The sequence below is a fragment of the Mycobacteroides sp. CBMA 271 genome (assembly GCF_009729205.1).
In the GTDB taxonomy this organism is placed as follows: domain Bacteria; phylum Actinomycetota; class Actinomycetes; order Mycobacteriales; family Mycobacteriaceae; genus Mycobacterium.
This window is the reverse complement of the sequence record NZ_VTHB01000001.1, coordinates 849763-962154: the sequence shown is the minus strand read 5'-3', so window position 1 is coordinate 962154 and position 112392 is coordinate 849763. Positions and strand designations below refer to the sequence as shown.

The window sequence follows — 112392 nt, the reverse complement described above, 5'->3', positions numbered from 1 at the left end:
GTATGGGCGACAAGCAGCGCACACCCGATTGGGTGGCTGAAAAGGGCGCTTGGGTGCTGGAGAACGGGCACCGGACCCTGCTGAAGCTCACCGGCGGGCGCTGGCCCCACAAGCTCGGCACCATGCCGACGTTGGAGCTGCACACCATTGGGCGCAAGTCCGGTGAACGTCGCTCCTCCCTGCTGAGTTCACCCATCTTCACCCCGGAGCGGATCGTCGTGATCGCCTCGCTCGGTGGGGCATCGCATAACCCGGCCTGGTACCTGAATCTGGTCGCCAACCCGAATGTCGAGATCACCGTCCGCGGCGAAACGAAGCCGTACACCGCACGAACCGCCTCAAAGGACGAGAAGGCCGCGCTGTGGCCCGAGATCACCCGCGGAGTCGGCAATCCGTACGACGGCTATCAGCGCAGCACGCAGCGGGACATCCCGGTCGTCATCTGCGAACCGGTTTAGGGAGAATTTCTATGGGTACGCAACCCGATTGGGCAATCCGGGCCGGTGCGTGGGGCCTGGAGAACGGGCACCGGGTCCTGCTCGCGTTGACCGGCGGTCGCTATCCCAAGAAGGTGCTCGGCATGCAGCCAGTGGAGCTGTACACCATCGGTAGCAAGACGGGGCAGCGCCGCGGCACCCTGCTGACCGCGCCGATCTACGAACCCGACAAGGTCGTGCTGGTCGCGTCCTACGGTGGCGGCACGGAGAATCCGGCCTGGTACAAAAACCTGGTCGCGAATCCCGCCGTCGAGATCGCGGTCGACGACGTGACGCGTCCGTTCACGGCGCACACCGCCTCCGCCGAAGAGAAGGCCGCGCTGTGGCCGACGATCGTCAAGGTCAACCCTGGCTATGCGGGCTACCAGAAGAACACCGACCGGGAGATCCCGGTCATCATCTGCGTGCCCGCCTGACGCTGTTTTGGATGCGGCGTACCCACGACGGACGTTCCTCGGCGGGCGCCTCTGCGACGGTCTCCGTGATGTCCCCCAACGCAACTCGCCGTTCGGCCAGGGCCACCACATCGGCCGGATGCTGGGACCAGTGCCTCGAGTCCGGATACTCCAGATAGGCCGAGGTGCCGACCATCCGCTGCGCCTCGCGGCGAATTGCAACGGGGAGTGTGGGGTCCGCCGCCACCCGCAACGCCGCATCGATCCGACGTAACGACATGTCGTTGTAGTAGTGGCGAGCCCACAGCGGGGTGCCGTCCGCGAAGGCGATGGCGGGGGTGGCCATACAGCTTCGCAGGTACTTCGGCGTTTTAGGCAGGCGCTCAATGGAATCGGCGGCCACCGCCGTCGGTGAGATGCCCTCCAGGCGCGCTCGCGCGAGGCAGTAGGCCTGCGCGGCTTCGTGGTTTCCCGTGGTGGCGACGATCTCCCACAGCTCGTCAACGGCGGTCTGATCGGCGGCGATCAATCCCTGGATGAACTGTCGAATTGGCGCCGACCACTTGCGGGTGTCGGCAAGCACCACCTGAGCGATGCTGTCCCCCAAGGGATCCGAGAATTCGATCAGCGCCCCCAGGAAAGTCACGATTGCCGGAGCGGCGGGCGTGTAGGTGTCGGGCTTGACGAACAGGCGCTTCTTCCAGGTCTTCCGCAGCGGATCCAAGTCCGAAGCACGGAGCAGCTTTTCGGTGTGCAGCAGTTGCAGCGCCACCGCGAGCGCCGGTTCCCTGGCGAGCGGGTCGGCCAGGATGGCGCGCACGCCGTCGGCATGCTTGCTCGTGATGCGCTCCCGGAACTCGGTGGCGAACTGTCGATCCACGCTGTTCTCCGGATCGAACCCGGGGGATGGCGGGAAGTTGGCTTCCCTCAAGAGCGCATCGACGTCGTTGAGCCATCCATCGACATCGGTGATGGGCGCGGTCGCGTGTGAGGCGTCGGCGAATCTTGGTGTAGTGCTGGCCCACTGGCGATCCGGCAGATTAATGCTGTCCAGCGCTACATACGCCCGCAGCCACACCGGCAACCGTTCGTCGAGGAAGGTATTACGGATAGCCTCGGGGTACTCGTCCTGGGTGACTTCCTTGCGCGCGGGCTCGATGGCGTACGCGACGGCGCGGAGCCTTTCGCGCTGCCGAGCGGGATCTGCCATCGTGGCTGCCCGGATCTCTTCGGCCAGCGCGATACCGGCTGCTACCGGATCCTCGCCGCTGGCCGTGACCAGACGGAGGTACGACAGGACGCACCCGTCCCCAAGGGCGAGCTGACGGGCCGTCTCCACGGCGTCCGGGTCGCCCACCTCGGCCAGCATCTCCGGTCTGAAATCCGGCGCGGCGGGGTCGATGTCCGCGCGGGTGAGCAGGCCGCGTGTGCGTAGTACAGCGCGCGCCATCGCGTGTAGATCGGCGAGCTCTTCGGACTGAATCACATTGTGCAGCAGGGTTTCCTCGCCGTCGCGCAGTTCCTGTTTCATCCAGTCCGCGGTGAGCAGCCGCAGCCGGACGTGCAGCGCGTCGAGCTGATGGGGTGCTGCAGCCGTGGGGTGAGCGTCGGCGGCGACGAAGAAGGGCTCTTGATCGCTACTGCCACCGGCCACGAGGTATCCGGCCTTGGCGACCCCCGCCAACACTGCGCGGACCGCATCGAGATCGCCGCCGAAGTAGACGGTCTGCGCGCCGTCCAGCCGGCCGGCCTTGTCGAATGACGACTGCTGATGATGCCACCCGACGTAAGGACTGCCAGGCGGCCGGCCCAACTGGCGCAACTGTTCTCGGGCCTCTTCGTGCAGTTCGTCCTGCATGTAGATCTCGCGGCTGGGACGCACAAACAGCACATCTGGGTTGGCAGAGAGTGCGGCGAAAATTACGGTCCGGTCCGACATCGGCTCAGCGTAGTGAGTTGACGCGTGGCGCCCGGCAGGTTTCTCGTCGGCCGTTGTCCTTCTGGGCGGAAGATCGAGAGGAACCCGCAGAAACTCGACATTCGACGAAATCCTTGATTGTGGGCTGGATCACATTCAGGATGGTCACTAGGTCAATGTCGACACTAGGAGGCCCTCATGACGCGGACGCATTACGGATCGCTACGCGAAGGAGGCCTTAACTGGGACTCGCTGCCGCTCAAGCTGTTCGCTGGCGGTAATGCCAAATTCTGGGATCCGGCCGATATCGACTTCTCGCGCGACCGCGCCGACTGGGAATCGCTGACGGATCGGGAACGTGACTACGCCACCCGACTGTGCGCGCAGTTCATCGCGGGCGAGGAATCGGTGACCCAGGACATTCAGCCGTTCATGTCGGCGATGCGCGCCGAGGGGCGGCTCGGCGATGAAATGTATTTGACCCAGTTCGCCTTTGAGGAAGCCAAGCACACGCAGGTGTTCCGGCTATGGCTCGACGCGGTAGGGGTCAGCGACGACCTGCACGGATATCTCGATGATCTGCCGGCGTACCGCGAGATCTTCTTCGACGAGCTGCCCGATGCGCTCGGAAACCTGGCCGCCGATCCGTCGCCGGCGGCACAGGTGCGCGCGTCGGTGACCTATAACCATGTCGTGGAGGGCATGCTGGCTCTCACGGGATATTTTGCGTGGCACAAGATTTGCGTCGACCGCGGGATCCTGCCCGGTATGCAGGAACTGATCCGCCGGATTGGCGACGACGAGCGGCGCCACATGGCCTGGGGCACCTTTACCTGCCGTCGCCATGTCGCTGCCGATGATGCGAACTGGTCGGTCTTCGAAGCCCGCATGAATGAACTCATCCCGATCGCCTTGCGTCTCACCGAGGAAGGCTTTGCGCTGTACGGCGAGGACACCCCATTCGGGCTCGTGTTGGACGAGTTCATGCAGTACTCCGCCGACAAGGGCATGCGGCGTTTCGGGACCATCAACAGCGCGCGGGGTCGCCCACTCGCTGAGATCGACCTCGACTACTCACCGCTGCAGCTGGAAGACACCTTCGCCGCCGAGGACCGACAGGCACTCGCGGTCACCGCCTAGCGGGTACTCCGGACGGTGGCGGCCCACAACCGAGGGAAGGCCACGTTGTGCAGCGGGTTGGGCAGCACCAGGTGGTTGTGTGCCAATCCAACGGCGATGTGGCGCTTCGGGTCCGCCCACCCGGCGGAACCGCCCGCGCCCATGTGCCCGAAACCGCCCACGAATCCGGGTGCGGGGATGCAGTGGTAGCCCAGTTCCCAGATATCACGGGTGACGGGCAGGCTGGGCCTGATCCCGCGTCCGCGGGCGAGTTCGGCGACCTTCGCGGCCGACAGCAGCTCCCGGCCGTCGACGCTTCCTCGGTTGCTCAGTGCGGCATAGAGCTTGGCTAGCGCAGGTGCGGTGCAGATGGCGTTCCCCGCGCCCATCTGGGTGTCGTAGAGCGGTGCGCTGGCGTGCCCGTCGTCGGCGACGATGCGTTCGGCCCCGGGTACGTGGATCGCCCCGGTGGCGCCCCGGGCACCGGGAAGGGCGTCGACAATGCGTGCCCCGACTGAAAGGCCGCGGGACAACAGCGGCATCGTGACGGCCTTGGCCAACTGGGCGTAGATACCCGCGGGAACCGTCGGCGAGTCGGCGGGAGGTCGGCCCAGGTGGATGCCTTCCACTCCAAGGGTTTTCGCGATCTCGGTGCGATACAGCGCACGCATGTCCTCGCCGGTGATCGCGCGTGCCAAACCTGCCAGCAGCCATCCGTAACTCATCGCGTGATAGGCGGCCTTCCCGTAGTAGCGCCCCACGGGCGCGGCGGCAAGGCGCTGCTCCATCAATTCATGGTCGAGCAGTTCTTCTGGAGTGGACGCGATCGGGGCCAGCGCCGCCAACCCCGACTTGTGCGCCATGACCTCCCGAACAGTGATCGCCTCCTTGCCGTTGGCCGCGAACGCGGGCCAGTAGCGGGCCATCGGAGCGTCGTAGCTCAGCAGCCCGCGGTCGGCCAGGCGATGTATCACGGTGGCGGTGATCCCCTTGGACGCCGAGTAGACGATCGGCGCGGTGTCGTGGGTCCAGGGCACACCTGGTTGGCCATCACCGGCCCAGATATCGAGGACCTGTTCGCCGTCGACATAGACGCAGAGTCCGCCGCCTCCGGTGCGGCCGACGTACATCGCCGCGAATTTCCGGACGACCCGGTCGAACTCGGGTTGCGCCCAGCCGCCCACCCCGTCAGGCAGATCGGTGCCGAGTGGTTGAGGCGGGACAACAGGGGCCGTCTCTGCGCGGCGTTGCGGTTGGGGCATATGTAACTTGTAGTCCGGGTATCGGCCGTGCGCTACCACTTGGGCGAGATCGGCGAATAGTCATAAACCGGGCAGTGTGTGCGCACGCGTGCAGAAAGCCGTTTCCGGGTGTGCTAACTGGTCTGCCATGCTGGTCGCCATGTCCAGAATCGCAATCATCGGTGGCGGCAATATCGGCGAAGCACTTATCTCCGGGCTGCTGAGGGCCGGACGGCAAGCCAAGGACATCGTCGTCTCGGAGAAGGTGCCCGCTCGGGCCAAGGCGCTCGCGGACGCGTACTCCATTCGGGTCAGCGAGGTGGCCGACGCGGTCGAGGGCGCCGACTTCATCGTCGTGGCCGTCAAACCGTCCGACGTGGAGAGCGCGACCACCGAGATCGCCTCGGCACTCGCGAAACTGGACGCTGAAGGCAGCGAACGGGAAACCGAGCAGGTGTTGGTTTCTGTGGCCGCCGGGGTGTCCACCGGCTTCTTCGAATCGAAACTGGCCGCGGGCGCACCGGTGGTGCGGGTGATGCCCAACGCCCCGATGCTCGTCGGCGCCGGGGTGAGCGCCGTCGCCAAGGGGCGGTTCGCGAATGACGAGCAGCTGAGCGCCGTCGCCGAGCTGCTGGAGTCCGTGGGCACAGTCATCAAGGTCGCGGAATCGCAGATGGACACCGTCACCGCGCTGTCGGGATCGGGCCCGGCGTACTTCTTCCTGCTTGTCGAGGCGCTGGTCGACGCCGGTGTCGCCTCGGGGCTCACCCGACCCGTCGCCACCGATCTGGTCATCCAAACCATGGCCGGATCTGCCGCGATGCTCCTCGAACGAGCCGAATCCGACGAAAATCGTGCCCCCGGGCTACAGACCCGTACGGAGGTCGATACGACCGCCGCGGAGCTTCGCGCAACGATTACCTCACCGGGTGGTACGACCGCCGCTGCGCTGCGTGAATTGGAACGCGGAGGTTTGCGGGCAAGCGTCTACGCGGCCGTCGACGCCGCAAAAACACGCTCCGAGCAGCTCGGAATCACATCAGAGTAATTTAACCAAATCTTGACCAATTAGCCCACACGGGTATCAGTAACCCCACTGGTCCCGCTATTCTCCTTCTAGCACGTGCGTGTCCGTACCGCCGGTGGGGAAGATCGGCGGCACGACACGTGCCAAGGGAAATGGGTATGCGATGACTTCAATGAACGGGCCGCGGGACGGAGCCGGCGCAAAGCCGGGTCGGGACGCAGCGGCCACAGGTCAGCCAGGGAAGGCACAGTTCCTCACGGTCGCCGAGGTCGCCGCGCTGATGCGCGTCAGCAAGATGACCGTTTATCGGCTCGTGCACAACGGCGAACTGCCCGCGGTGCGGGTTGGTCGGTCGTTCCGGGTGCACGCCAAGGCCGTGAACGATCTGTTGCAGGCGTCTTACTTCGACGCCGGATAGGCCCCCGCACGCGGGTGGGGGTGCCCCCACCCGTGGGGGCGTACCCCCAGGCATCGACGGTCAGCTCTGCCGGTTTCTTGACCTGGGGCCGCAGCAGGTAGAGTCATGCAGCACCCTGGTTTAAACCTTGATGGGTTAGGGCGCTGCGTGTATGGCTGGCGCGAGCCGCTGTGCACCGCCCCACGTTAAAGACGATTTCAAAGTAGGTAGCAGGAGTTCATGGGTTCAGTCATCAAGAAGCGGCGTAAGCGTATGTCCAAGAAGAAGCACCGCAAGCTGCTTCGCCGCACCCGGGTTCAGCGCAGAAAACTCGGTAAGTAAACCTTGCGTTAGTGGGTGTCCGCTCGGGATGCCCATTGGTGCCTTGATGGTTAGGCTTCGTCCGTGAGCACCGGTGAGACCAATCTGCACTACCCCAGGGTGGTGCTGGTCACCGGAGCCAGTCGATTCCTCGGGGGCTACCTGGCCGCGCGCCTGGTCCAGAATCCGATGATCAACCGCGTCATTGCGGTGGATGCTGTCGCGCCAAGCAAGGACCTGCTGCGCAGGATGGGTCGGGCCGAGTTCGTGCGGGCCGATATCCGCAACCCGTTCATCGCGAAGGTCATTCGCAACGGCGAGGTCGACACGGTGGTACACACCGCGTCGGCCTCGTACTCGCCGCGTTCCGGTGGGCGCGCTGCGCTTAAAGAACTGAACGTGATGGGCGCGATGCAGCTGTTCGCGGCCTGCCAGAAGGCACCCGCCGTACGGCGCCTCATCGTGAAGTCCACCTCACAGGTGTACGGATCCGGTGGTCGCGATCCGGTGATGTTCACCGAGGAGATGAGCGCACGACGCCCACCTGGCGACGGGTTCGCACGTGACAGCATCGACATCGAAAGTTATGCGCGCGGCCTGGGCCGTCGTCGCCCCGATCTTGCGGTGACGATCCTGCGTCTGGCCAATCTGATCGGTCCCGGTATGGATACCGCGCTGGCCCGATACCTGGCGGGTCCGTTGGTTCCCACCATGATCGGACGTGACGCCCGCCTGCAGCTGCTACATGAGCAGGACGCCCTCGGTGCGCTCGAGCGGGCCACCATGGCAGGGAAGTCGGGAACCTTCAACATCGCTGCTGATGGCGTGATGATGATGTCGCAGGCGGTCCGCCGCTCCGGTCAGCTCGGCATCCCAGTGCCTTCGTTTGCGGTATCGGCGATCGCGTCCGTCACCAAAGGCACCCGCTACACCGAACTGAGCACCGAACAGCGTGATTGGCTGGCATACGGGCGCGCTGTGGACAACACGCGGATGAAGACCGAGCTCGGGTATCAGCCCAAATGGACGACGGTCGGAGCTTTCGGAGATTACGTGCGAGGCCGCGGGATCACTCCAGTTATTGAGCCGGAGTGGGTACGCTCATTGGGAGATCGTGCGGTGGCTCTCGCGCAGAAGATCAGTTCGTAGCTAAGGGTGGAGGTGACAGGCATGGCCGGTGAGACCAAGGCGAAAGTTATTCAACTACAGGGTAACTCGGAACGCCATGCTGCACGTGCTCGCCGGGCCGAGGCGCGCGCCGACGCCGGACGACGCCACCCGTCATCGATGGGCAGCGGTGCGCCGGGCGTGGATACCGCCGCGGTGATCCACGACCTCAATGAGATCCGCGCGGCGCAGGGCAACGCGAACGTCGGCGATGATGAGTCGCTGACCGTACTCGCGGCCAACATTGCCGCCGTCGCTGAGTTCATCCGTAGGCGGGTGGGCGGCGACTACAGCGTCGACGATTTCGGCTTTGACGAGCACCTCAACGAATCGCTGCTATTACCTTTGCTGAGGCCATTGTTCAACCGATGGTTCAGAGTGGACGTGACCGGCGTGGAGAACATCCCGGCGACCGGCGGAGCACTGGTGGTGGCTAACCATGCGGGTGTGCTGCCGCTAGATGGGTTGATGCTCTCGGTGGCCGTGCACGACCGCTGCCCCGGCAACCGGACCCTGCGCAACCTGGCGGCCGATATGGTGTTCGACGCACCTTTCCTGGGTCAGTTAGCGCGAAAAGCCGGACATACGCTGGCCTGTGGCACCGATGCGCACCGGCTACTGTCGGCCGGCGAGCTCACCGCCGTGTTCCCCGAGGGATACAAGGGCCTGGGCAAGCCGTTCAAGGACCGCTACAAGCTGCAGCGCTTCGGTCGCGGTGGGTTCGTCTCGGCGGCCATCAAGACGGGTGCTCCGATCATCCCGTGCTCGATCGTTGGATCTGAAGAGATCTATCCGATGATTGCCGATCTGAAGGTGATCGCCCGGTTGTTCGGGTTGCCATACTTCCCGGTGACGCCCCTGTTCCCGGCTGCCGGACCGGTTGGGCTGGTGCCGCTGCCGTCCAAGTGGCATATCGAGTTCGGCACGCCCATCCCGACGCACGGGTACGACGACGCCGCCGCTGACGACCCGATGGTGACGTTCGAAGTCACCGATCAGGTGCGCGAGACGATTCAGCAGACGCTGTACCGGCTGCTTGCCGGCCGGCGCAACATGTTCTTCGGCTAGTTCCCGCCTTCGAGCCAGGTACCCGTTGTGGGCACTTGGACATCCCTGGGGGCCGACTTGTCTTTTGTCCGGTGGGGCTCCGAGGAGGCGCGCCTTGGGGAGTGCGCTGATGCTGATTGCGGAGGGCGCACGAGCGGCAGCACAACATCGTCGATGATTTGTTCAAGGTCGTGCATGTCTGTCGGCTGACTGACGGCAAACCGGTACATGAGTACCGCCGGTAGCAGCTCGCCGATCTGACGCCAGTTCTTTGGTATTTCAGTGATTTCACCGCGGTCGTGAGCTGCGGTGAGGGCCCCCAGGAATTCAGAATTCCTGGTCTCGGCGATCTCGTGCAGCACTGCGTCGGCAAGTTCCTGGTCTGTTCGCATTGCCCAGAGCACACCTGCGAGGACCGGGACGCTCATTCCGTCAGCGGCGCCTAGATGCGATGCGGCCAACGACAGCAGGTCTTCTCGCAATGACGCACTCGCGTGAGCTCTTTGGGGTGTGTCCCCGGTTATGGACGCCATCACCAGGGCTACCTTCGATGGCCATCGTCGGTAGATCGTGTTTTTCGAGCTGCCAATCCGTCGGCTGACGTCGTCCATGCTGAAGCCCGCATAGCCGACCGTGGTCAATAACTCCCGCGTGGCGTCGATAGCTGCCTGGTTCCGGCTGGGGTCCATCGGCCTTGCCATATCGCAGATTTCTCCTGTTCAAGGCCACCTGAGTTGAGTCGCCAAGTGGCCCATGTCACTAGCTAGTATGGCCCACAGGCGTTACGATACTGGATGGTATCGTAACGCCTGTGTCTGGAAGAAAGGAACCGCAATGAGCCTCGGCATTTATCCCAAACCAGATCTCTCGCGAACCGGGGAGGTGGTGACACGCCCGCACGAGGATGGTGTGATTGTCCGTCGCGCGGACGAGCGGGCACTGCCCGCGCTGGGGATGCCCGGCGGAGAAAACCACGACACGGTGCGATTGCTGTTGGATGGCAACGACACTAGGGGGGCGGCGGCGGTCGTTGAGTACACGATTTCCCCCCAGGGTGACGGCCCTGGGCTGCACTGGCATCGCACATATGACGAGTACTTCTATGTTGTGAGTGGGAAGCTCTCAATGCAGGCGGCCGGCCGTAGTGCCGTGTTCCAGCCCCGTGACTTCGTGTTCGTGCCTCGCGGTGTTATTCACGACTTCTGGAATGATTCTGCGGCGATTCCCTGCATTTTCGTGTCAGGCTGGACGCCTGCAGGCAGTGAAGGTGTGTGGAAGATCGACGACTTGCCTAGTGATGTGCGCAGTGATCCGGTCCGGATGCTTGCCGCGCTGGATTCCCTGATCGACATTGTTCCTGTCGAGGGGACGCGTATTCCGATCGCTGACTGACCGGCTCTGCATGACGAGAATCGAACGGAGTGATAGTGGATTCCATTGTCCGGCAGGCTGATCTCGTCGTTAGGGCAAAGGCTCTGTATCCCGACCCGGATCTACCGGAGGTGCGTCGGCAGGCGTTCGCGGTGACGGACGGCTATGTCGTTGCCACGGCAGACAGCGAGAGTGAGCTCGCAGATCTGGTCGGGCCCGCAACGCGCAGCGTCGACCTCTCTGACTCCTATGTACTTCCAGGATTTGACGACACGCATACACACCTCATGGCGGCGATCGAGAGCGTGGGTTCGGTGGAGCCATGCGATGTACGGTCTGTCGCGGAGCTGCTGGACCTGCTCGGCGGTCAGGTCACCAAGACGCCGACGGGGCAGTGGGTTGTTACTGGAAGTCATTGGCAGGAGCTCAATTTGGCAGAGCGCCGGCTGCCGACACGTGCCGAGCTGGACTCGGTGAGCGTCCTCGTGCCCATTTTGGTCAAACGTGGTGGCCACAATGCGGTGGCTAACAGTGCTGCGCTAGCGGCCGCTGGGGTGTGCGAGGACGTCGGCGATATGCCAGGTGGCCACTTTGGGCGCGATGTAGACGGTCGGCTAGACGGACGCCTTCTTGACAACGCGGTGTTTTCAGTGACCAAGGCGATGCCCGCGGTTACGGAATCCGAACGGATTGCGGCGATGGGAGTTGCCAGCCGTAGGTATGTGGCATCTGGCATCACGACAGTTCGGGATTGCTTTGTGCCGCTGTGGGATCTGGCGTTCCTCAAGGCGGCCCGCGACGCGGGGGCGTTGCATGTCCGCATGCGCGTGCTTGTCGGTATCGCCCCGATGTCCAGCGATTCCGAGCTGGCGCAGGTGCTTGCGGAGCTCGCCCCATGGCATTCGAATAATGATGCATACCTTCAGATTTGGGGTTTGAAGTTTGTCTTTGACGGTGGGCTGGAAGCGGGGGCCACCTGCGAGCACTACGCGGGCAGGGACGACTACTTCGGCTTCCTCACCTGGGATCCAACCCGGCTTGAACGGGCGATCGAACGAGTGCTGGCGGCAGGCTGGAGAGTTGGTGTGCACGCCTATGGCGACAGGGCGGTGGGAGAACTGCTCGACATCTTCGGCCGGGTACGCGCGCGGCATCCAGCGCTTCCCGTAGGCAGCCTCGTTATCGAACACGGCGGTCTGGCGACGGCCCAGCAGCGCCGCCGGGCTGCGTCACTCGGGGTTGCCGTCACCATCCAGCACCCACTTCTGCACGACGTCGCCCACGTGCAGGAAACGTACTGGGGTCTTGAACGCGTAGAAAGGCTTTTCCCCGTGCGGAGTTGGGTCGAAGCCGGTGTGACGGTCGCGGCGGGCTCGGATTACCCGGTTGGCATGTTCGGGGCTATGCACTCGGTATGGGGCCTGACAACGCGACAGACCATTGCCGGAGTGCGTGGCGAGAGCGAGGCGGTAGATCGACAAACTGCCGTCACGTTACATACCACCAGGGCCGCCCAGCTGCTGCGCGAGGAAGGGCTCCGGGGCCGGCTACTTCCTGGCTACGCAGCCGATTTCACCGTCTGGCCCGTCGACCCCTATCTCGTGCCGGCTCAGGAACTGAAGCATCTGGTTCCTGCCCAGACTTGGATAGGCGGCGTCCAACATCTCTAATCGCACGGCGTTTCAATTCCGTGCTGTTGATCCGGAGGGTTCTGCTCGCGAATCTGCTCTAATCGGCTGATGATCTCCAACCGGGTGACCGAACTGCTGGGCATCGAGCGGCCGATCGTGCAGGCCCCGATGGGCTGGATCGCGCGGGCACAACTGGCGAGCGCGGTGTGCAATGCCGGCGGGCTCGGCATCATCGAAACCAGCTCCGGCGAGCTCGACGCCATCAAGGGCGAGATCCGCGCCATGCGTGACCTCACCGACAAACCGTTCGGCGTGAACATCGCGCAGGCCTTCGTGCGAGACCCGGCCATTGCGCAATTCGTCGTCGATCAGGGCGTGACGTTCGTGACGACGAGCGCGGGGGACCCCAACAAGTACACACGCATCCTGAAAGACAACGGGCTCACAGTCTTTCACGTGGTCCCTACGCTGGCTGCCGCGCTCAAGGCCGTCGACGCCGGAGTCGATGGGCTGGTGGTGGAGGGCGTCGAGGGCGGTGGCTTCAAAGACCCGAAGGGTGCCTCCACCATGGTGCTGCTGCCCCTGGTGCGCTCACACGTCGACGTGCCCATCATCGCCGCCGGAGGCATCTGTGACGGTGCGTCGATGGCCGCCGCGTTCGCGCTCGGCGCCGAGGGTGTGCAGATGGGCACCCGGATGATGTCGGCCGCTGAGTCGCCCATCCATGGCAATTGGAAGGCGGCGGTGGTCGCGGCCCGCGAGACCGACACCGTGCTGCTCAACCGGCTGACCAAGCCGGGCCTGCGCGCGTTACGCAGCGAGCGCACCGAGGAGATGGAACGGCGAGATCTGGTGTCACTGCTGGAAACCGGGAATCCGTTGGACCTCTACTTCGGAGGCAACATGGACACCTTCGTACCTCTCGGCGGTCAGGTCGCCGGGCGCATTGGTGCGGTCGAGTCTGTGAAAGACATCCTCGACACCACCATGGACGAGTTCACCACCGTGATCGGCAAGCTTGCTGCCCAGTACGGCTGACCACAATTTCGGTGTAGAACGGGACGCTGAGCGCTCCTTGTGACCGGCCGCCCCGACCCATCGTGGCGGTGCGCTGCCCCGAACGCCGAGGGATATCCAGTGGCAAACAGGCCGCCCGCAGAGATGACCGCAGAGATGACCGCATCGTTCACCTGCCATCATAGTCGCTGGTCTCGGGTGCGGACCATCCGGGTCTCGGAAGTAGCAAAGGCAGGCAGACCTGACATCACGGACTATCGGTAGTTCCTCGCAAACAGCTGGTGATCGCCTGTAACGAATGTTCTGCAGTGCCGATAGGCTCTATTGATGTTAGCCTCTTGTCCATTGAGGGGGGCCTCAGCTGCGATACCGCTACCCCGAATTGAGGATCATTATTGTGACTCGACCTTTGCAGGAAGGTGAGAATGGTGTCGCCGATCCGCGCGGCGGCGCGGGCAATTTTCCTGCGGCGCCGATGATCTTCGGCGGTGTTATCGCGACCTGCATTGTGGTTGCCACGCTGGTGGGTATCGAAGACGGCAGGAACTTCAGTGGCTCTCGATCGACGCTAGTTCATGAAGTTGCTTCGGTGACACCCGATGGTGGCGTCCTTAGGCGCGAGGTGCGAGTCGGCCAGTTAGCCGTCGCCGTGACTGACGTCACGGCATCCCCGGTGACAGGCGATCCCGCACTGCCCCAAGCCGTGCAGGGCGGTCACGTTCTGGTCGGTGTGCGTGTCGTCAATGACGGCGATACTCCTCAGCGGTTCGAGCCTGCCATTCAGCAACTCGTTGCGGGCGATCAAACCTTCGGCGCGGACCAGACGGCCTCGCAGCCCTTGCTCGGCGCAGACTTGGGTCCCGGCGACAGCGTGGTGGCGTCCATAGCGTTCGATATCCCCGCCGGGGCTGAGCCTTCGGCGATCATCCTGCGCGACTCGTTGACGACCCCCGGCACTCAGGTGAGTGTGGCTGAAGTGGCCAATAGCGGCGTGGCGCAGTGATCAACCCAGGATCTGGTCGGGAAAAGCGACTCCAGGGCACTGGTCAGTGCCCTGGGCAAGAGTGAGAGGCGCTGTGTGACCGAGGATCTGAACCCTGAAGCAATCTGGAGGGCACTGCCCGACGAGCTCAAATCAGCACTGAGCCAGCGGGCTGTCGAACCCCTGAATGATGAGCTGCTGATCAAATGCCATCGCGCAGCCGAGGAGAACGACCTGCCGATCTTTTGGCGGCCCGACCCGGCCGCCGATTTTGGCCGGCACCGGCTGCACCCGGCGCTCGTCGAGTACATCACCCGCTAGGGGTTGCAGCCTCCAGCGCTCACCCAGCGGCCGTTGTAGTGCACGCACGCACTGACATTCGGCCCCGGAGGTGGTGGTGGAGGATCCTCCGGCATCGGGGCGTAGTACGCCGGGGGAGGCACGTACGGTTGCACCGCGTCGGCGATGTTGGCGCAGCCGCTGACCTGCACACGTCGTCCGGCTCCCACGCATACGTCGGCGTTGGCCGTGCCGGACGGCGCGATGACGATCAGCGCCGCCGGCCCGGCCAGCAACGCAATCGCCGTACCCACTAGGCGCTTCATGGCTGTACCTGCGGTGCGGCGGCGGGCAGCTGGCATCGGTCCCGCAGATCGACGAGCGGCTGCCGAATGCCGCGCAGCTCTGCTGCCGTGTCCGGGTTGGCCTCCATGTAGCCCTTCACTGCGGCTTGCACCTCTGGGTGCGGACGCCCCTGCAGGCCGGTGAAGAATTCGTTGACGTCCGGATGGGTGAACAGGTAGCTCGACGTGGACGCCGCGACGCCCGCCGAAACGCCGGCCAGGTCGGCCGCCGTGCAGTTGTCCGGGCGGTCCGGTTCGGCGTTCGCGACCGCAGCGGTGATGAGCGCCGCGGCGCCGAGAGCGGTGAACAGGCTTGTGGCAATCAGTTTCATATGGACTCCTCAGATCAGGGGACACGTTGAACGGCAGGCGGTTTCCAAGTGCCGTCAATGATCGACGGCGGCGTTTCCTTGGGCCAATACAGGCGAAGCATGAGGTTGAACTTCCCGGCCGGTGCGGGCAGCCAGTTCGCTTCCCTCTCGGGTCCCGGGTTCTCGCGCTGCAGATACAGATCCACCGAACCATCGGCGTTCGGAGTGAGCGTGTTGCGCTGGCTCAGCGTGTAGCGGTTGAGCGGGTTGTCCACGAAGAAGTAGCCCTCGTCGTACATCGTCAGCGACCAGAATCCCTCGGCGGGAGGCAGCTGATCCTTGGCGAAGTGCAGCGTGTACTTGTTCGCGCCGTCGTAGGGCTCACCGGTGCTGTCGACCTCTGAGGTGGGGTAGACGGCGTCTTGAGGCCGGTTGGCGCCCAGACCGATGGCGGCGATCGTCGCGCGCTGCAGGTACTCGGTGCCGTATTGGCCCGTCTTCGTGGTGAATACCCAGCCGTTGATGTTGTCGCCGGCATCCTTGAAATGGGCCATGATCTTGGCGAAGGCTTCCTTGGGCACCGACTGCAGCTCGCCGACGGTTCCGGCGCCGAGCTTGTCGAGGTCGAAGGGCTTGCCGGCCTCGATGCCGATCTTGGCCATCTTCTCCACCATGGGCTTATCGGCCTCGGCGGGTGGGTTGTCCCTCATCAGAGAGGCCAGCAGATCGAAGTACTCCTTGGTGCTCAGTTTGTTCACCTGATCGCGCACAGGGGTTTTCATATCGATGCTCGGGTCCACCTTGCCGGCCGGCGGGGTGTATGGCTTGCCGTACGAGCTCAGCGGCACCAGCGTGGTCTCGTCCTGCAACTTGTGGACAGCGGCATAGTCTTCCGGCGTGCCCGTGCAGTACGTGCGGCCGAGCAGCCACACGATGGATGTCGGCGACTTGTACTCCTTGACGCCTTGGGGCAGTGTGCCTTTCCAGCCGGGGCCGGTGATGGCATAAGTCTGCGGTCCGGTGCCCGTGGTGCGCTTGCCGGGAACTTCGAAGACATTGGACCACCCATCGAGCATCGGGAACAGGTAGTACCGGTCGTTGGCCTCGGGCAGGCTCAGCACCCACGGTTCCTTGGCGACGTCGATGAAGCCGTTGGTATAGAGGGTGTCGGCGTTCGGAGCCGTGATATCCCGGAACTGAGCGTTCGGATACTCCCGCATCCGCATGAGCTGTCCCATTGGCGCGCGCGGAGATTCAATCTTCTCGACGTTGGTCATGATGCGGCGGGTCATCTCCACCGTGACCAGCGAGTAGCCGTAGACATACGCATCCATGGCGATGCCCTTGGCGTCGGCGGGCGAAAGTTGCTCAGATTTGGGTTCTTTCGAGCATCCCGTGAGTCCAGCCGCCAACGCGGCAGTGCTCACGATGACCAGTAATCTGGTCCACTGCGTACACCAAATCTTCACGGGCCCACCCTTTCCTGTTGTGGCGATCCAGATCGCCGAACGTTGATCGTGCAGCACTTCCGACCTGCTTGTCTTGACATTGGACGACAATTATTTGACAGTTTGGGACATGTCGGTGATCAGAGGCTCGGCGCTGACCAATTACCACCAACTGGTGGCCGAGCTCGGCGGCGATGGCAGCAAACTGCTTGCCGGGGCCCGGGTTTCGCCCGCCGACGCCGGATCCTATGAGCGTTTCATCTCCTTGCCGAATGGGGCACGCGCGCTGGAGGACACCGCCGTGGCCTTGAAGGCGCCCGACTTCGGACGGCAATTGGCTCGGCGGCAGGGTATCGAGATTCTGGGGCCCGTCGGGTTGGCGGCACGCACCGCGGCGACCGTGTCCGATGCCTTCGCCATCCTCGAAAAGTTCATGGCCGCATACTGTCCCGCCATCAACGCCCGGATCACCGGTCATCCCGATCCTGCACTGTGCCGGTTTGAGTTCGAGTATCTACTCAACCCGGCGCCGCCGCAGGCACAGGCGGTCGAGCTGTCCTTGGGTGTCACACTGCGGGTGTTGCACCATTTCCTCGGCAGCAATTATCGGCCCGTATCTGTTCACCTGCCGCACCAAGCCCTCACCGCGGCATCGGGATACCAGCGGTACTTCGGCTGCCAGTCGTACTTCTGTGAGCCCGTCGGCGGGTTCACCCTGCGCGCTGCCGACATGCAGAGATCGCTGCCCAAAGACCTTCTCGTGCACCAGACCGCCATCGACTACTTGACGGGCACCCTCGCCAACCGCAAACCGGATTCCAGTCAGATGGCCCGGATCCTCATCCGGCAGCTGCTGCCCACCGGGGCGATCGGATTGGAAGACATCGCATTACATCTCGGTGTGCATCCGAAGGCGCTGCAGCGACGACTTTCCGCCGAGGACACCACCTTCGCCGAGCTCGTGGACGAGACCCGCCGTGAGGCCGCCGAGCGGCTGCTCTCCGATACCGATCTGAGTCTGGGGCATGTGAGCCGGCAGCTTGGCTACGCCGAGCAGAGTGTGTTCACCCGATCCTGCAAGCGCTGGTTCGGAACCACTCCCAGCGCCTTCCGTTTTAGCCGAAGGCGCATCTAGCCCTTGCGATGAGAGGCGATATTGGCGGCCATGGAGGCCGTGTCGGTTTCGTGCCCCTCCGCCTCGCCGATCATGGTGACGATGCTCGTCGCGACCGGCTCGCCGCTGGCGTCGGTGACTTCGGCGCGCACCTCGGCGGTCACCATGCCGTGCGACTCCAGCACGCTGTCCAAGTAGCTGTCGAAATACAGTTTGTCGCCGACCCGGACCGGGCGATGGAACTTGAGCTTCTGGTCGCGGTGCAGCACCCGCGCCACGTTGATGGGCAGATCCATCTCGGTGAAGATCTTGTGTTGCACGCGCCGGCCCGCGACCGCCAGAAAGGTGACGGGGGCAACGACGCCGGAGTTCACCTCGCACTCGTCCTTGATGGCCGAGGCGAATTCACGCATCTTCTCGCGGCCGACCTCGAAGTAATCGGGGTAGCGGTAGTGAGTTCCGATGATGTCTTGGCGGATAGCCATGGATTAACTCATTTCGCAGCAAGGTCAGTGAAGAATCGAGGCAGTTCGAGCGGCGCTGAGCCTATCAGCAGCGGTAATGCGTGACGGTCACTTCTCTCGACGGGCCAGCGCGGCCGCCAATGCTCCGCCCGCGGCGCCGAGCAGTACCGCTGACGGAACACCGACGCGGGCCGCCTTGCGGGCGGTGCGGAAGTCGCGGACCTCCCACCCGCGGCGCCGTGCCACATCCCGTAGCTCCGCGTCGGGATTGATGGCCACTGCGGTACCGACGAGCGAGAGCATCGGCACATCGTTGACGCTGTCGCTGTACGCGGTGCAGCGTTTGAGGTTCAGGCCGTTACGGATGGCCAGGTTGCGTACCGCGCGCGCCTTGCCTGGCCCGTGCAAGATGTCGCCGACGAGCCGTCCGGTGAACACCCCATCCACTGATTCGGCGACCGTGCCCAGCGCGCCGGTGAGCCCTAGCCGCCGCGCGATGGTGTCCGCAAGCTCCTTGGGCGTCGCGGTCACCAGCCACACCTGTTGTCCCGCATCGAGGTGCATCTGCGTCAGCGCGCGGGTTCCCGGCCAGATCTTCTCGGCGATCGTCTCGTCGTAGATCTCCTCGCTGAGCGAGACCAATTCGTCGACGCTGCGGCCTTCGATGAACGACAGCGCCTTCTGGCGACCGGCTGCGACATCGTCGGAGTTCTCGCGACCCGTCAACCGGAACTTCGCCTGCGCCCAGACGAACTGAAGCATGTCCGAGTACTGGAAGTAATCGCGCTGCGCCAGGCCGCGGCCGAAATGGACCAGCGAAGACCCGTGTACCAACGTGTTATCGACGTCGAAGAACGCCGCCGCCGTGAGATCTGCCGGCGGGGGACCGGGTGCCTCCTCGACTTCCGCTGCCGCGTCGGCCTCGGCGAAGGACGCGGCCCGTGCTACATCCTCGGCCAGCTCCTGCGCCGCAGCGTCGACGAGCGGCTGCTCGTCCGGGGAGCCTTCGGCAGGGGGTTCGCCGTTGATCTGGGGGCTGGTCATGCCTGGCTTACCCGCCCTTCCTGTGCGCCGTTTCCGAATGCGGTTCAACCCTACTGAGCGGCGCGGGCTGCGCGGGGACCTGGTGGCAGAATTGGCATATGACGTCGCTAACGCTGCTGACCCGGATGGGCTGCTCGGCGTGCGAACAGGCGCACCGCGAGCTGCGGGCCCTCGCCGACGAGTTCGATGTCCCGCTCACGGTGACCGATGTGGACGAGGCGGCGGTCACCGATTCTTCGCTGCGGGCAGAGTTCGGCGACCGTCTGCCCGTGGTGCTGCTGGACGGTCACGAGCACAGCTATTGGGAAGTCGATGAACCGCGGCTTCGGGCCGACCTGAAACGGGACAAATAACAGGCTGTTTGGATTTTGCCCACTGGCTATTTACGGGCTACCGTTCTAGAAGTTCGACCCTCACCAAAGCAAGGGAGCTGGCCGGTGATGAGCCGCGTGCGCGAAGAACAGACGGCACTGATGAGCCGCTTGCGCGAAGAGCCTCACGCTGGGGATGTAGCCTGTCCGCGCTGTTTTCGGAGTGACCTGCGGTGAGTGTGCTGCTGTTCGGAGCCTCGCACCGTAGCGCCCCCGTGCCGGTGCTGGAGAAATTGGCGATCGGCGAGTCCGACCAGCCCAAGATCATCGAACAGATTCTGCAATCCCCCCTCGTTTCCGAGGTCATGGTGCTCTCGACGTGCAACCGCATCGAGGTATATGCCGTGGTCGAGGCCTTTCACGGCGGTCTGACAGTCATCGGTGAGGCCATCGCCCAGCACGCCGCGTTGAATATGAACGAGCTCACCAAGTACGCCTACGTCCGGTACAGCGAGGCCGCCGTCGAGCACCTCTTCGCGGTGGCAAGCGGCCTGGACTCCATGGTCATCGGCGAGCAGCAGGTGCTGGGCCAGGTGCGCAACGCCTACGCCACCGCCGAAGCGCATCAGGCGGTGGGCCGGGTGCTGCACGAGCTGTCGCAGAGTGCGCTGCGTGTGGGCAAGCGGGTGCATTCGGAGACCGGCATTGATGCGGCGGGCGCCTCGGTGGTGTCGGTGGCGCTGGATCTGGCCGCTCGCAAGCTCGACGGCCTGCCCGGACGCACCGCCGCCGTTGTCGGCGCCGGCGCGATGGGATCCTTGGCCACCGCACAACTGATCCGTGCCGGTATCGACAACTTGTGGATCGTCAACCGCAGCGCCGAGCGTGCGCAGCGGCTCGCCGCGACCGCTCGCGAGGCCGGTATCAACGCGCACGCCATCACGCTGGACAACATGGACGAGGCGCTGGCACAGGCCGATGTGGTGGTGTCGTGCACCGGCGCGGTGCGCCCGGTGATCTCGCTGGCCGACGTGCACCGAGCGCTGGGCGGCGGACGTCAACTGGTGTTCTGCGACCTGGGCATGCCGCGCGACGTCGATCCGACGGTGGCCGGGCTGCCCGGTGTGGTCGTGGTGGACATGGAGCGCATCCAGCGTGAGCCCACCGCGCGTGCGGCCGCCAACGATGCGGGTGCGGCCCGCCAGATCGTCAACGACGAGGTCGCTCGGTATCTGACCGGTGAGCGGATGGCCGAGGTCACCCCGACGGTGACGGCGTTGCGTCAGCGGGCCGCCGAGGTGGTGGAGGCCGAGCTGCTGCGCCTGGACGGGCGCCTGCCGAGCTTGGCCGGTACCGAACGCGACGAGGTCGCCAAGACGGTTCGCCGTGTCGTCGACAAGCTTTTGCACGCCCCCACGGTGCGGGTGAAGCAGCTGGCTTCGGCACCCGGCGGGGACAGTTACGCCGAGGCGCTGCGGGAGCTCTTCGAGCTCGACCCGCACGCCGTGGAGGCAGTGGCCACTGCGGGTGAATTACCGCTGGCTGCACCGGAATTGGCCAAAAACACACGCGAACAGAGCCGTGGTTGATCGTCATTACCCATCTGGCTCGTTGATTCCGACTGTCTTCGCCCGAGAGGCTCATCCATGATCCGAATTGGTACCCGCGGCAGTCTGTTAGCGACGACTCAGGCCGGGGTAATCCGGGATGCGCTGCGCGCGAATGGGCACGAAGCCGAGCTGGTGATCGTGACGACGGCGGGGGACCAGTCTGCGGCACCCGTCGAGCAAATCGGTGTGGGGGTGTTCACGGCCGCTCTTCGGGAGGCTATGGCCGATGACGTCGTCGATGTTGCCGTGCATTCCTACAAGGATTTGCCGACGGCCGCCGATCCGCGGTTCGTCATCCCCGCCATTCCGCCTCGTGAGGACTATCGGGACGCCCTCGTGGCCCGTGACGGATTGGTGTTGGGGGAGTTGCCCGCGGGATCCGTCATCGGTACCTCGTCGCCGCGACGGGCCGCGCAGCTTAGAGCACTGGGTCTCGGTTTGGAAATTCGCCCCCTAAGAGGCAACCTGGATACCAGGTTGAGCAGGGTCTCTAACGGTGATCTTGATGCTGTGGTAGTCGCTCGAGCGGGTTTGGCCCGTATCGGACGTCTGGACCGCATCACCGAGTCACTGGAGCCGGTGCAGATGTTGCCCGCACCGGCTCAAGGAGCGCTGGCGGTGGAGTGCCGCAGTGAGGCCACCGATCTGGTGGCTGTGCTGGCGGAACTCGATCACACCGACTCGCGCGCCGCGGTGACTGCCGAAAGGGCGCTGCTTGCCGAGCTGGAGGCGGGGTGTACCGCACCGGTCGGCGCGATCGCTGAGGTGGTCGAGTCGATTGATGAGGATGGCCGCGTCTTCGACGAACTGTCGCTGCGCGGGTGTGCGGCGGCGCTGGACGGATCTGACGTGATTCGGGCCTCCGGGATTGGCACCCCTGAGCGGGCCGCAGAGCTAGGGCTCGCGGTTGCGAGGGAGCTGCTTGATCTCGGTGCGCGAGCACTGATGGGCCGTTGATAGGCACGGCATAGCGCGACGTAACGTCGTTGATTGGGAGGCAGTAGTGACCCGAGGGCGCAAGAAGCCAGGGCGCATCCTGTTCGTTGGTTCCGGACCCGGAGATCCTGGTCTGTTGACGGTTCGAGCGCGCGCGGTGCTGACCGGTGCCACGGTGGTGTTCACCGATCCCGACGTGCCGCAGGCGGTGCTCGATCTCGTCGGCTCCGCGTTGGACATCGCAGACCTGCCTTCCGCCGGGTCTCCGCCCGTCAAACCCGCGGTGGGTAGCGATGACGCTTCCACTTCGGGTGACACTGAGGCCGCCGCCGAGCCGGTACTCACCATCGACATTCGTCCCGCACTGGGCGATCCCGCCGATGTCGCCAAGACTTTGGTTGCCGAGGCCAAGAACGGCGTGGATGTCGTGCGGCTGGTCGCCGGTGACCCGCTGTCGATCGATTCGGTGCTCGCTGAGGTCACCGCGGTAACCCGCACCCAGGTGGCCTTCGAGATCCTGCCCGGGCTGTCGTCGAGCACCGCGGTGCCCGCCTACGCCGGTCTGCCGCCGGGATCAGCGCACACCGTCGCCGACGTACGTGGTGACGTGGACTGGGCGGCGCTGGCTGCCGCTCCCGGCCCCCTGATCCTGCACGCAACCCCCACGCATGTGCCCGACGCCGCCAAGGCCCTTCTTGAGCACGGGCTCTCCGATCAGACTCTGGTCGCGGTGACGGCGCAGGGCACCACCTGCGCGCAGCGCACGGTGGAGACCACGCTGGCCACGCTGATCGACGGTGTTCCGGTGGACGCCAACGACCCACATGGACCGATGACCGGTGCTTTGGTGCTGACGATCGGCCGCGTGGTGAGTGGCCGCAGCAAGCTCAATTGGTGGGAGAGCCGCGCACTGTACGGCTGGACCGTGTTGGTGCCACGCACCAAGGACCAGGCCGGCGAGATGAGCGACAAGCTCATCGGGTACGGAGCCCTGCCTGTGGAGGTGCCCACCATCGCCGTGGAGCCCCCGCGCAGCCCCGCCCAAATGGAAAGGGCCGTCAAGGGTTTGGTCGACGGTCGCTACCAGTGGGTGGTCTTCACCTCCACCAACGCGGTGCGTGCGGTGTGGGAGAAGTTCGGCGAGTTCGGTCTGGATGCTCGCGCGTTCTCCGGTGTGAAGATCGCGTGCGTGGGCCAGGCGACCGCCGACAAGGTGCGCGCCTTCGGTATTAACCCCGAGCTCGTCCCCGAGGGCGAGCAGTCCTCGCTGGGTCTGCTCGACGAGTTTCCGCCCCATGACGACGTTTTCGATCCGGTGAACCGGGTGCTGCTGCCCCGGGCCGATATCGCCACCGAAACCCTCGCCGAGGGCCTGCGTGAGCGCGGCTGGGAAATCGATGACGTGACGGCTTACCGCACCGTGCGGGCGGCCCCGCCAGCGGCACAGACGCGCGAGATGATCAAGACCGGTGGCTTCGATGCCGTGTGCTTCACCTCGAGCTCGACCGTCCGCAACCTGGTGGGTATCGCCGGGAAGCCGCACGCCCGCACCATCGTGGCGTGCATCGGACCCAAAACCGCCGAGACCGCAATCGAATTCGGCCTGCGGGTGGATGTGCAGCCGGAGACCGCTGCCGTCGGTCCGCTGGTCGAGGCGCTTGCTGAGCACGCAGCCCGGTTGCGTACCGAGGGTGCGCTGCCGCCCCCGCGTAAGAAGAGCCGCAGAAGGTAAGCGGAGACATAACGGAGGCCGTTGCCGTGTCTTTTCCGAACCAGCGTCCGCGTCGGCTGAGGGCCACCCCGGCGATCCGCCGGTTGGTGGCCGAAACAACGTTGGCACCACGGCAATTGGTGTTGCCTATGTTCGTGGCCGACGGCGTGACGGAATCGCGCCCGATCGCGTCCATGCCGGGCGTGGTGCAGCACAGCCTGGAATCACTACGGATCGCTGCTCATGACGCCGTGAAGGCCGGCGTCGGCGGGCTCATGCTGTTCGGTGTTCCGCAGGGGAAGGACAAGGACGCCACCGGCAGTGCCGGACTGGCGCCCGATGGCATCCTCAACCGGGCGCTGTCGATTTTGGCGGGTGATCTCGGTGACTCGACGGTGCTGATGGCGGACACCTGCCTGGACGAGTTCACCGATCACGGACACTGCGGCATCGTCGACGCAACGGGCCGGGTCATCAACGATGCGACGCTCAAGCAGTACGTGGATATGGCAGTGGTGCAGGCCAATTCGGGCGCGCACGTGGTCGCTCCCAGCGGCATGATGGACGGTCAGGTTGCCGCCATTCGTCACGGTTTGGACGCCGCCGGGCACACCGACGTCATCATCTTGGCCTATGCCGCCAAGTACGCCTCGGCGTTCTATGGGCCGTTCCGGGAGGCCGTGGGTTCCTCGCTGCGGGGAGACCGGCGGACCTATCAACAGGACGTGGCCAACGGGCGCGAAGCGCTGCGCGAGGCCGAGCTCGATGTCGACGAGGGCGCCGACATTCTCATGGTGAAGCCGGCGATGGCCTACCTCGATGTGCTGCGGCAGGTGGCCGATGTGTCGCCGGTACCCGTCGCGGCGTATCAGGTGTCGGGAGAGTACTCGATGATCTGTGCTGCCGCGCAGAACAACTGGATCGACCTGCAGGCCATGGCGCTGGAAACATTGACCTCGATCCGGCGCGCGGGCGCCGATATCGTGCTGACCTATTGGGCGGCCGATGTCGCGGGCTGGCTCGCCGACTAGAGGTGTAGTACCGAGTTTGCCGTGCTGCGTGTCCCATCGCCGAGCAGGCCTTAGGATCGCGTCATGCTGGGGGTGTTGCGGACCGTGGCCGCGCGTGCGTGGGCGGTGCTGCCGCAGCTGATTGCGCTGTATTTGGTTGGTCACTTTGTCGGCGGCTTGTTCATGCGTCTCGCGGTCAAGGTGACCACCATCCATCCGCTGTTGTCCGCCTTTGTGCTGCCGTTGGCATTGTTAGCTCAACTTGGCGCCCTCATCGGGATGCTGTTGGTGATGCGTCCCGCGATCGAGAACTGGCCGCCACAAACGCCGGATGCACCGGCTAGCAGGCGTCAACAGGTCACCAGCTCAATGACGTCCGCGGTGCTGCCCTTTATTGCGTTCTACACAGGCTGGAAGTACGTGGTCAACGATTACGACGACTTCCAGTTCGAGGCATACAACGCCACGGTTTTCCGGGACAATAGTGGCTACCTCATCCAGGTCACGATGCTGACTCTGATCGTCGTTGCGATCGTGCTGTTTCTTCGCCTGGGGCTCAAGCGATTTCGTGACCGGCTGCCTCGTTGGGTGGTTCTGATCGAGTTCTATTTCGAAGCCGCATGGATTTATCTGCTCATCGGCAACTGGTTGAACAACCTGAATGTCAAGAATTGGTTGGAGCACCGACAGGTCGTCGTCTGGGTGATGCAGGAACGTCAGGAGTTGATGTCGCATATCCCCGGGGCCGAGACGGTGTGGTCGGCGGCCGCTTGGCTGGTGGGGCAGGTGGTCGCGGTGTCCGTGGTCCCGTTGGGCTGGCTTGCGATGGCCGGTGTGGTGTACGCACTCGTCCCCTCCACGAACTGGGCGGATGCCCGTCGGGCGGTGCTTGGTGGGCGCAGGGGAGAGGCGGCGGCGGAATGGCTGGGGCAGAAGCGCAGTACACCGCTGTTCGCGTGGCCATTTGAGGCGCAGGTTAACGCGCTGCGCGATGCCGTATACGTGATCACGCACGTCGGTCCGGTGCCGCTAGCCCTGTACATCTGTAGCTACACCGGTGTGGTGTGGCTGCTTGGGAACCGGGGTGAGGTGCCAGGGAGGCCGGGCTGGCTGGTCCGGCAGATTTTCGAGCTGGTGGGACCGCACAGCATCGATTGGTGGATGGCGGTTTCTCCCGCTATTGGCGCTATCGCCGACTTGGTGCTGTGGATCCTGCGGACCTGTCTGATTGTGTGGGTTTACGCGTTGTTCGTACAGGGAATCCGCAACCGCGAATCTGTAGCCGCGACCACGAAGGCCTAGCGCGGCAACACGAATCGTACGACCGTGGGTTTCTGCTCGGTGGCATCTTTGAAACTGAATGCGATCTCCACGGCGTCCGGGTTTGTTCCCTTAGGGACGAGAAAACCCAGTTGAAAAGTCTCCGGCTCGTCACAGCGAGTGGTGGTGTCGGCTGGACCTTTGGAGATGTTGACATTTGTCCCGCCAACGCCATACCCCATTATTCGGTATCCCCAACGGATTTCGCCGGCTACCAGGGTTGCCTCGCAGTGCGTACCGATCGTAGGAGCCCCCGCGGGCTCACGGCCGAACAGGATTCTGAAGGTCTCATAGCCATCGGGAAGCGGTCCGGGGCTGAATGCGGATCGACTCTCCTTCTCTCGCAGCACTTTCTGCACCGACCAGGTCGTTCCCCTGAGTTCCGTCGAATGGCCGTACTGGACCGTGATGTCAGGATCTGGGGAGCGGGTCTTTGCGTACTCGTTGAACCGCGGCACAAAGCCAATGAAGTAGTACAGCGGAACTATGATCCCGATCACCGCGAGAGCGAGGGTGTTGCGACGCAACCAGCTCGTCATCCGGCGATTCCTCGTTTGAGGGTGATAGATGGAAGCCGTTCAACTTTCGTGAGATCGACGGCGAACACCAGTCGGGAGTCCAGCCGGGGATCTTTGTCGCCCACGACTCGGAGATAGCCCACGGATTGCGTCAGCGAGCCCGGTATCTCAAAGGTGATGCGTCCCTTCGAGGGGAATCCTGGGGTCAATTGCTCGATGCTAGGTGGGAACCCGACGTACTGAGATCCGAAAGTCTTGTCGCCGATGTGGAAGTCGCTGAACCCGAATCCATTTGCGACGACGCTCGCGACGGTCACCTCGAATACGACGAATGTCGCATCGTTGTGTGCGCGGAAGTCGTCGGGCTTGTCATCACCCCAATCGGCATGGATAAGTGGGGTAAGTCGTACGCGGTCGACAGATGCGGTGACGTTCCGGCCTACTAGCGGCTGCTCCACGCTGCCATGAATATCGATGGGCGCGTGAGCATTTTGATCGTCGACTTGGTGATTGCGCAAGAAGATGGCGATAGCCATGAGGACCGTCGCGGTGATCCAGACAATGGCGCGGCGTAGCAGTGGCCTGCGTTTCACCGGCTGTCCTCGATGGTCAGGCGGTAGATGCCGTGCTTATCGGAGGCTGCCCACTCGTACCCTTCCTGCGGCGCGGTCTTCGGGACATACTCAAAATCGTTGACCTGAACCGTCAGGGCGGTACCTACCCGCAGCTTGTCGGCGGCACCGGTGATGACGAATGCCATCCGGTTGGTTAAGTCAGGCTGGACAAGTTCGGTGGCTGCCGGGTAGTCGATCCGGATGCCACCAAGGTTGGATAGCTTGTCGGGCTTAAGCCCCGCCTGTACGAGTGCGGGCCCTGAACCGTCGACTCCCGATTTTGCCGGGACATCCGCGGCCTCTGCACTGACGTTCTCGACGTCGGCCTCGATGACGAGGTACACCTGGCCCGCGGGCGGCGGGGTGCGCCCGGGTGCGTTGGCGCCGATATTGTTACCCCATCCCAATAACTCCCGTCTGGCGGACAACACGGTCACGTGGAATTGGTTTCCCTTGAAGGTTTGGCCGGCACTGAGTTCGACGTATTTGGCTTTCGGATTCGTTGTGCGGAGCCCGCCGAAAATGGCAGAAACGGCCAGCGCGACGATCAGCAGCGCCCACCAGATGTGTTTCGGTTCAACCCAGCTGCGCCAGTCGCGCAGCTTGTGCGTCAGCCTGCCCCCGGCGCCGGTGATGATCGGCGTCCCCATAGCACGCAATCGTAGCTGGCAGTGAGGCTGAAACCGGCTACCACGAGGAATTCTGGCACTACATCTGTAGCCGCCTGCGTTGCCCTGAGCACTGCTTCGTCGCCCTCCACTACCGTGGTCGGGTGATGTATCCCGATCCGCACCATTCCGGCGGATTGGCTGGACAACCCCCGAGCGATCCGGCCAAGCCGCGACCCATCGATATCGACACCGGCTGCTGGCTGTGGCTGGCCGCGCTTCCGCTGATGATCGTGAGCTATATGGCCGCGAACGTCGGGCAATGGGAAGTGGACCCCGAGGTGCGCAAGGCCGCCCCGCTGTGGTCGGTGTACGCCTTCAACGGGTTCATCGTCGTTGTGGTGGGTTCCCTCGTCGCCACTGCGATCTTCCTGATGCGCGCGGGCTATCGGCTGGCGCGGACCTTTCTGACCGGTGGAGCGGTGGGATCGGTGGTGTTCACCGCAACACGGATGTTCGGCCTGGAGGGGGTGCCGGCGATCGTGCAGGCGCTCTCGGGGATCACTGCGGCTGTCCTGATCTGTGGTGGGTTGTTCCTGCTGCATCGAGAGGACTCCACCGCGTACCTGACGAGGCAGCGCTAGCACCCCGATACGCTGCCCGAATGACACCCGATCAACCTCGCCCGCGCATCGTCGACGTGGCGTTCTGGTTCTGGGTGGTTTCGGCGGCCTTGCTTTTCCTCAACGGGTTGGCAGGTGTCAGTCAGCGCTTCGCCGAGCTGCGTGCCCATGCCAAGCCCGAGGTGACCGATGAGCAGGTGCGAAACCTCATCGCCTTCGCTCGGGCGTGGGGGGTGCTGTGCATTCTGTTGGCGATCGGCATCGCGTTTCTTGCCGGGCGGACGCGACAGGGGGACAAGCGTTTTCGCCGAGCGTTGATCGCGCTTTCGGTGGTCTCAGTGCTCGGCGCCATCGCGATGGCCAGTTCCGGGTCGGTAGGCCCGGTGCTGCTTATCGCCGCGCTGTCCCTGATCGTGGCCAATGTGCTGATCATCAGGCCTACCGCGCAGGACTGGTTCGATGGGAATGAACATGTCTGAGGCATCGACCGCCGAGGAAAGGCTTTTCTACGAGCCGGGCAGTCGGTGGCGCTGGCTGCTGCTGGGCCCGCTGGCGGGGTTGATCATCTTTGGTCTGCAGATTTGGGGCAAGGCGGGGATCAACTTCTTCATGCCTGTCGTCGTCGCGGCGGTGGTGGCCTTCTTCATTGCTCTGCAGATCTACGCCGCGCGGGTCCACGCGAGTGTGGAGCTGACCCCCACCGAGCTTCGTCAGGGCACCGAGACCGTCTCCGTCAGCCACATTAAGTGGCTGTATCCCGACGCCGACCGGCATGTCTGGGAGGAAGCTCGTCCGCTCGGCGAACTGACGGGTGTGCCGAAGGGACGCAAACCGGTCGGTCTGCGGCTGGCCGGGGGGCGTCGTGCGCAGGCCTGGGCCAAGAAGCATGAAGAGCTACGTGCGGCGCTCACCACGTTGGTGCCCGCGCCGCCGGCCGGCATGGATCTGGGCGACGATCCGGAAATCGATATCGAAAGTGAGAAGTGGTGAAGTTTGGAACGCGGGTAGTGGTGGATCTCGCCATCGCGGCGGTGGCGATTGCGCTGGCCTGCTGGGCGGCGGTGGCCGCCCGCATACCCACCGAGGTGGCGCCCGTGGCGAAGGGCGAGCCGACGCTGTACTTCACCGCCTTGGACGGCGCCTGCGTGGCCCGAGCGCTCGCACTCACCGCTGTCGCCGGAATATTCCTGGTCATGGCGATATCTCGGGGTGTTCGTGATCACCGGACAGCCGCTTGCATTGGTACCCCCCAGGGGTATGATTACGGTCATGGAGACCACTGATCTGCAGCTGCACGGGATGACATGCGCCTCGTGCGCCTCCCGTGTGGAAAAGGGGCTGAACAAGATCACGGGTGTGACCGCGCGCGTGAACCTGGCGCTGGAAAGCGCCCGCGTCGAGCACGACGGTTCGATCTCCGACGCGGATCTGGTCAAGGCCGTCGAATCGGTGGGCTACCAAGCCAAGGTGACCGGGGGCTCACAGCACAGTGAGCGTGAGCATGCCGGGCATGATTCGCACGATCACATGAACCACGATGTGCCCGACGATCAGCTGAAGCGTCGGCTCATCGGTTCGCTGATCCTGGCCATCCCGGTGGTTGCCATCTCGATGGTGATGCCCTGGCATTTCCTGGGCTGGGAGATCGTGGTCGCGGCGCTGACGACGCCGATCCTGGTGTGGGGTGGCTATCCCTTCCACCGCGCCGCATTCGTCAACGCCCGCCATGGCGCCTCGACGATGGACACCCTGGTATCGCTGGGCACCATCTCCGCGTACCTCTGGTCGCTGTGGGTGTTGTTCGCCAGCGCGGGGCACACCCACGGCGACGTGCACGTCTACTTCGAGGTCGTCGCGGCGGTGACCGTCTTCCTGCTGGCGGGCCGGTTCGCGGAGTCCCGCGCCAAGCGTTCGGCGGGTTCGGCGTTGCGCGCGCTGCTGTCCTTGGGTGCCAAGGATGTCGCGGTGCTGCGCGGCGGGAACGAGGCACGTATCCCCGTCGACCAACTGGCCGTAGGTGACGAATTCGTCGTGCGGCCAGGGGAGCGGATCGCCACCGACGGTGTGGTGAGCGACGGGCACTCGGCGTTGGACACGTCGACGATGACGGGTGAGTCGGTCCCGGTAGAGGTTGGCGCGGGCGATCCGGTTGTCGGCGGCTACGTCAACACCCACGGACGGATCGTGGTGCGCGCCACCAAGGTTGGCGCCGATACCCAGCTGTCACGGATGGCGCAGCTGGTGTCGGACGCGCAGACCGGCAAGGCACAGGTGCAGCGGCTTGCCGATCGGGTCTCGTCGGTGTTCGTGCCCGTCGTGCTGGGGATCGCGGCCCTAACGTTTGTGGCCTGGGTTGCGTTGGGCTTCCCGCTCGCATCGGCGTTCACCGCGGCGGTGGCCGTGCTGATCATCGCGTGCCCGTGTGCGCTCGGATTGGCCACCCCCACAGCGATTCTGGTGGGCACCGGGCGCGGTGCGCAGCTCGGCGTGCTGATCAAGGGCCCCGAGGTGCTCGAGAACGTCAAGAACATCGACACCGTCGTGCTGGACAAGACGGGCACAGTGACCACCGGGGTCATGAGTGTCGTCGCGGTGCGGCGCAGCATCGGGTCCGGTGTCTCCGACGCCGAGGAGATCCTGCGCATCGCGGCCTCGGTGGAATCGGCCTCCGAGCATCCGGTCGCCAGGGCGATCGTGGCGGCGGCACAGACGTCCAAGCTGCCGTTGTCTCCCGTCACCAATTTCCGCAACGAGCCGGGTATCGGCGTCGTGGGTGTTGTTGACGGTCACGAGATTTCGATCGAGGCCATCCCCGGCCAGAACACCACCGCGGCGGTCAGCTGGGGCGGATTGCGCCGCGGCGAGATCGAGGTGGCCGACACGGTCAAGCCGTCGAGTCGGCAGGCCATCGACGAGCTGAAGGCGATGGGGATCACCCCGGTGCTGCTGACGGGTGATAACGCCGAGGTGGCCGCGCGCGTGGCCGAGGAGGTGGGCATTGCCGCCGGTGATGTGATTGCCGGAGTCAAGCCCGCCGAGAAGGCCGATGTCGTCAGACGTCTGCAGGCCGAGGGCAAGAAGGTCGCCATGGTGGGCGACGGCGTCAACGACTCCGCCGCGCTGGCCACCGCCGATATCGGGATGGCCATGGGCACCGGCACCGATGCCGCGATCGAGGCCAGCGACCTGACCTTGGTGCGTGGCGAGCTCACCACCGTGCCGACGGCACTGCGGTTGTCGCGCAAGACACTTGGCACTATCAAGGCCAACCTGTTCTGGGCGTTCGCCTACAACACCGCCGCCATTCCACTCGCTGCGCTGGGTTTGCTCAACCCGATGATCGCGGGGGCGGCGATGGCCGTCTCGTCGGTCTTCGTGGTACTGAACAGCTTGCGGCTGCGAACCTTCCGCTAGGTTCCTTACCGAATGCTGTGAAGGATCAATGGGAGGAACCGTAGGTGTTTACGCGTGTGGTCGCGCTGGGTGCGGCGTTGAGTTTGGTTCTCGTGGGATGTTCCGATGTTCGCCGGAAGGCAACGGAGGCACTGGACTCCGCTGCGTCGCAGGTTGCTGGGCAGTCGGGGACGCAGAACGACATCAGCAAGTGGAACGCTGAGACCATCGGTAAGGCGTTCACCGCGGTCAACGAGAAGGTCGGCGCCAACCCGGCCGACTATGTGAGCGTTCTCGTCTCGGGCTACTCCATTGCGGTCAAGGCTATTGACCCGAAGAAACGTGAGAACGTCGACGAGTACCGCTACAACGGCGCGCAGGTGCAGACCGCTCCGGTGGACGTCAGCAGTAACGAGCCGGGCGTAATCGAGCAGAGCGCGTTCGTGAGCGACACGGTCGATCCGGCGGTGCTTGCCGCGGTATTGGGTTCGGCGGTAAAGGATTCGGGCGTCGAGGAGGGCAAGATCGTGAGCCTGTCGTATTCCAAGACCTGGGCCAACGATGCAGAGCCCGTCATACGCGTCTTCGTCGAGAGTGCGCGCGCCAAGAAGAACTTGCGATACACCCAGGCTGGGGTCTTCCAAGACGCCACGTAACTGCCTGCCTGAGCGTCGACACGCCGTGCTGTGGTGGATTCGTGTCGCACATGGCCGCCATAAGGCGGCGTGTCGACGGTCAGAAAAGTAGGCGCCACAAGCCGATCAGGCCCACGGCCACAATCACCACGCGCAGGGCGCTGGGGGAGAGTTTGCGGCCCCAGCGCGCGCCCGCCAGCCCACCCACGAACGAGCCCGCCGCAATGATCCCCGCCGCGGTCCAGCTCACCCGGTCAAAGGCGACGATCGTGTAGGCAAGAGCGGCAACGATGTTCGTGACCATGGCAAGCACGTTCTTGGCGGCGTTCATCCGTTGCATGGACTCAGGAAGCAGCGCACCCATCACCGCGATCTGCATGATCCCTTGGGCAGCAGTGAAATACCCGCCGTAGATTCCGACCAGGAAGTTGCCGCCCGTCAGCGCGGCCATCCGGCCAGGAGGGACATGCTCGGGGTCCAGCCCCTGCGCCTCCGAGCGTCGCCGCGCCCAGGCTTGGATGCGCGGGCCGACCACCACCAGCACAAGGGCCAGGATGAGCAGCACCGGCACGATGGTGACGAATGTTTTCTCGGGAAGATGCAGCAGCAGGAACGATCCGATGAGCGCGCCGATCAGCACCGCGGGTATCTGCCACATGAGCCGATTCCACTGGCCGGATAGTTCGCGGCGATACCCCCACACGCCGGTCATGCTGCCGACCGTCAGCCCGACCGCGTTCGACATCGTCGCGACAACGGGTGGAAAGCCGAACGCGATGAGGGTGGGGAAGGTGATCAGGGTGCCCGACCCGGCGACGACGTTGATGGCGCCGGCCCCGAACGCGGCAAGCGCGACGAAAATCATCTCCTGCACCGGCACCCGTGCCAGCCTACGACCGTTAGCCAGTCGAACCAATTGCGTCGCCCAGTGAAACCCGCCACAGGTGTGAATTTCCTCTTCGCGCAGGCGACTCATCGGCCAGGCGCTCGACGTGACGGCTTTGATGGGCAAAATGGGGGGCATGCGTGTGAGTCGAACCGCCGGTGTGGCGGCGTTAGTGCTGGCCATGTCCATTTCTGGGTGTACCCGGGAGCAGCCGACCGCTCCGGTGACGGCGGATACGCCCATCCCGACGTTCGACAACGCCCAGCTGAGCATGCGCTTTGCGGCGTGCGCCGACCTCAACGGGTTTGTGAACGCCAAGTGGATTGACCAGGCCACCATCCCCGCCGACAAGTCCAGCTACGGCAGCTTCGACATGCTGTCCGACGAATCCCGCAAGATTCAGCACGAGATCGTCGACGGCGCGGTCTCCGGGCTCGGCACCGCCGACCACGAGTCTGTCAACTATCAGGTGGGCGTCCTGTACCGCGCAGCGACCGACGACGCGAAGCTCGACGCCGCCGGATACGACCCCATTCGTCCGACGCTCGCCGCGATCGATCAGATCACCTCGCCCGAGGAGCTTGCCGCGTTCCTGGCCGCCGACGCGGCCACCGGACAGCATCTGGTGTTCGATTTTTCGGCAGGCGCCGACTACGCCAATGCCACCGAGCAGATCGGCTACGCCAAGGCTGACGCGTTGGGCATGCCCGCGAAGGACTACTACACCGATCCGAAGTACGCGACGGTGTTCGACGCCTACCGCGCATACATCGCATCGACATTCGGTCTGATCGGTGCGGACCAGGAGGTCGCCAAGGCCCGGTCGGAGCAGGTGGCCTCCCTCGAGTCTGCGCTGGCCGCCGCGACGCTCAGCCCGGTGCAGCAACGCGATCCGGCCAACCAGTACAAGCTGGTGACCATCGAACAGGCCGACGCGGTGACGCCGCATTTCGAGTGGGGCGCGTATCTGAAGGCGCACGGAGCCCCGGCCACGCGGCCGTTCTCGCTGGCCGAGACCGAGTTCTTCACGACATTCGATCGGCTGCTCGCCACCACCGATCTGGACACCTGGAAGTCGTATCTGACGTTCCATGCGGTGCATCGGTCGGCGGATGCGTTGTCGAAGGTGTTCCGCGACAACACTTTCAAGTACAAGTCGGCACTCACCGGCACCACGGCGCAAAAGCAGCGCTGGGAGCAGGGCCTCGAGACCGTCAACACGTTGATCGGCCCCGCGCTGGGAGAGATATACGTCGAGCGCACGTTCAGCGATAGCGCCAAGCGATCCGCCACCGAGGTGGTGGGCAATGTCAAGGAGGCGCTACGTAAGCGCATCGAGGCCGTCGACTGGATGAGTCCACAGACCAAACTTGCCGCAAAGGGCAAGTGGGACAAGCTGATTCTCAAGGTCGGATTTCCCGACAAGAATCGGGACTACTCGAAGTTGAAGCTGACCGGCGATAACTTCTACATAGACCGCGCCGCGGCGCTGAAGTTCAACCACGACTTCGACATGGGCAAGATCGGACATCCGACGGACCGGTCGCTGTGGGGGATGACGCCGCAGACGGTCAACGCGCAGTACGACCCCACCGAGAACAGCATCACCATTCCCGCGGCGATCCTGCAGGCACCGTTCTACGACGCGAAGGCGGACGCCGCGTTCAACTACGGCGGTATCGGCGCGGTGATCGGTCACGAGTTCACGCACGCCTTCGATGACGAAGGCAGCCAATTCGACGGTGAGGGCAACCGGGTCAACTGGTGGACGCCCAATGATCGCGAGGAGTTCGAGAAGCGGGCTAACCGGCTGGTGGGCCAGTTCAACGCATATGCGCCGATTCCGGGCCGTCCCGACCTGCATGTCGACGGCAAGCTCACGTTGGGGGAGAACATCGCCGACCTCGGCGGCGTCAACACCGCCTACGATGCACTGGTCGCCGAACTGGCCAAGAAGGGCGACGGCGACAAGCCCAACGGCATCGTCGGCTTCAATGCCAAGCAGCGGTTCTTCCTCAACTACGCGAGGATCTGGCGTGACAAGCAGCGACCCGAAGACGCCGTCACGCAACTGGCCAGCGACCCGCATTCCCCGGCCGCATTACGCGTCAACGGTGTGGTGCCTAATGTCGCGCCGTTCGCCGCTGATTTCGGGTGCCTGACGGGTGATTCCATGGTGAACCCGCCCGACAAGTTCGTGAAGATCTGGTAGCGGTTCCCCGTCTGCTCGCGAAAGCGGAACCTAGGCGTAAGTCAGCAGTACGGCTTGATCGAACGGCAGGCGCCCGAACGTGCGGCCCTTCACCAGCGCCGCTGCCTCATCCCGGCTGACGACCCGTGGGTTGACCACATCGTGCGTCTTGCCCCGGCGCACGATCTTCCCGCCGCCGGCGGCCTGCAGATTCTTGAGCCAGTCTCTGTCGGGGCCGTAGGTCAGCAGGATGGCCACCCCGTCGGGAGTTTGGAACGCGGTGACGGGTGTCCGGAACTCCTTGCCGGATTTGCGGCCCTTGTGTTCGACGATGGCGAAGCTGGGTGCCCAGCCTGCCCACAAACGTTGGATCGGATTGGTGACGTACTTGTTGAAGCGTGCGACCGATTGCGGGATCCTCATACGCCTATCAAACTGTGATCCATGGCATACCTCAAGCCCCCATGGTTTGTGCGCAAGATCTTCAACCGGGTGGCCATGGTCACCAACATCGGTGAGACCCTGACGATCACCAAGCGGGTCAGCGGGGAGCCGCAGCAGATCCCGGTGGCCACCGTGGACGTCGATGGCGTCAAGTACCTGGTGTCGACCCGCGGCGAGAGTCAGTGGGTCAAGAACATCAGGGTCAACCCGCAGGTGACGCTCACGGTCAAGGGGACGACGACGGCCTACTTGGCCAGCGAGATTCCGGTAGCCGACCGCGCCCCCATCATCGCCGCCTACAAGCCCAAGGCAGGGAAGGTGGTCGACGGGTATTTCGCCCAGCTGCCCGACGACGCCGATCACCCGACGTTCGCACTGAGACTTGCCTGATCCACTACACCCTGTAGTGGACGATTTGGCGGCGGCTGAGACACTGGACGCCGTGTCTGATGCTCTTCGCGCGAGTGGCTCATCGCTGCCCGACGCGATGCCCAACTCCGCGCGACTGTTCGCCGACGCCAGCGCCGTCATCCCCGGCGGCGTGAATTCGCCGGTACGTGCCTTCGCCGCGGTCGGCGGCACCCCGCCGTTCATCAGATCGGCCTCCGGCTGCTGGCTCACCGATGTCGACGACAACCGGTATGTCGACCTGGTCTGCTCCTGGGGCCCGATGATCCTCGGGCATGCCCACCCGGCGGTGGTCGATGCAATCCGGGAGGCCGCCCCCCGCGGCACCTCTTATGGAGCGCCCACTGCGGGTGAGATCGAGCTGGCGCGCGAGATCATCGATCGCGTGGCGCCGGTCGAACGCGTGCGTCTGGTCAACTCCGGCACCGAAGCCACCATGAGTGCGGTGCGTCTGGCCCGTGGCTTCACCGGGCGACCCAAGATCATCAAGTTCTCCGGGTGCTATCACGGGCACGTGGACGCCCTCCTTGCCGACGCCGGATCGGGCGTCGCCACCCTGGCCCTGCCCGCTTCACCCGGTGTCACCGGCGCCGCGGCTGCCGACACGATTGTGTTGCCATACAACGATATCGGCGCGGTGGCACGGGCATTCGCCGAGCACGGTGACCAGATCGCCGCGGTCATCACCGAGGCCGCCGCCGGCAACATGGGCACCGTCGCACCGCTCCCGGACTTTAATGCCGGGCTGCGCCGCATCGCCGAAAGCCATGGCGCACTGCTCATCATGGATGAGGTGATGACGGGATTCCGGGTCAGTCGCTCCGGCTGGTTCGGGGTCGAACAGGTGCCGGGCGATCTGTACACGTTTGGCAAGGTGATGAGCGGCGGCCTCCCGGCCGCGGCATTCGGCGGTCGCGCCGACATCATGGAGCGTCTGGCACCGCTGGGGCCCGTCTACCAGGCGGGCACGCTATCGGGCAATCCGATCGCGGTCGCCGCCGGGCTCGCCTCGTTGCGGGCGGCGGACGCGAAAGCCTATGAAACCCTTGACCGCAACGCCGACGCGATCATCGGACTGCTCACCGCGTCGCTGGATTCCGAGGGTGTGCCGCATCAGATCAGCCGGGCAGGCAACATGTTCAGCGTCTTCTTCGGTGTCGAGCCGGTGCGCGACTTCCAGAGCGCCAAGGCGACCGAAACATGGCGCTATCCCGCGTTTTTCCATGCGCTGCTGAGTCGAGGCGTGTACCTGCCGGCGAGCGCGTTCGAGACCTGGTTCGTTTCCACCGCCCTCGACGACGAGGCGTTCGACCGTATCGCCGACGCTTTGCCTGCCGCTGCTCGCGCCGCGGCCTCTGTTGAGGAGAGGTAAGAAACCCGTGACTGACGGTCTTCGCGCAAGCGGCTCATCCCAGACCCGGACCATCGTTCACTTGATGCGCCATGGCGAGGTACACAATCCCGAGGGCGTTCTGTACGGCCGGCTGCCGAACTTCCGCTTGTCAGACAAGGGTCAGGCGCAGGCGGCGACGGTAGCGAAATCTTTGGTGGACAACAAGATTGCCGCGGTAATCGCCTCGCCGCTATTGCGCGCTCAGCAAACCGCCACGCCCATCGCGGAAGCCCACGGGCTCACCATCGTCACCGATGACGATCTCATCGAGGCTGGGAACTCCTTCGAGGGGATGAAGGTGTCGGTGGGTGACGGTGCATTGCGCGACCCGCGCAACTGGTGGAAGCTGCGCGACCCGTTCACCCCCTCCTGGGGAGAGCCGTATGGCGATATCGCGCACCGGATGACGGCCGCGATCGACCGTGCGCGTGCCGCTGCCGAGGGGGCCGAGGCGGTGTGTGTGAGCCATCAGTTGCCCGTGTGGACCGCGCGCCAGCATCTGCTCGGCAAGCGACTCTGGCACGACCCGCGCAAGCGCCAGTGCAATGTCGCGTCGCTCACCTCGCTCGTATTCGAGGGGCCCGAGTTGGTCGACGTCGTGTACTCGGAACCGGCGGGGTAGTCAGTGCGACGTGTGGTCGCGGCGATGGCCGCGCTGGTACTGCTGAGCTCTGCCGCATTGACGGGCTGCGCCACCGGTGATGACGCGGTGGCCCGCGGCGGACAGTTTCAGTTCGTCTCGCCCGGCGGCAAGACCGACCTCTTCTACGATCCGCCCGGGGCTCGCCAGACCCCCGGTCCCATCGAGGGCCCCAGTCTCCTCGACCCCACAAAGACCTTGTCGCTGGGCGATTTCGACGGCAAGGTCGTCGTCCTTAACGTCTGGGGACAGTGGTGTGGCCCCTGCCGCTCGGAGTTCTCTGCACTACAAGACGTTTATACGGCGACCCATGCGCAGGGCGTGGAGTTCCTCGGCATCAATGTCCGGGACAACGAGATCACCAAGGCGCAGGATTTCGTGACCGACCGCAAGGTGCCGTACCAGTCGATCTATGACCCGTCGATGCGCACACTCATCGCGTTCGGCAAGAAGTTCCCCACCGGTGCCATCCCCGCCACTCTGGTTCTTGACCGTCAGCACCGAGTCGCGGCGGTGTTCCTGCGTGAGCTGTTGACCCAGGACCTGCTGCCGGTGGTTCAGCGCGTTGCGCAGGAATCGACGAAAGAGCCTGCGGGGGCTGACAAGTGATTCTTGCCGACGCAGGCTCCGCCTTTCAGGACGTGGCGACCAGCGGACCGCTGCTGCTGGCCCTGGGTGCCTGCGCGCTGGCCGGTCTGGTGTCCTTCGCTTCGCCGTGCGTGATCCCGCTGGTGCCCGGCTATCTGTCCTACCTCGCCGCCGCGGTGGGTGCCAATGATCGAGATGAGGACGGCGGCCGTCGGGCGCGGCTGCGGATCGTCGGGTCGGCGTTGTTGTTCGTCGCCGGGTTTACCGCGGTGTTCCTGTTGGGCACCGTCGCCGTCATGGGTATGACAACCACGCTCATTACCAATCAGGTTCTGCTGCAACGCATCGGCGGAGTACTCACGATCGCGATGGGGTTGGTGTTCATCGGCTTGGTGCCGGCCCTGCAGCGCGATATCCGGTTCACGCCGCGCCGCCTCTCGACGGTCGCCGGAGCGCCGCTGCTGGGTGCGGTGTTCGCGCTGGGGTGGACGCCGTGTCTGGGCCCGACGCTGACCGGTGTGGTCGCGGTGGCATCGGCCACCGAGGGCGCCGACGTGGGCCGCGGGATCATGCTGGTGATCGCCTACTGCCTCGGGCTGGGTATCCCGTTCCTGCTGTTGGCCTTCGGGTCGGCGCGCGCCGTGCGCGGCATGGCCTGGCTACGCCGGCACACCCGCACCATCCAGGTCATCGGTGGTATCGCACTGCTGGTGGTCGGGATCGCGCTGGTGACCGGGGTGTGGGCCGATTTCGTTGCCTGGGTGCGCGATTCATTTGTGACTGACGCGAGGTTGCCCATCTAATGACGATCGCGAAGCGTCTCCTTGCTTACTCACGGAACACCTGGCGCGGCCTGACGTCCATGGGCACTGCGCTGGCGCTGCTGGTGCTGCTTGCTCTCGGCGCGATACCTGGCGCGATGCTGCCGCAGCGGGCGCTCAACGAAGGCAAGGTCAACGAGTACCTCGCGGAGCACTCGACCATCGGCCCCTGGCTGGACCGGGTACAGGCCTTCGACGTGTTCTCGAGCTTCTGGTTCACCGCGATCTACGTCCTGCTGTTCATCTCGCTGGTGGGATGCATCATCCCGCGGACCGTGGAGCACGCCAAGGCGCTTCGTGCGCAACCGGTTCCGGTGCCCCGAAACCTCGCGAGGCTACCCAAACACACGGCGAGCACCGTGCGTGCCGCCCAGCCCGACGTCACGGCGGCCATCGAGGGCCACCTCAAGGGCTGGCGCAAGGCGACGCGGCAGCACGGTGAGACAACCGAGATATCGGCAGAAAAGGGTTACCTGCGCGAGTTCGGAAACCTGATCTTCCACCTCTCCCTGGTGGGACTGCTCGTTTCGTTCGCGGTCGGCAAGCTCTTCGGGTACGAGGGCAACGTGATCGTCATCGCCAACAACGGGCCAGGGTTCTGTTCCTCTTCGCCCGCGGCCTTCGACTCGTTCCGAGCCGGCAACACCGTGGACGGCACCAGCCTGGACCCGCTGTGCGTCAAGGTTAAAGACTTCAAGGCGACATATCTCGCATCGGGACAAGCGCATTCATTCGAATCCAACATCGACTACCAAGCCGGCAGCGACCTGCAGTCCAATAGTTGGCGGCCCTACCGGCTGGAGATGAATCACCCGCTGCGCATCAACGGCAACCGGGTGTACCTACTCGGCTACGGATACGCACCCACCTTCACCGTGACCTTCCCGGACGGGCGCCAGCGCAGCGAGACCATCCAGTGGCGTCCCGATGACCCCACGACGCTGCTGTCCTCGGGGGCGATGCGCATCGATCCGCCGGCCGGGACGTATCCAGATCCCAACGTCCGTCGCAAGAACCAGATCGCCATCCAGGGACTGTTCGCACCCACCGAACAGTTACACGGCACGCTGCTGTCGTCGAGCTTCCCGGAGATGCGCAAGCCGGCGGTGGCCATCAACATCTACCGCGGTGATACCGGGCTGGATTCGGGCCGCGCGCAGTCGATCTTCGAGCTCGACCCGAAGATGATCGAACAGAAACGGCTCAACCAGGCGGCACGCGCCAACCTGCTGCCGGGGCAGTCGGTCAAGCTCAACGACGGCACCATCGTCAGGTTCGACGGCGCCGTCAACTTCGTGAATTTGCAGGTGTCCCGCGATCCCGCCCAGCTCTGGGTGCTGATCTTCGCGCTGACGATGATGGCGGGCCTGGTGGTTTCGCTGATCGTCAAACGCCGCCGTGTCTGGGCGCGGCTGTCTCCGGGCACGGTCGCAGGTACGGTAAATGTCGAGCTCGGAGGGTTGGCGCGGACCGACAGCTCCGGCTGGGGCGATGAGTTTGAGCGGTTGTGCGACCGCTGCTTGGAAAGTCTGCCCAGCGGTTTGCCGGTCTTTGCGGAGCGGGCCGAGCAGCAGGCCGGTGAGGAAGGAAGAGCCGAATGAATTCGACCAATATCGACGTGAACCTGGCCAGGTTCTCCGATTACGCCTTCACCTCCGCCATCGTGGTGATGGTGGGCGCGTTGGTGCTGCTGGCCATCGAGTTGGCGTACCGGCAGAGCGACAAGGCCGCCCAGCGCGAGCTCGTCAGCTCCGGTGGTGAGGTGGTGTCCGCCGATGTCAGCCAGCCCGGTCTGGTGGTGCCGCAGGGCAAACGTCCGCTCGGTGAGCGGGTTGGCGGAGCCGGGTTGGCTCTCGTCTACCTGGGCATCGGGCTGCTGCTGGCGTGCATCGTGCTGCGAGGGCTGGCCACCACCCGGGTGCCCTGGGGCAATATGTACGAGTTCATCAACCTCACCTGTGCCTGTGGCCTGGTGACGGCGGGCGTGGTGCTGCGCAAGCGGACCGATCGCGCGTTGTGGGTGTTCGTGTTGATTCCGGTGCTGATCCTGCTCACGGTGTCGGGTCGATACCTCTACACCTATGCCGCCCCGGTGATGCCGGCGCTGCAGTCGTACTGGCTACCCATTCACGTGTCCGTGGTGAGTCTCGGGTCGGGTGTTTTCCTGGTCGCCGGGGTTGCCAGCATCCTGTTCCTGGTCAAGATGTATTTCCCGGACCATGAGTGGGTTCAGCGCCTGCCCGACGCGCAAAGTCTTGACCGGCTGGCGTATCGGACCACCATCTTCGGATTCCCCATCTTCGGGTTCGGCGTGATCTTCGGAGCGATCTGGGCTGAGGAAGCGTGGGGACGGTTCTGGGCATGGGATCCCAAGGAGACGGTCTCATTCGTTGCCTGGGTCGTCTACGCCGCCTACCTGCACGCACGATCCACCGCCGGGTGGCGGGATAAGAAGGCGGCCTGGATCAACGTCGCTGGATTCGTGGCAATGGTGTTCAACCTATTTTTCGTGAACCTGGTGACGGTCGGTCTGCACTCGTACGCTGGGGTCAGCTGAGGGGACTTGTTCCTCGGTATCGGCACATCACACCTGCGATAGGGTGCGATGCTGAGCTTGCAATCCAACCAATGCATTGGGGGATCGATGTCTGACTATCCCGCGCACCGCGCGCCGGACGAGGCGCAAGGTGGCCCCACGGCTCCGCCATGGGCAGCGCAGGAGCCGGCGCGGCCCGTGATGTACGGCCAGGGTGTTCCGCAGCAGCCTCACGAGATGACGCAGCAGTTTCAGGCGGTGCCCTTCCAGGATCCGTTCGCGCCACAGCAGGACATCGCTGGCCTGGGTGGGCATGACCCCTCGGTGCCTTCGCTGAACACGCTTGGCGGCTCGTTCGCGCCGCTGGACTTCACCCCTTCTGGAGGGCAGGAGACACCCGATCCCACCGCGATCGGCGCGGCCGGATCATCCGGCGGCCCGGGCGGCTTTCGGGCGGACAACCGATTTAGCGACGCCAATGAGCAGCCGGCGCAGCCGACGCCGTTCACGGCGGATCGTTGGGGCGGCGACACCCCGGCCTCGGGCATCCCGCAGCAGACACAACAGCCTCCGGTCGGCGGCTCGCGCTACTACACCCCGGTCGGCGGCCAGCAGATGGGTATCGGCGCTCAGGTTCGGCCGGAGCTGCCGCCCTCCTCGCGCGACCTGTCCACGTCGGCTCTGCTGCGCCCGCACAAGCCGTCGCCGTCGGCGGGTTGGCGAAAGACCTTGTACCGTGCGTCGTTCGGGACGGTGAACCTCGGCGAGGGCACCAAGAAGACCGAGGAAAACGATCTTGTCGCGCAGGTCAATCAGCCACTGCAGGGCTGCTACAAGATTGCGCTGCTGAGCCTCAAGGGCGGCGTCGGTAAGACCACCGTTACCGCCACCCTCGGCTCGACCTTCGCCTCGATCCGCGGCGACCGGGTCATCGCGGTCGACGCGAACCCCGACCGCGGCACACTGAGCCAGAAGGTGCCGCTGGAGACGCCGGCGACGGTGCGTCACCTGCTGCGCGACGCCAATTCGATCCAGCGCTACAGCGATGTGCGCAGCTACACCTCGCAGGGCCCGAGCCGCCTGGAGGTGCTCGCGTCGGAAAGCGATCCGGCGGTGTCGGAGGCGTTCAGCGCCGAGGATTACTCGCGCACCCTGGAGATTCTTGAGAAGTTCTACAGCGTGGTGCTGACCGATTGCGGTACCGGCCTCATGCACTCGGCGATGTCGTCGGTGCTGGAGCAGGCCGACACCCTGGTCGTTATCAGCTCCGGGTCGGTGGACGGCGCGCGCAGCGCCTCGGCGACTCTTGACTGGCTTGACGCACATGGACATCGCGAACTGGTGCGCCGCTCCGTTGCGGTCATCAACGCGGTGCGCCCGCGTTCAGGCAAGGTCGACATGCAGAAGGTCGTCGACCACTTCTCGCGTCGGTGCCGTGCGGTGCGTCTGGTGCCGTTCGATCCGCACCTGGAAGAGGGGGCCGAGATCAGTCTGGATCGGCTGCGTCCGCCGACGCGTCGCGCGCTCATCGAGCTGGCGGCCGTAGTGGCACAGGGATTCACCGGGACTCAGCGTCAGCAGCAGCAGACGTTCCAGGGATAGTCAGCCCTGGTGGCGCATCAACGCTCGGAAGACGGATCGTCCCTGCTGATGCGCCACAGGAAGTCGGGGTCGTCGTCGGGGCCGGTGACGCGGGTCTGCGGACGGGCCGGGACCGACTGGCTGATCCGCCATCCGGCGTAGATCAGCGCCGCGAGCACGGCAGCGATGAGCACGTAATACACAAGAGCCTCCTGAACAAACTAACTTCGAATATACGCGCGGCCAAGATCCGTGCCCGGTGCAGCGATAGGGTGATGACGTGGCTGAACGGTCGCCGGGGAGCCGGCTAGTTATCGATATCGCGCTGTACACCCTGGCGCGGCTGGGGCTTGCGGTGGTCCTGACGGTGGTCATCTTCGGGGTGGCTCGGCTCATCGGCTACCAGGACTTCCCACTGGCCATCGCGATTCTGTTCGCGTTGATCATTGCGCTGCCGTTGGGCATGGCCGTGTTCGCGCCGCTGCGCCGCCGGGTGACGGCCAGCATCGCCGTCGTCGATGAGCGGCGCCGTGTCGAGCGCGCCGATCTGCAGGCGCGGCTGCGTGGCGAGAAGCCCGGTGGAGCCGCAGGGTCGGCGACGTCCAACACAGACTCCTAGCCTTCTTCGAGTACACGTCAGCCGAGCATCCGGGCCGCCACGGCCACCTGGCGCCCGGCGATTCGAGAGCGCCACTGCTCTGTCGTCACAACGCTGTCGGAGTAGAACGGCAACGAGTCCTTGACGCGCTCGATGCCCACCACCTCGGCGCGGGGGCCGTCCTCGTCGAGGATCGGGTGGCTGGTTCGCTGCCAACGGAACTTGAGGAACCCGCGGCGATGTCCCACCGTCTCGATCCAGTTGGTGACCCCGGGATTCTGGGCGCTGACGACCAGCCGGATGTTGCCGTCGGGATCCACATGTGACTGATGGGCATTCAGCGATGTCTGGTGATTGATGTAGTCCAGCGAGACGTACCACATGCTGCCCAGCTGGAATCCCTGATAGGGCGCATCGGATTTCGGGATGGTGACGATCAGAGCCTGGTCGGGCTCCAGCTCGAAGTAGCCCACCGAGGAGAATTGGGTGGACAGCCCTCCGGGCGTAATACGAGGCGGCTCAAAGATATTCGCGGGATTATTCATGTAGAACCACTGTGGAAACTGCAGCCACGTCTTCACGCGATTGATCAGATGATGCGCGGCGCCGAGGTAGCGCCCGGCGATGAACTCCTTGGTGATCGGCGGGGCGCCGGCGCCGAGGGTGTCCGCCCTGGTGATAAGCACCCTTCCGCGGTTCTCGGACCAGTCGTTGTAGGCCTCGCGCACGATCAGTTGCGCGGGCCGCGGGGCTATCGGGATGTGCTTGTCGCAGCCCGCGACCGGCGAGCGTCCGATGCTCACCCGGTAACTGCCGTCCTCATTGATCGCCAGGCTGCGATCATCGAAGGCCGTGACACTCTCCGGTATCTCGCGATCGGTGTATCCGCTGTCCAGCAGCTGAAAGTTCAGGTCGACGGTGCTGCCGCGGGTACCGCTGAGCACATAGTCGTGATTTCCGTCGATCTGCGTCGCGAAGTAGAGAAAATCCGGGTTGTCCAGGCCCATCTTTGCGAATGGCCCCGTCCCGCTGAGTAATACAGGGTGTTCGGCACTGAAGTTGAACACCAGGTGCTGCGAGGCCGCGATGCTCCCGGCGAGGTATTCGAGCCCCTCCGCAAGATCGGCTTCCGACTCGATATGAGGTGCGGAGACTACTAGCCGCTCTGCCTCGGCAATGGCATCGGTGAACGGTTGTGTCACTGAATCATTGGCTGTCACGAAGTCCGCCCCTTTCGCGCTCTATCCCGAAGTGGTCGATATAGCGTTGGTACGCGGTGTCCACTTCCGCTGTCGTCAAACCGAACTGCTCAAGGCTGTACTTGTGTTCGCCGTGCTTGTGTTGTCGGTTCTCCCGCAGCGATGCCTGCATGGCGACCATTGCCTCGCCGGACAGCCGGCGGCCCGCCGCGCGGTAGACTCGCTGTGCGACGACGATCGGATTATCAAGCAGTTCAGAGTAATTGACGTCGACGAACGAAGCAGGATGCTCGTCTCGAACGGTGATCGCGCGGTCGATGATCTGAGCGTTCTTGCCGAGCCAGTACCGAGCGAGCCGATGGTGATCCACGTGATCGCTGAAGAGCGCCTGATAGTGCGCAAGCATGCTGGATGACGACGCGGTGGTCTGTGCGGGGTCCCGGTGCGTCCACACCACCACGGCGCCCGGATAGACGCGCAGCAGCACATCCAAGTGCTCCAGGTGTGCCGGTGTCTTGAGCACCCAGCGTCCGCGCGGCTGCTGCCATTGGAGCACCTGCAGGAGCAGGCGATGCAGTTCGTAGGTGGGCAGCATGTCCTGGGCCGCCAACCATTTCGCGTAACCGGGAACGTGAAACATCACCTCAGGCATCTGGCTGTGCAACGCGAAATCGAGGAGAAGGACGTCCTCCTCGGGTGCCTCCGCTTCCACGGAATGGATGGCGAAGAACTGTGGCGCTAGGTACTTCAACGAGCGCTCATCCTTGGCGGCCTTAGCTATTCGAAGGTCTGGTGCGTCGATCGGCTGATCTGGATGGGGCAGCGGCGAGGCACCTTCCCACGAGCTCATGGAACCCGCCGCCGGATCCGCGGCGAGGAGGCGGTGCAGCAGGGTTGTCCCGGTGCGTTGCAGGCCCACGATCACGATCGGCGGTTCGACGGGGAGGTCCTTGATCTCCGGATGCAGTGTGATCAGTTTGTGTAGTCGAAGACGAGTGCTCAACATCCCGGCAAGTCGTACTTGCACCATCTTGCGGCCCAGGAAACTGAGCTGGGCATCGCCCCGCAGTGAGGCGGTCAACACGTCGAGCGCATCGTCGAGGTAGGGGTCGGGAATCCATTCGAGCCCAGTGGCGCGGCAGGCCGCACTGCGCAACCACTGCGAGTCGAGCTTGGGTGCGACACCCATGCCTGCCATGGGGCCACCGGCACGGTTGAGTGCGCGAATCGGCCAGGGTCGGGTGACCGTGAACTCAGTACCCATCTGTGACCCCGTTCAGCTTCTTGAGAAGTGAAGGTTGGTGTCTGCGATGGGTTGTGCGCGTGCCATCCACATGTCCCGGTAGTAGTTCATGCTCAACCGCCACGGTGGTTTGGAGCCCTGCCGTGGCAGATTGGCGAGCACGCGCTGTACATAGCCGGGCCGATATCCGGTGAACGGTTCCAGGACTACCGAGTCGTCGTCAAGATGCGGTGTGACAGAGGAAAACCCGTTCTCAAACAGGTAGCCAAGTAGTCTGCTCACATACTTCGACACGATGTCCGCCTTGAGCGTGTAGGTGGCCGCCTGGTATCCGACGGTGAATGCGAAGTTCGGAACTCTGTCGAGCATCATGCCCTTGTAGCAGGTGGTGCTGCTGAAGTCGATGGGCTCGTCGTCGCGGTAAAACTCGATACCGCCGAACAGCCGCATGTGAAATCCCGTGGCCGCCACCACGATATCGGCCGGGACGTGTTCGCCGGTAGTGAGCAAGAGGCCGTCCGCGGTGAACCTCTCGATGTCGCCGGTCACCATCGAGAGGTCTCCGCGGCCGATCGATTGGAACAGGTCACCGTCGAGGATCAGGCACAGCCGGTTGTCCCAGATCTTGTACCGTGGCCGGAAATGCGTCTCGCTGTCGTATCCGGCCGGTAGCTCGCGCTTCGCGCGGTCGATGATGGCCTCGCCCATGCGCTGCGGTACTCGGCGCGCCATGTAGAGCGACAACGTCATCAGGGAGATGTTCTTGGCGCGGATAATCTGCAGGGCCGTCTTGTCAGGCAGCCAGCGCAGCAACAGATTGGCAAAGCGATCGCGCTGTGGGCGGCTGACGACGTAGGTCGGCGAGCGTTGTACGACGCTCACGTGGCGGGCGGTGTCGGCCAGCCGGGGTGCCAGCGTCATTGCGGTGGCACCGCTTCCGATGAGGGCCACCGCCTTACCGGCGACGACCAGGTCCTCGGGCCACTCCTGCGGATGTACCACCGGCCCCGGGAAGTTCTCGATGCCGGGGAAGTCGGGCAGATAGCCGCCGTCGTATCGGTAGTAGCCCGTGCACACCATCAGAAACGAGCAGGTGATGCTCTGGTCGCCGGCGGGGGTGCCCACCTGCAGCGTCCACCGGGAGGTCTGTGACGACCACCGCGCCTCGCGGACCTGGTGATCGAAACGGATGAGCCGATCGAGATTCTCCTGTGCCACCACGTCCTTGAGGTACTGCAAGATGACGTCGCCTTCAACGATCGCCTCCTGGCCGGTCCATGGCGCAAAGGAGAAGCCGAGCGTGTACATGTCAGAGTCGCAACGTACACCCGGATATCGAAACAGGCTCCAGGTGCCGCCGATCTCTGAACGGCTTTCCAGCACTGTGATATTCAGCGACGGGCAGTGATGCGCAAAATGCCACGCCGCGCTGATTCCGGCAATGCCGGCGCCCACCACGAGGACATCAACGTGTTGATTCTGAGCGGAGTTCACATGCTTCTCCCGGCCGTGTGTTGAAGGGATGAGGTTGGCCGTATATTCCTGAGGCATGGGTGGAACCAGCGGCCGTTCGCTCGTGTTGACGGGTGCCACGTCGGGATTGGGGCTAGCACTGGCCCGCCTCCTCGCCGAATCTGGGGACTATCACTTGATATTGCTGTGCCGCAACGAAGAACGCCGGGATGAGCTGGTCGCGCGACTGGGTGTCGAAAGAGTCCGCTACGTCGTATGTGATCTCTCCGCGCTGGCGAGCATTCGGCGGGCCGCAGCAGAGGTCACCGAAGCCGTGAGTGCCGGTGAGCTCGCGCCGGTCGGGGCGGTGGTGCTCAATGCGGCGATTCATCCCGGGCGCCAGGCCGGTTCCACATCGGAGGGCTTGGACGCCACCATGATCACCAATCTGGTGGGCCCGCACCTGCTCTTGGCGTTGTTGTCGCCGTGCATGCGCGCAGCGACCCGGATCGTGTTCGTCGGATCGGGTGCGCACGAACGGCAGCGTTGGTGGACTGGGCTTCCTAAGCCCGCTGTGCTCGCGCTGGCGGACGCGTGCAAGCCGGGCGCCCTGGCCGGACCGCAGGCGTACGTCACCAGCAAGCGCGGCACGGTGTGGCTCAGTTACGCCTGCTCTGAACATGCCCCTGACGGCTATGCAGTGCTGGCCTATGATCCGGGGATCATGCCGGCGACGGGCATCACCAGGAACATGAACACCTTGTCTCGCTGGTTGTTTCGACGTGTGCTCACCAAATTTGATGGCGCCGAGGGGTTCAGCACGCCGGAGCGATCCGCTGCATGGTTGCATGCCCACCTCACCCGGGCGGACACCCCGGCGGGGCTGTCGTACGCCAAAGTGGATCGACACCTGTCGTGGCCCAGCGCCGTCTGCCCCGCGGATGCCGCCAGCGGCTTGTTCTGCGAAGCCAATGAGATCGCGGATATCGCCCCGGATTCGACGGCCACGTGGTGGTTCAAGCCGGCTTGATCGCACCATCGTGCTCTTTCCGCTTGCGCCAGAACATGAGCCGCTCCAGCTGTCGCCTCACCATGAAGGAGGCCAACCCTCCGACGCAACGCACCAACGTGCCGTACACCGTGGCGGGGGTGACCCCCTCGAACCCATGTTCCAACCGCGCGACGGCCTCGGCCATCATTCCCTCTGGAGGGAACAATGGGGGGAAGAACCGGCCGCGGCCCAGAACCACATGGCAACGCCGGAGAATCAGGTCCTCCATTGCCTGGCCCAGCAATTCTCCCATCAGGGTGTTCTCCCGGAACGGGAAGTATCGTGAATCCGTGACCAGCCTGAGGTGCGCGCCGTAGCCCTCCACCGACCGATACAGCGGTGAGTGCGCGGTAAGTCGGCGGAGGCCGTCGGTGAGTGCCGCACGCTCGACCATGCGCCTGGCATGTGACTCCGGGGTGTTGACGCTGCGGAGCGCATGCCAGGCGATGTGGGCACCGAGATTGTTGCGATACCGATTCTGCAGTTCGGTGAAGGCCTGTGCGTCGGTGCGGCGCGCCGCCTCAGCCACCTCTGATGTCGCCAACGCCGCCGCCATCGGAAACATCATGTCGGACAGGGGCTTGGCGATGGTCACAATGTCGACGATGTCGGGCATCCAGGTCTGTTGCAGGAGGAACGTTTCGGCACTGCGCCACACGCCGGTGAGCACCTCGTCGACACCGATGAGGAAGCCAGAGCGATGCTTGGCCGCCGCCACGATCTTCAACAGCTCTGTCGGTATCGCGACACACGACATGCCCTGAATGAGCTCGCACCACACCAGGCCGACATCCGGGTGGTCCAGGGCCGCGGTGAGTTCCTCGGCGGCATCGGCACTGAACGGGTCGATGAACACAACGTCCGGGTAGTACGGCTGGAATGCGCCGTCGATGCTGGCCGAACGTTGCGGGCCATAGCGACTCACGTTGAGGGTGGCGATGGTCTTGCCCGAGAAATTACCGCGGAACGTCACGATCCGGGGCTTGTCGGGGCGTGCCAGACGTGCCAGACAGAGCGCGTTCTCGACGCTCGTCGCCCCGCTGACCGCCGGCAGCATCTCGTCGAACCCGCTGAGCTCGGTCAACAACTGTGCGAGGAGGCCGGTGTAATCGGTGTGTCCGTCGTGGGCGGCCAATTCCCGTGCAATATCTGGCGAATTGTGCCCGCGCAGGTTGGCGCCATTGCCCAACGCGCAGTCGAGCAGCATCGTGCCATCGCGCAATGTGATCTCTCCGGCGTCGGCTCCGGTCAAATCAAAATCGAGCCCGAACGCCTCCATCAAATCGGCCGCCGACGGATTGGAGAACCGGCGGAAGTAGTCATTGCGGACGCGGCGGCTCGCGTAAATCTCGGCAAGAATCTTCTCTTGCGACTGGCTGACGTGCCGATGCCTGCGGATGTTGGCGATCACCAGCGTCAAGGCGGTCGCACTCGCCGCGAAGGTCGAGGTTTGCGCCATGGCATCGAGTGGGTTGTTCCAGACCCGGTATGCCTGCTGCGATATCGAATACGATCCGAAGGGCGACTGGAAATCGGTGAGGTTCTCGCCGAAGACAAAGATATCGGCGTCCGGCAGCTGCCGTCCCCCGTCGATCTCATCGAATGCGCGGCTCTCTGCTACAACGCGCATCATGTTGTGTTGCTGCGCAACTGATAGCACCTGCGCAGATTCCCCGCCCGGATCCAGTACCACCAGACCGGACCACGATCGCGTCGGCAGCACCGTGAGCGCTTCCGCCTCGGAGGCCGCGAACGTCACGTGTTGGGTGAGTGCACCGTGCTCGCCCTCGGCGAGTGGATCGAAGTATCGACGCAACCGCTCGTCGCGGTCCACTACCAGAATCCAGCTTTCGGGATCGCGCCCGATGTCGACCTTGCTGGTGTGACGGATCAGGCGGATCGCGCCGGACAGTGCCTCCTCCAGGGAGTTGGCGTAGTAGGTCACATACTCGGCAGCAGCCGGCAGTAGGTCGTTGATGAGGAAACCCGTTTGTGCGCTTTCGGCCGTAATGGCCAGTCCCGCAACAAGAATATTGGGACGTTTCGAAATGTTGAGGTCAATCAGTGTGTCGATGGTGTCCTGGGTGGCGGCGCGGTATCGGCCGGAATCCAGGTCCGCGCTTGGCTCTACCTGACCGGTCACTCGGCCAACGCTCCGGCGGCATCCAAGGCCGCGGCCAATTCGGACAGCGCTTGTGTGTAATCCGCGGCGATATCGGCGAGCGCGGGGATGATCTCGGGGCACGCGATCAGGCCCACGTTGAGCCTGTCGTCGTGCGAGGCAACGGTGACAAACAGCGCGCCGCCGTCGAACGGTGCGCCGAAGGGGTAAAAGTGGGTGATCCGGGCCCCGGCGAAATACAGGTCTCGGTGTCGCCCACCGATATTCGATAGCACCAGATTCTGCATCACCTTGTGACGGTCGGACATTCGCAAACGTGAGTACATGCGGAACAGCACTCCCCAATACCGGGCACTGAAGTCGAACCAGTCGTGGATCCGGCCCGGTCCCAACGCTTCGGCATGCACCTTGGCGGCGTCGGTGATGGACGCGATCTCCCGCGTCCGTTGCAACGGATCCTCGGTGAGGGTCTGCAAGCTGGTCAGCAGGCCAGTGGTGCGGTTGCGGCCGTGCTGTCCGGGTTTGTCGTGCACCGAGACGGGGACGAAGGCCCGCAGCGGCTGGTTGGGGAGCTCGCCGCGTTCCATGAGATACCGGCGCATCACGGTTGCGGTCAGGGCCAGCATCACGTCGTTGAGCTTCACGCCCAATCGCTGTTTTACTTGCAGCACATCGGCGATCGGCAGGCTGACCCAGGCCAGGTTGCGGTTGGCGGTCAACGTCGTGTTGAAGGAGGTCCGCGGCGCCGACATCGGCTCAGGAACGCCTGGGGGCAACTCGGGGACGTCGCCGCGGCGGCGTGACCGGATGTTCTCGGCCACCATCCGGACCATCTTGACGGGCTTACCCGCGAGCGTGCGCACGCCGCCCAGCATCAGAGCCAGCGGCTCGACAGCACCGGCATCGCGGACCACCGCCAGTTCAGTGGCTTCGTTGCCGCATAGCTGTCCCAATTGCGAATTGCCCCGCACCCCATCGAGACTGGCGTTGTGGCGTTTGATCATTATCGCCACGTTGCCGTCCGACAGTCCCTCTAACACCCAGATTCCCCACAACGGGTAGTGCTGATCAAGGGGAAGCGAGGCGATCTCCGAGCATGCCTGTGCAAGCTGAGCTTCGGTGCCCGGAGCGGCGATGACGACGCGTTGAACATGGCGATCCAGGTCGAACGAGGCATCGGCTACCCAGAAGGGGTGCCCCAGGTTGTACCACGGGTCGTGGGCCTTCTCAGTGTAGGTGGGGATCTGGGCCACCCGAGATGCCAGCCACTCGCGGATCGCCGGAAAACTGTAACCGCCTGGCATGGTGGACGTGTCGAGAAGAACGACGCCGTATCCCTGGTGATAGTGCGTGGGTGTTTCAAGGTAGAGGAAGCTCGCGTCGTACCCGGTCAGCTGTTCCATACTCAGTTCTTCCTATCGGTGACGGTGGAATTCGACTCGGCCACAACGTGCTCGAGATTTCTGATCGCTGATTTCACATCAGCTCTCATCGACGGGATTGCGGTGGATGCACGCTCGGTAGGCGCTATGGTCTTGGAAATGTTGGGGGATCTTGATTGTGGAGGTCGACGTGAACTCACCGGCTGAGACGTACCAGGAACGGGGCGGGCTAGTAGGAGTGATCCGCAGGGCTGTACTGGCAGTCGGGCACCATGATTTTGCCGCTCCGATTCGACGGTCTTCCGTCGTGGCGGACCGGATGCTGTACCGGATCGGCGGCGGCCGGTGGACTATCACTGCGGTTTCGCGGATTCCGTCATTGACGCTACTGGTTATCAATGGCCGCGAGGAGGACGTCGTTGTTCCGCTGCAGTACTTGACGATTGACGGTGATCTGTATGTTGTGGGCACCAATTGGTCCCGCCCGAACCATCCGCTCTGGTCTTCATGGTTGATGAAACGGCCACATTGCCGGGTGAACATCGGCGGCCAGGAGAGTTCGCGCACGGCTACGCTCCTGCAGGGTGCGGACCGTGACAGTGTGTGGGAACGGATTCTGGAAGAGGCGCCGTACCAAGCGAACTGTGAACGCAAGGCGAACCGGCAGCCACGCGTATTCAGATTGGATAACTCTGTCACTGGCGCGAACTAACCACGCGTACAGCGAATTTCGGAGACGGAGAGCTTGACGAGACCCGATTGGAGAGCCGGTATGAGGGGGAACTGAGTTCCAGAGTGCGGCGGTGGATGATGCGGGCGAGCATGAGCTGCATCAACGACTCGGCCAGTCCCTTGCCTATACACATGTGCGGACCGCGGCCAAAGGGGGAGTACGCGCCGGGTGTTCGGTTGGGTCCCACCGAGTCGCCGTACCGGTCGACGTCGAACTTCATGGGGTCTGGGTAGAAGTCGCTGAGGAAATGGGGGACGGTAGTGCCCACAAAGACGCCTTCGCCGCGCCGGATGCGATGACCGTGGAACTCGAAATCTCTTGCAGCAACGCGAATGATGAATGATGCGATGGGGCGCAGGCGCATTGCCTCCATGACCGCACCATGCAGCACCGGAGTGGAATGGAAGAGGCCATCGTGGGTGATGCCGCCGCGCGCGAACATGATGTCGACCTCGTCCTGTATCCGGCTCAAGACCTCCGGGTGCCTCAGGATTAGATATAGCGTGTATGTCGCAGTCGCCGAGGTGGTTTCGACTCCCGCGAAGTACGGCAGCACCGAGTGGAACAGTATGTTGCGTTGATTGGTTCCGTCGGGATCGTCGCGGCAGGATTCCAGGATGTCCTCCAGCAGCGTCGACTGCCCGGGGTGTCCGCCCTCGCGTGCGCGCCGCGCCAGCGTGATCGCGCTCTGCGCCACTCGCTCCATGCGTGATCGGGCGTTGACATAGTGGGGCAGTTGCAGCATGAATTTCGGAATATGTTGTACCGGAGCAATTTTCAGGATCTCGCGAGTGACGAGCGCGATATCGTCGATATCGTCGTCGGTTGGCCGGACGCCGCCGACGAAGGTGCCAACCTGGGCGATCGACAATTTCTGCATCGCCGGTAGGACCGGCACCGCGTCGCCCGGCCGCCAGTGCTTGTCTACGGCGTTGTCGATCACCTCGACCGCTTCTGAGTACCGGTCGGCGATGGCCTCGCGCGAATAGCCGCGCTGCAGTAGGGTTCGCCATTTTTTGTGCTGCGGTCCGTCAACGGCGACCAGCGAGTCCGTACCGCCGAATTGCTGCTCCACGAACTGCCACGAGGTACCTACAGTCAGGCATTCGCGACCGTCCTTGCTGCTCATGAAGGTTGCGGCTTCGGCGCCGGCCAGCACGGTATAAGTCTGATAGGGCGTCTTGACCGTGAACACGGGGCCGTGCTGCAGGTACTTCTCGAAAAGATAGAACGTGGGATCCATCATCAGCCCCACCGTGTCCCCGAGCCGCGGGACCTTGGACAGTGCCCGGGCCACTCGTAGTTTCGGTGGGCTGACGTAGGTTGTCGCCTGCCCGGCGCAGGGAATGCTTGCAGTTCGTGCCATTTCCACCCCCGATGACGCCCGGCCGGATCGATCGGCCGGATGTGTACTTCTCTGTCGGCGAGCCCAACAGTAGAACGTGTCCTAGTTTCTGTCCGGATATTTGGCGACTTTCAAGATCCACATCGATCGGGCCGGTTCATCGCTGGATGGTGGGGGCCGCTGAAGGGCAGCCGCCACTGCATTAATTGCATCGAAATACGCTGTGACAAGAGAAATTTCGTGAGAATATTGCGAATCTCGACGTTTTTGTCGATTGGCAGCCTGGGTCACCCATGGCGTCCTATGCTGCGTGAGAAATTTGACTAGAGGATCTATTTTTTCGCCCTTGGGGGAGCCGTGAATGCCGTGCCACCACCTCAGCTGCCGTTTCCGCGCGAGGGGCTGTTTGTGCCAGCGGCCCAGCAGCGTGAATTGCAGCGCGCGGGAACCGTCCATCGGGTGACCACCGCGGTCGGTGATCCCGCCTGGCTGATCACTGGCTATGCGACGGTTCGCCGGTTGTTCGATGACGAGCGGGTGGGCCGATCGCATCCGGCGCCCGATACCGCGGCCCGTTCCGGTAAGTCGGCCTTCTTCGGTGGGCCGATCGGCAATTACGAGACCGAAGGCGACGACCATGCGCGCGGGCGGCGGCTGATGCAACCGCATTTCACGCCAAAGCAGATGCGGGGTCTGGAGAGTCGCGTACATGAGCTCGCCGATGAGCTGATCACCGCGATGATCGATCAGGGATCGCCGGCCGACCTGTATACGTCGGTTGCCGTGCCGCTGCCGATGATGGTGCTGTGTGAACTGCTCGGCGTGCCCTACGACGATAGGGACCAGTTTCGTGAATGGACGGTGGCGGCGTCCAATACGCGTGACCGGAGCCGGTCGGAATGGGGGATGGGGCAGCTCTTCGTATATGGAATGCAGCTGGTCGGGCGCAAGCGCGAGCACCCGGGCGACGACGTGATCTCCCATCTCTGTGCGATCGGCGGGGTTGCCGATCACGAAATTGCCTCCCAATCAATGGCTTTGCTGCTCGGTGGCCATGAGACCACCGTGGTGCAGCTGGGCCTGGCCGTCCTGCTGCTGCTGGCGAATCCCGAACAGTGGGCTTTGCTTGTGGCGCAACCGGATTTGGTGCCCAATGCGGTGGAGGAGACGCTCCGGGCTTCGCGTACCGGGGGCGGGGAAATTCCGCGATACGCGCGCAAAGATCTAGAGGTCGACGGGGTGCACATCGCCGCCGGCGAGCTGCTACTGCTGGATGTCGGGGCAGCCAACCACGACCCGTCGATTTTCGACGGGCCTGATCGGCTGGATGTCACGCGTCACCCCATGGCCCACGTCATATTCGGGTACGGGGCTCGCTACTGCGTCGGCGCACCACTTGCCCGCCTGCAACTCACCGAGGTTCTCGGCCAGCTCGTCGAACGACTGCCTGGGTTGCATCTGCGCAAGGACATCTCGGAGCTCACCATGCGTGCGGATCTGCTCACCGGTGGTCTGTTCGAGCTCCCGGTCGGCTGGTAAACCGTCAGGTGCGTGAGGTGCACAACTCGCGTGTCAACTTTTCTTGACACGATATCGATGTCAATCTATGTTGACAGACATGAGCGATCTCCCGACTGCTGATCTGGACGACGCCATCAGCAGTACCGATCCGGCCGTGGGTCTGCGGGCCGTGCAGGCGCTGCGGCGTCTGTGTGAACGGCTGGAAGCGATCCATGTCGCCAACGCTCGCAGCCAGGGCTGGAGCTGGCAGTCCATCGCCGAGGCTCTCGAGGTGAGCCGTCAGGCAGTGCATCAGAAATACAACCGCGCAAGAAAGTGAGCAGCCATGTTCGAGAAGTTCCAGAAGTCGGCGAAGGTCGCGGTGGTGCTGTCGCAGGAGGAAGCCCGCGAGATGGACGAGTCGCGCATCGGCGCGGAGCACGTCTTGGTCGGTGTGCTGGAGAGTGCGGGTGAGTCGCTGTCCGTGGTTCTGGGTGGATACGGCTTGACGGCCGACGCCGTGCGTGACCGGCTGCGCGCTGGTACGCAGGAGCCGCCGCTGGACGATGAGGATGCGCAGGCGCTCAAGGCGATCGGCATCGACCTGTCTCAGGTGCGCGACAGTGTCTCGAAGGTCTTTGGCGCCCAGGCCTTCGACAAGGCATTCGAACAGTCGGGCCGGCGCAAGGGGCGCGTCCGCGGCTGGCGCCCCTTCGGGATGATCCCGTACAACTCGTCGGCGAAGAAATGCCTAGAGCTGGCGCTGCGGGAAGCCATTGCGCACAAAGACAATTGGATCGGGTGTGAGCACATCGTGCTGGGCATCCTGCGGGGTGGTGACCCGGTGGCGCTGGCTGTCATCACCGAGCACGTGCCCGCCGACGAACTGCGGCAAGCCGTCGTCGGGCTGCTCGATCAGGCCGCCTAACGGCTTCTAGCACCAGGCGTCATTGCGGTCAACAGTCGATCGGCCGCAGGCTTCGCCAGGATCTGCTCGCCGCGGTGATGTCGGCATATCGCCGCCGCCGCGCCGAGCCTTCTGCACAGGTCGCGGGCGGTCTGGCCTACCTTGCGGCACCCATACCCCCTCCGGGGTATGGGTGTGCAGCTCCCTTAACTTCAGGTTGATTGAAAGTTAACAACAGGTGTACTGTGGGTGACATACAAGCGGCGCCTAGCGCTTTCGTTGGGAGTGGGTTCCGGGGGCCGCGCCTGAATACGCGGATGTCACGGAGCCAATATGTATGCATTTACCAAGGCAAGAAACGTTCTTTGTTGTACGGCGCTCTTAGCGCTCCCGCTGTATGGGCTCGGGGTGCAGGGCGTCAGCGTTCTGCGCGAGCCGGCGGTAGGGGAATCGCTTGCGGGTCCCGCCGACCCGATTCCACACCCAATCCCAGGACCGGGTGTGGGTGATGGATCGCATTGGTCATTCACCAATCAGCAGCCCGGCCGGGACGGTAACTCCGGGTGGGGAACGCTTCCTCACGGCGTGGGACATGCGTGCCAGAACAGCTGGATCTACTGCGATGCGACCGGTAACCCGAATCGCACAGACCTACCTCCCGGCTATAACCAAGGGGGCGGCTGGGTGAGCGCACCAGATCAGACCGGTGCCGTCTGCCAAAACACCGGCGTGGTCTGTAAGAACTTCTCCTAGCTCAGCCACGCTAGCGCCGAGGCGGTGAGAATCGCCCAGCCGAGCATGGCCAGGCCAGTGTCGCGCAGCGTCGGGATCAGTGCCGGCCCTTGCTCTTTGGTAAGCACCGGGCGTGCTGCCTTGATCATCAGGGGCAGCATCACTAGCCCGAGCAGGCGCCACGGGTGCCCGATGCCCAGGCCGATGCTGGCGAGGACGGGCGCCACCAGCAGCGTGGGGAACAGCATCCGGGTGCGCGCGTCGCCCAGCCGGACTGCCAGCGTGATCTTGCCGGATTCGCGATCGGTGGGGATATCGCGCAGATTGTTGGCCACAAGCACCGCGCTGGAGAAGCTGCCGATCGCCACCGCGAGCGCCACCCCGGTACGGCTGACCGTAAATGTCTGCACGTACTCGGTGCCTAGCACCGCCACCAAGCCGAAGAACACAAAGACGGCAATCTCGCCAAGTCCGCTGTATCCGTAGGGTTTCGCTCCGCCGGTGTAAAACCAGGCGCCGGCTACGCAGGCGACACCAACCGCCACCAGCCACCAGGCGGTGGTGACGGCCAGCGCCAGACCTGCCGCCGCGCCCAGGGCCAGGAACCCGATGGCGACGGCCTTGACCGTCGACGGCGACGCCACCCGAGACCCGACGAGGCGCAGCGGACCCACCCGGTCGTCGTCGGTCCCGCGGATCCCATCCGAGTAGTCATTGGCGAAGTTGACGCCGATAATCATGCACACCGATACGGCCAGCGCCAGAAGCGCTTTCCACCACACCGCAGAGTCGGCCGCCGCCGCGGCACCCGTGCCCGCGATTACCGGCGCCACCGCGTTGGGCCAGGTGCGAGGACGTGAACCTTCGATCCATTGCGCGATGCTGGCCATGCGGCAAATCCTGCCATGGAGCGATCCGGGTGTCCCCGACGCTAGGGGAAGATCAGACCTGGTGTCTTGGATACCGCTGCGGCGAACCGTGCCTGGACATCGGACCAGTTCACCACGTTCCAGAATGCCTTGACGTAGTCGGCCTTCACATTCTTGTACTGCAGGTAGTAGGCGTGCTCGAAAACATCGAGGCCAAGGAGCGGAATCGTACCGAGCGGCACATTGGATTGCTGGTCGTACATCTGGAAGGTGAGCAGTTTCCTTCCGAGGGTGTCGTATCCCAGCCACGCCCAGCCCGAGCCCTGCACACCGTTGGCCGCCGCGGAGAATTGGTCGCGAAACTTGTCGAATCCGCCGAATTGTTCGTCGATGGCACTCGCCAGCTCGCCCTGTGGCTTGTCACCCCCGTTCGGTGACAGGTTCTTCCACCAGATCGAATGGTTCGCGTGCCCACCGAGATTGAAGGCGAGGTTTTTCTCGAGTAGCACGATGGCCGCGTTGTCACCCTTCTCTCGTGCCTGGGCGAGCTGCTCTACGGCTTCGTTGGCGCCCTTGACGTAGGCGGCATGGTGTTTGTCGTGGTGCAGTTGGTTGATTTCGCCGGAGATATGCGGCTCAAGGGCCGAATAATCCCAGTCGAGATTTGGTAATTGATACACGCCGGTTGTCTCCTGTGTGGGGGCTGATTGCTCGCGGGGCTGATCGGTGCACGACGCGAGTGCGAGGGCACCTGCGGATGCGGCGGCCACCATCAAGAATTGTCTTCGATGTAGTTGGAACTCAATCGAATTCACGCCTCCACGCTAATCGCAATAGCCGTTTCGTCAAGGAGTGCTGTGCGAATCTGTCGGAATCGAGATATCGCCGATCTTTACGAATCCTTTCGGGAACTATCTCGGATGTTCAGACGACTAATTCATCGAGAAGTTTGTTCTCTGACCCCACATGGCTTGGGGCTCAGGCGATAAACGACAATAGCGGCATGCTCGCGGTGATAGGTGGTAGCGGTTTCTACTCGTTCTTTGACAAGCCTGTGCGGACCGTCACGCCGACGACGCCGTACGGTCAGCCCAGTGCGCCCATCACGATCGGGCTGGTGGGGGAGCGCGAGGTGGCGTTCCTTCCGAGGCACGGCAGCCATCACGAATTCTCGCCGCACACTGTGCCGTACCGCGCGAACATGTGGGCACTGCGCGCCCTCGGCGTGCGCCGCGTCTTCGCGCCCTGCGCCGTGGGCAGTCTCACCCCGGACCTGGGGCCCGGCACTATCGTGGTGCCCGATCAGCTGGTGGATCGCACCAGCGGACGTGAGCAGACCTACTTCGACGGTGGCGGAATCCACGTGGAGTTCGCCGATCCGTACTGCCCCGAGCTGCGCGCCGTCTCCCTGCAACCTGATGCCATCGACGGCGGCACCATGGTGGTGGTGCAGGGGCCACGGTTCTCCACCCGCGCCGAGAGCCGGTGGTATGCATCGCAGGGATTCACTCTGGTCAACATGACCGGACACCCGGAGGCCGTGCTGGCCCGTGAGCTCGAAATCTGCTACGCCGCAATCGCCTTGGTGACCGATCTGGACGCCGGCATCGAGCACGGGCAGGGTGTACGGGCCGTCGACGTCTTCGCGGAGTTCGAACGGAACATCGGCGGGTTCAAGGAGCTGGTGCGCGCCGCGGTCACTGGTACCGAATCCGTCGACACCTGCGCACACTGCCGCGCGCACGACGGCGTGAAACTCCCGATCGAGCTGCCCTAACGGGTGTAACGCGTCTGTCCGTGCGGACCCTTTGTGAAGGACAGCACCTTCGAAGGCGCCACCGTGAAGACAATCGCAAATTGCTCTCCCTCGCCGAACCCACCCTCGCTTGGATCGAATGCCCAATCCTCGCCGTACTTTTCGAGATAGGCATCGGCGAGCGTCCTTAGCGCGGCGGTGTCGATGACCCGTTCGGCGGTTCCTTCGACGACGACATCGTGCCCGACGTTCCAGGTATTGGTGCCGGTGGCGACGGCCACTGTGGCGTTCGATTCGAGATTGCGGGCCTTCTGTTCGGAGGGGCCGGTGCAGAAGACGAACGACTCCTGATGCCACAGCCCGACGAGTGGAGTCACGTGTGGGCTACCGTCGGTGCGCACGGTGGTGATCCAGTACAGCTCGGCGCTGGCCAGCAGTGCCGACACCTCGCTCCACGGCGGTGCCGAGCCGTTCGGCTCGCTGAAACGCTGATCGAAATGGGCGGTAAGGGTCATACCGATACAGACCTGCCCTGGCACCAGGATTCATCGCGGGTACCGTCAACGCCATGCGTGATTCGGTCACCGTCCATATCAAGGCCCCTGCCGACAAGATCTGGGGACTGGTCAGCGACATCACCAACACCGGGAAGTTCAGTCCGGAGACGTTCGAGGCCGAGTGGCTCGACGGCGCCACCGCTCCCGAGGTAGGTGTGCGCTTTCGCGGTCATGTGAAGCGCAACCAGAAGGGGCCCGTCTACTGGACGGTGTGCCGGATCGTCGAATGCGATCGCGACCGCTCCTTCGGCTTCGCGGTGCTCTGGCCCAATGGCAAGACGGTCAACACCTGGCGTTACCGGTTCGAGCCGACGGGCGACGGTACCGACGTCACCGAATCCTTCGAGCTGGCCCCGACATTGCAGCTGCGGGTCTACTGGGCGCTGCTGGGTTGGGCACGTGGGCGAACCAACCGCAACGGCATGCGTGAGACCCTCAACCGGATCAAGGCAGTCGCCGAAGCGGAGTGATCACTGGGCGTCCAGCGCCGAGAGTCCACGCCCTTCGGTCCACACCGGGCTCTTCGTGAAGTGGTTGTCGTATATCTCAGGGGTTGCCTCCAGCTCGCTGATATCTGCTTCGCCGTGGACGATTCGGTCAAGCAGCCGGAAATAGTCGAAGCGCTGAACGCCCGGGGATAGCACCGTGAAGATGCTGGCATCGCTGTCGGTCGTAGCGCCGAACGCATGCGGCATCAAACGCGGAACCAGCAGGGTGTCGCCCTGTTCCAGAACTTCGATGTGATCTCCCGCCAGAATCTCCAGTCGTCCGGACACCAGGTAAAACAACTCGGTGGATCGGGTGTGGAAGTGTGGGGCCGCGCCATCGGCGCCCTTCGGGAGGTAGATGCTGAGCACGCTAACTGCCCCACCTGTCGCGTGGGAATCCATCACCAGTCCAGTCTTGTTTTCGGCTGCGGTGCTCACGATCTCCCGGTCACCGTCTCGAACCAGGGGCGCAGATCCCAGGACAAACTGTTCACGTGTCATGGGGCAACGCTATTAACTCAAGTGAGCTTGAGGTCAAGAGAATCGTTTGACGAGGGCGCGCCGGTCCAACTTGCCGATTCCGCGGCGGGGCAGCTCATCGAGCAGATGTAGTTCACGCGGTGCAGCGGTGCGTTCGAGTGTGGCGGCGACGTGGTCCCTGAGGTTTTCCAGGGTGGGAGTGCCCTCGGCGGAGGGGACCACCGCGACGGCGACGCGCTGCCCGAGCCGATCGTCGGGTACCCCGAACACGGCGCACTCGGCGACCAGCGGATGAGTGGAAAGTGCGGCCTCGACCACTTGCGGCACGACGGTCAGTCCGCCGGTGCCGATCGCCTCGTCTAACCGTCCCAATACGCGTAGCAGGCCATTGTCTAGCTCGCCGAAGTCATCGGTGTGGAACCATCCGGTCTCGGCAAATGCTTTGTGGGTTAGCATATTTCGGTAGCCCGCGGCCACGGTGGTGCCGCCGAGACTGATCCGACCCTCCGGCCCGATCTGCACCTGGACGCCGCTGAGGGCGACGCCGTCGTACACGCACCCGCCGCAGGTCTCACTCATGCCGTACGTGCGGACCACCGGGATCCGCGCCTGCGCCGCCCTGATAGCGACGGTGGCGGGCAGCGGGCCGCCGCCCAACAGGACCGCATCGAATGAGGCCAGAGCCTCCGATGCCTCCCGGTCATCCAGGGCCTTCACCAATTGTGTTGCGACCAAGGAGATATAGCGCCGATTTCCGGTCATCTCGGCGGTCGCCCGCACGAAATCGGGGACAGAGAAACCCGTCGAGACGTCGAGCACCACGGGTTGGGTTCCGGCCTGGATGCTGCGCAGCAGCACCTGCATTCCGGCGATGTGATGGGGCGGCAGGGCGAGCAGCCATTGGCCGTCGCCGCCCAGGCGGGTGTGTGTAGCCGATCCGCTCGCGGTCAGGGCGTCGCCGGTCAGCATGGCGCCCTTGGGTTTTCCGGTCGTCCCGGAGGTACACACCACCACCGCGACATCCTCGGCGATCGGCTCGTCGGCGCCTAGTTCAGAGGCTAGGAAATGTGCCTGATCGGGATCGTCGGCAGGCACCGGGAGTACCGCATCGCCGCGACCGTCCAGAAGCTCAGCCAGGCGTGGGAGCAGTCCCAGCATCGTTGGCCCGCTAGGGACGGGTAGGGCGCGCAGCAGACGGGTCACGCCGGATGGTCGGAGGCCTGACCGGAGCCGTTATCGTCGTGGTCCGCCGGCTCACGCGGATCATCAAGGGGCCAGCCCTTTTTCGCTAGCCGCTCGCGGACGCGCTCGATATCGTCTCCGCTCGGCAGCTCGTCGGTGAGCCGGGTGATCAACACCCCGATGTCGATGTTGTCGAAGTCGCCGCGTGCCATCAATTCACGGGCCACGGTCTTGACCTCGTCGTTGGAGAGGCGGCGGCCTAGCAGTGCCAATAAGGGGACGTAGTCCGGTGGCGGGACGCCCTCGGGGTATCCCGCTCGAAGCCAGGTGACGATCTTGTTCAGAAATGCGTTCACGGCCTCAAACTCCTGACAAGGGACGGTCGGCCGTCCTGGTTCGTGTCGACTTGCTTAGCGATGTTAGCGCCGACGACTTCCATTGTCGCCAGGCAAGAAGCTAGTCGCAATCGGCACCGAAACCGACGAGCAGTCCAAACAGTCCGCACCTACAAGGTTAACGGAATGTGAACTCCTTGCGGGAAATATCAAACTGGCCGGTCAGCGCTAGAACTTGGTCCGCCATCAGCTGGTCAAAGTCAAGGCCTTTGCCCCAGAATTAGCGCCATGGACGCAACCATGATCATCTTGGTGCTGTTGATCGCCACGGCACTGGCCTTTGACTTCACCAACGGGTTTCACGACACCGGCAACGCCATGGCGACGTCCATCGCAACGGGTGCGCTCAAGCCCAAGACCGCGGTGCTGCTAGCGGGGGTGCTGAACCTCGTCGGCGCATTCCTGTCGGTCGAGGTCGCCGTCACGGTGACTACCTCGGTGATCAAGGTGCAAGACAGCAAGACGGGGCACTTACTGCCCAACGTCACCCCGTCCATGGGTCTGACGATCATCTTCGCGGGCCTCATCGGCGGAATCCTGTGGAACCTGCTGACCTGGCTCTTCGGTATCCCGTCCAGCTCCTCGCACGCTCTGTTCGGCGGTCTGATCGGTGCGGCCCTCGCGGCCATCGGGTTGTCGGGCGTCAAGTGGGACGGCATCCTGCAGAAGGTCATCATCCCCGCGTTCGCGGCGCCGCTCATCGCGGGCCTGGTCGCCGCCGCAGGTACCTGGCTGGTGTACCGCATCACTCGCAACGTGGTGAAGAAGCGCCGCGAAGAAGGCTTCCGCTGGGGCCAGATTGCCACCGCGTCGCTGGTCGCGCTGTCGCACGGCACCAATGACGCGCAGAAGACCATGGGCGTCATCGCCCTCGCGCTCATCACCACCGGGCACCTGACGGGCAACGTCAAGGAGACCGGCCTGCCGTTCTGGATCATCGCCAGCTGCGCGCTCGCCATCGGTCTCGGCACCTACCTGGGTGGCTGGCGTGTCATTCGCACCCTGGGCAAGGGGCTTGTCGAGATCGAATCACCGCAGGGTCTGGCCGCCGAGGCATCCTCGGCCGCGATCATCCTGAGCTCCAGCGCCGCCGGCATGGCCCTGTCCACCACCCACGTCGCCACCGGTTCAATCCTGGGCAGCGGCGTCGGCAAGCCCGGCGCCGAGGTGCGCTGGGCCGTCGCGGGCCGCATGGTGCTGGCTTGGCTGGTCACCCTGCCCGCCGCCGGCCTCGTCGGCGCGCTGTCCTACTGGCTCTCCAAGGGCGTCGGCGACCTCACCACTCCGATGGTCGGCGACCTCATCATCTTCGCCCTGCTCGTCGGACTGTCCGGTTACATGTGGCGGCGCGCACAGCAGGAGAAGATCGACTCGAGCAACGTCAACGCCGATTGGGACGACTCGACGAACTCCGTGGTGCCCGCCGAGGTTCGCGGCGAGGCAAAGGTCGAGGCGCCCGCCCAGTCCAAGGACGCAGCCAGCGACACCGCGTCGGTCTGACGTCATTTCCGCGAAACCCAGCGAACCTAGCGAATAGAAGGAATCTTCGATGAATTACGCAGAGTCGATCCTCAAGGTGCTCGTCGTGGGGCTGATCCTCGGCGCCGGCCTGCCCGCGGTCTTCGCGGCGGGCATGGTCGCCTACTCATCCGGTGCAGGTGGCGCCAATGACGACGGCACAGTCGTGGCCCCCAATCCCGCCGTGAAGTTCCTCGGGCTGGCGCTGTTCACCCTGGTGGGCGCGGTGGTCCTCATCGCGCTGCTGTGGATCACCCGGACGACGATCATCCACCACACGGGTGTGGACTTCTTCCCGTTCCTCAAGAAGTAGCTAAGGCAACCAAAGACACCCGGCGGGCGCTACCGCCGGGTGTCTTTGCGTAGCGGGTGGTCCGGAGGTATCTGCACGAAGATCAGCGTGACACCGTCAGGCGCGGCGACGTGCATCTCGTGCAGGCCCCACGGCTCTTGTTGTGCAGTACGGGTTATCGAGGCCCCGCGGCTCTCGAGGTCGGTCTGCGTCGCGTACACGTCACGCACTTGGAGCCAGAGCGCACCTGGAAAGGCAGCCGGCGGGCCATCGGGGCGGCCGTGTCCGGCGATCTCGATGAGCGACTGCCCGGCGAAGAACACCATGCCCGCCCCGTAGTCGCGCGCGACGGCGAGGCCCAGGGTATCCCGGTAAAACACCAGCGCAGTGTCATAGTCCTTAGGCCGCAACAATATTCGGCTGGACAATATCTCCATGCGCCGTGTCTACCACGGCAGACCAGACTAGCCCAGGGTTTCGGGTCCAGTCCGAGCCATGCGGGTGATCAGCTCGGGTGCCACGGCGTTTACTGCCGCGGCCAGCACCGAGAAGCGTGGGGCGACGCGTGCGGGACGCACGCGCGCGGCCAACACCATCCACTCGGCCGCCTCGGCCGAGGTCAGCGCCGGTGCATCGGTGAAGGCATCGGTGGGTGCGATCATCGGGGTGCGCACCAGGGGGTAGTAGAGCGTGCTGGTGTGCACGTTGTACTTCCCGTACTCGGCGTCCACGGTGCGGCTCAGGGTCGACAGCGCGGCCTTGGATGCGTTGTACACCGCGAACTTCGGCACCACGTCGTTGAGCACACCCCAGGTGGCCACGTTGATGATGAGCCCGTCGCGCCGCTCGACCATGCCGGGGGCGAACCCGCGGATCAGCCGTAACGGCGAGAAGTAGTTGAGCTGCATGGTCCGCTCGGCATCGTGCCAGCGGTCCAGGGATTCATGGGTGGCGCGTCGAATCGACCTTCCGGCGTTGTTGATCAGGACGTCGACTCCGCCGTGACGCTCGTTGACGGTCTCCACGAGTTTGTCGATGGCGTCGAGGTCGGACAGGTCGCATGCAATGGCATGGGCTTCGCCGCCGTCGGCGGTGATGCGATTGGCGACTTCGGTCAGCAGGTCTTCGCGACGGGCGACGACGATCACCTTGGCGCCGAGCTTGCCAAAACGGTAGGCGGCTTCTTCGCCGATGCCGGATGAGGCTCCGGTGATGAGCACCCGTTTGCCCGTGAGGGACTCGCCGTAGTTGGAATCGAGCTGGGCCCGGACGAGCGCGGGACTGGGGTATGGCTGCATTGCCGCGCGCGCGAGGGCCGTGCTGATGCGCTTGCTGACCGAGTTCTTACTCACGAGTAAGAACTGTATGCCTCTTTGGGTCGATGTATACCGCCGGGTTCTGGTGATGTGCGTCTCGGCGCGCCCACTAGAACGCGCGTCCAGTTCGGGCGAATAGGCTGGTCTGCACTTGAACCTATGACGACAAGGACGTGGCTATGGGATCGCTGGCAGGTAAGACCATCATTATGTCGGGAGGCAGTCGCGGTATCGGCCTGGCCATCGCATTGCGCGCGGCGCGGGACGGCGCGAACGTGGCCATCATGGCGAAGACGGCCGAGCCGCATCCCAAGCTTCCGGGCACCATCTACACCGCCGCCGAGGAGATCGAGGCCGCCGGTGGCAAGGCCTTGCCCATCCTCGGAGATGTCCGCGATGACGACGTGGTGACTGCTGCAGTGGCGCAGACGGTCGAGAAGTTCGGCGGCATCGACATCGTGGTCAACAACGCCAGTGCCCTGAATCTCGCTCCCTCGGAGTCGATTTCGATGAAGGCATACGACCTCATGCAGGACATCAATGCGCGCGGTGCCTTCTCGCTGTCGAAGTCCGCGATCGGCGCGCTCAAAGGGTCCGACAACCCGCACATCCTTACGTTGTCGCCGCCAATCACCTTGGACCCCAAGTGGTTCGATCAAACCACCACGGCGTACACTATCTCGAAGTTCTCCATGAGCCTGGTCGCCATCGGGTTGGCCCAGGAGCTGCGTGGTTATGGCATTGCGTCGAACGCGCTGTGGCCGCGCACCACCATCGACACCGCCGCCATCCGGAACATCCTCGGCGCGGAGCTGGTTGCCCGCTGCCGGTCCGCCCAGATCATGGCTGACGCCGCGTATGAGATCGTGACCAAGCCCAGCCGCGAGGTCACCGGGAACTGCTTCATCGATGACGAGGTGCTCGCCGAGGCGGGCGTCACCGACTTCTCGCAGTATCGCGAATGTGCCGAAGAGGAGCTCGAACTCGACTTCTGGATGGGGCGCGCCGCAACATAACCCCACGGAATCGAGTAGTCCGCTACTCGCTCGTCCACGCGACGGTTCGGTGACGATTACCCCCACGCAATTCGGGTGAAGGGTATTCGCGATGTGTAAGACCGAGCCTCGACGATGGACGGATCTCTTCCAGCCGCGCATCATGCTGCCCGTCGCGGTCGCGATTTCCGCGGCGGCGACGGGACCGTTTGTGCACAGTCCCATGCTGCTGGGTGTGCTGGCGATCGTGGGGTTGGTGGCATTGACGCTGGCGTTGTGCCCCGCGATCAAGCAGGTCGAATTCGGTCTGCCCTCCGGGCTGCGGATAACCGCCGACCTCACCAAGCGGGAAGAGGAGCTGGAGCGGACGTTCGAGGTCCAAAAGCCGATCTTTGAAGAGTGCGCGAGTCTGCTGTGCGATGACCCGGAACTCGGCAAGCGCTTGATGGAAACCGCGATCGCCCAAGCCACTCTCAAGTGGCGGGGGCCGGTGCACCAGTCGATCCAGACCTTCACGTTGTGCTGGTTTGTCCACGCACTGATGGCGCATTTTCGTTTGACGATGACGGGTCAACCCGGCGCCGGACCAAACCCGCTGTCTCAGTTGACACAGGTGCAGCGGGTGGCCGCGGTGCTCAGTGCGTTCGCCGAGGTCGGAATCGATGACCTTTCGGACATGCTCGGGTTGACGCCTTCGGAGGTGCAGACCGAACTCCGGGTTGTCGACGGTGTTCTTGCGCCGATCGCCCATTCGCGAGGAGCCGGACGATGAACGATCCCGCCGTCCGTGGGCTGCTGCGGTCCGTCGCGCTCGGACGGCAGGCGGTACACGTCGACGTCCCCCGATCGGTGGCGACCGGAATCGGACAGCTGCGCGGCCGAATCCTGATGTGGTACACGGTGGCCGGTGCGATAGCGGTGGTGATGGGCGCCGGTGCGGTGGGTGCCCACGTCGCGCTCGCGCAGTCCGCGGAAGGGGGCCGTGATGCTCCCACCCCGGTGATCCATTCGGTCTCCACCACGCCACCGGTGACCCCGGTGACTGTCACCGCAACCAAAACCAGCACGTCCACCGAGACGGCGACGGAGACGAAAACTGTGACCTCCAACTCGACGGCAACCGAGACGGTGACATCGTCCACGACGCAGACCGAGACGACCACGGAGACGGTTCCGACGACCGTCACCAGCACGGTCACCAGTACGACCACGGTCACCGTCCCCACGACGGTCGTGTCGACGACGACGGCGCCGTGTAGTACTGGCAGGCAGAACACGGTCCACTAAGCGGGCTCTCAGGGCCTAGTAGTGCCAGGGGTACGGGGACCAGTCAGGCTTGCGCTTCTCAAGGAACGAATCGCGACCCTCCACGGCCTCATCGGTCATGTAGGCCAATCGCGTTGCCTCCCCGGCGAATAGCTGTTGTCCGACCAGCCCGTCATCGGCGAGATTGAAGGCGTATTTCAGCATCCGCTGCGCCTGCGGGGACTTCTCGTTGATGGCGGCGGTCCACTCCAGCGCGACCGTCTCGAGGTGTTCGTGGTCGACGACCTCGTTGACAGCTCCCATGCGGTGCATCTGTTCGGCGGTGTACGGCCGGCCCAGGAAGAAGATCTCGCGGGCGAATTTCTGGCCGACCATCTTGGCCAGGTAGGCGCTGCCGTAGCCGCCGTCGAAGCTGCCGACATCGGCGTCGGTCTGTTTGAAGCGGGCGTGCTCCCGGCTGGCCAGCGTCAGGTCACACACCACGTGCAAGCTGTGCCCACCACCGGCGGCCCAGCCATTCACCAAGGCAATCACCACCTTTGGCATGAAGCGGATGAGCCGCTGGACTTCCAGGATGTGTAGCCGGCCGGCGCGCCCCGGGTCCACGGTCTCGGCGGTCTCGCCACCGGCGTACTGGTATCCGGTGCGTCCCCGGATGCGCTGATCGCCGCCGGAGCAGAACGCCCAGCCGTCGTCCTTGGGGCTGGGGCCGTTCCCGGTGAGCAGTACCGCGCCGACATCGGAGGTCATCCGGGCGTGATCGAGGGTGCGGTACAGCTCGTCGACGGTGTGTGGCCGAAATGCGTTGCGCACCTCGGGCCGGTCGAACGCGATCCGCACGGTGCCCTGGCTCACGTGCCGGTGATAGGTGATATCCGTCAGGTCCTCGAATCCCGCAACCGGCCGCCAATGCGTTGGGTCAAAGGGATTGGTGGTTGGCTCCCGATTGATGGGGGGACGGTCCTGAGTCATGGCTCCGACTCTAGAGGCCGCCACGTGCGCGGTCTGTCGAAGCTACCTGTGAGCTGCTACGCCGACGCGGATGTGGTCCATTGCGTGAAGAGTCCCGGTGGCGGTTGTTGGCACCAGGCCCACTTGCCGTCCTCCTTGCGGAACTGGTTCGGCTTGGTCTGGGTTTGGGTGGCGGCACCGCCGAGGCTGTACGTCGCGGTGATATCGCCGATGGCGCTGTCGCCGATGATTTTGATGTTGTCGATCGCGAACTTCTCGACCGTGGTGGACTCGCGGATCACCTGCAGCACGGTGGCCGTGTAGGCGAACTGGTCGCGGCTGACGATCGCCTTGACCAGCGCCGCGCGTTCCCCACTTCCCGCGCTTGGGAACCGCTGTGCCACATTGCTGGACAGCGTGGAGGTGTCGCCGTACATCAGCGCCTGTTCGGCGCCCTTCCAGGAATTGATCGAGGGGACGAGCTTCTCATCGGCGGTGCGGCTGGACACCTGATAACGGGGGCACGTGAGGGCGTTGCCGGCGTCCAAATCGAGGCTTCCGAGGGCCTTGCCTAACTCGGCGCTCACCTGGCGGATCTGGTCTTGGTCGCTCGCCTGCGTCGACGTGACCGTTGCCGCCGGAGTCTCCGAAGGCTTGGTGAGTGTCTGGTAGACGGTGCACCCCGATAGTGCGGTGGCGAGGGCGGCGGTCACGACGACCACACGCATGGACTTTCCGAGATGTGCGGCACGCACCTGAGGCATTGTCGAACACCTTCCCCATGAGAAATGTCAGTGGCCAGATCATTAGGCTGGCTTAAGAAACCTAACTCATGACGGTCCGGGCGTATTCCCGACCCAGGGGACGGATATCAGCGCTTCTTGATCGGGTGGCGGCTCAGGATCGAGATCCGGTTGAAGGTGTTGATCATGATGGCCGACCACACCAGCGCCGACACCTGATCATCGGTCAGATGTTCACGTGCGGCGGTGTACTGCTCGTCGGTGAGGTGGTGGTCGGCGACCTCCGTCACCGCTTCGGCGATCGCGAGGGCCGCGCGCTCCACATCGCTGAACAGCTCGGCCTCTCGCCAGATGGGCAGCACGGCGATCCGCTGGGGCGACTCGCCTTCCTCCAGCGCCACCCGGGTGTGCAGGTCCAGGCAGAACAGACACCGGTTGAGCTGGGATACCCGAATGTTGACCAATTCCAACGTTGTTCGCGTGAGCCCGGCTTCGGCGGCGCGAGTGCGGAGTTCAGCTGCTGTCGTGGTCAGCCCCTGGTACACCGAGGGAGTCTGCTTGTCGATGTAGACGCGGTGCGCGGTCATCCTTGGTGCGCCTCGACGGCTGCCAGCGCCTCCGGGGTCACCTGGTCGACGACGTCGTCGAACTCGGGGTGCTTGCCGACGAATTTTCTGACGTACGGGCACACGGGGATGATCCTGCGTCCGGTGGACCGGGTGGATGTCAGCGCGGACTGCACCAGCGTTCCGGCAAGGCCGCGACCGCCGAACTTCTCGTCGATTTCGGTGTGAAAGAAAATCCGCACCTCGGTGCCGTGCAGCGAGGTATCCAGATATTCGGTGAATCCGGCGAGTTCGCCGTCGGCGGTGATTTCGAAGCGGTGCGAATCGGGCGCGTCGGCGACCGGGGGAGCGGGCTCGGATCCGTTCATGTGGCCAACTATGCCGCACACTTGGCCCGTGCGGCCGATGATGATCACATGAGCAACACCGAGACCACGCCGACGGAAACCCGCTGCGAGGTCGGTCCCTGCCCTCGCGACGGAGCCGGGCATCCCGTGGTCGAAATACTCACTGCCCGAGAGGTTCCACTCGGAGGGCCACGTGCAATGACGGTGCTGCGGACGCTTCCGCAGGCCGGGCGATCGCTGATCGGCGCGTGGTGTTTTGCCGACCATTACGGTCCCGACGATGTCGCGCAGACCGGCGGGATGGACGTCGCGCCCCATCCGCATACCGGGCTGCAGACGGTGAGCTGGCTGTTCACCGGAGAGATCGAGCATCGCGACAGCCATGGCGTGCATGCGATGGTGCGACCGGGGGAGCTCAACCTCATGACGAGTGGTCGCGGCATTTGCCACTCCGAGGTGTCGACGGCCCAGACAACCATTTTGCACGGTGTGCAGCTGTGGGTCGCCCTGCCCGATGAAGCCCGAAATGCCGCACGCGATTTCCAGCATTACGCGCCCGAGTCCATCGTCGTGGGCGGGGTGAGCCTGCGGGTGTTCCTGGGGACGTTGGCGGGGCAGGTATCGCCGGTGCGGACGGCCACTCCGTTGCTCGGCGCCGAACTGGTGCTGGAGCCACGGAGCACGGTGCGGTTCGATATCGACCCGGGATTCGAGCATGGACTGATACTCGATACCGAGGCCATCGAGTTGTCGGGCACCAGATTGTCGCGCGGTGAACTCGGATATGTCGGCACCGGCGTCGAGCAACTGACCGTGACGAACCCCACGGATGTGACCGCGCGGGCGATCCTGTTGGGCGGTAAGCCGTTCGACGAGCAGATCGTGATGTGGTGGAACTTCGTCGGCCGCGATCATGATGAGATCGCCGGGTTCCGTGAGGAATGGCAGGCCGAGTCCGAGCGCTTCGGGCATGTGCAGGGTTACGTGGGCGCGGTGACCCGATTGCCAGCGCCTCCGTTGCCGACGGTGCGGATGGTCCCGAGGCGCAATGCCCCGACGTCCAATCCGGGGAGTTAGATCGGATCGAGCCGGAAGACCGCCGAGATCCCGGCGAGTGCCTCGAACTCGTCGGGCGTTCCTTCCTTGACCAGGCCGGCGTTCTTGATGAAGCCGACTCCGGTGGGCACCTCGATGGGGAAGGCGCGCAGCACCGGCCGTGATTCCTCGGGGGAGAGTTCGACGATGCGCACCCGCTGAATGTGCCGTCCCTGCGTAAGCGTGCCCTCTTTGGCCTTGCGGGCGTTGGTAATCCAGGCTGAGCCCGGAACCCCACCGACGGTGTAACGGTGCCCGTCGAGCATGAACGGGGTGATCGGGGTGGGACGCGGCTTGCCGGACCTGGCGCCCGGCACGGTGAGCACCATCATGGGCAGTTTGAGACCCAGCTTGTGTCCACCGATGACGACTTTGTTGAAGATCTTGAGCCACCTGGGAAAGGGCTTGATGTCAACTGGCATGACATGACGGTACGCCCTCGGCGGTGTGCTGACTAGGGGTTGGGAGTCCTCGAAGCATGTCATCCGAATGTGGAATGGGCGATCGCAGTCTTCGGCGATACAAATTGATAGTGATGGCTCAGGTGGATGGGTTAACACGGCTATTCGGGCTGGCAAAACGCGAGTTAAAGCGGAGGTGCATGCACGAGGCTCGCCGCATGTTGATACGATATGCTAACTTTGTATCAACCAACTCGAGTAGCTCAATCGGGAGGAGCTTGATATGACGGAGATGACGTCCGGTGCGGATGTGCGGACCGACTCGGAGGATCGATCTATCCGGGATGAATCCGCGGACGACTATCTGTCGATCGATACGCCGATCACCAGGAACGTCATCTACGGCCCCGCCTACGTCCCGAGGTTGGAAGGCGACGACAGCCTCATGCGCGGTCAGCAGGAGCCGATCCCGGTGCCGGCGAACTCGTTGTTGTGGAAGTACTTCGGCGAATATGCGGTGATGCTCGCCGGCGGAGCCAATGCTGGGTTGCTGCAGAGTCTCTTTCCGCAAGTGGCGCAGGGGGTTTCCGAACATTCCCAGCTGCTGAACTCGAAGGACTATCGCGATGTCGCGCAGCGATTGATCAACACCCAGGTGGGCATCACCAAGGTGATGTATTCGTCACCGGAGGTAGCCAAGAAGTACGGAATTCAGCTGCGCAACTACCACAAGTCAGTGAAGGGCGATATGCCTAATGGGCGGTCCTACCACGCCCTGAATGCTGAGACGTGGTACTTCACCCATGCCACCTTCTTCGTGACCATCTTCGAGGCGAGCGATGCGGGGCTGTTCCGTAAGCCGTTGACCTGGGAGGAGAAGGAGCAGGTCTTCGAGGAGTCCAAAGCGTGGTACTCGCTGATGGGCGTTGACGACCGGGCGCAGCCGGAGACGTACGCCGAATTCGAAAAGTACTGGGAACACACGGTGAAAACGCAGATGTTCGCCAGCAAGATGTCCGATTACAACTTTGTGCTGGTGCGCGGAGGTAATTTCGACAAGCTGGTGCCGCCGCGGCTGCGTCCAGTGGCGCGGCGGTCCGCCCCGCTGATTCGTCGAATGATGCGTGTCGTCACGGTGGCGCCTCTTAAGCCGGAGATCCGGGATGCGCTGAGAGTCAACGACCTTTACTCGCCTGTCGACGCCAAGCTGTTCCGCGCCATGGTTAGGGTGCAACGGTGGGTCCGCGAGGGCATGCGAATTACTCACGTGCCGTTGAAGTACCGCTATATGCCGGTTGCGGTCGAGGCATTCGAGCGCGCAGGGGTGCACCCCGATGACATCACCTTGGAGTCGGCGAGAGAGGCGCTACGGAAGGCCCGCGCCGAAGCGGGCGGTGCTCGGTCCCTGTCCACCGTGATGTGTGCAGAGGCGGTTGCCGAAGGCGCCATCTGCGCCAAATGCCAACGCGAACTTGAGGTGTGCGCCGACTGTCAGGGATCCGGCCACGTTCAAGACGAAGTGTGCGATGTGTGTGACGGGGTTGGACGTGGGTGCCGGGTGCATCACAACAATTGGAGAGAAGTGGGCCGCGGCAACGGCGTTGGACTTGAAGGCGATCTCTCGGTGACTGGCTCGCCAGCGAGCGGCTGACTGGGGCATGGTAGCTAGCACGCCAAATACGGACCGCGGCTGTATTCGATGATTCATCACCCCAGGAGGAACCTATGACCAATACCGAAATTGCAGAAATCACAACGGCACAGGCCAACAGCGACCCTGATGTGCTGACCGTCGATACCATCGTGGGGCGGAATGTCTTTTATGCGGGGACTCGCCTTCCGGATCGTGGCGCGGACGGAAGTTTGGGACCCAGGGAGCGTGTCCATCACCCCGTACCACCGAACTCGTTGCTGTGGAAGTACGCCCTGGATCCGTTTGTAATGGCTGTGACCGGACAGCGGCTCGCCATCATTGAGAACATGTGGCCACAGTTGGGTCAGGGGGTGTCAGATCACTCGTTGATTTTGAAGTCCAGCGACTTTCAGGTGTTGGCGCAGCGCGCAAAGAACTCGATCAAGGCCATCTCCGGGGTGCTGTACGCAGAACCCGAGGACGCGCACAAGGTGGGTGTGCAGTTGCGTAACTTCCACAAGCCCATCAAGGGGGATATGCCCGGTGGTCGCAAGTATCACGCGATCAATGCCGACACGTGGTACTTCACCCACGTGACATTCTTTGAGCTGATTTACCGGGCTAGTGATCTCGGAGTGTTGGAACGTCCCCTGACTCGAGACGAGAAGGAACAGATCTTCGAGGAGTCCAAGGAGTGGTATTCGCTGTTCGGCGTCGATGACCGCCACCAGCCGGAGACCTATGCCGATTTCGAAAAGTATTGGGAGCACGTGATGCATCACGAGCTCACCGATTCGAAACTGTCGCAATATACCGTGGGATTGGCGTACCCGGGCGCTGCGGCGAAATTGTTCAGCAGGGCGCTTCCACCTCCGCTGCGCCCCTTGGCTCGACCGGTGGGCGCGGTCAGTGGCGGCTTGCTTCGGCTGATCACCATCGGCCCACTGGAACCGCATATCCGTCAACAACTCGGGCTGGCGTGGAGTTCTCGGGAGCAGCGGCGGTTCCGCCGGTATGCCGCGCTGTTGCGCCGCACTCGAATGATCTTGATCCGGCTCAAGGTGCCTCTGCGGTATAGGTTTACCCCGGCCGGTGTGGCGGCGTTCACGCGTGAGGGACTGGATCCAACTGAGATCACACTGGATTCGGCGCGCGCTGCGCTGCGGCAGGCGCGTGCACAGCGGACCACGGTGTCGGCCGTCGTCGCTTTCGATCCGGATTCTGTGGTTGTCCCGCCCGTCGACACGGTGTGTGCTAAATGTGCTCGCCTGCTGGAGGACTGCGAGGAATGCGCCGGCGCGGGACATGTCAACGGTGATCGCTGTGATGTATGCCTGGGCACCCAGCGGGGCTGCCCGGTGCATCACGATGACTGGGCCGAGCCGTTGTGATGGCCGGCCCACGTAGCCGTGGCGCGGTTCAGCGGTTCGGCCTGCTGGTGATGACAATCGCTATGCCCGTGGCAGGTTTCTCCTGGAGTTCTGACGCGGTCGCCGAGGCCGAACATGTTGTTCGATACGTCGTCACTGCGGACGCCGGTCGGGAGATAACGGTTCACTTCCGGGTCGCCCCCCAGACGGAGAGCTGGAGCGGGGTGCATTCGGAGAATTACTGGGTCAGCCCTGCGGAACCATGGGAGCAGGTTGTCGCGTTAGAAGATCCGGGAAGCGCCTACGTGTCGGTGCGGAACATTTGGTGGAATCCGAATCTGCGCTGCGAGATCTGGGTTGATGGCAAGCGCACGATGGAGAGCAGCGGCGTATGTATTCCACGCCCGGTAGAGGTCCGGTAGTACGACGTGCTGCGGTTACCTTCGGGGGAACTGCAGCACTGTCCGTCTTGCTACAATCACTCCCTGTTGTCTCAGCGGTTTAGCGCTATGGGAGGTTCCGTGTCGGATCAAGAATTGAACCTGGCGAACGGGTTTCAAGATATTGTCGACGATCCGATTCTGGAGGCGGCGCATGATGAGTTCAGCATCTCCGGTATCCAGCGCACCAATATGGACACTGTTGCCCGTCACGCCGGCGTCAGTCGGGCGACCTTGTACCGCCGATTCCCCACCAAGTCCTTACTCCTGGACGCGGTAGCCCTGCGTGCAGGAATTTGGGGCGGCAATCGTATTGCCCGGATGACCGAGGGACAGACCCCTCAGGAAGCGGTGGTGACGGCGTTCGTCGAATCCGCGCGGATGCTGCGTTCGGTGCCCTTTTTTAGCGAGCTGCTGAACTTCAGCCTGTCCAAGCATATCGGTGGCGACCGCATGCTCACCCATTTGTTCACCAAGCGACAGGTCGGGGCGGCATTTGTTCACGGCATGACACTCACCCTCAGGCGTGCCGGTGCCACGATGCCCGATGCCGAATTGCGTGTCGTGTCCGAGATCTTGTTTCGCATGGCTGTTTCGATCACGCTTTCGCCATCACCCGCCATGGATATCTTGAACGACAAGTCCACCGCGAAGTTCGTCCGGCAGTACCTTGCCCCGATGGTGTACTAGGCGGGTGTGCCCTCGGCACTTTTTGGGCCGTTTGCCACTGCCAGCATGTCGCGTATGTCGATGAACTTCTCACGGGGTGCCCCCCGTAACCGGCCGCGAACGGTCTCTTTTGAGTCGATCTTCTCCCACCCCTGCCCGTCGACGAGGGCGACTCCTCGGTGCCGAAGAAGCACCAGCGCATCATCGGCCGTACCTGCGGGTTCCGGAAGCGTTGCATCGTCGAAATCGGCCAGGAGACTGTTTGCGGTCTCCAGACTGCACATTCGGTTGCGGCCGATTCCGCCGTGCGGACCCCGTTTGATCCAACCCGCGACGTAGGTTCCCGGGCTGCCGGCGACGGCGCCGGCCTGGTTGGGGACGACGGCCAGTCGGTCATCGAAGGGCAGCCCGGCTATGGGGCTGCCCCGGTATCCCGTGGCCCGGATGACCAGCCCAGCTGGGATGATCTCCTGATCACCGGATATCAGCTCGCCGTCTGTTCCGTAGTGACTGGTCCGGGCTCGGACTCCGCGGCATCCGGATACACCTGCAACGATCTCCTCAGGTGCTGTATGAAACCGCAGACGGATGGTGCGAGACGGGCGGGGCGACAGTTTCGGTCCGCGTTCGGCGATATCGCGTGCGAACCGGATTTTCGCGGCCGTGATCGAGTCGAGCGTGCCATCGTCGAATGCCTGCTGGATATCGGGATGCACACCGAGACTGCGCCGGTCGATCTCGACACTGGTGTCCCGCAGCTGGGTAAGCGCTAGGAACTCAGGTGTCGAGTAGGCAGCATGTGCGACATCCCGCCGTGCCAGCACGGTTACTTCGCGAATCCTGCTGTGTTTCAACGCCTCAAGCACATCAGACGGGATGTCGGAGCGCCGTAGGTCCTCGTGCCCGAGCGTGAGGATGCGCGCTACATCGAGGGCCACGTTGCCGTTCCCGATGATCACGGCGTGCCTCGCTGACAAGTCAAACGGCGGGTCAGGATGATCGGGATGTCCGTTGTACCAGGCGACGACCTCGCGTGCGGATACCGAATTGGGCAGGTGTTCGCCAGGTACGCCGAGTTTTCGGTCCGCGGACGCTCCTGTTGCATAGACCACGGCGTGGTAATGGTGGGTCAACTCGTCGTGGGTGATGTCTCGCCCCACATCGACGTTCAGGAAGTATCGAAACCCCTCGTGTCCGGCAACCTTCTCGAACAGGCGTTGCACGTTCTTGGTGTCCTGGTGGTCGGGAGCCACTCCTGCGCGTACGAGCCCATAGGGGGTGGGCAACCTATCGAACATGTCGATGACCGTGTTCTGGTGTTCTAACAGTCGTTCCGCGACAAAGAAGCCTGCCGGTCCCGAGCCCACGATTGCCACTCGAAGTTCCGATGAGAGCGCGGGTAACGCCCCGCGCCACCGCATGTAGGTTCCCGTTCGGACGTCGTGATCGCGGTAATAGTCGGCATTGATGGTCAAATACGGCCAATCGCGCGGGCCCATCTCGTCGTCTCGAACAATGGCCGATACCGGGCATTCGTCGATGCATTGCCCGCAGTCGATGCATGTGGCGGGATCGATGTACAGCATTTCCGCAGTGCCGAACTCCGGTTCTGACGGTGTGGGATGGATGCAATTCACGGGGCAGACGGCGACGCAGCTGGCGTCGTTGCAGCATGCGCGGGTGATGAGGTGTGTCATCGAGGTCCTCAGGCGGCGTCGTGCGTGCTTGTGGGAGTGCCCGATCGCCATCGCTGAAGGAACGATCTCAGATACGCGATGGGGACTAGGTTCGGTGCGATTCCCCAGCCGACTTCCTGGTCACCTACGGCGTCGAGCTGCGTATGCAACGTGACAGGGTCAAACTTCCGCACGGAGGCGGGGAACCCCTCCGAGAAGGCCAACGAATTCTGCAAGGTTGGCAAGATGTGATGTTTGTCCACACTCCATTCGAATTCACGCAATAGGGTGTGGTAGACGGACAAGATTTGCATCTTGGCAAAGTGCATTCCGATGCATTTATGCACCCCACCGCCAAAGGGCATCCATTTCGAGCGGTGGTCCTTATCTTCGGCGCGCTCTGCGGAGAACCGGTCCGGGTCGAATTGTCGTGGATTGGTCCAGACATTCGGATTCGTGTGATGTGACCAGGTGAGTGCCATCATGGTGGTGCCACGCGGAATGCGATAGCCGAGTATTTCCGTGTCCCGGACCGCCGTGCGAATCATGCCCGGTACGGGCGTACGGAAGCGCAGCGTCTCTTTCATGATGTTCTCCAGCTCGGTCATCTTGCTGAAGTCTGTGATATCGGCGTTCTCTGGTAGCGCAAATGCCTGTGCTCGTGCGCGGCGCTGCCATTGCGTATTGAGGCCGAGGTAGTAGGCCATGTTTGTCATGGTGATCGTCGTGGTGTCGTGTGCGGCAAACAAAAAGAACAGCATGTGCTGCATGATCTGCCGGTCGCTGAATCGATCGCCGTCCACCGTGCGTGCCCGGCAAAGCTGAGACATGAGGTCGGGTGCGTCTGAAGTTCTCTTGGCGGCTATCCATGAGAGCAGGAAACGATGCAGGTATCGCCGTGCCAGGGTCTGCCTGACGATGTTGATGCTCACCAGATCGTCGTACGCTTGGCCAACCTTGGCCACTTCGTCGGGAGACAGGTTGATTCCCATGAAGATCTCGATCGAGACGGTCATGTTGACGCGTTTGAAAAGCTTGCGTTGATCCACCGCATCGCCGACGGGACAGGCACGTACAGCGGCACGGATTTTTGGCGCTACCTGCTCCATGTACCCCGAGAGCTGTAGCGGTGCCATTGCTTGCTGAAGTAGGAGCCGGTCATGCCGGTGTTCGTCGAACTCCATCTGCAGGATCGATCGGGTGAACATCCCGACCCGGGAGAGAACGACCCCCCACCCGCCCTCGGCCGAGATGTCGTCGTTCTTGTTCAGGGCGACGGCCTCGGCGAAGGACGGATCACCACTGAGAATTACCTGGCGAAACAGCAACGGGATCGGGATGGGTAGCCGTAAGGCGGGCGCGTTGTGCCGGTCCTGTAGCTTGCCCAGTGCCTCACCAGGTGCCATGTATAGGAGGCTCCAGGCCAGCCGCAGGTAGTCGAGCGGTTTCAGGGCCGGAATCTGCGGGACCGCGCTCGCAATTTCGCTCATCAGATGACTCTTTCGCACTTTGCCAGCATGGAGGTCGGCCGGAGGATCCCCGCGACCGTATTGAGACATAATATTGCATTTGTTCCTAACAAAAGCAACCGTTGATTTCGGTGATCCACGTTGGTGGCGTGGCAGATTCAGTGTTGTTCGCGAGGCGGCAGGCCGCGCTTCCCATCGCACTTTTGATGCAGGGTGGCAACCGCGTCGTCTACGGCTTGCACTTGCCTGGCAGATGATTCGCCGTTGTTCGCGGCCGTCTGAAGGTCGTCCATAGCGGCGAGGAGCCTTTGTGTGTCTGGCCTGATGTCGGGGCTGCCCCATACGTCGGGATACCAGAACGTCGCAGATCCCACGGTGTTGAGCAGGGGAATCACGTTGTTATAGAGGAGATTCATCCGGTCTACCTCCCGTTGGCTTGGTCTGGCGCGGAGGGCCTCGGAGGCCAACGCGATGGGCGGCCCGTGGCTCTCGGTGATGTCACACCATGAGTCGTACGCGCGGGCGTCCGGTGCGGCGGCCAAACCCATGATGAGGCAGGCGATTGCCGCAGACGGAAGATAGTGGACATACTTGAATTTCTGTCTCATCTTCATGTGTTCTCCCATCTTCGCAGTTCAAGACTGGATAATCGCATATCCACCTGCTCTTGGTGAAGGTGGCAGTATTGAATTTTGAGAGTGATGGCAGTCTTCGAGTCGGGCGGAAGGATGCTGGAGCAAACATTGAGACTGTGGTGAACCTCGGCGCCGCCTGTCGTTCGCTTGCGCAATCTCGGATGTCGCAGAAAGGGGTCATGCAGGTTAACGCCGTGTATGTCGGGCTGTTTGGCGCGGGATGGGGAGCATGTTCGGAACCGGGCCGTCAGCCTACGGCTGGCTTCGGTGGCAATTAGCAACACGTTCTAGTTTGATACAAAATCGTGAATTTGCCTAGATTGACGTGATGTCTTGTGTCATGATGTGGACTCGTGAGGCCGCGACGTGGTGGCGGAATGGCGTCAACGGTCGGTGTTACCGCCGCGAAAGGTTAAGTGCAACAGGTGTATTCGATTCGATGGCGTGGACGGACAGTGTCGATGCGGCTCGGGCGGCTCGGGAGCGACGGCTGATGCGGGTGCACGACCCGGTGATCGTCGACGCGGTCAGGACGCCAGTCGGCAGGCGCGGCGGGAGCCTCAGCGGTTGGCATCCGGTGGACTTGTTCGCGCTGACACTGCGCGGACTTGCTGAACGCAACCCCATTCCGCCGGGTGACATCGACGACGTGATTGCTGGATGCGTCCTGCAATACGGAGAGCAGACAGGAAACCTGGCCCGTCATGCCGTATTGGCGGCCGGACTGCCCGAATCCGTTCCGGGAGTGACGGTTGATCGCCAATGCGGTTCGGGCCTGCAGGCGGTCAGCTTCGCAGCGCAGGCGGTGGCTTCAGGGATGCAGCGTGTGGTGATCGCCGGTGGGGTGGAGTCCATGTCCAGGGTGTCGATGCCTCCGGCTATGGAGCCCGGTGCGCCGCTCGGGCCTCAGTACTCGGACGACGAAAAGTCCCGATACGGCGGGAGATTGACGGCCCAGGGCCAGTCGTCTGATCTGCTCAACGACACATTCGGGGTCACTCGGGCAGAGCTGGACGAATTCGCTGCGCGTAGCCATGAACGGGCTGCGGCGGCCTGGCGTTCCGGCTGCTTCTCCGCCGATGTGGTACAGCCGCCGGGACCCGCTGGGATGGACGAGGGTATCCGCGGCGCCGTCGATCGAGCCAAGATGGCCAGCCTCAAGGCGGTCTTCGCTCCCGACGGCACGACGACCGCCGCCAATGCGTCCCAGCTGAGCGACGGTGCGGCCGCGCTGCTCATCACCGATCGCCGGTATGCCGAAGGGCGGGGGCTCACGGCACGGGCGCGATTTTGTGCGCTCTCGGTTGCCGGTTCCGATCCGGTCGTCCAGTTCACCGCGATCCTGGATGCCACCGACAAAGCGCTCAAAACCTGCGGTCTATCGATCGGCGATATCGATCTGTTTGAGGTCAACGAGGCGTTCGCGGGGGTTCCCCTGGTGTTCCAGAAAGTCTTTGGTGTGCCGATGGACAAGCTGAATGTCAATGGAGGATCGATCTCCATCGGTCATCCGCTCGGCTCCACAGGGGCGCGGATGCTCACCGACTTGATTGGTGAACTTGAGCGGCGTGATGCTCGGCGCGGTCTATTGACGATTTGTGAGGCGTCGGGCACCGCGAACACGGTAATCGTGGAGCGGTTGGTCGCGTGATCACCGGTTCATTGCGTGATCAACAGGAGTGCTCGCAGTGACAGACCTGATCGCGCGCGAGAGCGCGGCGGGAGCGGAACCGATCAATCCGGAGCCCATGGCCGTCACCCATGTGGTGGAGCGCCGTGAGGTTCGGCCGTCTGTCATTCGCGCAGCGGTCCGGGGCTACTTCACTCGGTTGACTGTGAACAGCACCGCGACGGTAGGCCGATCCGTGCAGCTGTCCATGTTGGCGCTGCGCTATCTGGCGACCGATTCCATCCGAATGCGATTGCCGATGGGGGAGACGCTGACCCAAGCCTGGTCGTTGTTGACCGTGACGGTGTTCCCCGCGGTGCTGATGGCAATTCCGTTCGGGGCGATCATCACCATGCAGACCGGCGGGATCCTTCATGACGTTGGCGCCTCGTCCCTGGCAGGTGCGGCGAGCGGCTTGGGCATTGTGCGACAAGGGGCGCCCATGGCGTCCGGATTGCTTATGGCGGGGGCCGCGGCGTCTGCTATCGCATCGGACCTTGGCACCCGGGCCATCAGGGAAGAGATCGATGCGATGCGGGTGATGGGGGTCGATCCGGTGCAGCGTCTGGTGGTGCCGCGTTTGATCGCGATGCTGATGATCGCACCAGTAATCCTCGCAACGATCATCCTTGTGGGGGTGGGGTCCGCATTCTTCATCGCGGTGCGGCTGACTGATGTGAGTCCCGGGAGCTTCTGGGCATCCTTCGGCGCCTTTGCGACCGTCACCGACTTGATATTCGCACTGATCAAGACATTGATTGGGGCGGCGCTGGTGGCGTTGATCGCGAGCCTTCGAGGACTGGAGGCGCATGGAGGGCCGCGGGGCGTCGCCGACGCGGTGAACGCCGCGGTGGTTTTGAGCGTGGTGACATTCGTGTTCGCGGCGTTGGTTTTGACGCAGCTGCAGACGATGTTCTTCCCGGAGCAGTTCGCATGAAACCGACGGTTCAGATCGCTCGATACCGGCCGCTGCCCTGGGTGACGGGCCCAGTCGAGCGCGCGATAGTACGTCCCGCGGCAGATTTCCTGGCCACGCTCGGCCGGGTGGCCATGTTCGTCGGGACGACGGTCTGGTTGTTGCCATCGACGGTGCGTTGGTATCCGAAGCAGACAGTCAAGATCTTGAACAATCTGGCATGGGGGCGCGGGGCGATCATCGTCGACGGCGGTGTGGTTTCCATGATGCTGCTCATCGGGTTCGGGATCGGCGCGATGGTGTCTATCGAGGCGTTCGCGGCCATGGACATGATTGGCTTCGGCGCCCTCACCGGTGTGGTGGGCGGGCTGGCCAATGTGCGGGAGATGGGGCCCATCGCGGCGGGCATCGCCTTTGCGGCGCAGGCTGGATGCCGGATGACCGCGGAGGTGGGCGCCATGCGGGTGTCCGAGGAGATCGACGCGATCGAGTCGCTTGGTATTCGGTCGATTCCGTTTGTGGTCGGCACCCGATTGCTGGGGGGCATGCTGTGCGTCGCCCCGGCGTATCTGGCGACGCTGTTGCTGAGTTTCGTGGTGAGTAGAACCCTTGTGACAATTGTGCACTCGCAGTCCGCGGGCACATACCAGCACTACTTTGTGCAGTTCCTCGATCCGGTGGGACTGGTGTGTTCGCTCATCAAGGCAGTGACCTTCTGTGCTGCGGTGACCCTGATCCACTGCTACTTCGGCTTCTTCACCACCGGGGGCCCTGCAGGCGTGGGGGTGGCCAGCGGTCGCGCTATCAGGGCCAGCCTGGTGATGATCATCGTGCTCGACCTCGTGTTGTCCATCCTTATGTGGGGCCTGGTCCCTCAGTACGTGTTCCGAGGCTGACATGTCCGAATTGGTACGCGGCACCGATGCGCAACAGCGCCGGACCTTGGTGCGCTTTGGCGCTGGGCTCGCGTTGGTCATCGCGGTGGTGGCGGCTGGGTTCGCGGCCAGACCGGTCGAGCGGCCGTCGGGAGCCATCGATGTGGTGCTGTCCACGCCGACCGTCGGGCAGGGCATCAATATCGGCTCCGCCGTGATGCTGCACGGGGTGTCGGTTGGTTCGGTCGCCGCGATGGACAACCGGCATGATCTGGTGGAGATGCGTATCCGTTTGGACCGGAACCAGATTCACGGGCTAACCGACTCGTTTGGATTCGACTTCAGGCCTCAGAACACCTTCGGCGTATCCGCGCTGAGTATCACGCCGCGCGAGGGCGGGCGCCCATTGACCGACGGGCAGCACGTCAGTCGTGCGCCCGATATCAACGCCACCATGTCGCAGCTGCTCAACAGCGGCATCGCGGTGGTGACGGGGGTGCTCACCGATGAGCTCGTCCAGTACATCCGTCGTGCCACCGAATACACCGCCGCATTGGCGCCGCTCATCGAAACCGGGCTGGTGCTCACCAGCCTCGTCGCCGAAACTCAGCGGGGCGACTCGGCCGATCTCCTCGCAAGATTCAACGACATCATCGAGCCGCTGCCTTCTCTGGTGGACTTGAGTCTCTCGTTTGCGCACAAGTTCCGGTACCTCAAGGGATATGAGTATCCCGTCGCGGATATCGGAGTCACGCTGGACTCCCTCGATCAGATCAACGTCGGATTGTTTGGGCCGCTGGGTGACATCCTCGCCACACATCGAACTGAACTGACACCCGCCACCGAGATCGTCCGGTCCTTCGCCGACGCGGTTACCACCTTGGTGCAGCGTTCTCGCGGTTCCCTTCGATTGGACAAGGCGCTTGCCGGCCTCAGTGAGACGTACAACGGCCCCGACGGCAAGCAGTCGGTGAAACTCCGACTGCTGTTGGAGCCGCTGCCGGTGTTGCAGTCCGCCATGCCGCAGCCCGCTGATCTGGATGGGAATGGAACGCGATGACGGCGACCCGACGCGCGCTCATCTACCTGCTGGTGACTGCCGTTCTCACGACATTCATTTATGTGGTGGTGGTCAACGGGCTACGCAATCCGGTGGCGACACGCACGAGCGCCTACCAAGCATTGTTCAGTGATGTCTCTGGCCTCCGGGTCGGCGCAGACGTCCGTAGGCAGGGCGTTCAGGTGGGCAAGGTGACGTCGATCGCTGTGTCTCGTTCCGGGGACGGCAACGTCGCCGAGGTGGGGTTGGATCTGTCCCGCGAGCAGCTGGTGACCACTGCGACACGGCTGAGTGTGAAGTTTCAGAATCTCACCGGGGCTCGCTACATCGATATCCGCGACGAGTCAGGAGTGCCTGGACCCGCAATAATGCGGATTCCGCTTCGGCAGACGGTCGGGTCGTTCGATATCACGACTATCTTCCAGGGACTCGCGCCGATCCTGCGCACCGCCGACCCTGCCGATATCAACGCGCTCACCGAGAAGCTCGCCATCTTCCTCGACGGCGACGGGGCTGGGGCCGCTGATCTGTTGGACAGCATCCGCTCGCTCGCGGCGACGGTTGGTGGCAAGCAACAAGTCATTAGCGCCCTAGTCGACAACATTGCGGTATTTGCCCGCCAGTTGCAGGGCAGATCGGCGGCGGCGATGAAGAACCTCGCCCTTTTGGAAACCTTGACACAAAAGCTTATGCCAGCGGTGTCCCAGTTCGGGCTGCTCGGAGAGTACGGCCCAACCTTCCTGACTGCGCTGAACCGATTGTTGTGGTTGCTGGGACTACGCAAGGGGGCCGTGCTCGATCAGAGATTCGATGTGTTGCGGGCCAACCTGTATCGAATACCTGAGTTCTTCGAGCGGATGCCGGGTGCGTACAGCGGGTTGCAGCCAATGCTGAAGAACCCCGGTTCGGATCTGAATTGCACCAACGGCCAGCTGGCCCTCCCCCCGATGGTGAAAGTCTTTCTCGGCGATGAACAGGTCGTGTTATGCAATCGCTAGCCAAATCCGTGAGGCGCCTGGTTGCCGACAAACACAGCCCGGAGGGCGCGCGCGCTCGCCAGCTCACGGTGGGGCTCGCAATCTATGTTGTCGCCGCCGTGGTGGCTGCCGGTGTCGGCTACTTCTATCTGCAGCCGCCGGCGCGCCGCGCGGTGTCATTTCTGATCGCCGATGCCGCCGCTATCAAGGCAGGAACTGAGGTGCGAGTAGCGGGAGTGCCCGCTGGAACGGTCGAGACCGTGCGTCTGGGGACCGACGCTGTGCGCGTCGATCTGAGCGTCGATGACGGGATCTACCTGGGTGACCAAACTTCAGTGGATGTGCGGATGCTCACTGCCGTCGGGGGCTATTACATCAACCTCAGCTCGAGCGGGTCGGTTCCGTTGGGAGGCAAGATGATTCCTGTCGAGCGCACCCATGCTCCGTACAGCCTGACGGACCTCCTGGCCGATAGTGCGACGACGGCACGTCGGGTCGACGCTCATCAGCTTGGCGCAAACCTCGACAGCTTGGCCGGCGCGCTGGAGACGAACCCGGGATCGGTGGGCACGATTGTCGACGGCGTCAAGAGTGTCGCGCAGGTCGTCAATCACCAGCAAGACCAGCTGCGCTCGATTCTCGACGCGAGTTCTGAATTGCTACATGCCAGTATCGCCAACGGTCCGGTACTGGTGGCGCTGGTGCGTCAGGCTTCGATCCTCGTTTCGACCTTGGACACCTACAAGCTCGGTATCGCGGCGGCGGGCATGGGCCTCAGGAAGCTTTTCGACAACCTGATTATTGCAACCGACTTCTATGGGGCCCACCGCGATTGGCTGTTGGACAGTTTGAAACGGGTGAATAACGCGCTCAATGTCATCAATACCGATATCCCGAGGATCATCGGGAACTTGGGAAATTTCGTCAACAACGTGCGCGGAGCCGTATCGCCAGGCGGATTGCGGCTGGTGCCGGAACTTCCGGTGTTAGCGACCGACATGTGTGTGCCGATCTCGGGGCGCACATGCTGAGCCGTGCCGTCACCGTCAGGCGGTTCGCCTTGTTCGTGGTTGTCGCTGCGGCGGCGGGCAGTTCGTGTTCGGTGGCCGAGCACGCCGAGCAGGCCGTCTCACGCACACGGGAATCGAGTGGCTACTGCGCCGTGCTCAGTGACTCGATCGGGTTGTATCCAGGCAATGCGGTGTCGCGGATGGGCGTTCCCATCGGACAGGTCGAACGTGTCGAGGCCTCGGCGACCTCGGTCCGGGTCACGTTCGCACTCGACCGAGGCATGTCGGTTCCGGGTGACGTCGCGGCGATTACTCGGGCCCCGACCATCCTGGCCGATCGCACGCTGGAACTCACCGGCGGTCGCGCACCCGGGGGGTTGGCGCCGGGAGTGTGCATTCCCATGCAGCGCACCACCACTGCTAAGAGCATCACCGAAAGCATCGCCGCAATCACCGATCTGGTCAGACAGATCTCCGACGCCGGTCGCGGCAGGGCAGTGGACCGGCTGGTCACCGTCTTCGCCGCGCAGCTCAAGGGCACCGGAGCCGGCATGCGTGACGCTCTGACAGACCTCGCCGGCGCGGTGAGTGACCCCAGCGCTCTGGACGCCGATCAGCTGATCCGGGATATCGCAACGAGCATGAGGGGTATCACTGCGAACTGGACCGAGCTGGAGTCCTTGCTGCGCCTAGCTCCATCGGGGCTGGATTCGTTGTCCCTAGGTCTTTTTCAGGCCGTCGCCAGCTTGATCGGTCCGCGACTGGATCCCATCATCCAGACCCTTCTGGACATGGCGACCCATCTCCACGACATCGTCTGGAACACATTCGATACAGCCACTGCGACCGTTCGACTGCTCTCCGAGCACACCGGCGTCATCGTGATGTACGCCGGAACGTTGCCGAACATCCTGGACGGGATACGCAATTTCTGGGCGCGGGTGCGCACCCGTGAGATACCGATTGCGTCGCCCAGGGTCGAGGCCGGCCCGTCGGATAACGGCACGGTGTGCTCGCGCACCAATTTGGACCCGCAGGCTAAGGACCACTGTGGGTTCTTTTATGGAGTCCCCGATGGTGTGACTTCGGTAGATCTGCTTCAACTCGTTCTCAATGGGGGAGTCAAGAACCCATGATGTGGATTCGGCAGCGTAGTCCGCTGGTGTGGGTTGTTCTGGTGGCGACCACAGTCTCCGGCTGTGGGCTCAATCCGGTCAGGATGCAGCCGCCGACCTTTGGCGGGCCGCCGACGGTACGGGTGGTGCTTGAGTTCAGCAGTGCCCTGAATCTACCTGCGGGGGCAAAGGTCACCTACGAAGGTGACAATGTTGGATCGGTGCGATCGGTCGCTCTGGAAGGCGGTGTGGTCGCCGTCGCAGCGAATCTGGATTCGCAGGCACGGATACCTGCAGCCAGCACTGCGGCCATCGTGCAGGACACCGTGCTGGGCGATTGCTACGTGAGCCTTGGCAGACCCGCCGGTGTAGATACGGGTCCATCGCTGACGGACGGCGCGCGGATCCCCGTAGGCCGTACCCGCCCGCCCGCCTCGATCGAGGACATGATGACCAGCCTCTCCTCGTTCATCGGCAGTGGCTCCATCCAACGTTTGGGAGGGATGCTGCACACCGTCAACGCCGCGATGCCACCGACCACCGACCAGACACGCAAGGTTGCGGCGACCGTCGCCCGCGATCTGCGCAGTTTGGCGAGCAACAGTGCCGAGGTTGATCGCAGTATCGACACGCTGGGTGAGCTAGCTGCCAGTCTGAAGAATCAGGCCGGGGTCCTCGACGACTTCCTGACTGCGGATTCAGTGGACTTCTGGACCAAAATCTGGGCTGGCATTGCCAGCGTGATCGGTGTGCTCTCCGCATTGGGCGACATCTTCGGCAGGGGAGCCTGGCTGATACCGCTGCTGGACTCGGTGTCGACGGCGCTCGAGCAGACTGGCCCACCCGGTGGGGGATCCACGATCGACACCTTCACCAACCAGACCCTGCTGCCGTTCCTGTTGGACCCGCGGGTGGAGATCGCCGAGGTCGCCACCCCCGATGGCGTCAACCGCACCGCCGACACCAGGCAGATACTGGCAAAACTCGGAGCTCTGCGGTGATCCGCAATGTCGTTTCGATCTGCGCCCTGCTCGCGTTGCTGGTGGTGTCGGCTGTGCTTATCGGACAGCAGGGAGTTCCCTGGTTCACCTCCGATGACGGCCTGCAGCGTGTCACCCTGCAGGTGCGCGATTCCGCGGGGCTAGTCCCGCGTTCGCGTGTGCTATTGCGCGGTGTGCCCATTGGCAAGGTCACCGCCGTCGACCCAGATGTTCAGGGTGTCGCGGTCGGGTTCGAGTACCCGGCCACCGTCCGGGTACCTGTCGATAGTGAGTTCCGGATCGAGAACCTCTCCGCGCTCGGCGAGACCTATCTGTCTATCAAACCTGCCGCTGACGGCGGGTCGTTCTTGGTTGACGGGCAGCATCTGACCGCAGAGCCGGGGACTGTCGCCGGGACTATCGGCGAGGCAGCGGTTGCGCTGACACAGCTTCTCGGTGGGCTGAACCCGGACCTCGTCCGTGGGATCGTCGATGAGCTCAATACGGCGCTCTCCAATGATTCGGCGGCTCCCGTGTTGGGCAATGCCGGCCGCAATTTCCGGACCCTTGTCACCGCCCGCAAGGAGGACCTGCGCGATGTGCTGGTCCTCACCCAGAACCTGTTGGACAAGCGCGATGTCGTCGCACCGTCCCTCAAGGATTTCCAGCGAGTAGGGCCGAACTTCTTCGGCAACCTGCAATCCGTCGTGGAAGGCGCGATCGTCCTGCTGTATCAAACCGGCAAGTACCCCGATGACATCAAAAATGGTGCCGGGCAAGTGCTCGGACGATTGCGTCAGCTCGTGGTGGATATCGGTCCCGACCTCTATAACCTGACCGAACCGTTGTTACCGCCACTGCAGGCCACGGCGGCGGCGTTGACGACCTTCGACACGAGCCGGTTGCTTGATAGCGCCATCGGCTCGATCTCGACGCCCGGTGCGTTCACTGTGCACGTGGTTCAGAGTCGCTAGGTCGCGGGGCGGGCACGCCCGCTAATACGGCCGGATTGATTCGGCCAGCTGCTGTGCGGCGGCGCGGTCGATCGGCGAGGATGCGGTGCCACGCCACAACGCAAAGAAGCGGTTGACGTCGTGTCCCACAACCGCCACCCACAGTTGTCCGTTTTCCCGTTGGGGGTCATCATATTTCGTTTCGTAGTATGCGGTGGCCGCGGGCGCGCCGTCGACATCGAATACCTGATCATCGGAATTGAGTCGGTCGCCGGGAAACGGCATCAAGAACGCGCCCATGTCGGAGGCCAACCGGATCGCCGATTTCCGGTTGTTCGGGTACGACGGATACGTCCCGGCGAAGAGCTTCAGATCCATTGGGCCCAAGAGCATCACAGCATCTGGAGCCGCGGGGTTGGTCAGCAGCGTGGTGCCATACGTCAAATGCTCGCCACCCGAGCGTGTCCACCCGGGCAGGGGGGCGAAACTGAACCGGCCCTTGGCGTCATTGATCCTGCCCGCACCGTCGAGGGGAAGCGGCAGTGGCGCATCGGTGCTGGCAATCCGGACGATTGTCGCGGCCGTACCACCGGTGTACGCCGAGGGGTCTGCAACGATCGGACGCTGGACTACAGCGCCCATACCGACAAGCGCCAGGACCACAGCCACCGCTCCTCGCGGATCACACCGCCTCGTACGCAACCGGAGCATTCTTAGTTTCCGGCGCGTAGCGCCGAATCGACGCCGCCGACTTCCGTGATCTTCCAGTTGTCGTTTTTGTTCACGGTGACGGTGTACGTCGCTGTCGACTGAATACCGTCGGGAGCTTGAATGTTCTTGGTCATCACACTGACGAAGCAATTGACCACGAAGACGCCGTCATGTTCCGAGCGGGTGGTGGCGGTTATGGGCGTGGGGATGGACGTCCACTGGAGCGGAACGATGATCTGCTCCATGGATGTTGCAGCGTCCCTGAGCTTCTTGGCCAGCTCCGGTGAGGTGTTGACGGCCAGCTGCTTGGACCAGCCCTGGATGTTCTTGTAGTCCATCTGAGCGGCGCCCATGGAGTAATTCAGGGCAACCTCCTCGGCATGGCGGCGGGAAGCCGCGGCGTCCTGCACGAGAGCAAGCTCGGACTTCGCAGCATGCTCCGAACGTGCGCTTTGCTGCCATAGCCAGCCCAGCCAGGCGCTGCCCGCCAGGGAGAGCGCGAGCAGCACCGACATCACCACGATGTCCCGTCGCACAGAGAATGTCAGTTGCCCGCGCGGCTCCCCCAGTTCGCCACTGTCCGCGGAGATCGCCTCTCCGGTGATGGCCCCATCCTCGTTCTCGTTATCCGATCCGGCGACCGCGCTATCGCGTACCGAGGTATCAGCTGCCACGGGAGTCCTCCAGAAGTTCAACACCGGACAATATTCGACATACGTCTCGGAAAATATAGCTCGATATGTGACTTCTTGTGGCGTATAAGACATATTCATGATTTGAGTTCATGATTGCTCGTGGGCTCACTGCACTACTGCGCGCGTCCACTCGGCGTGATGTACCGGACACCCCGCTGAGCGCCATTGGAGACATCGCAGCTTTCGCCGTCGACCATCATCGTGGCGGCCATGGGTCGCGCACATGATCCCGCCACGTCGTCGCTCAAGGCCGTCACCGGCTGCGCCAGCCTGCTCGCGGAAGGAATAGTTAGCGCAGCGGGCGCAGGACGATTGGCATGCCGTCCATCGGCACTGGCATCCCGCCGCAGTCCCACTTGGCCTCGTAGTTGGGGTGCGCCAATTCAAGGCGGTAGCGGCGCAGCAGCCGGTGCATGATCGCCTTGATCTCCAGTTGCCCAAATACCATGCCGATGCACTTGTGCGCGCCGCCACCGAACGGCGCAAACGCATACCGATGCCGCTTGTGTTCGTTGCGCGGCTCGGCGAACCGGGCGGGGTCGAACTTGTCTGGGTCCGTCCACAATTCGGGTAGGCGGTGGTTCATGCCCGGCCAGGTGTTGATCATGGTGTTGGCGGGCACGTGGAACCCGAGCAGATCGGTGTCGCGCACCGTGGACCGGATGTTGACCGGCAGCGGGGTCACGAGGCGTAACGCCTCGTTCATCACCAGGTCGAGGCTTTCCAGCTTCTCCAGTGCGTCGATGTCCAGCGGGCCGTCGCCGAGGCGATCCGACTCGTCCCGAACCCGTTCTTGCCATTCGGGATTGGCGGCCAGGTAGTAGGCCATCGTGGTGGTGGTCGACGTCGTCGTATCGTGCGCGGCCATCATCAGGAAGATCATGTGGTTGACGATATCGGTATCGGTGAAGGCGTAGCCGTCGTCGGTTTCCGCGTGGCACAGCGCCGTTAGCATGTCTGCACCCGAATCCTTGTGGCGCGCAATGCCAACTCGCTCGACGAAGTACTCTTCGAGCAGCTTGCGGCCCTGGAGTCCCTGCCACCACTTGAAGGGAGGCAGGGTGAACCGGAAGATGGCGCCACCGGCGCGGGTGGTCGCGACGAATGCCTTGTTGACCCTCTCGAGTCGGTCATGTTGCGCGTGTGGCTCATTGCCCATGAACACCACCGAGGCCACGTCCAGGGTTAGTTCCTTGATGGCTGGATAGAACAGGAATTGGCTGTCGTTGGTCGGCCAGTCGGCGACGATATCGGTGGCGACAGAATCGATCTGCTCCACATATCCGGCCAGACGGCTGCGCAGGAACGCCTGCTGCATGATCAGGCGGTGTTCGCGATGCTCTTGGAAATCCAGCAGCATCAGTCCGCGGTTGAAGAAGGGGCCAATGACCGGAACCCATCCCTGCTGCGAAAAATCCTTGTTCGCATTGGAGAACACCGCTTGGGTGGCATCGGGGCCCAGTGCGGTGACAACCTTCCCAATGGGGGTCTGTGACCAGCTGACAGGGCCGCGCTCCTGATACATGTTGAGCACCCAGTCGACGCCTCCGCGGAACATCTCGATCATGTGCCCGACTAGCGGCAGGCCCCGGTCGCCCATCACCGGCTTCAACCCGCTGCCGGGTGGTGGCGTGGCCAGCTCGCTCATCTGCCATTCGCGGTTGTTGAGGTACTCCTCGAGATATCCCATCCCTGGAAGGGTGTTCATGGTCGGGAGACGGCGTTTGGCCTGGTCGATGAGGTAGTCGGTGCTATTGATCGTCGCCATGGGGCACGGCTCCTTCGCTTGCAGCGAGCACGTCGATGTGCTCTAGATCATCTTCGCCACAGAACTTGACGGGTATCAAGTTTTGTTTCGTAGGGTGTTTCGTCCGCGAGAATCTCATGGCCCTAACGCTATTGGCGTATGAGTCGCAGCAGGCCGGAGAACAGCCGGGTTGACTTGGCCATCATCCGTGGTGTCATGAGAGGACTGAAGGAGATCGGGCCGCGGTATGTGACTAGCGCACGGGCGTGCGAGAAGGTCTGGATGCTGTACTTGCCGTGGTAGTAGCCGTACCCGCTGTTTCCCACCCCGCCGAATGGCATGTCCGCAGTCGGCATCATGTGCAGCATGAACTCATTGGAGTTGACCGAACCGCTCCGGGTGCGGTCAATCAACGCCTGCTTGCGTTCATTATCGGGCCCGTACCAATACATTGTCAGCGGACAGGGGCGGTCGTTGATGAAGGTGATGACGTCGTCGATATTGTCGTAGGTATAGAGCGATAAGACGGGGCCGAATATCTCGTCTTCCTCGATTGTCATACCGGGCGCCAAGCCGGTGATCATGGTGGGGGGAATCTTCCTCGATTCCCGATCGGGAAGATTCTCGCGTTGCGGGATGCACTGGTGAACCGTCGCGCCGAGCTCGCGGGCATCCTCGATATGGCAGACAATCCGGCTGTAGTTCGCATCGTTGATGATTGATGTGTAGTCCCGATTCTCGAGGATCTGCGGGCATGCGTGCTGCCAGGCCTCCAGGACACGCGCGACGAAATCCGGGAGCAGCTTGGTCGGGACGAATACATAGTCCGGACTCAGGCACACTTGTCCACTGTTCACAAGTTTGGCGGCGGCGATGCGACGGGCCACGCGGCCAATATTGGCGTCAGCATCCACGACTACGGGGTTCTTGCCGCCCAACTCGAGCGCGACCGGCACCAGGTTAGCGGCGCAGTCCCGAGCCACTTCGCGCCCGATTTCTGGTGAGCCGGTAAAGAAGAACGAATCAAATGGCAGCCTCGAAAACGCCGATCCCGGGCCGTATTCGGCGGTGATTACGCACACTTCGGTGGGATCGAAGTACTTGGCGACCGCCTCGGCCAACACCTCGCCGGTGCGGCGCGTGACCGATGACGGGCGAATCATCACGCGGTTACCGGCGGCAATGGCGCCCGCGGCAGGCACCATGGACAGCTGGACAGGGAAGTTCCATGGTCCGGCGACTCCAACAACACCCAAGGGAGTGGATCTGATCTCCTGAGAGAGGCCTATCGCACGTCGCAGGGAATGCGGTGTCTCGGCCTTTACCCATTTCGGTAGAAATGCACGCAGCTCGGCGATTTCGCCGACGGTATACATCACATCGCCCGCCAACGACATTGCCCGGGACCTAGTGCCGAAGTCTGCGTCGATCGCGGTGGCCAGTTGTTCCGCGTGGCTGGTCAGTGCATCTTGCAGTCGTACGAGGCGGTCTCGGCGGGTTGCGATGTCGGGCGCACCATCGCGCAGGAAGGCGTCCTTCTGTGCCTGCAACAAGGCGTCGAGGCTTGGCGTGGTTGTGTCGTTCGGAATGGTCAGGGTTGGCTCAGTCACGATCATGCGTTCTCCTTACGCCTTCGCCTCGCGAGTGGACAGGTCGGCTGCGGCCTGCCGATCATCGAGCTCGTCGAGTGTGGACTTGGTGACTTTTCCGGTTCCCGTGCGTTTCAGGTCGGCGACGTAGACAACGTCTCGTGGCACCCGCGACCGCGACAACTCCTGTGACACATAGGTTTTGATATCTTCTGGACTGGGCCCGGGTTCGCCGGCCAGCACCACGTACGCCTTGAGTCGCTGGCCAAAGTCCGCGTCCGGCACCGGTACTACCTTGGCGTCTTTGATACCGGGGTGCGCCAGCAGTGTGCCCTCGACTTCCTCGGGAAACACGTTTTCGCCTCCGGATACGATCATCCCGTCGCTGCGTCCGATGACGAAGAGCCGGCCAAATTCGTTGAAGTAACCGGTATCACCGGTCTTGAGCAGGTTTCCCTTGGTCTCCTTGCGTCGACCGTCGGTGTACTGGGGTGAGGTCATGAAGCTCCCGACGTAGATATCGCCAACTTCACCGACGGCGGCCTCGGTGGCGCCCGCATAGATCTTCACGGTCACACCGGTCGGTGGTGAGCCGGCCGACTCCGGATCGGCGATCAAGTCGCGGGGGGTGGCAATACTGATGAACGCGGCCTCCGTAGCGCCATACAGGTTATGCAGGACCGAACCGAACTCCTCACGCACCGCCTCCACGAGTGATCCTTCGAGCCGCGCGCCGCCGGACCCGATGATGCGGATTGCCGTGTGATCGATTGGCGCCAGTGCCTCATGCCCGAGGGCGAGCAGCCTGCGAATCATGGTGGGCACCATGATCAGTGCGGTACAGCGATGTTTCGCAATGAGCTCCACAGCGTTGGCGGCATCGAAGCTCGGTTCGAGTACCAAGGTCGCGCCGAGGGCCAGAGCTGAGCCGGCACAAATCGCGCCCCAGCCGTGATAGACCGGCGGAGCGAGGAATACGACATCGTCAGGGCGGAACGGAATCTTCTCGAAGAAGCCGGCTCCGGCGGCTACGGACGGACGTTGGCCGTTTCCACCGGTACGGCTGCTTCCCTTTGGCGCACCGGTGCTTCCACTAGTGAGGATCACCATCTGCGGTATGTGTTTCGGGCGTTTCGGGCGGCCCGCCGGCGCCAGAGCGATGAGTGCAGCCAGGTCGTCGTCTCGGCGACCCGGAGTGCTCCGCGCCGCGATCAGTCGGGTCACACGCGGATCAAGTGCGTGCAGGCGCTCACTGAAGGTCTCGTCGTGGATCAGTAGTTGCACGCCCTCGCGGGTGCAGACCTCGTCGATCTGCTTGCCGCTCATGTCGGTGTTCATTGCGATCACCTTGGCTCCGACCCCGATCGCGCTCACCAGGCCGATGAAAGTGTGACGGCTGTTCCGGGTCATCATCGCGATGACGGGGCGATCATCCGGGCGCAGTATCGAGCGAAGTCCGATGGTCGCGGCTGAGCAGCTTGCCCCGAGCTCGCGGTAGGTCAGGGCGCCCTCGGGATCGATGATCGCCAGTCGGTCTCCGTGCAGGTGGCCCAGTATGGCGCCCCCGGCGGCGGGTCCGCTCTGGATTGCCTCCCAAATCATGGCGGGAACAGTCCGCGGTGCGGGGAATGCACCGGCTGATCTCAAAACTTGCAGCCCGCGGCACTCTCGTGCAATTTCGGACCAAACCGTGCGTACGACACCGCCCATGTGGCCTGCCTCGCTCCTCCCGGGTGCTCGGCAGCACCCAGGCCGCCGTCCGATGCAACAGATTGGAAAGAACATATCACGAGCCTAATTGGCGAGTCGAGATAATTGGCCGCAGTCGGGTGGAAATGCATAAGGTTGGTGGAGACAAAAATGCATGTAGATCCGGTGTTCTTCGAGATGTTGTCGGTTTGCGATCCTCGAATCTCGAACCGTTGGGGTAGGAACGTTTACAGTTCTGCGTATCATCGTGTGCGCCTGCCGGGAAAGGATGTCATGGACGAGTCTTGGGTGAATGCGGGTACCGAACCTGTCGACAAGGAGTTGAAAGCGGATGTGTTGGTGGTCGGGGCGGGCCCATCAGGTGCTTCGGCCGCCGCCTGGGCCGCCCGCGCCGGACGTGATGTCCTGCTCGTCGACATGGCACAGTTCCCCCGGGACAAGACGTGCGGTGACGGACTGACGCCTCGCGCGGTCGCAGAGCTGAACCTGCTGGGGCTATCCGAATGGGTACTCGAGCATCCGGTGACAAGGGGACTGCACGTGCACGGTTGGGGTCGGGATCATCCGCTGCCCTGGAATGGTCGTTCTTTCCCCAACTACGGAAGCGTGATCACCCGGACAGAGCTCGATCGTCGGTTGGTGCAAGTGGCCGCGGAATCAGGCACCCGCACCTTGTTCGGATACCGCGCGACCGCCGTGTCTTTCGACGGAGACCGGGTGGCCGGTGTCGAGCTGCGGCCAGCATCTGACGGTGTTGATGATCGCCCCGTGAAAGTTTCGGTGCGCACTGTGCTCGTCGCAGACGGGGTTCGGTCGAAGTTCGGGGCCTTGTTGGGGCGCCAGTGGCACCGTGAGAGCGTCTATGGTACGGCGATGCGCGCCTTCATGCGCACCGACCGACCTTCGGATTGGCTTGTCGCGCATCTTGGTCCAGAGATGCCGGACGGGACCACGTTGCCGGGATACGGGTGGATATTTCCGCTCGGTCACTCGCAGGGAAACGGTCACATAGACGTTGGGTCCGATCCGCTCGTCAATGTCGGTGTCATCGCCTACTCGGCCAGGAACCACGAGCTGCACTTAGGCTTGTTGCCGCTGTTGGACAAGTATGTGGCTGGCGTTCGCGACGAGTTCGGGCTGCTGGGCTCACCCATGCAGGTCAAGTCTGCTCTGTTGCCACTGGGTGGAGCGGTGTCTCATGTCGCCGGGCGCAATTGGATGTTGCTAGGTGACGCAGCCGGTTGTGTAAACCCCTTCACCGGAGAGGGTATCGACTATGCGCTGGAGACGGGTCGATTTGCCGTCGAACATCTCGATGAGGCGGACCATAGCGTCACGTGGCCACATAGGTTGAACTACGAGTATGGGCCGATGTTCGCGGCGACCCGACGGTTCGCGCGAGGCTTCTTCAAGCCGTGGGCGATGAACGGAGTCGGTCAGCACCTCATGAAATCGCGCCGTGTGATGTCGACTGGCATCAGATTGATGTCCAATCTCGTAGGACCGGCCGATAATGATCTGCCGGTGCGGCTGGCCAGGATTGGCGGTTCACTGGCGCAGCGTCAAGAGGAGCGGCGTCCGTTCCTGACGCCGTCGCATGAGTTTCCTCTGCTCAACGGTCCTGGGAGACGCCGCTGAGCCCTTAACTCCGCGCGATGCGGGCGTCGTAGTCTTTGCGTTTTTCGGTATCGGCAACCAGGAACAGGCTGCGGTACAGCCGAGTCTTCAAGAGTTGACGCTTGAGGCGACCTGGTACCGGACCCATGAGAGAGACGGCACCCAACCCAATTGTGGGATATGCGTGAAGTTGTTGTGTGTGAATAACTTTCATGATGGTGCGGGCAACCTGCTCAGGGCTCGCGACCATGACGCCTGGGCTTGTCAAACCGTCGATGAGTTCGGTGGCGGTGTGACTGGGCTGCACCGTGGAGACGCACACATTGTGTGGTTCTAGTTCGGCGCTGACGGCTTCGCTGAAGCCGATGGCGCCGAACTTTGCGGCGTTGTAGATCGCTAGCCCGGGCGCGGGAACACGGCCCGCAATAGATGCGATATTGACGATATGGCCACTGCGGCGTGCGACCATGCGCTCTGCGGCCAGCTGTGTGCCGAGGATGACGCCCACCAGGTCGATATCAATGGTGCGCCGGATCAGTTGCTCGCGGTAGTCGAGGAAGGGCCCGGTCGGCATGATTCCTGCGTTGTTGACCAGCACGTCCAGCGGCCCGTTCTCGGCCTCGGCGTGATCGAGAAATGCTGAGAACGAGTCCTTTTGTGTGACATCGAGATGCACTCCGGAGATGCCCAGATCGGCGGCGGCTTTGTTGACCGCATCGGAGTCGATATCGCCGATGACGACCTTCGCACGAGCGTCCGTTAACGCCTTGGCGGTGGCGAATCCGATCCCGCGAGCCGCGCCGGTGATCGCAATGGTTTTACCGGCGGCGCCACGCCGATAGGCGGATCTCACGATTGGTTGCTCTTGGTGAGTGCCGACAGCGGGTAGCGGATGCCGGAGAGTTCCTCGGAGAACGTCCAGAGTCGCTGCGCCTGTTCATGGTTGCGCGAAAGCCGGCTCGACACGGAATGTACGACCTTCCTGCCTCGGTATCCGAAACGTGGGCCGTAGAATTCGCCGCCGCGCACACCGTCGCCGAACCCGGCGTGAACGATGGGCGCCATTCCTTCGGCCAGAGTGCCGCCGAGGGCGGTGACCAGAGGTTTCAGCCGCTGTAACAGCGCCAGTGAACTGTGGTCATACAGGCCTGTGGAAACCACCCCGGGATGCGCGGCGATCGAGATGACCGGCGAGCCTGAGGAAACCAGTCGACGGTTCAGTTCCCGGGCGAACATCAGGTTGGCGGCCTTGGAGTTGGCGTAGGCGATCGCGCGCCGGTACAGGTGGTTCCGGAACAGTGGGTCCGCCAGACTGCTGCGGGTGGCTCCGAGATGGGCAACGCTGGACACCGTGACCACCCGCGCGCGAATGCGTTCCAGCAGTAGGCCAGTTAGTACGAAGTGGCCCAGATGATTTGTCCCGAAGGTGCTTTCGAATCCGTCTGCGGTGACGCCGTACGGCACGTTCATGATGCCCGCGTTGTTGATGAGCACGTCGATGGGTTCGTCGACGCGCTCGGCGAATGCTCGTACCGACGCCAGGTCCGAGAGGTCGAGCCGCTCGACAACTGTGTTGCCGCCGATTTTACCGGCAACGGCCTGGGCGGTGACGATGTTGCGGCAGGCCAGGATCACCCGCGCGTTGCGGGATGCGGCTAGTGCGGCGATCTGCGCGCCGAGACCTCCGTTGGCCCCGGTGATGACGACGGTTTGTCCGGTTAGGTCGGGTGCGGGATTCATTGTGGTCAAGGTTGTCCTCCAAGGGGTTCGGGGTGGTGAGGAGTCTGTAGGAGTGGGCAGTGGGGCTAGGTTCCGCGCACCATCGCCTGTGCCAGCGTTGCGTCCGGGACCAATGCGGTGACGAATCCGAGCCCTCGGGCGGCGCGCGGTGAGACTTGTGCGGGGCGCTTGCGGATGGCGTGCACGATCCATTCCGCCGCTTCGGCGGCTGAAAGTGAGGGCCTGTTGGCATATTTCGGGGTTGGCGCGGCCATTGGTGTTCGGACGAGCGGGTAGTACAGGGTGGTCACCATGATGTTTTCGCGGCCCAGCTCCGCAGACAGGGTCCGCCCGAAGACGCCGAGCGCCCGTTTTGAGGCGGCGTAGGCGGAGTATCTGGGTGCGAGCCCGATGAGTGCGGCCGTGGTGGACACGTTGACGATGTGGCCAGATCCGCGCTCGCGCATACCCGGCAGAAGCCCCAGCGTGAGTTGGACCGGCCCAAAGTAGTTCAGCGCCATCGTGCGCTCGTAGTCGTGGAAGCGGCCCACTGCGTCACCGATACTGCGGCGAATCGACCGGGCGGCGTTGTTGACGAGCACATCAGGTGTGCCGTGCTCGGCGATGATTCGTGTGATGAGATCTTCGCGCGCACCGGAGTCAGACAGGTCGGCGCAATACCAGTGGGACACCCCTCCGGTGCCGGCGATCTTCTCCTGCAGCGCTTCAAGCTCGGGCCGGCGGCGAGCGACCATGATGACCTCAGCGCCTTGATCGGCGAGCAGTTGCGCCGCCATCTCGCCGATGCCCGAAGACGCTCCGGTCAGCATGACTTTCAATCCTGGTAGCGGCGATTCGTCGTACCCGTTGGACCGAGGTCTGGATATGGCATGTCGGGCCAGGCGATTGATCAAGGGTGTCGGTGATGAGACGGCGCTCTGCGTCATCGGCATCCTCAGACTCTGCCACACAGCGATGAGATATTTCAATAAAAATGTCTCGACATAATGTCGATAAGCTGAGAATTGCAGAATCCTGCGAGACAAACATATGATATCTATGAGCTAGTACCGCTGGGGTCGCGGGTCTGCGCGCGGCCAGCGTGAGGGGTGAAGGCCGGAGATGTCGGAGGTTGTCGTGCGCTCGAGCCTGGTTCCCCCTTGGTTGCAGATGCTGGTGACCGACGCCGAATGTGCGTCGGCTGCGCTGCGAACCCCTTTCTGCGGATTGGGGCGGCGGAGGACGCGCCGCCATGCCGCCGTTCTGGTCTTGCTGAGCGGCACAGCGCACCCGGTGCGGCGTGGACTGCCCGATGACGCGGATGTTCTGTTGGTGCGCCGTTCCGAAGCGCTGAGGCGCGGTCCTCGGGAGATTGCGTTCCCCGGCGGATTCGCCGAGGCCGACGACAAGTCTCCGATAGCCACGGCGCTACGCGAGGCACACGAAGAGGTGGGCTTGGATCCGGTTGGTGTAGAGCCAATTGCGGTGCTCGACAGCTGCGCGCTCATCCCGTTCCCCTACCTCGTGACGCCCGTGATCGCGAACTGGACGGCGGTCACTCCGACCGCCGTTGTCGATCCCGCCGAGACGGCTGAGGTCCTTCATGTGCCGCTGGCTCGGCTTATCGACCCAGCCAACCGCACTGCCCTTCGATGGGGAGGACTGGGCTCACGGTGGGCTACGCCAGTGTTTCGGATCGACGATGTGGTCATCTGGGGATTCACTGCGTGGGTGCTCGCGGCCGTCATCCGCGCCGCGGGTTGGGAAGAGCCGTGGACCGCGGACGGCAGCTTTGACATCTGGCCCGGGCGAATCTCTGCTCTGCGCCAACAGCTTGGTGGCGTGCGTCCGTGATGTACGAAGAACGGCATCGGACACTGGGGGAAATGCTCGCCGGCGTCGTCCGGGCCATGCGCCCGCGACAGTGGGTCAAGAACGTCCTGGTGGTTGCCGCGCCGCTGGCCACACTGGGCGGCACCGTGCATTACGACTATCTAAGGGTCTGCACCGCAGCCGCTATGGCCTTTGTCGTGTTCAGTTTGGCGGCGTCTGCGATCTATCTGATCAACGATGCCCAGGACATCGACGCCGACCGCGCACACCCCACTAAACGGTTCCGGCCTATCGCGGCCGGGGTGATCACGCCGACTACTGCCTACATGGTGGCACTCGTGCTCTCCGCGGTGTCCTTAGGTGTATCTATGGCTGTCGCCCCGGCCCTGGCGGTGGTAGTGGGCGTATATCTCGTCGTTCAGCTGATGTATTGCTTTGGGTTGAAACATCAAGTCGTGCTTGATATGTGCATCGTCTCATCGGCGTATCTGCTGCGCGCCATCGCCGGTGGTGTGGCGACCTGCATTCCGCTGTCGCAGTGGTTCCTATTGGTCATGGCTTTCGCATCCATGTTTATGGTCGCCGGAAAGCGTTATGCAGAGCTGCAACTCGCTGAACGCACAGGTGCCAAGATTCGCCGCGCGCTGGAGCACTACACCCAGACTTACCTTCGGTTCGTGTGGACTCTGTCCGCGACCGCCGTGGTGGTTTTCTATGGGCTTTGGGCGCTGGAGCGGGATGGACAGGCCGGATCGTGGTTCACGGTGTCGATGATTCCCGTCACTGTGGCGATCTTCCGTTACGCCGTCGATGTCGATGCGGGAGCAGCCGGTGAGCCCGAAGAGATTGTGTTCAGTGACCGAATCCTGCAGGTACTCGGTGTCGCCTGGATTGTTGTTGTGGCACTCGCAATAGTGCTGGCCTGATGTTCGGTGTACCCGGCCTCGGAGGTGTTACCGCCGGTGAGCACGTGGGCCGGGGCCGTAGCCGCTGTGTGACCACCTACCCTGGCCTACCCGATGGTCTGGGCGGATGCTGGTCATTGCTCGGGAAGGTGGTTGAGGGGTCGTATCAGGTCGCTGATGTTTGTCTCGAGTCCGATGGCGAGGCGCAACAACGCTTTGGCGGTTGGGTTTAGTTGGTGATTCTCATAGCGATGAATTGTGTTGCGTGATATTCCTGTTCGCTCGGCGAGTCCGTCGAGGGAGAGGTGCTTTTCGATGCGAAGGCGCTGAAGCTCGACCGCAAGTGGTGTGGTGTCGATGGCATCCGGGTCAGGGACCCTCGACGCCTTCCTGTTGACCACATGCCCAGCCTGGGCGGCGGCAACCTACAGGTCATCAACGTATACGTAGACAAATCTACGTATACGTTGATACCGTTCGGTTACCCGCGATGGTTTCGAGATGCGCGCCGGCCAGGGAGGGCTGAGGTCGTCACACCTGGTTGGCGCATCGCGGCGGTAGGCAGTCGGTGCTAGGTTTGGCAAATAAGTGACGATGCTCACTGTGCGGGGAGGTGTCAATGTCGGACGACAAGCTCAAGGTTGCTTTAGAGGCGTTGGACAAGTTGTCTCCGGAGTTGCAGGGGATGGCCAAGCAGTTGAATGGTCAGGCCGCGAGTCCGGCGAAGGTCAAGGATGGGGATGTACCTTCGCAGGTGGCTGCGCGGCGGTTGGTGATGCAGGCGTTGCCGGGTTTGCAGCGGGCGTTCGCGGGTCGCTGCTCGAATGTGGCTGATCTGTCTGTGCAGACGAAGAATGGGTTTGGGGACACCGAGGAACATGTCACGCAGTTGATCCAGTCGGTGACCGGCTTGTCGCGGGGTGGTGATGGATGAGCGGTTACTCGGCGCGGCGGATGCTCGATTATAGGCCGGAGAATTCGATTGAGGTGGTGCGCCAGGCGATCTTGGCTGCGACGCAGACTCAGTTGATTGGGCGTGACTACAAGCACGCCATCGATCGGCCCGGTGGTCAGGAGTGGGAGGGCAAGGCTGCTCGCGCCGCGCAGGACACTGCTGCTGCCGATGAGAAGGTGGTGTATCGGGCCACCCAGCATGTGCTTGATGAAGGCCCGAAGGCGTTGGACACCTTGGCGTTTCAGGTGACCGAGCATCACAAGCGTGCGGTCGGCTACTACACCGAGGCCACTACCCACGGCTACAAGGTGTCCGAAGATCTGGTGGTCGAGTGGATCGTTCCGTCGCGGACTACCCCGGAGCTGATCGCTGAGGGCAAGCGCTGCGCTACCAAGTTTCAGAAGATGATTCGCGGCGAGCACGACAAGTGGTGGGCCGCCGAACTAGAGGCCCAGGCCCAAATCGATGCCATATCAAATGAATTGGATACCTCGTACAATCCGATCGGCGGGTTGAGTGCGAACGCCGGGCATCTGGATGGCGCCTACCTGCAGGGGGGAACCCAGTGGGACAGTGACGTATTGAAGCGCGTTCAGGCCGCTTCATCTTTGAGCGATCCTGATCTCAAGACCCTCGCCGAGGGCGGCAAGGTCGATATCGGGTCGAACCGGATGCAGTACCTGTATCAGTTCGCGCACTCCTTCGACGGCAAGACACCAGCGGAAATCGCCGCCATCAAAGCTGGACTGCCGCCAGCGCAGCGCGAGGCCATGACACGTGCTTTCGCCTTGGTCGCCAACGATCACGTCAAATCCGGGGTGGACAACGCCAGCGGTGTCACCGAGGCCACCAAGGGCAACTTCATCCCGGCATCAGGTTCGCTGCGCGATTTGGCCTCTGGCATGGAGACCGAATTGACGCGTCAGGATCGCACCGGAGTAACGCAGGGGCGGGTCAGCGGCACCCCGTACACGGAAATGCACGGAGTCGGCGCGATGCAGGACATGGCTAAGATCTTCGACGGCGCAGGCGGATACCTCAACGGCTCTGAGGCTGGGCGGGCCATGCTGGACGCGGCCACTCAGTATTCCAACGCCGACATCGACCACCGCGCCAACCCCACCGGCGGCGGGTTACAGACCGACGCTCACGGTGCTCCCGGTGGGGTGTTGGCCGATCAGGAAACCCCGCTGCGCAACGCGTTGGCCGATATCTATCAAAGCGCCGGACAGGACCATGTGGGCGTGCATGAGGCTGTCACCGCGGAACCCACCGACGGCGAGAAGTACCTGCGCGGAATCCTTCAGGAGAACTGGGGCGATCAGTCGGGCAAGGTCGATGACACCCTCGCGTGGGCGGGAGATCACTCCCAGATGGGCGCCGAGGTCGCCAACGCCCAGGGCCATTACATGGCCGACCACAAACCCGAATTGCAGAACATGGCTGGCGGCGGCAACTTCGCCCAGAACAACCCCGAAATGGCCGGAACGTCTGCTCAGGTCCAGGGTGAATATCTGAGCCAGTACGCCGACTCGGACCCCGCGCACCGGCAGGACCCCGCCATCGCGCCGTTCAAGAACGTCGGTGAGATGCGGGACATGGTGTCCACCTTCGATCAAGGCCACTACGCGGGGGAGATCATCAACGAACAAGCACAAGGACAGCACCAGCAGCTCCTCAACGACGCCGCCCGCACCGGCTCAGACGCCGACCTCAAGGCCGCAGGGCGCCTGTCCCAGGGCATGCTCGACGGAGCCCTGGACTCGGTCGGCGCAAAACCCGCCGACCAGAACATCGAGGACCTCAAGAAACTCATCGGCAAGGTTCCCTTCGCTGGGGATGCCATGGACGTTCTCGATAGCGCACAAAAACATATGGAGAACGCCACGAAACTGCCCGACGGATTCGCCCAAAACCTCGCCCAATCAGGCAGTTTCGGGAACATCACCGCTTACCAAACAAGTGTCCTGGACGCACTTGCGCAAGCCCACCCCGGCATCGCCGACGACCCCCTCGTCGGCAAATACATCAACGGCGGACACTTCGACCCCTCAACCATCTCGGAAGAGCCGAAGAGCGTGAAGCAAGCCCAGACAGATCTGGATAACTGGTTTAAAACCACGGCCCCACGCGACTACAACGTCAATCTGGACCACTGGCAAACCCAAGAACAAATGGGCCGCAACCACTCGAACTGGGAATGGATACCCGGCAAGTGAGCCTTCGCACCCGCGCGCTAGTTGCTGCGCTGTGCGCGCTGTTTCTCGCCTCGTGCACACACGAGAAACCCACGCCTTCCGCACCTGTTTGGAAGGATAAGGACCGCACCACCATGCGGTGGATACCCAATCCTGTGGCCGACCTGATGTCTCCCGAGGGCACCTTCGTGCGCGCGATCACCGAATCCTTCACTGCGGCACAATCCGGGCCCGGGCGAGGCATCGACGCGATACGAGCGGGCGGCTACCCGGGCTTCGATCACGCGTTCAACAACGCATGGCAACTGGATTTCTTTGGTGAGTCGCAGGGGTTTGGCTACCTCTTTCCGGATCTGGAAGAAAATGTCGGCACTGAATACGCTGAGATCGTGGAACTTCGCCGCGACGGCGACCAGTTCACCGCTGGGGTTTGTGAATACAGTTCCCTGACCGCGGGAAAGATGTCGGATGGCACGTACCATAGCGGCGGCTCGCAGTCTCTCGGACATGCCCAGTGGCTCACATTCGGTCCCGACTCGAAACTTACTGCCGAGCAACAACATTCGCCCATGTCGAATCAGCGAGGGCCAGTCAAACGGCCCGTGGACAACGTGTTCGGCACCTGGGTTCTAACCCACATCAACATCGCGGCCACCGATCTGCCGCAGTGCAACAAGCTCGCGCCAGGCACCCCAGACAACTGGCCCAAGCCATACGTCCGGTCCGACCCACCACCCACGCTGCCGAACGATCCTGGCTGGCCCGAGGGCGGAAGGGCGTAACCGAACCAGAGGGGTTGACAGTGGGCGATATCAATCGGCAAGCCACGGGGCGACCAGCTGGAAGCTCTGAAGCGCGTGCGACGATCGCATGGTGGAGCTGCCCGCGCTGGCCGATGTGCTGGACCGAATGCACGTCGTCGCCTTGCCCATGCGGGTGCGGTTCCGCGGCATCACGACTCGTGAGGTGGCGCTGATCGAGGGTCCGGCCGGTTGGGGCGAGTTCGGCGCCTTCCCCGAGTACGGGCCGCCCGAGGCCTCCGCCTGGCTGGCCGCCGCCCTCGAGGCGGCCTACACCGAGCTTCCCGCGCCGCGGCGCACCCGGATTCCGGTCAACGCGACGGTGCCCGCGGTGGATGCCGTGGCGGTACCCGAGGTGCTGGCCCGCTTCCCGGGTGCCCGCACCGCCAAGGTGAAGGTGGCCGAGCCGGGGCAGGCCCTCGCCGAGGACATCGCCCGCGTCGCCGCGGTGCGCGCGCAGATCCCCACCGTGCGGGTGGACGCCAACGGCGGCTGGACCGTCGAGCAGGCCGTCCACGCATTGACGGCACTGACCCGCGACGGCGCCCTGGAGTATGCCGAACAGCCTTGCACCACCGTGGAGGAACTGGTGCAGGTACGTCGGCAACTTCCCGAGGTGCCGATCGCCGCCGACGAAAGCATCAGGCGGGTAAGTGATCCGCTGCGCGTCGCGCGGGCGGGTGCGGCCGACGTCGCGGTCCTCAAGGTGGCCCCGCTCGGCGGGGTGACCGCACTGCTGGACATTGCAACGCAGATCGGCATGCCCGTGGTGATCTCCAGCGCCCTGGACAGCGCGGTGGGCATCGGCATCGGCCTGCGCGCGGCGGCGGCGCTGCCGGTGCTGGAGTACGCGTGCGGACTGGGCACCGGCGGCTTCTTCGTCCAGGATGTCGCCGACGCCCCCGCGCCAGAGGGTGGATATCTCGCGGTCGAGTCATTCACGCCCGATCCCGCTCGGTTGACGGACCTCGCCGCGCCCACCGACCGGCGCGATTGGTGGATGGAGAGAGTGGCCGACTGCTACCCGCTGCTGAACCGGTAGGTTCAGTCAGCGTGCCTCTCGCTGACATCAACGGCATCCAAATCAGCTACGACGAACGTGGCCCCCTGGCGCTCGGCGCCTCAGGTGATCCCGTCGTCTTCATCTCCGGGCGCGGTGGCGCAGGCCGCAGCTGGCACCTGCATCAGGTGCCGGCATTCCGTGCCGCCGGATATCGCACCATCACCTACAACAACCGTGGGATACCGCCGACCTCCGAGTCCGCCGACGGCTTCACCCTGCAGGACATGGTGGACGATGCCGCGGCGCTCATCGAGCACCTCGGTGCCGCCCCGGCCCGGGTGGTCGGGTTCTCCATGGGTGCACTCATTGCGCAGGAGCTCACTCTCACCCGCCCCGACCTCGTCACCGCCGCGGTGTTCATGGGAACCCGCGGCAGGGAGGACGCGACCCGGGCGTTCTTCCGCAAGGCCGAGCTCGAACTGTCTGCCTCGGGCGTCGAAGTGCCTGCGGCATACCAGGCGGCGATGCGTCTGATGGCGAACTTCTCGCCGAAGACCCTCAACAACGACGCCGCCATCAAGGACTGGATCGACATGTTCACGATGTGGCCCGAACCCTCCTCGGGAGGTATCGAGCACCAGCGCAGTGCCGTGCCCCCGCCCGATAGGCCGGGCGCCTACGCGGGCATCACGGCGCCGACATTGGTCATCGGGTTCACCGACGACCTCACGCTGCCGCCCTACCTCGGTCGGGAAGTGGCCGACGCGATCCCGGGTGGCCGGTACGCCGAGATCGCCGACGCCGGGCATCTGGGCTTCATCGAACGCCCCGACGAGGTCAACCGCGTGATCCTGGAGTTCTTTGCGGGCACCTCGCGGACGGTGTGACACGCTGATGGCATGAACCCGTCGACCGCGCAGGCCCACGCCGTTGTCGACGAGCTGATCCGCGGTGGCGTCCGCGATGTGGTGCTGTGCCCCGGGTCGCGCAACGCGCCGCTGGCCTTCGCGCTGCATGACGCAGACAAGGCCGGTCGGCTGCGGTTGCATGTGCGGATCGACGAGCGCACCGCGGGCTTCTTGGCGGTGGGTTTGGCCGCGGCCAGTAGGGCGCCGGTGCCGGTGGCGATGACGTCCGGGACTGCAGTTGCCAATTTGGGGCCTGCGGTGGTGGAGGCCAACTACGCGCGGGTTCCGCTGATCGTGTTGTCCGCCAACCGTCCCTACGAACTACTGGGTACCGGCGCCAACCAGACCATGGAGCAGCTCGGCTACTTCGGCACCCAGGTGCGTGCCGCGATCAGCATCGGTCTGGCCGAAGAAGGCACCGAGAAGATCGAGGCGCAGAATCCGCATTGGCGCTCGGCAACCTGCCGAGTTCTGGCCGCCGCCAAAGGATCTCGTACCGCCAATGCAGGCCCCGTGCAGTTCGATATCCCGCTGCGGGAACCGCTGGTGCCCGATCGCGACGGGGGGCCGGTACCCGCTGGACGCCCGGGCGGGGCACCCTGGACGTTAACCCCGGACGTGACGTTTGACGAACCCGTCGAGATCGATCTGACCCCCGATACCGTGGTGATCGCGGGACACGGTGCCGCGGCCCACCCCAACCTGTCGATGTTGCCCACGGTGTCCGAACCGACCGCGCCGCAACCCGATAACCCGGTGCATCCGCTGGCGCTTTCACTGCTGCATCCCCAGCAGGTGATCATGCTGGGACGGCCCACCCTGCATCGCCAGGTGTCGTCGTTGTTGGCGGACAATCGGATTCCCGTGTACGCGTTGACCACCGGACCGCGCTGGCCCGACGTGTCCGGCAACTCGCAGGCCACCGGGACGCGGGCGGTGACATCCGGAAGCCCCGATGCCGCGTGGCTGCAACGGTGCGCCCACGCACACCAGAAGGCGCTCGACGCGGTGCGTGGCCAGCTGGAGACGCATCCGCTGACCACGGGTCTGCATGTGGCGGCCAGGGTCTGTGGGTCATTGCGTGACGGCGACCAGCTGGTGCTCGGTGCCTCCAATCCGGTGCGCGACGTCGCGCTTGTTCCCTGGGGAGCCAAGGACGTTCGCGTGCGGTCCAACCGTGGCGTGGCCGGTATCGATGGCACGGTATCCACGGCCATCGGTGCGGCGCTGGCACATCGCGGTCGCACCATCGCGTTGATCGGCGATCTCACCTTCGTGCACGACAGCTCGGGTCTGTTGATCGGACCCACCGAACCTCGTCCGGAGAATCTGACGATCGTGGTCTCAAATGACAACGGCGGCGGCATCTTCGAGCTGCTGGAACAGGGCGACCCACGATTCCGTGACGTTTCCTCGCGCATCTTCGGCACCCCACATGATGTGGACATCGCGACCCTCTGCCGCGCCTATCATGTGGATTCGCACGTCATCTCCGTCACGGAGCTCGGAGCCGCACTGGACGAACCGGCCTGTGGTATCAGGGTTCTGGAGGTCAAGGCCGACCGCTCCACCCTGCGCGAGCTGCACGCCGCCATCAGGGCCGCTCTGTGACCCGGCGCCCCCGGGTCATCAGGAGGATCCGGATCGGAGTGCTGATCCTGGCCGGGCTGATGACGTTGCAGTCTCTGCTGCTGATCGCAGGGGCCTGGCGTAACGACAAGGCCGTCGAACGGGATATGGGCGTCGCGCTGGCCGAGGTACTCAGCGCGGGGCCGCGCCGCTCCACCATCGAGTTCGTCACACCCGAACGGGTCACGTACCGGCCGGAATTGGGAGTTCTCTATCCCTCCGAGCTCAGCCCCGGCATGCGTATCTACGTCGAGTACGACAAGTCCAACCCGGATTTGGTTCGCGTACAAGGACGTAACGCGTCATTGTCGATAGTCCCCGCGGGGTCCATCATCGTGGTGGTGTGGGCGGTGTCCGGGGTAGTGCTGTTGGGTCTCTCGTGGGTGCAGCGCCGAGGTCCGGCCCCTCCTGACGGTCTTCGCGCAAGCGGCTCATCCCCCGTCCACGCTTAAGTTTGCGTGACGTATGCCTGGGGGCAACCTAACTGCCAGTTGATGCTGCGATGCTTTCAGGCGTGCGCATCGCGATCGTCGCCGAGTCGTTCTTGCCGAACGTCAACGGGGTTTCCAACTCGGTGCTGCGGGTGCTGGAGCACCTCCGCCGCACCGGGCATGAGGCCATCGTCATCGCCCCTGACACCACGCGCGGACAGGCGCCCGCCGCCGCCGAGCATGATGGCGTGCCCGTGCACCGGGTCCCGGCCATCATGTTCCCCAAGGTGAGCACTCTGCCACTGGGCGTGCCGCAACCGCGCATGGTGCGCATCCTTCGTGACTTCGCCCCCGATGTGGTGCATCTGGCCTCGCCGTTCGTGCTGGGCTACGGCGGACTGCGTGCCGCACAGCATCTCGATGTCCCCACCGTCGCCGTCTATCAGACCGATGTGGCCGGGTTCGCCGACAGCTACGGCGCCGGATTCGCCGCGCGGGCCGCTTGGCGGTGGACCAAGCATCTGCACGGCCGCGCCGACCGCACCTTGGCGCCATCCAGCTCTGCGATGGAAGACCTTGCGGCGCACGGTATCCCTCGGGTCTACCGATGGTCGCGCGGTGTCGATATCGAACGCTTTGCGCCCTCTGCTCGCGACGAGGAGCTGCGGCACTCCTGGTCCCCGCAGGGCAAGCCGATCATCGGATTTGTCGGGCGGCTCGCCCCCGAAAAGCATGTGGAGCGCCTGGCTGTGCTGGCCGAGCGTGACGACCTGCAGCTCGTCATTGTGGGCGGCGGGGTAGGGCGGGACGCTCTCGAAAAGCTGATGCCCACAGCAATTTTCACCGGTGAGCTGAGAGGTTCGGCGTTGTCGCGGGCATATGCGAGCCTCGATGTGTTCATCCACCCAGGCGAGCATGAGACGTTCTGCCAGGCGGTGCAGGAGGCGCTGGCCAGCGGGGTGCCGGCCATCGCACCGGACGCCGGCGGCCCGCGCGATCTGGTGATCCCGGGGCGTAACGGAATGCTGCTGCCGGTGGCCGATTTCGAGGCCCGGCTGGGCATGGCAGTCGATCATCTGGTGCAGCCGGCCACCCGTAGTCGC

Annotated in this window: 120 protein-coding genes and 1 pseudogene (1 of these 121 only partly in view); 74 read left to right on the top strand and 47 right to left on the bottom strand. The window is 63.6% G+C overall.

Annotation, left to right across the window (positions count from 1 at the left end; all coding sequences use genetic code 11):
* The first annotated feature begins 2 nt into the window (after positions 1-2).
* Positions 3-458: a nitroreductase/quinone reductase family protein gene (locus FZI91_RS04895; protein ID WP_155937538.1), complete on the top strand. Its 456-nt coding sequence runs from the start codon at positions 3-5 to the stop codon at positions 456-458.
* Positions 459-469: 11 nt separating this feature from the next.
* Positions 470-913 carry a nitroreductase/quinone reductase family protein gene (locus FZI91_RS04890; protein ID WP_155937537.1) on the top strand — a complete coding sequence of 148 codons (444 nt, stop codon included), beginning with the start codon at positions 470-472 and terminating at the stop codon, positions 911-913.
* Here FZI91_RS04890 and FZI91_RS04885 read toward each other — a convergent pair.
* A complete protein-coding gene (locus tag FZI91_RS04885) occupies positions 894-2831 on the bottom strand; it encodes a hypothetical protein (protein ID WP_155937536.1) in 1938 nt (645 codons plus the stop codon). The genes FZI91_RS04890 and FZI91_RS04885 overlap by 20 nt on opposite strands.
* Before the next feature lie 177 nt (positions 2832-3008).
* On the opposite strand from FZI91_RS04885, the gene FZI91_RS04880 reads away from it, so the two are divergent.
* Entirely contained in the window at positions 3009-3950 is a 942-nt protein-coding gene (locus FZI91_RS04880) for a R2-like ligand-binding oxidase (RefSeq protein WP_155937535.1), read from the top strand.
* Here the strand turns inward: FZI91_RS04880 and FZI91_RS04875 are convergent.
* Positions 3947-5191, bottom strand: a complete 1245-nt coding sequence (locus FZI91_RS04875) for a serine hydrolase domain-containing protein (RefSeq protein ID WP_155937534.1) — start codon at positions 5189-5191, stop codon at positions 3947-3949. The two genes, FZI91_RS04880 and FZI91_RS04875, sit on opposite strands and share 4 nt — an antisense overlap.
* Positions 5192-5330: 139 nt before the next feature.
* Between FZI91_RS04875 and proC the strand changes: the two genes are divergently transcribed.
* The 5 genes from proC to FZI91_RS04850 all read left to right on the top strand — a co-directional run bounded on the left by proC (position 5331) and on the right by FZI91_RS04850 (position 9150).
* Positions 5331-6218 carry a pyrroline-5-carboxylate reductase gene (gene proC / locus FZI91_RS04870; protein ID WP_203448884.1) on the top strand — a complete coding sequence of 296 codons (888 nt, stop codon included), beginning with the start codon at positions 5331-5333 and terminating at the stop codon, positions 6216-6218.
* A gap of 142 nt (positions 6219-6360) precedes the next feature.
* A complete protein-coding gene (locus FZI91_RS04865; protein ID WP_162526690.1) occupies positions 6361-6615 on the top strand; it encodes a helix-turn-helix domain-containing protein in 255 nt (84 codons plus the stop codon).
* Positions 6616-6834: 219 nt separating this feature from the next.
* Entirely contained in the window at positions 6835-6936 is a 102-nt protein-coding gene (locus tag FZI91_RS04860; protein WP_003402602.1) for a 30S ribosomal protein bS22, read from the top strand.
* Between the two features lie 63 nt (positions 6937-6999).
* Positions 7000-8064 (top strand): SDR family oxidoreductase, encoded by a 1065-nt coding sequence (locus tag FZI91_RS04855; protein ID WP_162526691.1) that lies wholly within the window; start codon positions 7000-7002, stop codon positions 8062-8064.
* A 21-nt stretch (positions 8065-8085) separates the two neighbouring features.
* Positions 8086-9150 (top strand): lysophospholipid acyltransferase family protein, encoded by a 1065-nt coding sequence (locus FZI91_RS04850; RefSeq protein ID WP_155937532.1) that lies wholly within the window; start codon positions 8086-8088, stop codon positions 9148-9150.
* On the opposite strand, the gene FZI91_RS23640 is transcribed toward FZI91_RS04850, so the two are convergent.
* A complete protein-coding gene (locus tag FZI91_RS23640) occupies positions 9147-9818 on the bottom strand; it encodes a TetR/AcrR family transcriptional regulator (RefSeq protein ID WP_203448885.1) in 672 nt (223 codons plus the stop codon). The two genes, FZI91_RS04850 and FZI91_RS23640, sit on opposite strands and share 4 nt — an antisense overlap.
* Before the next feature lie 145 nt (positions 9819-9963).
* On the opposite strand from FZI91_RS23640, the gene FZI91_RS04840 reads away from it, so the two are divergent.
* The 5 genes from FZI91_RS04840 (at position 9964) to FZI91_RS04820 (ending at position 14451) form a co-directional block, all read left to right on the top strand.
* Complete coding sequence (locus tag FZI91_RS04840) at positions 9964-10521, top strand: cupin domain-containing protein (RefSeq protein ID WP_162526692.1); 558 nt, start codon at positions 9964-9966, stop codon at positions 10519-10521.
* A 35-nt stretch (positions 10522-10556) separates the two neighbouring features.
* Positions 10557-12170, top strand: coding sequence for an amidohydrolase (locus tag FZI91_RS04835; RefSeq protein WP_203448886.1), 1614 nt, complete (start codon positions 10557-10559; stop codon positions 12168-12170).
* A gap of 51 nt (positions 12171-12221) precedes the next feature.
* On the top strand, positions 12222-13169 hold the full coding sequence (locus FZI91_RS04830; RefSeq protein ID WP_309224212.1) for a nitronate monooxygenase: 948 nt from the start codon (positions 12222-12224) through the stop codon (positions 13167-13169).
* Between the two features lie 376 nt (positions 13170-13545).
* A complete protein-coding gene (locus FZI91_RS04825; protein WP_155937529.1) occupies positions 13546-14151 on the top strand; it encodes a DUF4352 domain-containing protein in 606 nt (201 codons plus the stop codon).
* Between the two features lie 75 nt (positions 14152-14226).
* Positions 14227-14451: a hypothetical protein gene (locus FZI91_RS04820; RefSeq protein ID WP_155937528.1), complete on the top strand. Its 225-nt coding sequence runs from the start codon at positions 14227-14229 to the stop codon at positions 14449-14451.
* On the opposite strand, the gene FZI91_RS04815 is transcribed toward FZI91_RS04820, so the two are convergent.
* Genes FZI91_RS04815 through FZI91_RS04805 form a run of 3 tightly spaced genes read right to left on the bottom strand, consistent with a single transcriptional unit; the run spans position 14448 to position 16533 of the window.
* Positions 14448-14735: a hypothetical protein gene (locus FZI91_RS04815; RefSeq protein ID WP_155937527.1), complete on the bottom strand. Its 288-nt coding sequence runs from the start codon at positions 14733-14735 to the stop codon at positions 14448-14450. The genes FZI91_RS04820 and FZI91_RS04815 overlap by 4 nt on opposite strands.
* Entirely contained in the window at positions 14732-15085 is a 354-nt protein-coding gene (locus FZI91_RS04810) for a heme-binding protein (RefSeq protein ID WP_155937526.1), read from the bottom strand. Before FZI91_RS04810 ends, FZI91_RS04815 begins: the two co-directional genes overlap by 4 nt.
* Positions 15086-15099: 14 nt before the next feature.
* Complete coding sequence (locus tag FZI91_RS04805) at positions 15100-16533, bottom strand: DUF1254 domain-containing protein (RefSeq protein ID WP_162526693.1); 1434 nt, start codon at positions 16531-16533, stop codon at positions 15100-15102.
* A gap of 109 nt (positions 16534-16642) precedes the next feature.
* Between FZI91_RS04805 and FZI91_RS04800 the strand changes: the two genes are divergently transcribed.
* Positions 16643-17647, top strand: coding sequence for an AraC family transcriptional regulator (locus FZI91_RS04800; protein WP_155937525.1), 1005 nt, complete (start codon positions 16643-16645; stop codon positions 17645-17647).
* On the opposite strand, the gene FZI91_RS04795 is transcribed toward FZI91_RS04800, so the two are convergent.
* Positions 17644-18111: a MaoC family dehydratase N-terminal domain-containing protein gene (locus FZI91_RS04795; RefSeq protein ID WP_155937524.1), complete on the bottom strand. Its 468-nt coding sequence runs from the start codon at positions 18109-18111 to the stop codon at positions 17644-17646. The genes FZI91_RS04800 and FZI91_RS04795 overlap by 4 nt on opposite strands.
* Positions 18112-18198: 87 nt before the next feature.
* Complete coding sequence (locus tag FZI91_RS04790; RefSeq protein WP_155937523.1) at positions 18199-19134, bottom strand: HAD family phosphatase; 936 nt, start codon at positions 19132-19134, stop codon at positions 18199-18201.
* A gap of 98 nt (positions 19135-19232) precedes the next feature.
* Between FZI91_RS04790 and FZI91_RS04785 the strand changes: the two genes are divergently transcribed.
* From FZI91_RS04785 to FZI91_RS04760, 6 genes are all read left to right on the top strand, one after another.
* A complete protein-coding gene (locus FZI91_RS04785; RefSeq protein WP_155937522.1) occupies positions 19233-19487 on the top strand; it encodes a glutaredoxin family protein in 255 nt (84 codons plus the stop codon).
* Between the two features lie 191 nt (positions 19488-19678).
* The gene (locus FZI91_RS04780; RefSeq protein ID WP_162526694.1) at positions 19679-21034 is read left to right on the top strand and encodes a glutamyl-tRNA reductase; all 1356 of its coding nucleotides are present in this window, start codon (positions 19679-19681) and stop codon (positions 21032-21034) included.
* A 57-nt stretch (positions 21035-21091) separates the two neighbouring features.
* A complete protein-coding gene (gene hemC, locus FZI91_RS04775) occupies positions 21092-22012 on the top strand; it encodes a hydroxymethylbilane synthase (RefSeq protein ID WP_155937521.1) in 921 nt (306 codons plus the stop codon).
* Positions 22013-22058: 46 nt separating this feature from the next.
* Complete coding sequence (locus tag FZI91_RS04770) at positions 22059-23723, top strand: uroporphyrinogen-III synthase (protein ID WP_162526695.1); 1665 nt, start codon at positions 22059-22061, stop codon at positions 23721-23723.
* 26 nt (positions 23724-23749) lie between these two features.
* Entirely contained in the window at positions 23750-24733 is a 984-nt protein-coding gene (gene hemB, locus FZI91_RS04765; RefSeq protein ID WP_162526696.1) for a porphobilinogen synthase, read from the top strand.
* Between the two features lie 63 nt (positions 24734-24796).
* Positions 24797-26014, top strand: coding sequence for a hypothetical protein (locus FZI91_RS04760; protein ID WP_155937520.1), 1218 nt, complete (start codon positions 24797-24799; stop codon positions 26012-26014).
* Here the strand turns inward: FZI91_RS04760 and FZI91_RS04755 are convergent.
* The 3 genes from FZI91_RS04755 to FZI91_RS04745 are packed head-to-tail and all read right to left on the bottom strand — an operon-like array spanning position 26011 to position 27814.
* Positions 26011-26571, bottom strand: coding sequence for a hypothetical protein (locus FZI91_RS04755; RefSeq protein WP_155937519.1), 561 nt, complete (start codon positions 26569-26571; stop codon positions 26011-26013). The genes FZI91_RS04760 and FZI91_RS04755 overlap by 4 nt on opposite strands.
* Positions 26568-27143, bottom strand: coding sequence for a hypothetical protein (locus FZI91_RS04750; protein WP_155937518.1), 576 nt, complete (start codon positions 27141-27143; stop codon positions 26568-26570). The genes FZI91_RS04755 and FZI91_RS04750 overlap by 4 nt, the downstream gene beginning before the upstream one ends.
* Positions 27140-27814 (bottom strand): hypothetical protein, encoded by a 675-nt coding sequence (locus FZI91_RS04745; RefSeq protein ID WP_155937517.1) that lies wholly within the window; start codon positions 27812-27814, stop codon positions 27140-27142. The genes FZI91_RS04750 and FZI91_RS04745 overlap by 4 nt, the downstream gene beginning before the upstream one ends.
* A 125-nt stretch (positions 27815-27939) precedes the next feature.
* On the opposite strand from FZI91_RS04745, the gene FZI91_RS04740 reads away from it, so the two are divergent.
* From FZI91_RS04740 to FZI91_RS04715, 6 genes are read left to right on the top strand one after another with little or no spacing between them, the layout of a single operon-like run.
* Positions 27940-28416, top strand: coding sequence for a hypothetical protein (locus FZI91_RS04740; RefSeq protein ID WP_155937846.1), 477 nt, complete (start codon positions 27940-27942; stop codon positions 28414-28416).
* A 20-nt stretch (positions 28417-28436) separates the two neighbouring features.
* A complete protein-coding gene (locus tag FZI91_RS04735; RefSeq protein ID WP_155937516.1) occupies positions 28437-28874 on the top strand; it encodes a hypothetical protein in 438 nt (145 codons plus the stop codon).
* Positions 28867-29385 (top strand): hypothetical protein, encoded by a 519-nt coding sequence (locus FZI91_RS04730; protein ID WP_155937515.1) that lies wholly within the window; start codon positions 28867-28869, stop codon positions 29383-29385. The genes FZI91_RS04735 and FZI91_RS04730 overlap by 8 nt, the downstream gene beginning before the upstream one ends.
* 20 nt (positions 29386-29405) lie before the next feature.
* Entirely contained in the window at positions 29406-29678 is a 273-nt protein-coding gene (locus tag FZI91_RS04725; RefSeq protein WP_309224213.1) for a hypothetical protein, read from the top strand.
* Entirely contained in the window at positions 29665-31809 is a 2145-nt protein-coding gene (locus tag FZI91_RS04720; RefSeq protein WP_155937513.1) for a cation-translocating P-type ATPase, read from the top strand. The genes FZI91_RS04725 and FZI91_RS04720 overlap by 14 nt, the downstream gene beginning before the upstream one ends.
* Positions 31810-31853: 44 nt before the next feature.
* The gene (locus FZI91_RS04715; RefSeq protein ID WP_162526697.1) at positions 31854-32444 is read left to right on the top strand and encodes a hypothetical protein; all 591 of its coding nucleotides are present in this window, start codon (positions 31854-31856) and stop codon (positions 32442-32444) included.
* Positions 32445-32523: 79 nt separating this feature from the next.
* Here the strand turns inward: FZI91_RS04715 and FZI91_RS04710 are convergent, their stop codons facing one another.
* Positions 32524-33303, bottom strand: coding sequence for a sulfite exporter TauE/SafE family protein (locus tag FZI91_RS04710; protein WP_309224214.1), 780 nt, complete (start codon positions 33301-33303; stop codon positions 32524-32526).
* Positions 33304-33427: 124 nt separating this feature from the next.
* Here FZI91_RS04710 and FZI91_RS04705 point away from each other — a divergent pair, with 124 nt between their 5' ends.
* Positions 33428-35521: a M13 family metallopeptidase gene (locus FZI91_RS04705; RefSeq protein WP_375234398.1), complete on the top strand. Its 2094-nt coding sequence runs from the start codon at positions 33428-33430 to the stop codon at positions 35519-35521.
* Between the two features lie 30 nt (positions 35522-35551).
* Here the strand turns inward: FZI91_RS04705 and FZI91_RS04700 are convergent, their stop codons facing one another.
* A complete protein-coding gene (locus tag FZI91_RS04700) occupies positions 35552-35923 on the bottom strand; it encodes a nitroreductase family deazaflavin-dependent oxidoreductase (protein ID WP_155937511.1) in 372 nt (123 codons plus the stop codon).
* A 21-nt stretch (positions 35924-35944) separates the two neighbouring features.
* Here FZI91_RS04700 and FZI91_RS04695 point away from each other — a divergent pair, with 21 nt between their 5' ends.
* The 8 genes from FZI91_RS04695 to FZI91_RS04660 all read left to right on the top strand — a co-directional run bounded on the left by FZI91_RS04695 (position 35945) and on the right by FZI91_RS04660 (position 43932).
* Positions 35945-36334, top strand: a complete 390-nt coding sequence (locus FZI91_RS04695; RefSeq protein WP_155937510.1) for a nitroreductase/quinone reductase family protein — start codon at positions 35945-35947, stop codon at positions 36332-36334.
* Between the two features lie 85 nt (positions 36335-36419).
* Positions 36420-37724 carry a glutamate-1-semialdehyde 2,1-aminomutase gene (gene hemL / locus FZI91_RS04690; RefSeq protein ID WP_162526721.1) on the top strand — a complete coding sequence of 435 codons (1305 nt, stop codon included), beginning with the start codon at positions 36420-36422 and terminating at the stop codon, positions 37722-37724.
* Between the two features lie 64 nt (positions 37725-37788).
* Positions 37789-38367: a histidine phosphatase family protein gene (locus FZI91_RS04685; protein WP_155937843.1), complete on the top strand. Its 579-nt coding sequence runs from the start codon at positions 37789-37791 to the stop codon at positions 38365-38367.
* A 3-nt stretch (positions 38368-38370) separates the two neighbouring features.
* The gene (locus FZI91_RS04680; protein ID WP_162526699.1) at positions 38371-38994 is read left to right on the top strand and encodes a TlpA disulfide reductase family protein; all 624 of its coding nucleotides are present in this window, start codon (positions 38371-38373) and stop codon (positions 38992-38994) included.
* Entirely contained in the window at positions 38991-39776 is a 786-nt protein-coding gene (locus FZI91_RS04675) for a cytochrome c biogenesis CcdA family protein (RefSeq protein WP_162526700.1), read from the top strand. The genes FZI91_RS04680 and FZI91_RS04675 overlap by 4 nt, the downstream gene beginning before the upstream one ends.
* Positions 39776-41395, top strand: a complete 1620-nt coding sequence (locus FZI91_RS04670) for a cytochrome c biogenesis protein ResB (protein WP_155937508.1) — start codon at positions 39776-39778, stop codon at positions 41393-41395. The genes FZI91_RS04675 and FZI91_RS04670 overlap by 1 nt, the downstream gene beginning before the upstream one ends.
* On the top strand, positions 41392-42351 hold the full coding sequence (ccsB, locus tag FZI91_RS04665; protein WP_155937507.1) for a c-type cytochrome biogenesis protein CcsB: 960 nt from the start codon (positions 41392-41394) through the stop codon (positions 42349-42351). The genes FZI91_RS04670 and ccsB overlap by 4 nt, the downstream gene beginning before the upstream one ends.
* Positions 42352-42531: 180 nt before the next feature.
* Positions 42532-43932: a MinD/ParA family protein gene (locus tag FZI91_RS04660; protein ID WP_162526722.1), complete on the top strand. Its 1401-nt coding sequence runs from the start codon at positions 42532-42534 to the stop codon at positions 43930-43932.
* A gap of 17 nt (positions 43933-43949) precedes the next feature.
* Here FZI91_RS04660 and FZI91_RS04655 read toward each other — a convergent pair whose 3' ends face one another.
* Positions 43950-44114, bottom strand: a complete 165-nt coding sequence (locus tag FZI91_RS04655) for a hypothetical protein (protein WP_166548227.1) — start codon at positions 44112-44114, stop codon at positions 43950-43952.
* 77 nt (positions 44115-44191) lie between these two features.
* On the opposite strand from FZI91_RS04655, the gene FZI91_RS04650 reads away from it, so the two are divergent.
* On the top strand, positions 44192-44530 hold the full coding sequence (locus FZI91_RS04650; protein ID WP_162526701.1) for a DUF4229 domain-containing protein: 339 nt from the start codon (positions 44192-44194) through the stop codon (positions 44528-44530).
* A 17-nt stretch (positions 44531-44547) separates the two neighbouring features.
* Here the strand turns inward: FZI91_RS04650 and FZI91_RS04645 are convergent, their stop codons facing one another.
* Genes FZI91_RS04645 through FZI91_RS04635 form a run of 3 tightly spaced genes read right to left on the bottom strand, consistent with a single transcriptional unit; the run spans position 44548 to position 48445 of the window.
* Positions 44548-45711, bottom strand: coding sequence for a hypothetical protein (locus FZI91_RS04645; protein ID WP_162526723.1), 1164 nt, complete (start codon positions 45709-45711; stop codon positions 44548-44550).
* 4 nt (positions 45712-45715) lie between these two features.
* Positions 45716-46972, bottom strand: coding sequence for a sulfotransferase (locus tag FZI91_RS04640; RefSeq protein ID WP_155937505.1), 1257 nt, complete (start codon positions 46970-46972; stop codon positions 45716-45718).
* Between the two features lie 12 nt (positions 46973-46984).
* The gene (locus tag FZI91_RS04635; protein ID WP_162526702.1) at positions 46985-48445 is read right to left on the bottom strand and encodes an NAD(P)/FAD-dependent oxidoreductase; all 1461 of its coding nucleotides are present in this window, start codon (positions 48443-48445) and stop codon (positions 46985-46987) included.
* Between the two features lie 55 nt (positions 48446-48500).
* On the opposite strand from FZI91_RS04635, the gene FZI91_RS04630 reads away from it, so the two are divergent.
* Complete coding sequence (locus FZI91_RS04630; protein ID WP_155937503.1) at positions 48501-49433, top strand: SDR family NAD(P)-dependent oxidoreductase; 933 nt, start codon at positions 48501-48503, stop codon at positions 49431-49433.
* On the opposite strand, the gene FZI91_RS04625 is transcribed toward FZI91_RS04630, so the two are convergent.
* Positions 49420-51597: an aminotransferase class III-fold pyridoxal phosphate-dependent enzyme gene (locus tag FZI91_RS04625; protein ID WP_162526703.1), complete on the bottom strand. Its 2178-nt coding sequence runs from the start codon at positions 51595-51597 to the stop codon at positions 49420-49422. The two genes, FZI91_RS04630 and FZI91_RS04625, sit on opposite strands and share 14 nt — an antisense overlap.
* Positions 51594-52979, bottom strand: coding sequence for a wax ester/triacylglycerol synthase family O-acyltransferase (locus FZI91_RS04620; protein ID WP_155937502.1), 1386 nt, complete (start codon positions 52977-52979; stop codon positions 51594-51596). The genes FZI91_RS04625 and FZI91_RS04620 overlap by 4 nt, the downstream gene beginning before the upstream one ends.
* A 169-nt stretch (positions 52980-53148) precedes the next feature.
* Between FZI91_RS04620 and FZI91_RS04615 the strand changes: the two genes are divergently transcribed.
* Complete coding sequence (locus tag FZI91_RS04615) at positions 53149-53670, top strand: nitroreductase/quinone reductase family protein (RefSeq protein ID WP_309224206.1); 522 nt, start codon at positions 53149-53151, stop codon at positions 53668-53670.
* Here FZI91_RS04615 and FZI91_RS04610 read toward each other — a convergent pair.
* A complete protein-coding gene (locus FZI91_RS04610; protein ID WP_309224215.1) occupies positions 53654-54988 on the bottom strand; it encodes a cytochrome P450 in 1335 nt (444 codons plus the stop codon). The two genes, FZI91_RS04615 and FZI91_RS04610, sit on opposite strands and share 17 nt — an antisense overlap.
* A gap of 405 nt (positions 54989-55393) precedes the next feature.
* On the opposite strand from FZI91_RS04610, the gene FZI91_RS04605 reads away from it, so the two are divergent.
* From FZI91_RS04605 to FZI91_RS04595, 3 genes are all read left to right on the top strand, one after another.
* Complete coding sequence (locus tag FZI91_RS04605; protein WP_162526704.1) at positions 55394-56575, top strand: cytochrome P450; 1182 nt, start codon at positions 55394-55396, stop codon at positions 56573-56575.
* A gap of 79 nt (positions 56576-56654) precedes the next feature.
* Entirely contained in the window at positions 56655-56876 is a 222-nt protein-coding gene (locus FZI91_RS04600; RefSeq protein WP_155937499.1) for a helix-turn-helix domain-containing protein, read from the top strand.
* A 6-nt stretch (positions 56877-56882) separates the two neighbouring features.
* Entirely contained in the window at positions 56883-57464 is a 582-nt protein-coding gene (locus tag FZI91_RS04595; RefSeq protein ID WP_155937498.1) for a Clp protease N-terminal domain-containing protein, read from the top strand.
* 360 nt (positions 57465-57824) lie between these two features.
* Here the strand turns inward: FZI91_RS04595 and FZI91_RS04590 are convergent, their stop codons facing one another.
* From FZI91_RS04590 to FZI91_RS04580, 3 genes are all read right to left on the bottom strand, one after another.
* Positions 57825-57962 carry a hypothetical protein gene (locus FZI91_RS04590; protein ID WP_155937497.1) on the bottom strand — a complete coding sequence of 46 codons (138 nt, stop codon included), beginning with the start codon at positions 57960-57962 and terminating at the stop codon, positions 57825-57827.
* Positions 57963-58192: 230 nt separating this feature from the next.
* On the bottom strand, positions 58193-59065 hold the full coding sequence (locus tag FZI91_RS04585; protein WP_155937496.1) for a 1,4-dihydroxy-2-naphthoate polyprenyltransferase: 873 nt from the start codon (positions 59063-59065) through the stop codon (positions 58193-58195).
* A gap of 41 nt (positions 59066-59106) precedes the next feature.
* Positions 59107-59724: a superoxide dismutase gene (locus FZI91_RS04580; protein WP_162526725.1), complete on the bottom strand. Its 618-nt coding sequence runs from the start codon at positions 59722-59724 to the stop codon at positions 59107-59109.
* 323 nt (positions 59725-60047) lie between these two features.
* Here FZI91_RS04580 and FZI91_RS04575 point away from each other — a divergent pair, with 323 nt between their 5' ends.
* Positions 60048-60821 (top strand): S-methyl-5'-thioadenosine phosphorylase, encoded by a 774-nt coding sequence (locus tag FZI91_RS04575; RefSeq protein WP_155937495.1) that lies wholly within the window; start codon positions 60048-60050, stop codon positions 60819-60821.
* On the opposite strand, the gene FZI91_RS04570 is transcribed toward FZI91_RS04575, so the two are convergent.
* Entirely contained in the window at positions 60818-61315 is a 498-nt protein-coding gene (locus FZI91_RS04570; RefSeq protein WP_155937494.1) for a pyridoxamine 5'-phosphate oxidase family protein, read from the bottom strand. The two genes, FZI91_RS04575 and FZI91_RS04570, sit on opposite strands and share 4 nt — an antisense overlap.
* A 53-nt stretch (positions 61316-61368) precedes the next feature.
* Here FZI91_RS04570 and FZI91_RS04565 point away from each other — a divergent pair, with 53 nt between their 5' ends.
* Positions 61369-61827, top strand: coding sequence for an SRPBCC family protein (locus tag FZI91_RS04565; RefSeq protein WP_155937493.1), 459 nt, complete (start codon positions 61369-61371; stop codon positions 61825-61827).
* On the opposite strand, the gene FZI91_RS04560 is transcribed toward FZI91_RS04565, so the two are convergent.
* The 3 genes from FZI91_RS04560 to FZI91_RS04550 are packed head-to-tail and all read right to left on the bottom strand — an operon-like array spanning position 61828 to position 63863.
* Entirely contained in the window at positions 61828-62346 is a 519-nt protein-coding gene (locus FZI91_RS04560) for a cupin domain-containing protein (RefSeq protein ID WP_155937492.1), read from the bottom strand. It abuts the gene before it with no gap.
* Positions 62347-62379: 33 nt separating this feature from the next.
* Complete coding sequence (gene menE / locus FZI91_RS04555; protein WP_162526705.1) at positions 62380-63528, bottom strand: o-succinylbenzoate--CoA ligase; 1149 nt, start codon at positions 63526-63528, stop codon at positions 62380-62382.
* Positions 63525-63863: a DUF3349 domain-containing protein gene (locus FZI91_RS04550; RefSeq protein ID WP_162526706.1), complete on the bottom strand. Its 339-nt coding sequence runs from the start codon at positions 63861-63863 to the stop codon at positions 63525-63527. Before FZI91_RS04550 ends, menE begins: the two co-directional genes overlap by 4 nt.
* An 82-nt stretch (positions 63864-63945) precedes the next feature.
* Here FZI91_RS04550 and FZI91_RS04545 point away from each other — a divergent pair.
* The 3 genes and pseudogenes from FZI91_RS04545 to FZI91_RS04535 all read left to right on the top strand — a co-directional run bounded on the left by FZI91_RS04545 (position 63946) and on the right by FZI91_RS04535 (position 65733).
* Positions 63946-64146, top strand: a pseudogene (locus FZI91_RS04545) (hypothetical protein).
* Positions 64131-65402: an inorganic phosphate transporter gene (locus FZI91_RS04540; RefSeq protein ID WP_155937489.1), complete on the top strand. Its 1272-nt coding sequence runs from the start codon at positions 64131-64133 to the stop codon at positions 65400-65402. The pseudogene FZI91_RS04545 and the gene FZI91_RS04540 overlap by 16 nt, the downstream one beginning before the upstream one ends.
* A 49-nt stretch (positions 65403-65451) precedes the next feature.
* Positions 65452-65733 (top strand): hypothetical protein, encoded by a 282-nt coding sequence (locus FZI91_RS04535; protein WP_155937487.1) that lies wholly within the window; start codon positions 65452-65454, stop codon positions 65731-65733.
* A gap of 29 nt (positions 65734-65762) precedes the next feature.
* On the opposite strand, the gene FZI91_RS04530 is transcribed toward FZI91_RS04535, so the two are convergent.
* Together FZI91_RS04530 and FZI91_RS04525 are read right to left on the bottom strand one after the other, a co-directional pair.
* On the bottom strand, positions 65763-66149 hold the full coding sequence (locus tag FZI91_RS04530) for a VOC family protein (protein WP_155937485.1): 387 nt from the start codon (positions 66147-66149) through the stop codon (positions 65763-65765).
* Positions 66150-66176: 27 nt separating this feature from the next.
* Entirely contained in the window at positions 66177-67064 is an 888-nt protein-coding gene (locus tag FZI91_RS04525; RefSeq protein ID WP_162526707.1) for an SDR family oxidoreductase, read from the bottom strand.
* A 143-nt stretch (positions 67065-67207) separates the two neighbouring features.
* Between FZI91_RS04525 and FZI91_RS04520 the strand changes: the two genes are divergently transcribed.
* The 3 genes from FZI91_RS04520 to FZI91_RS04510 all read left to right on the top strand — a co-directional run bounded on the left by FZI91_RS04520 (position 67208) and on the right by FZI91_RS04510 (position 69310).
* On the top strand, positions 67208-68044 hold the full coding sequence (locus FZI91_RS04520) for an NAD(P)-dependent oxidoreductase (protein ID WP_155937483.1): 837 nt from the start codon (positions 67208-67210) through the stop codon (positions 68042-68044).
* Positions 68045-68135: 91 nt separating this feature from the next.
* The gene (locus tag FZI91_RS04515) at positions 68136-68795 is read left to right on the top strand and encodes a hypothetical protein (protein WP_155937481.1); all 660 of its coding nucleotides are present in this window, start codon (positions 68136-68138) and stop codon (positions 68793-68795) included.
* On the top strand, positions 68792-69310 hold the full coding sequence (locus FZI91_RS04510; protein ID WP_155937479.1) for a hypothetical protein: 519 nt from the start codon (positions 68792-68794) through the stop codon (positions 69308-69310). Before FZI91_RS04515 ends, FZI91_RS04510 begins: the two co-directional genes overlap by 4 nt.
* 15 nt (positions 69311-69325) lie before the next feature.
* Here FZI91_RS04510 and FZI91_RS04505 read toward each other — a convergent pair whose 3' ends face one another.
* From FZI91_RS04505 to FZI91_RS04490, 4 genes are all read right to left on the bottom strand, one after another.
* Positions 69326-70261, bottom strand: coding sequence for a 1,4-dihydroxy-2-naphthoyl-CoA synthase (locus FZI91_RS04505; RefSeq protein WP_155937477.1), 936 nt, complete (start codon positions 70259-70261; stop codon positions 69326-69328).
* A gap of 56 nt (positions 70262-70317) precedes the next feature.
* On the bottom strand, positions 70318-71004 hold the full coding sequence (locus FZI91_RS04500; RefSeq protein ID WP_155937475.1) for a hypothetical protein: 687 nt from the start codon (positions 71002-71004) through the stop codon (positions 70318-70320).
* Between the two features lie 107 nt (positions 71005-71111).
* Positions 71112-71570, bottom strand: a complete 459-nt coding sequence (locus FZI91_RS04495) for a carboxymuconolactone decarboxylase family protein (protein ID WP_155937473.1) — start codon at positions 71568-71570, stop codon at positions 71112-71114.
* Positions 71567-71917, bottom strand: coding sequence for a GNAT family N-acetyltransferase (locus FZI91_RS04490; RefSeq protein ID WP_155937471.1), 351 nt, complete (start codon positions 71915-71917; stop codon positions 71567-71569). Before FZI91_RS04490 ends, FZI91_RS04495 begins: the two co-directional genes overlap by 4 nt.
* Positions 71918-71965: 48 nt before the next feature.
* Here FZI91_RS04490 and FZI91_RS04485 point away from each other — a divergent pair, with 48 nt between their 5' ends.
* Complete coding sequence (locus FZI91_RS04485; RefSeq protein WP_155937469.1) at positions 71966-72973, top strand: pirin family protein; 1008 nt, start codon at positions 71966-71968, stop codon at positions 72971-72973.
* On the opposite strand, the gene FZI91_RS04480 is transcribed toward FZI91_RS04485, so the two are convergent.
* Entirely contained in the window at positions 72970-73413 is a 444-nt protein-coding gene (locus FZI91_RS04480; protein WP_155937467.1) for a nitroreductase/quinone reductase family protein, read from the bottom strand. The two genes, FZI91_RS04485 and FZI91_RS04480, sit on opposite strands and share 4 nt — an antisense overlap.
* 262 nt (positions 73414-73675) lie before the next feature.
* Here FZI91_RS04480 and FZI91_RS04475 point away from each other — a divergent pair, with 262 nt between their 5' ends.
* From FZI91_RS04475 to FZI91_RS04460, 4 genes are all read left to right on the top strand, one after another.
* Complete coding sequence (locus FZI91_RS04475; protein WP_155937465.1) at positions 73676-75043, top strand: oxygenase MpaB family protein; 1368 nt, start codon at positions 73676-73678, stop codon at positions 75041-75043.
* Positions 75044-75117: 74 nt separating this feature from the next.
* Positions 75118-76416: an oxygenase MpaB family protein gene (locus FZI91_RS04470; RefSeq protein WP_155937463.1), complete on the top strand. Its 1299-nt coding sequence runs from the start codon at positions 75118-75120 to the stop codon at positions 76414-76416.
* On the top strand, positions 76416-76817 hold the full coding sequence (locus tag FZI91_RS04465; protein WP_155937461.1) for a hypothetical protein: 402 nt from the start codon (positions 76416-76418) through the stop codon (positions 76815-76817). Before FZI91_RS04470 ends, FZI91_RS04465 begins: the two co-directional genes overlap by 1 nt.
* A 99-nt stretch (positions 76818-76916) precedes the next feature.
* On the top strand, positions 76917-77525 hold the full coding sequence (locus tag FZI91_RS04460; RefSeq protein WP_162526708.1) for a TetR/AcrR family transcriptional regulator: 609 nt from the start codon (positions 76917-76919) through the stop codon (positions 77523-77525).
* On the opposite strand, the gene FZI91_RS04455 is transcribed toward FZI91_RS04460, so the two are convergent.
* From FZI91_RS04455 to FZI91_RS04445, 3 genes are all read right to left on the bottom strand, one after another.
* Positions 77522-79201: an FAD-dependent oxidoreductase gene (locus FZI91_RS04455; RefSeq protein ID WP_155937458.1), complete on the bottom strand. Its 1680-nt coding sequence runs from the start codon at positions 79199-79201 to the stop codon at positions 77522-77524. The genes FZI91_RS04460 and FZI91_RS04455 overlap by 4 nt on opposite strands.
* A gap of 8 nt (positions 79202-79209) precedes the next feature.
* Positions 79210-80670, bottom strand: coding sequence for a cytochrome P450 (locus FZI91_RS04450; protein WP_155937456.1), 1461 nt, complete (start codon positions 80668-80670; stop codon positions 79210-79212).
* Between the two features lie 137 nt (positions 80671-80807).
* Positions 80808-81263 (bottom strand): hypothetical protein, encoded by a 456-nt coding sequence (locus tag FZI91_RS04445; protein ID WP_155937454.1) that lies wholly within the window; start codon positions 81261-81263, stop codon positions 80808-80810.
* A gap of 514 nt (positions 81264-81777) precedes the next feature.
* Between FZI91_RS04445 and FZI91_RS04440 the strand changes: the two genes are divergently transcribed.
* The 9 genes from FZI91_RS04440 to FZI91_RS04400 all read left to right on the top strand — a co-directional run bounded on the left by FZI91_RS04440 (position 81778) and on the right by FZI91_RS04400 (position 90860).
* A complete protein-coding gene (locus tag FZI91_RS04440) occupies positions 81778-82935 on the top strand; it encodes a thiolase family protein (RefSeq protein ID WP_155937833.1) in 1158 nt (385 codons plus the stop codon).
* Between the two features lie 97 nt (positions 82936-83032).
* Positions 83033-83890 carry an ABC transporter permease gene (locus tag FZI91_RS04435; protein ID WP_155937832.1) on the top strand — a complete coding sequence of 286 codons (858 nt, stop codon included), beginning with the start codon at positions 83033-83035 and terminating at the stop codon, positions 83888-83890.
* The gene (locus FZI91_RS04430) at positions 83887-84765 is read left to right on the top strand and encodes an ABC transporter permease (protein ID WP_155937452.1); all 879 of its coding nucleotides are present in this window, start codon (positions 83887-83889) and stop codon (positions 84763-84765) included. Before FZI91_RS04435 ends, FZI91_RS04430 begins: the two co-directional genes overlap by 4 nt.
* A 1-nt stretch (position 84766) precedes the next feature.
* Positions 84767-85804, top strand: a complete 1038-nt coding sequence (locus FZI91_RS04425) for an MlaD family protein (RefSeq protein ID WP_155937450.1) — start codon at positions 84767-84769, stop codon at positions 85802-85804.
* Positions 85801-86802 carry an MlaD family protein gene (locus FZI91_RS04420; protein ID WP_155937448.1) on the top strand — a complete coding sequence of 334 codons (1002 nt, stop codon included), beginning with the start codon at positions 85801-85803 and terminating at the stop codon, positions 86800-86802. Before FZI91_RS04425 ends, FZI91_RS04420 begins: the two co-directional genes overlap by 4 nt.
* 8 nt (positions 86803-86810) lie before the next feature.
* On the top strand, positions 86811-87812 hold the full coding sequence (locus tag FZI91_RS04415; protein ID WP_162526709.1) for an MlaD family protein: 1002 nt from the start codon (positions 86811-86813) through the stop codon (positions 87810-87812).
* Positions 87782-88927 carry an MlaD family protein gene (locus FZI91_RS04410; protein ID WP_155937444.1) on the top strand — a complete coding sequence of 382 codons (1146 nt, stop codon included), beginning with the start codon at positions 87782-87784 and terminating at the stop codon, positions 88925-88927. Before FZI91_RS04415 ends, FZI91_RS04410 begins: the two co-directional genes overlap by 31 nt.
* Positions 88927-89907, top strand: a complete 981-nt coding sequence (locus FZI91_RS04405; RefSeq protein ID WP_162526710.1) for an MlaD family protein — start codon at positions 88927-88929, stop codon at positions 89905-89907. The genes FZI91_RS04410 and FZI91_RS04405 overlap by 1 nt, the downstream gene beginning before the upstream one ends.
* Positions 89904-90860, top strand: a complete 957-nt coding sequence (locus FZI91_RS04400) for an MlaD family protein (RefSeq protein WP_162526711.1) — start codon at positions 89904-89906, stop codon at positions 90858-90860. Before FZI91_RS04405 ends, FZI91_RS04400 begins: the two co-directional genes overlap by 4 nt.
* Before the next feature lie 21 nt (positions 90861-90881).
* Here the strand turns inward: FZI91_RS04400 and FZI91_RS04395 are convergent, their stop codons facing one another.
* The 6 genes from FZI91_RS04395 to FZI91_RS04375 all read right to left on the bottom strand — a co-directional run bounded on the left by FZI91_RS04395 (position 90882) and on the right by FZI91_RS04375 (position 97183).
* Positions 90882-91508, bottom strand: a complete 627-nt coding sequence (locus FZI91_RS04395) for an APA family fibronectin-binding glycoprotein (protein WP_162526712.1) — start codon at positions 91506-91508, stop codon at positions 90882-90884.
* Positions 91509-91552: 44 nt separating this feature from the next.
* Complete coding sequence (locus FZI91_RS04390) at positions 91553-92224, bottom strand: hypothetical protein (RefSeq protein ID WP_155937436.1); 672 nt, start codon at positions 92222-92224, stop codon at positions 91553-91555.
* A 134-nt stretch (positions 92225-92358) separates the two neighbouring features.
* Positions 92359-92502: a hypothetical protein gene (locus FZI91_RS23635; RefSeq protein WP_162526713.1), complete on the bottom strand. Its 144-nt coding sequence runs from the start codon at positions 92500-92502 to the stop codon at positions 92359-92361.
* Positions 92503-92534: 32 nt separating this feature from the next.
* Complete coding sequence (locus tag FZI91_RS04385; protein ID WP_155937434.1) at positions 92535-94013, bottom strand: cytochrome P450; 1479 nt, start codon at positions 94011-94013, stop codon at positions 92535-92537.
* A 128-nt stretch (positions 94014-94141) separates the two neighbouring features.
* On the bottom strand, positions 94142-95608 hold the full coding sequence (locus FZI91_RS04380; RefSeq protein WP_155937432.1) for an aldehyde dehydrogenase family protein: 1467 nt from the start codon (positions 95606-95608) through the stop codon (positions 94142-94144).
* A gap of 9 nt (positions 95609-95617) precedes the next feature.
* Positions 95618-97183, bottom strand: coding sequence for an AMP-binding protein (locus FZI91_RS04375; protein ID WP_239001952.1), 1566 nt, complete (start codon positions 97181-97183; stop codon positions 95618-95620).
* 381 nt (positions 97184-97564) lie between these two features.
* Between FZI91_RS04375 and FZI91_RS04370 the strand changes: the two genes are divergently transcribed.
* On the top strand, positions 97565-98929 hold the full coding sequence (locus tag FZI91_RS04370) for a geranylgeranyl reductase family protein (RefSeq protein ID WP_155937830.1): 1365 nt from the start codon (positions 97565-97567) through the stop codon (positions 98927-98929).
* 4 nt (positions 98930-98933) lie between these two features.
* Here FZI91_RS04370 and FZI91_RS04365 read toward each other — a convergent pair whose 3' ends face one another.
* The 3 genes from FZI91_RS04365 to FZI91_RS04355 form a co-directional block, all read right to left on the bottom strand.
* The gene (locus tag FZI91_RS04365) at positions 98934-99761 is read right to left on the bottom strand and encodes an SDR family oxidoreductase (protein WP_309224209.1); all 828 of its coding nucleotides are present in this window, start codon (positions 99759-99761) and stop codon (positions 98934-98936) included.
* Complete coding sequence (locus FZI91_RS04360; RefSeq protein ID WP_155937428.1) at positions 99758-100648, bottom strand: SDR family NAD(P)-dependent oxidoreductase; 891 nt, start codon at positions 100646-100648, stop codon at positions 99758-99760. Before FZI91_RS04360 ends, FZI91_RS04365 begins: the two co-directional genes overlap by 4 nt.
* 65 nt (positions 100649-100713) lie before the next feature.
* A complete protein-coding gene (locus tag FZI91_RS04355; protein ID WP_239001953.1) occupies positions 100714-101457 on the bottom strand; it encodes an SDR family NAD(P)-dependent oxidoreductase in 744 nt (247 codons plus the stop codon).
* A 292-nt stretch (positions 101458-101749) separates the two neighbouring features.
* Between FZI91_RS04355 and FZI91_RS04350 the strand changes: the two genes are divergently transcribed.
* Both FZI91_RS04350 and FZI91_RS04345 read left to right on the top strand, forming a co-directional pair.
* Complete coding sequence (locus FZI91_RS04350; protein ID WP_155937424.1) at positions 101750-102481, top strand: CoA pyrophosphatase; 732 nt, start codon at positions 101750-101752, stop codon at positions 102479-102481.
* Positions 102481-103386 carry a decaprenyl-phosphate phosphoribosyltransferase gene (locus tag FZI91_RS04345; protein WP_155937829.1) on the top strand — a complete coding sequence of 302 codons (906 nt, stop codon included), beginning with the start codon at positions 102481-102483 and terminating at the stop codon, positions 103384-103386. Before FZI91_RS04350 ends, FZI91_RS04345 begins: the two co-directional genes overlap by 1 nt.
* Before the next feature lie 113 nt (positions 103387-103499).
* Here FZI91_RS04345 and FZI91_RS23905 read toward each other — a convergent pair whose 3' ends face one another.
* Entirely contained in the window at positions 103500-103766 is a 267-nt protein-coding gene (locus FZI91_RS23905; RefSeq protein ID WP_155937422.1) for a helix-turn-helix domain-containing protein, read from the bottom strand.
* 218 nt (positions 103767-103984) lie between these two features.
* On the opposite strand from FZI91_RS23905, the gene FZI91_RS04335 reads away from it, so the two are divergent.
* The 8 genes from FZI91_RS04335 to FZI91_RS04300 form a co-directional block, all read left to right on the top strand.
* The gene (locus FZI91_RS04335; protein ID WP_155937420.1) at positions 103985-104299 is read left to right on the top strand and encodes a hypothetical protein; all 315 of its coding nucleotides are present in this window, start codon (positions 103985-103987) and stop codon (positions 104297-104299) included.
* The gene (locus tag FZI91_RS23900; protein WP_239001954.1) at positions 104296-106539 is read left to right on the top strand and encodes a hypothetical protein; all 2244 of its coding nucleotides are present in this window, start codon (positions 104296-104298) and stop codon (positions 106537-106539) included. Before FZI91_RS04335 ends, FZI91_RS23900 begins: the two co-directional genes overlap by 4 nt.
* A 29-nt stretch (positions 106540-106568) precedes the next feature.
* Positions 106569-107300, top strand: a complete 732-nt coding sequence (locus FZI91_RS04325; protein WP_162526727.1) for a hypothetical protein — start codon at positions 106569-106571, stop codon at positions 107298-107300.
* 91 nt (positions 107301-107391) lie between these two features.
* Positions 107392-108360, top strand: coding sequence for an o-succinylbenzoate synthase (locus tag FZI91_RS04320; RefSeq protein WP_309224216.1), 969 nt, complete (start codon positions 107392-107394; stop codon positions 108358-108360).
* 11 nt (positions 108361-108371) lie between these two features.
* Entirely contained in the window at positions 108372-109208 is an 837-nt protein-coding gene (locus FZI91_RS04315; protein WP_162526714.1) for an alpha/beta fold hydrolase, read from the top strand.
* Positions 109209-109220: 12 nt separating this feature from the next.
* Positions 109221-110840: a 2-succinyl-5-enolpyruvyl-6-hydroxy-3-cyclohexene-1-carboxylic-acid synthase gene (gene menD, locus FZI91_RS04310; protein ID WP_155937414.1), complete on the top strand. Its 1620-nt coding sequence runs from the start codon at positions 109221-109223 to the stop codon at positions 110838-110840.
* Positions 110837-111310: a DUF3592 domain-containing protein gene (locus FZI91_RS04305; RefSeq protein WP_309224210.1), complete on the top strand. Its 474-nt coding sequence runs from the start codon at positions 110837-110839 to the stop codon at positions 111308-111310. The genes menD and FZI91_RS04305 overlap by 4 nt, the downstream gene beginning before the upstream one ends.
* A gap of 62 nt (positions 111311-111372) precedes the next feature.
* Positions 111373-112392, top strand: the 5' portion of a protein-coding gene (locus FZI91_RS04300; protein ID WP_162526729.1) for a glycosyltransferase family 1 protein. It continues 123 nt past the right edge of the window; 1020 of the gene's 1143 nt are visible here — the first part of the coding sequence; its start codon is at positions 111373-111375; its stop codon lies beyond the right edge, outside the window.

Excerpts from the sequence above, each read along its gene's own strand:
- FZI91_RS04540 (WP_155937489.1), top strand. The coding sequence starts at position 64,131 with ATGGACGCAACCATGATCATCTTGGTGCTGTTGATCGCCACGGCACTG.
- FZI91_RS04790 (WP_155937523.1), bottom strand. The coding sequence starts at position 19,134 with ATGACCAGCCCCCAGATCAACGGCGAACCCCCTGCCGAAGGCTCCCCG.
- FZI91_RS04810 (WP_155937526.1), bottom strand. The coding sequence starts at position 15,085 with ATGAAACTGATTGCCACAAGCCTGTTCACCGCTCTCGGCGCCGCGGCG.
- FZI91_RS04755 (WP_155937519.1), bottom strand. The coding sequence starts at position 26,571 with ATGACGAGCTGGTTGCGTCGCAACACCCTCGCTCTCGCGGTGATCGGG.
- FZI91_RS04735 (WP_155937516.1), top strand. The coding sequence starts at position 28,437 with ATGACACCCGATCAACCTCGCCCGCGCATCGTCGACGTGGCGTTCTGG.
- FZI91_RS23900 (WP_239001954.1), top strand. The coding sequence starts at position 104,296 with ATGAGCGGTTACTCGGCGCGGCGGATGCTCGATTATAGGCCGGAGAAT.
- FZI91_RS04730 (WP_155937515.1), top strand. The coding sequence starts at position 28,867 with ATGTCTGAGGCATCGACCGCCGAGGAAAGGCTTTTCTACGAGCCGGGC.
- FZI91_RS04685 (WP_155937843.1), top strand. The coding sequence starts at position 37,789 with ATGCGCCATGGCGAGGTACACAATCCCGAGGGCGTTCTGTACGGCCGG.
- FZI91_RS04515 (WP_155937481.1), top strand. The coding sequence starts at position 68,136 with ATGTGTAAGACCGAGCCTCGACGATGGACGGATCTCTTCCAGCCGCGC.
- FZI91_RS04630 (WP_155937503.1), top strand. The coding sequence starts at position 48,501 with ATGGGTGGAACCAGCGGCCGTTCGCTCGTGTTGACGGGTGCCACGTCG.
- FZI91_RS04705 (WP_375234398.1), top strand. The coding sequence starts at position 33,428 with ATGGGCAAAATGGGGGGCATGCGTGTGAGTCGAACCGCCGGTGTGGCG.
- FZI91_RS04510 (WP_155937479.1), top strand. The coding sequence starts at position 68,792 with ATGAACGATCCCGCCGTCCGTGGGCTGCTGCGGTCCGTCGCGCTCGGA.
- hemC (WP_155937521.1), top strand. The coding sequence starts at position 21,092 with ATGATCCGAATTGGTACCCGCGGCAGTCTGTTAGCGACGACTCAGGCC.
- FZI91_RS04430 (WP_155937452.1), top strand. The coding sequence starts at position 83,887 with ATGAAACCGACGGTTCAGATCGCTCGATACCGGCCGCTGCCCTGGGTG.
- FZI91_RS04490 (WP_155937471.1), bottom strand. The coding sequence starts at position 71,917 with ATGAACGGATCCGAGCCCGCTCCCCCGGTCGCCGACGCGCCCGATTCG.
- menD (WP_155937414.1), top strand. The coding sequence starts at position 109,221 with ATGAACCCGTCGACCGCGCAGGCCCACGCCGTTGTCGACGAGCTGATC.
- FZI91_RS04455 (WP_155937458.1), bottom strand. The coding sequence starts at position 79,201 with ATGACACACCTCATCACCCGCGCATGCTGCAACGACGCCAGCTGCGTC.
- FZI91_RS04795 (WP_155937524.1), bottom strand. The coding sequence starts at position 18,111 with ATGGCTATCCGCCAAGACATCATCGGAACTCACTACCGCTACCCCGAT.
- FZI91_RS04695 (WP_155937510.1), top strand. The coding sequence starts at position 35,945 with ATGGCATACCTCAAGCCCCCATGGTTTGTGCGCAAGATCTTCAACCGG.
- FZI91_RS04475 (WP_155937465.1), top strand. The coding sequence starts at position 73,676 with ATGACGGAGATGACGTCCGGTGCGGATGTGCGGACCGACTCGGAGGAT.
- FZI91_RS04465 (WP_155937461.1), top strand. The coding sequence starts at position 76,416 with ATGGCCGGCCCACGTAGCCGTGGCGCGGTTCAGCGGTTCGGCCTGCTG.
- FZI91_RS04740 (WP_155937846.1), top strand. The coding sequence starts at position 27,940 with ATGTATCCCGATCCGCACCATTCCGGCGGATTGGCTGGACAACCCCCG.
- FZI91_RS04405 (WP_162526710.1), top strand. The coding sequence starts at position 88,927 with ATGTGGATTCGGCAGCGTAGTCCGCTGGTGTGGGTTGTTCTGGTGGCG.
- FZI91_RS04520 (WP_155937483.1), top strand. The coding sequence starts at position 67,208 with ATGGGATCGCTGGCAGGTAAGACCATCATTATGTCGGGAGGCAGTCGC.
- FZI91_RS04670 (WP_155937508.1), top strand. The coding sequence starts at position 39,776 with ATGACGATCGCGAAGCGTCTCCTTGCTTACTCACGGAACACCTGGCGC.
- FZI91_RS04380 (WP_155937432.1), bottom strand. The coding sequence starts at position 95,608 with ATGATCGTGACTGAGCCAACCCTGACCATTCCGAACGACACAACCACG.
- FZI91_RS04425 (WP_155937450.1), top strand. The coding sequence starts at position 84,767 with ATGTCCGAATTGGTACGCGGCACCGATGCGCAACAGCGCCGGACCTTG.
- FZI91_RS04440 (WP_155937833.1), top strand. The coding sequence starts at position 81,778 with ATGCGGGTGCACGACCCGGTGATCGTCGACGCGGTCAGGACGCCAGTC.
- FZI91_RS04640 (WP_155937505.1), bottom strand. The coding sequence starts at position 46,972 with ATGGGTACTGAGTTCACGGTCACCCGACCCTGGCCGATTCGCGCACTC.
- FZI91_RS04880 (WP_155937535.1), top strand. The coding sequence starts at position 3,009 with ATGACGCGGACGCATTACGGATCGCTACGCGAAGGAGGCCTTAACTGG.
- FZI91_RS04745 (WP_155937517.1), bottom strand. The coding sequence starts at position 27,814 with ATGGGGACGCCGATCATCACCGGCGCCGGGGGCAGGCTGACGCACAAG.
- FZI91_RS23640 (WP_203448885.1), bottom strand. The coding sequence starts at position 9,818 with ATGGACCCCAGCCGGAACCAGGCAGCTATCGACGCCACGCGGGAGTTA.
- FZI91_RS04385 (WP_155937434.1), bottom strand. The coding sequence starts at position 94,013 with ATGGCGACGATCAATAGCACCGACTACCTCATCGACCAGGCCAAACGC.
- FZI91_RS04420 (WP_155937448.1), top strand. The coding sequence starts at position 85,801 with ATGACGGCGACCCGACGCGCGCTCATCTACCTGCTGGTGACTGCCGTT.
- FZI91_RS04500 (WP_155937475.1), bottom strand. The coding sequence starts at position 71,004 with ATGCCTCAGGTGCGTGCCGCACATCTCGGAAAGTCCATGCGTGTGGTC.
- FZI91_RS04785 (WP_155937522.1), top strand. The coding sequence starts at position 19,233 with ATGACGTCGCTAACGCTGCTGACCCGGATGGGCTGCTCGGCGTGCGAA.
- FZI91_RS04895 (WP_155937538.1), top strand. The coding sequence starts at position 3 with ATGGGCGACAAGCAGCGCACACCCGATTGGGTGGCTGAAAAGGGCGCT.
- FZI91_RS04865 (WP_162526690.1), top strand. The coding sequence starts at position 6,361 with ATGACTTCAATGAACGGGCCGCGGGACGGAGCCGGCGCAAAGCCGGGT.
- FZI91_RS04350 (WP_155937424.1), top strand. The coding sequence starts at position 101,750 with ATGTCGGAGGTTGTCGTGCGCTCGAGCCTGGTTCCCCCTTGGTTGCAG.
- FZI91_RS04435 (WP_155937832.1), top strand. The coding sequence starts at position 83,033 with ATGGCCGTCACCCATGTGGTGGAGCGCCGTGAGGTTCGGCCGTCTGTC.
- FZI91_RS04815 (WP_155937527.1), bottom strand. The coding sequence starts at position 14,735 with ATGAAGCGCCTAGTGGGTACGGCGATTGCGTTGCTGGCCGGGCCGGCG.
- FZI91_RS04355 (WP_239001953.1), bottom strand. The coding sequence starts at position 101,457 with ATGCTGACCGGAGCGTCTTCGGGCATCGGCGAGATGGCGGCGCAACTG.
- FZI91_RS04370 (WP_155937830.1), top strand. The coding sequence starts at position 97,565 with ATGGACGAGTCTTGGGTGAATGCGGGTACCGAACCTGTCGACAAGGAG.
- FZI91_RS04590 (WP_155937497.1), bottom strand. The coding sequence starts at position 57,962 with ATGCGATCCATCACCCACACCCGGTCCTGGGATTGGGTGTGGAATCGG.
- FZI91_RS04480 (WP_155937467.1), bottom strand. The coding sequence starts at position 73,413 with ATGCCAGTTGACATCAAGCCCTTTCCCAGGTGGCTCAAGATCTTCAAC.
- FZI91_RS04505 (WP_155937477.1), bottom strand. The coding sequence starts at position 70,261 with ATGACTCAGGACCGTCCCCCCATCAATCGGGAGCCAACCACCAATCCC.
- FZI91_RS04860 (WP_003402602.1), top strand. The coding sequence starts at position 6,835 with ATGGGTTCAGTCATCAAGAAGCGGCGTAAGCGTATGTCCAAGAAGAAG.
- FZI91_RS04345 (WP_155937829.1), top strand. The coding sequence starts at position 102,481 with ATGTACGAAGAACGGCATCGGACACTGGGGGAAATGCTCGCCGGCGTC.
- FZI91_RS04595 (WP_155937498.1), top strand. The coding sequence starts at position 56,883 with ATGTTCGAGAAGTTCCAGAAGTCGGCGAAGGTCGCGGTGGTGCTGTCG.
- FZI91_RS04620 (WP_155937502.1), bottom strand. The coding sequence starts at position 52,979 with ATGGAACAGCTGACCGGGTACGACGCGAGCTTCCTCTACCTTGAAACA.
- FZI91_RS04700 (WP_155937511.1), bottom strand. The coding sequence starts at position 35,923 with ATGAGGATCCCGCAATCGGTCGCACGCTTCAACAAGTACGTCACCAAT.
- FZI91_RS04470 (WP_155937463.1), top strand. The coding sequence starts at position 75,118 with ATGACCAATACCGAAATTGCAGAAATCACAACGGCACAGGCCAACAGC.
- FZI91_RS04560 (WP_155937492.1), bottom strand. The coding sequence starts at position 62,346 with ATGACACGTGAACAGTTTGTCCTGGGATCTGCGCCCCTGGTTCGAGAC.
- ccsB (WP_155937507.1), top strand. The coding sequence starts at position 41,392 with ATGAATTCGACCAATATCGACGTGAACCTGGCCAGGTTCTCCGATTAC.
- FZI91_RS04575 (WP_155937495.1), top strand. The coding sequence starts at position 60,048 with ATGCTCGCGGTGATAGGTGGTAGCGGTTTCTACTCGTTCTTTGACAAG.
- FZI91_RS04360 (WP_155937428.1), bottom strand. The coding sequence starts at position 100,648 with ATGAATCCCGCACCCGACCTAACCGGACAAACCGTCGTCATCACCGGG.
- FZI91_RS04890 (WP_155937537.1), top strand. The coding sequence starts at position 470 with ATGGGTACGCAACCCGATTGGGCAATCCGGGCCGGTGCGTGGGGCCTG.
- FZI91_RS04485 (WP_155937469.1), top strand. The coding sequence starts at position 71,966 with ATGAGCAACACCGAGACCACGCCGACGGAAACCCGCTGCGAGGTCGGT.
- FZI91_RS04530 (WP_155937485.1), bottom strand. The coding sequence starts at position 66,149 with ATGGAGATATTGTCCAGCCGAATATTGTTGCGGCCTAAGGACTATGAC.
- FZI91_RS04445 (WP_155937454.1), bottom strand. The coding sequence starts at position 81,263 with ATGAAGATGAGACAGAAATTCAAGTATGTCCACTATCTTCCGTCTGCG.
- FZI91_RS04495 (WP_155937473.1), bottom strand. The coding sequence starts at position 71,570 with ATGACCGCGCACCGCGTCTACATCGACAAGCAGACTCCCTCGGTGTAC.
- FZI91_RS04850 (WP_155937532.1), top strand. The coding sequence starts at position 8,086 with ATGGCCGGTGAGACCAAGGCGAAAGTTATTCAACTACAGGGTAACTCG.
- FZI91_RS04875 (WP_155937534.1), bottom strand. The coding sequence starts at position 5,191 with ATGCCCCAACCGCAACGCCGCGCAGAGACGGCCCCTGTTGTCCCGCCT.
- FZI91_RS04450 (WP_155937456.1), bottom strand. The coding sequence starts at position 80,670 with ATGAGCGAAATTGCGAGCGCGGTCCCGCAGATTCCGGCCCTGAAACCG.
- FZI91_RS04760 (WP_155937520.1), top strand. The coding sequence starts at position 24,797 with ATGCTGGGGGTGTTGCGGACCGTGGCCGCGCGTGCGTGGGCGGTGCTG.
- FZI91_RS04565 (WP_155937493.1), top strand. The coding sequence starts at position 61,369 with ATGCGTGATTCGGTCACCGTCCATATCAAGGCCCCTGCCGACAAGATC.
- FZI91_RS04535 (WP_155937487.1), top strand. The coding sequence starts at position 65,452 with ATGAATTACGCAGAGTCGATCCTCAAGGTGCTCGTCGTGGGGCTGATC.
- FZI91_RS04570 (WP_155937494.1), bottom strand. The coding sequence starts at position 61,315 with ATGACCCTTACCGCCCATTTCGATCAGCGTTTCAGCGAGCCGAACGGC.
- FZI91_RS04885 (WP_155937536.1), bottom strand. The coding sequence starts at position 2,831 with ATGTCGGACCGGACCGTAATTTTCGCCGCACTCTCTGCCAACCCAGAT.
- FZI91_RS04720 (WP_155937513.1), top strand. The coding sequence starts at position 29,665 with ATGGAGACCACTGATCTGCAGCTGCACGGGATGACATGCGCCTCGTGC.
- FZI91_RS04375 (WP_239001952.1), bottom strand. The coding sequence starts at position 97,183 with ATGATTTGGGAGGCAATCCAGAGCGGACCCGCCGCCGGGGGCGCCATA.
- FZI91_RS04840 (WP_162526692.1), top strand. The coding sequence starts at position 9,964 with ATGAGCCTCGGCATTTATCCCAAACCAGATCTCTCGCGAACCGGGGAG.
- proC (WP_203448884.1), top strand. The coding sequence starts at position 5,331 with ATGTCCAGAATCGCAATCATCGGTGGCGGCAATATCGGCGAAGCACTT.
- FZI91_RS04335 (WP_155937420.1), top strand. The coding sequence starts at position 103,985 with ATGTCGGACGACAAGCTCAAGGTTGCTTTAGAGGCGTTGGACAAGTTG.
- FZI91_RS04585 (WP_155937496.1), bottom strand. The coding sequence starts at position 59,065 with ATGGCCAGCATCGCGCAATGGATCGAAGGTTCACGTCCTCGCACCTGG.
- FZI91_RS04660 (WP_162526722.1), top strand. The coding sequence starts at position 42,532 with ATGTACGGCCAGGGTGTTCCGCAGCAGCCTCACGAGATGACGCAGCAG.
- FZI91_RS04600 (WP_155937499.1), top strand. The coding sequence starts at position 56,655 with ATGAGCGATCTCCCGACTGCTGATCTGGACGACGCCATCAGCAGTACC.
- FZI91_RS04800 (WP_155937525.1), top strand. The coding sequence starts at position 16,643 with ATGTCGGTGATCAGAGGCTCGGCGCTGACCAATTACCACCAACTGGTG.